Genomic DNA, 115,343 nt, shown 5'->3' on the forward strand with positions numbered 1-115,343 from the left:
CAACCACCGCCGACGCCACTCAGCACTGGGCTACCGCAGCCCCGCCGACTACGAACGAACCCTGGAAACCGTTACGCTGCAGCAGAGCGCGGCATAACCCGGTGTCCACATCCCGGGGGGAAGCTCAGGAACGTGTGGAACTTGGGCAAGCACCGCACCGCAACGCCACACACCCCAACCAGCCACCCCCACCGTGCAGAACTCCGGCACCCACCGCACCGCAAACCCACACACCCCCACCAGCCACCCCCACCGTGCAGAACTCCGGCACCCACCGCACCGCAAACCCACACACCCCAACCGTGCAGAACTCCGGTGCGCCCAGCAGCTCCGGCGGACCTGACGTCCAGTTCGACCAGGCCTCACGCGGTGGACGGGGTGCCACCCGGGCAGGGCAGCACCCTGTCTGGCGGCGAGGCGCGGCAACCCCGCCTGCAACATTCCGGCACACACCGCACCCGAGCGGGGCGCCAGGGCGGGGCGCCAGGGCAGGACGCCAGGGCAGGACGCCAGGGCAGGACGCCAGGGCGGTCAACCCGACCATGCGGAACTGCGAGCCACTCGACGGCCGACGGCGTGCCGAGCCGACGGCGTGCCGAGCCGACGGCGTGCCGAGCCGACGGCGTGACGGGTCACACGTGGGAGATGTGGCGCTCGTCGTTGTCGCGGCGGGGGCCTGCGCGGAGGGTTGATGGGACGGGACAAGCGACCACGGAAAGGCGGGACATGGCCCTGCGACCCGGTGCCCGGGCCTGGGCTGTGTGGACGGTCGGGCTGATCGCGTACGTTGTCGCGGTCCTGCATCGCACCTCTCTCGGTGTCGCCGGCCTCGACGCTCAGGCCCGGTTCGACGTCGGCGCCAGTGCGCTGGCCTCGTTCGCGGTGCTGCAGTTGCTGGTCTACGCCGGTCTGCAGGTTCCGGTCGGGCTGTTGCTGGACCGGTTCGGTTCGCTGCGGCTGATCGTCAGCGGCGGGTTGCTGATGGCGGCCGGCCAGGTGCTGATCGCGTTCGCGGACGGGGTGACCGGTGCGGTCGCCGGGCGGGTGCTGGTCGGTGCCGGTGACGCGATGACGTTCATCAGCGTGTTGCGCCTGGTGCCGTTCTGGTTCCCGGCTCGGCGGGTGCCGGTGGTCGCGCAGCTCACCGGCATCATGGGGCAGCTCGGGCAGATCCTCAGCGCGGTGCCGTTGGCCGTGCTGCTGGCCGGGCGGGGCTGGACGCCGGCGTTCGTGAGTGCGGCGGCGGCCGGGGTGTTCGTGGCGCTGCTGGCGCTGGTCGCGTTGCGGGACACGCCGGAGCGGCGGATCAACGCGGGGCCTCCGGTGACCGCGGCTCAGGTGGGCGCGGATCTGCGGGGTGCGTGGTTGCATCCGGGCACCCGGCTCGGCCTGTGGTCGCATTTCACCACCCAGTTCACCGGCACCGTCTTCGCGCTGATGTGGGGCTTTCCGTTCCTCGTCGCCGGTGCGGGGGTCAGCCGGGAGACCGCCAGCGGGTTGCTGACCGTGTTCGTGCTGACCGCGATGGCCGCCGGGCCGGTGATCGGCGTGCTGGCGCAGCGGCATCCGTTGCGCCGGTCGTGGCTGGTGCTGGGCGTGGTGTCGGCGAACGCGGCGGGCTGGGTGCTGGTGCTGGCGTGGCCGGGGCGGCCGCCGTTGCCGGTGCTGGTGCTGCTGGTACTGGCGCTGGGGCTGGGCGGGCCAGGTTCGATGATCGGGTTCGACTTCGCCCGCACCTTCAATCCGCCGAGCCGGTTGGGCACCGCGACCGGGATCGTGAACGTCGGTGGGTTCGTCGCGTCGCTGTTGACCATTCTGCTGGTCGGAGTGATCTTGGACGCCCGCACCGGCGGGGCCGCGGCGTACGACATGGGCGACTTCCGGGTGGCCATGTCGGTGCAGTTCCTGGTGGGTGCGGTGGGGCTGGCCGGCATCCTGCGGACGCGCCGCCTGGCCCGGCGGCGAATGGCCGAGGAGGGCGTGATCGTCCGGCCGCTGCGCGAGGTGCTGGCGGCCCGGCGCGCCCACTGAGGCACCCCCTTACGGGTGGTTTAGCCCGGGCCGTACCGGGTCAAGGCAAGAGGCTTCGACCGAACCAGACAGGCATGAGGCAAGGAGGACATGAGCGAGCAGGCACCGGACCGTCTCTGGTCCGGCAAACAAGTGACCAAGGTGGCCGCGGGGACACTGGCGGCCGTCTCGGCGGCCGTGATCGGTTCCTTCCTCGGGGTGGCCGGCACGGTGATCGGGGCCGCCGTCGCCAGCATCGTGGGCTCGGTGGGGACGGAGATCTACCAGCGGTCGTTGGACCGTGGCGCGAAGAAGCTGCAGACGCTCGCTCCGACGTTCATCAAGGCGCCGGCCGCGGTCGGCACACCGGCGGTTCCGGCCGCGTCGGAGGACGATTCGCCCTCGCACACGGTGCCCGAGGAGGAGCGGACCGAGGCGGAGACCCGGACGCCGCTGCCGTGGCGCCGGGTCGCGCTGGCGGCCGGGGTGCTGTTCGTGCTGACGCTCGGCACGCTGTCGGTGGTGGAACTGCTGGCCGGTAGGTCGGTGGCCTCGATGGTGGGCAACGACGCGGGCGGCCGCACGACGGTGAGCCGGCTGGTCGGCGACGACCGCGACGAGCGGCAGCGACCCGCGCCCGCACCGGCCACGTCGTCGGCACCGCAGGAGGAACCGACGTCGACCGGGACGCCGGACGGTGAGCCGACCGCGACGCCCACCACCGAGGCGCCCAGCACGGCACCGACGACCGGGGCGCCCACCACCGCACCGACGACGGAGGCGCCCACCACCGAGGCGCCCACCACCGAAGCACCGGAGACGCAGCAGCAGCAGGATCAGGATCAGCAGGATCAGCAGCAGGACGTGGAACCGGTCACCCCGGACGAGTGAGGAGTGGTGTCACCGTGCAGGCCAAGGATGTACTGATCGAAGGCTTCGGCCGCCTCCCGGACCTGGTCCGGTCCGCGGTCGACGGCCTGTCCGCCGAGCAGTTGCGGCGGCCGCCGGCCGCCGGCGCCAACACGGTCGCCTGGCTGGTCTGGCACCTCACCCGGGTCCAGGACAGCCACGTGGCCGAACTGCTGGACGCGGATCAGGTCTACCTGGGCGGCGACTGGCCGTCGCGGTTCGGGCTCAAGGCGGACCCCTCCGACACCGGGTACGGGCACTCGGCCGCCCAGGTGCTGGCGGTGGCCCCGGAGAGCGGCGGGGCGCTGGTCGACTACTACACGGCGGTGCACGACCGTACCCTCGAGTTTCTGGGTGGTCTGCGCGACGCCGATCTGGACCGGGTGGTGGACGAGGCGTGGGATCCGCCGGTGACCCTGGGCGTGCGGCTGATCAGCGTGTATGACGACGACACCCAGCACGTGGGCCAGGCGGCCTATGTGCGGGGCGTCGTCCTCGGCGGCTGATCAGGACGAGGCGGGCTCGGCGAGCGGCAGGCAGACCAGGAAACGGGTGTCCCCGGGCGCCGATTCCAGGCGGATGTCGCCGCCGTGCCCGTTCACCACGATCCGGTACGAGATGTCCAGTCCCAGCCCGGTGCCCTGGCCCACCGCCTTGGTGGTGAAGAACGGCTCGAAGACCCGCTTCTTCAGTTCCTCGGGTACGCCCGGCCCGGTGTCGCCGACGGACACCAGCACGTGGTCGTCGTCGCGGTAGGTCCGGATGGTGAGCGTGCCCACCCCGTCCATCGCCTGCACCGCGTTGTCGATCAGGTTGGTCCACACCTGGTTCAGCTCGGCCGGGTGCGCCGGGACCTGCGGTAGCGAGCGGTCGTAGTCCTTGACCACCGTCACGCCCTTGCCGATCTTGTGGGTGAGCATCACCAGCGTGCTGTCCAGGCCGGTGTGCACGTCGATCCACTGGTGCGCGGCACGGTCCATCTGTGAGTACTGCTTCGCGGCGGTCACCAGCGACGACACCCGGCTGGTGGCGTTCTCGATGTCGCTCATCAGCTGCTCGGTCTCCAGCGCGTACCCGAGCCAGTGCACCGCCTGGTCGAGCAGCATGGAGCTGACCTTCTCCTCGATCCCGGCGAGGCAGTCCACGTCGAGGCCGGCCTGGGCGTACACCGGGGCCAGGTCCCAGCTGCCGGTGATGCCCTTGCTCTCCATCCAGTCGCCGAGTTCGTCCTCCAGGTCGGCGGCCTGCATGGCGGTCAGCGTGGGCGCCTTGGCGGCCTTCTCGATGACCTCCTCCTGCAGCTCGACCAGCTCGTTCAGCTGTTCGGCGGGCACCTTGCCGGCGGCCAGCATGCCGAGCTTGTGCCGCATGCCGGCGACCCGCTGGCGCAGCGCGCCGGTGGCCCGGGAGGCGGCCGCGGCCGGGTTGTTCAGCTCGTGCATCAGGCCGGCCGACAACGCGCCCAGCGCGGCGAGCCGCTGCCGTTCGCTGATCGCCGCCTGCGAGCTGCGCATGCCGAGCGTGAGCCCCTCCAGCAGGTGAATCGCCATCGGGAACCACTCGCGCATCAGCCAGCCGAAGTCGGCCGCCTCCAGCACGAAGAACTCGGAGTCGTCCAGCGCGCGCATCGACGCCAGGTAGGTGCGGGGCACGCCGTCGTCGCGCAGGTACGCCTGGGTGGCGCCCATGTACACGCCGCGCTGCTCGGTGCGCACGGTCTGCACATCGTCCTGCCCGACCCGGCGGGTCAGCGAGATGGTGCCGCTGAGCAGGACGAAGAACTTGTCCGCCGGGTCGCCCTCGCGCAGCACCCACGCGCCGGCCGGTGCCCGCATGGTGCAGCCGTGCTCGGCGAGCCAGTCGAGCTGCTCGGGGCCGAGCTTTTCGAACAAGAACAGCGTCCGCAGCTCGTCGCGAGTCAGTCGCCCCGGCTCACACGGGAGCAATACAACGTCGCTCACTGCTTGCCTCCGCTCCGCGGCTCGGCGCTCGTCCACCGTCGTGGCCCGGCCCGTAGCCTCCCCGCTCCGCTCATTGCGCCTCCAGGTAGCGATGCACCAGCGTGACCGCCATCGCGCCCTCGCCGACCGCCGAGGCCACCCGTTTCACCGAGTTGGCCCGGACGTCGCCGGCGGCGAAGATGCCCGGAACGCTGCACTCCAGGTAGAACGGATCCCGGTCCCGATTCCATCCCGCCGGACGGGTGCCATTTCGCAGCAGATCCGGGCCGGTGTACACGAACCCGCGCCCGTCCCGGGCGACCGTGTCGCCGAGCCAGTCGGTGCGCGGTTCCGCACCGATGAACACGAACAGGTAGCCGCACTCCACGGTCGTCTGCGCCGCGCTCTTGCTGTCGCAGATGGTGATCGCCTGCAGGTGGCCGTCACCCTGCGCGCCGACCACCTCGCACCTGGTCCGGACGTGCACGTTCTCGATCTGGGCCAGCTGCTGAATCAGGTAGTAGGACATGGACGCCTCGAGCGAGTCGCCGCGCACCAGCAGCGTGACGCTCCGGGCGTACCGGGAGAAGAACAGCGCCGCCTGCCCGGCCGAGTTCGCCCCGCCGACGATGTAGACGTCGCTGCCGGCGCAGGCCGGCCCCTCGGTGGCGGCCGAACCGTAGTAGACGCCGGAACCGGTCAGTTCCCGCACGCCGTCGGCGGCCAGCGGACGGTACGCGACGCCGGTGGCGAGCACCACCGCGTGCGCGGACACCTCGCCACCGTCCGCGAAGTGCAGCGTGCGCGCCGATCCGTCGGCGCGCAGCGCGACCACCTCGCGGGTGTTCAGCACCTCGGCGGAGAACTTGCCGGCCTGTCGGCGCGCCCGGTCGGTGAGCTGGGCGCCGGAGATGCCGTCCGGGAAGCCCAGGTAGTTCTCGATGCGTGAGCTCTGCCCCGCCTGCCCGCCGACCGCCTGCCGTTCCACCAGCAGCGTCTTGAGGCCCTCGGAGGCGCCGTACACGGCCGCGCCCAGCCCGGCCGGCCCGCCACCCACGATGATCAGATCGTAGAAGTCACGGTTCGGCGCGGTGGACAGCCCGACCGCCTCGGCCAGCGTGCCGGTGCTGGGCTGCGGCATGGCCCGGCCGTCCGCGGTCACCACCAGCGGAATCGACTCCGGGCCGACCCCGGCCGCCTCGAGCAGCCGGAGACCCTCCGGTTCGTCGGCGGAGAGCCAGCGGTACGGCACCAGGTTGCGGGCGAGGAAATCGCGGATCTGGTACGACGGCTCGCTCCACCGGTGCCCGACCACCCGGATGTCGTCCAGTTCCCGGTCGCCGGTGGCCTGCCAGGCGTCGAGCAGCGCGTCGATCACCGGGTACAGCTTCTCCTCCGGCGGATCCCACGGCTTGAGCAGGTAGTGGTCCACGTCCACCACGTTGATCGCCTGGATCGCGGCGTCGGTGTCCGCGTACGCGGTGAGCAGGGCCCGCCGGGCGTGCGGGAACAGGTCCATCGCCTGTTCCAGGAACTCGATGCCGTTCATCTGCGGCATCCGGTAGTCGGCCAGGATGACCGACACCCGGCCGCCGCGCAGCTTGATCTCCTTGAGCGCCTCGAGTGCCTCGGCGCCCGAGGAGGCGCGGATGATGCGGTGCTGCTCGCCGTACCGGCGGCGCAGGTCACGGGCGATCGCGCGGGAGACGGAGGGGTCGTCGTCGACGGTCAGGATCGTGGCATGGCCCATGGATCAAACCTCAGGTGTGCGAGTACGAGGGGGCGGTGGCGACCCGGAAGGCGACGTTGTCCTGGTAGCACCACCACCAGTCCTCGCCCGGCTCGTACGACTGGACGAGCGGATGGTCGTCGGCGTGGAAGTGCGCGGTCGCGTGCTTGTGTTCGGAGGAGTCGCAGCAGCCGACGTGGCCGCAGCTCATGCACATGCGCAGGTGCACCCAGCGGCCGCCGGAGGCGAGGCACTCGACGCAGCCGTTGCCCGAGGGCGTGACGTCCGCGGCCTGGTCGAGATGGGTGCAGGCGGGTTGGGTCATCGGGTGGTCCTTGTCTCGGGCGGGGATTGGAGGAGGTCGGCGTACTCGGGGTGACGCTCCACGTAGCCGGTGACGAACGGGCAGGTGACCACCACCGGGGTGGCCCGGGTCCGGGCGTCGGTCAGCGCGGCCGCGGCCAGCCGGCCGGCCAGCCCGCGACCCTCGAAGGCCTGGTCGATCTCGGTGTGGGTGAGTTCGACCCGGCCGTCCGCCCGGCGGTAGTGCAGCTTTCCGGCCACCTCGCCGCCGAGCACGATCTCGTAGCGGGACTCCTCGAAGCTGTCCACCACGGTGGCGTCCGCGGCGTCGCCCGTACCCACCTGCGCGCTGCCTTCGACCCGCAGCTTGCGGCGGGCCCGCTCGTAGAACGAGGAGCGGCCGAAGCGGATCACCTGGGCGGCGGCCGGGATCGGGTGGATGGTCAGCTGGTCGCCGCGCACCGCGTACCCGCGGATGATGCCGTCCACCTCGACGGCGAGCCGGCCGCTGGTGGGCAGCACGTCGAACTGCAGTTGCTCGTCGAGGGAGAGCATCAGCGAGCGGTTGAACGACGAGTGCGCGGCCGCGGCGCTGACCAGCAGGCCCTCGACGTTCGGCGAGACCACCGGGCCGCCCGCGGAGAAGCTGTACGCGGTGGAGCCGGTGGGCGTGGCCACGATCACCGCGTCCGCGGCGTAGTTGACGAAGTTGCTGCCCTCGACCGTGATGCCGACCGCGGCCAGGCCGTCGCCGGGCACCCGGACCAGGGCGATGTCGTTGAACGCGGACACCTCTTCGCCGCCGGGCAGGCGGGTCCGGACCGCGGTACGCGACTCGATGGTGTACCGGTGTTCGTCGATCGCGGACAGCGCACCGGGCAGGTCCGGCAGGTCGACCTCGGCGAGGAAGCCCAGCCGGCCCACGTTCACCCCGAGCACCGGGGTCTTGCGGCCCTCGACCAGGCGCATGGTGCGCAGCATGGTGCCGTCGCCGCCGAGGCTGACCAGCAGCCCGGCGCGCTCGATCATCTCCTCGGCGCCGACCGCCTCGGCGTCGCAGTCGATCCGGGTGATCTCGTCCCGCAGGCCCAGGACGGTGACGCCGCGGGCGGTGGCCCACTGCACGATCGCGTCGATCGCCGCGCCGCAGTCCCGCCGCGGATGCAGCACCAACCCGACGACCTTGACCATCCCCATGGCGTCACCCATCGTCCGTCCCTGCCCGAGAGGCGTGCCCGCCCTCGATCAGCCTTGCACGTTCGACCCCAGGTCGGCGAGTCAGCGACCGGGCCGCATGGCCGGCACCCGGCTGGCCGGGCGCAGCACGTAGCTCTTCTCGTGCTGCTCGTAGTCCGCCGCCGACGTCGCGGGTAGATCGTAGGTGGTGACTGTTTCCAGTTCCGTCTCCGGCGCGTGGCCACGGCCGGGGTCGCCGAGCAGCACGGTGGCGCCGCGGGCCGCGGCCCGGGCGACGAACGGGACGAACCGGGCGGCCAGTTCGGCGCTGTAGAGGCAGTCGCCGGCCAGCACGACCTCGGCGTCACCGCCGTCGCCGTCGGTCAGGTCGCGGTCGTCGCAGATCAGTCGCACGCCGTTGGCGTTCGCGTTGGCCTGGATCGCCGCGATGGCGTACCCGTCGATGTCGTTCGCGGTCACCTCGGCCGCGCCGGCCTGCGCGGCGGCGATGGCCACCAGGCCGGAGCCGGAGGCGAGGTCGAGAACGGTGCGCCCGGCCACCAGGTCGGGGTGGTCCAGGACGTAGCGGGCCAGGCCCTGGCCGCCGGCCCAGGCGGTCGCCCAGAACGGCGCCGGCAGGCGGGTCCCGGCGTCGGCCTCGATCCGGGCCCACAACAGCACCGGGTCCTCGGCGAGGAACAGGTGCACCTCGGGGACCAGCGGCGCGGTGCGCAGCCGTAGCGCGTCGGCCTGGGTGGCACGGGCCGGGAGGGAAGCGTTCCGCAGCAGGCGTCGCTGCAGGGCGCTGTGGGTGTCGGGCGCGTAGGGCGCGCCGGAGTACGTCTTCACGAAGCTCTTTTCTGTCGAGCCGGAAAGCGAAGGGGAGGGCCCGGCACCCGCCGAATCGGCGGATGCCCGGGCCCTCCCCGACGTACGGTCAGATCAGCCGGATGTTCTTCGCCTGCGGGCCCTTCTGACCCTGCTCGACGTCGAACTCGACCCGCTGGTTCTCCTCGAGACTGCGGTAACCATCCGCGGTGATTGCGGAGAAGTGGGCGAACACGTCCGGCGCACCGCCGTCCTGGGTGATGAAGCCGAAGCCCTTGTCCGCGTTGAACCACTTCACTGTGCCGACAGCCATGTCGTGCCCTTTCGATACCAAAAAATCCGCACACCGCGGATCTACGTCGCCGTCCGAGATCCGAACCGGATCCAGCCTGAACAAACCACGAGCGCCCGGCGGGTCAGATACCCACCAGGCGCTGGCAAATATGAGGCTCGCAGAACGGCGACGGGTCCAACGGTAGCACGGACGGCGCCCGCCGACGGCGGAACCGGCCCCCGAACAGGGGACGACAACATCAAGCAACTTTCTTGACAGTTGTTACGGGAATAGACAGACTCCGATCTAGAGAGCGCTCTCCTTCCCTCCACTCCCCCCATTCGCACGCGACCGCCGGACCGCGGGCCGCGTGCCTGGAAGGATGCCCATGAACCGGATCTACCAGGCGATCACCGTCGCGGCCGTGGCGGCCGTGACGGTGACCCTGACCCCCACCGTGAGCTCCGCCGGCCCCGGCGCACCGGCCGCACCGCCGGCCGCCGCCGGCGGCACCCTCGACCTGGCGCCCGGCATGCTCGCCGCGATGCGCCGCGACCTCGGACTGGACGACGACCGGATCGCCGCACGGCTGCGGGTCGAGGCCGCCGCGCCGGTCGTGGAGTCCCGGCTGCGCGCCCGCCTCGGCGGCGCGTTCGCCGGCGCCTGGATTCCGGCCGGCGGAGATCGCCTCACCGTGGCGGTGACCACCCGCGCGGCGGCCGACCGGGTCCGCGCCGAGGGTGCCGACGCCCGGATCGTCGCGCGCGGCGAGAAGGAGCTGACCGCGGCCCGCGCCGCGATGGACCGGCGCGGCGCCGAGGCCGGCCCGGACATCCGCGGCTGGTACGTCGACGTGGACACGAACAGCGTCGTGGTGCAGGTCCGGCCCGGCGCCGAGGAGGCCGCGCGCCGGTTCGCCCGGGACAGCGGCAGCGGGCCGGTCGTGGTGGAGGCCGCCGCGCAACCGAGGCCGATGTACGACATCCGCGGCGGCGACCAGTACGTGATCAACGGCAACACGCTGTGCTCGGTGGGCTTCTCGGTGGCCGGGGGCTTCGTGACCGCCGGGCACTGCGGTGGCACCGGCAGCCCGACGCTCGGCCACAACAACGTCAGCCAGGGCACGTTCGCCGGTTCGTCGTTCCCCGGCAACGACTACGGCTGGGTGCGTACCAACGGCAACTGGACCCCGCAGCCGTGGGTGAACAACTACTCCGGCGGCAACGTCACGGTGGCCGGCTCGGCCGAGGCGGCGATCGGCAGCTCGATCTGCCGCTCCGGGCGTACCACCGGATGGCGGTGCGGCACGCTGCAGGGCCGCGACCACACGGTGAACTACCCGCAGGGCGCGGTCTCCGGCCTGGGCCGGAGCAACGCGTGCGCGGAACCCGGCGACTCGGGCGGCTCGTGGATCACCGGGAACCAGGCGCAGGGCGTGACGTCCGGCGGCAGCGGCAACTGCTCGACCGGCGGCACCATGTACTTCCAGCCGGTGAACGAGATCCTCGGCGTCTACGGCCTGTCGCTGACCACCACCGGCGGCGGGAGCAGCACCAGCGCCATCGTCAGCAACTGGCACAACAAGTGCGTCGACGTACCGAACGGCAACTATGCCGACGGTCAGCGCCTGATCGTGTGGAACTGCACCGGTGCGGCCAATCAGCGCTGGGAATGGGTGAATGGCACGTTGCGCACGCAGAACAACATGTGCATGGACGTGGCGTGGGGCTCGACCGCGAACGGTGCGGCCGTGCAGATCGCCACCTGCAGCGGCAACCCGGCACAGCAGTTCGTGCTCAGTGCGGCGGGCGACCTGGTCAACCCGCAGGCCAACAAGTGCGTGGACATCGCCGAGTGGAACCCGGAGAACGACGCCGTCCTGCACCTGTGGGAGTGCGTCGGCGGCGCCAACCAGAAATGGCGCCGCGGCTGAAAAATCACATCGGAAAACCGTTATCGTCCGCCGATCGCGCGCCTTGCGGTCGGCGGACGACGGCCCGTGACGGGGACCTATAAACAAACTTTAATGATCTTTTGAAATAACTCCCGGAGAGTGCTCCGTTCCGGATAATCGGCGCGCACCGTCGATACCTTTCTGGAGGCCGCACCCCCATGCGCCGCAAGCGAACACTGCTCCTCGCCGTCGCCGCCACCGTGGCGGCGGCCGGAACCGTCTGGATCGCCCTCCCGGCATCCGCCGCCGCACCCACGGCGACCTTCCGCAAGGTCGCCGTCTGGGACACCGGATGGCAGGGCGACGTGACGATCCACAACACCGGCGCCTCCGCCCTGTCGTCCTGGAAGGTGGAGTTCGACCTGCCCGCGGGCGGCACGGTCGGCAGCTTCTGGGAGGCCGACATGGCCGCCGCCGACCGCCACCGCACCTTCCGCAGCCGGTCCTGGAACGCGCAGGTGCCGGTCGGCGCGAAGGTGTCCTTCGGCTTCACCGGCTCCGGACCGGCCCCGGTGAACTGCCGGCTCAACGGGCTGCCCTGTCAGGGCACCGGCGGCGACGCGGGCACCGCGCCGGTCGCCGCGCCCACCACCACGAGGCCGGCCCCCGTGGAGGCCACCACGCCCGGCGACAAGCCGCCCGCCCAGCCGGCCACCGACCCGGCCACCAAACCGGCCGGCACCACGCCCAGCAGCAAGCCGGCCGACGACGACAACCCGGTGCCACCGGCCTCGGACCTGCTCCCGGTGACCGTCACCAACGACACCGGCCGCGACGAGTCCGTGTTCCTGTACGTGCTCGGCGTCAACACCGGCACCGGCAAGCTCGGCTACGTCGACCGGCGCGGCACGTTCACCCCGTGGACCGGCGGCAAGGCGGTGCCGGTGCCCGCGCCGGACGTCTCGATCCCCGGCCCGGCGGACGGCGAGCGCACCACGATCAAGGTGCCCCGGGGCCTGTCCGGCCGGCTGTACATGTCCTTCGGCCGGAAGCTCGACTTCCGGCTCAGCACCGACGGCCTGGTCCAGCCCGCGCCGTGGGCCGGCAACGACCCGAACCGCGACATCCTGTTCGACTGGAGCGAGTTCACCCTCAACGAGGCCGGCCTGTGGCTGAACAGTTCGCAGGTCGACATGTTCGCCGTGCCGCACGTGGTGAGCGTCCGGGGCGGCGACGGGCGGACCGTGCGGACCGGCGAGGTGAAACCCGGCGGGCGGCAGCGGGTGATCGACCGGATCAAGCGGCAGCCCGGGTTCGCCGACACCGTGCAGACCCGCGCGGACGGCACCGTGCTGCGGGTGCTGGCCCCGGGCAAGGCGGCCGACGGCGGCCGGTTCAGCGCGACGTACCTGGACCCGTACATCACGTCCGCGTGGAACGCCTACACCGGCCGGGCGCTGACCGTGGTGCCGTTCGGGGACCGGCCGGACACCCGGTTCCTCGGCCGCACGACCGGTGACGTCATGAACTTCACCGACGCGAACGGCCGCACCGTGGCGTCGTTCACGAAGCCGAGCACCGCGAACGTGTGGGGCTGCGACGGCGCCCTGGGCGCCCCGAACGACCAGGTGGTCGGCCCGATCGCCCGGACGTTGTGTGCCGCCCTGCACCGCGGCACGCTGGGCACCCGGCACACCCAGCCGAGCGGCGGCGCCGACGACTTCTACCGGGAGCCGCTGACCAACCACTACTCCCGGCTGATCCACGAGAACATGGTCGACGGCAAGGCGTACGGCTTCGCGTTCGACGACGTGCAGGCGCAGGAGTCCCTCGTACACTCCGGCGATCCCCGTTCGGCCGGGATCGTGCTGACCCCGTTCTAGGGACCGTCCGCCCGGCGCGCGCCCCCGTCGAGATCCTCGGGGGGTTGCGCGCCGGGCGGCTCAGGCGCGGATCTCCACGTCGTTGAAGGACACCCGGACCGTCGACCGCCCCTCCGACAGGTTCAGCACCCCGAAGACCACCCGTCCCATCTCGAACCGGGAGTCCGTCCAGCTTCCGGCCGGCGCACCGTCCCGGGTGAACGACAGCCGCGGCCCGTCGGCCTCGATGCCCACCGCGATCGGCTCGCGCAGCCCCACCGGTTCGTCGAACCGGAACACCGCCAGCTCCGCCAGGTCGCCGATCCCGGTCGCCCCGTGGGTCATCAGCCGGTACCCGTCGGCGCACACCGCCAGCACATAACCGGCCTCCCGCGACGCCGTCGCGTCCACCTTGCCGAACCGCAGCCACACCGCCGCGCACGCGTCCTCGGTCAGCAGCCGCGCCGTCACGGTCGCGGTGAAGTCGGTCAGCAGCCGCCGCGGGCCCGGGCAGCGGTACACACCGGACGCCTCCTTCTTCACCACCAGCGCGTCGTCGAACTCGCACGACGCCTTGTTCACCCGGTCCAGCACCACCCGCCAGTCCCGTTCCGCGGTCAGCGGATCGGCGATCACGGCGGCCACGCCGGCCGGTGCGCCGGGAGCGGCGGACGGCGCGGAGACGGACGCGGCGGGTGCCGACACGCCGGCGCGCGGGCCGCCCACGCCGCCGCGGTCGTCCACGGCGCGCCCGTACACGACCCCGGCGAGTACGGACACCGCGACGGCCGTGGCGCACGCCAGGATGACCACCGCCGTCCGGCCGAACCCGCGCCGGGACGCCGTGCCCTCGGCCGCCGGAGCAACCGTGACCGCCCGATCTGCCGGGGCGTCCGGTGCCACCGGAGTGCCCGAGACCACCGGAGTGCCCGAGACCACCGGCACGTCCCGGGCCCCGGCCACCCGGTCCGGCGCCGGGATCAGGGTCGTCTCCGAACCCGGCGACGGTACCGCCGTGACCGTCCGCTCCCGGGCCTGCTCGTCGTCGGCGGCCCGCGTGGCGGCGACCGCCTCCCGCAACGCCGGCTGCTTCTCCAGCACGGCCGCCGCCCCGCCGGTGCGGAGCGGGCCGGTGGACAGCAGCCGGTCCAGCAGTTCCCGCGCCGTCGGCCGGTCCGCCGGGTCCTTGGCCAGCGCCTGCTCCACCAGGTCCCGCAGCGGGCCACCGAGGCCACCCAGGTCGGGCGGCATGGTGAGGATCCGGACCGCGACCAGGTGCGGCAGGTCGGCCGCGAACGGCGTGCGGCCGGTTCCCGCGTAGGCGATCACCGCGCCCCAGGCGAAGATGTCCGCGGCCGGGGTCAGGATCCGCCCGGTGCCGGGTTCGAACCGTTCCGGCGCCATGTAGGTCACGGTGCCGACCATCTGATCCGTACGGGTGTGGCGGACCCCGCCCTCGACCGCCCGGGCGATACCGAAGTCGATCACCTTCGGACTGCCGGGCGCGAGCAGCACGTTGCTCGGTTTGAGGTCGCGGTGGATGACGCCCGCGCCGTGGATCGCGGTGAGTGCCGTCGCCACCCCGATGGCCAGGCCGTGCAGGTTGGACGAGGTGAGCGGGCCGTGCTCGTCGACGACCGACGCGAGGCTGGGCCCGGCCACGTACTCCACCACCAGGTAGGGCCGGTCGTGGTCCGGGTCGGCGTCCAGGACCTCGGCGGTGCAGAACGGCGGCACGTCCTGCGCGCGGGCCACCTCGGTGCGGAACCGCTGGCGGAACTGCGAGTCGTCGACCAGGTCCGCCTTGATGATTTTCACCGCGACCCGGCGGCCTTCCGGCGTCGTGGCCAGGTAGACCGTACCCATGCCGCCCTCGCCCAGCCGCCCGGTCAGCTCGTAGCGGCCCATCCGCCGGGGGTCACCCGGCCGCAACGGCCGCACGCCCGCGGCGTCGGCAGCACCGGTCATGTCGTCGTCACCTGCGTCGCTTCCCTCTCCGCCGGGCCGGCTGCCGGGTTCCGCAGCCGGGGGATCCACTGTGCCGGGGTCTCCCCGGCACCGTCGGTGCCGGCGCGGACCTCGACATGTGCGCCGGCGGACCCGTCGGCCGCCACCACCAGTGCCGCCCCGGAACCGTCGTGCGCCACCGTGTCCCGCACCGCCAGGCCGGACCGGCGCAGCTCACGAACGGTCGCCGCGACGCCGCGCGGCATCCCGGGTCCCGCCTCGACGACCAGCCCGACCCGGTACGCCGACGCCAGCTGGGCCGCGGTCCGGAGCACCGCGTCCGCGTGCGCGCCACCGGTGAACCGGGCGATGACCGCACGGGGAGCCGCCGGCGGTGGTCCGGTCAGGGTGATCGCCGTGACCGGCAGGTCCGCCGCACCCGGTCCGTCGCCGGTGCGCACGACGAGATCCGGCTCGCCGGAGCGGATCAGCCCGGCGAGTTCCGCCGCCGGATCGCCGGTGAACCGGGCGACCACCGGCACGTCCAGCCCGTCGCCGCTCCGCGGTGCCAGCTCGGTCAGTGCGCCCATGGCCCGGTTCATCTCCAGCAGGCCACCGGTCAGCCCGCTGCCGATCTCCAGGGCGGTCGCCGGGTACGGCACGAACCGGGCCAGCGCCAGGGTCGCGGGCCGCCGTGTGCCGATCAGCGCGGTGGCCAGGTCCACCACGGCCGCCGCGGCCGGGGCGGCGCCGGGCACCACCACCAGGCAGGTGTAGCCGGCCGCGCCGCCGAGCGCGGCACGCTCGGCCCGGGCCACGTCGCGGGCCACCACCCGGGCGGGGTAGATCAGGGCCAGCAGCGGGCCGGCCATCACGGTGGTGACCAGCGCCATCACCACCATCATCGAGAAGATCTGCCGGTCGATGATGGCCAGCTGGAGGCCGACGGAGAGGATGACGATCTCGGTCAGGCCGCGGGTGTTCATCAGCGTGGCCAGCGCGCCGGACTGCCGGGCGCCGACCTTGTTCAGCCGGGCACCGGCGTACGCGCCGATGAACTTGCCGCCGATGGCCACCAGCAGGATCAGGGTCAGCTCCAGCAGCGCGCCGCCGTCGACCGTGGACAGGTCGACCTGGAGTCCGGCGACCACGAAGAACACCGGCAGCAGCAGGAGCACGCTCACCTGCTCCAGGCGTTCCAGGATCTCGTGCCGCAGCGCCTCGCCGCCGGCCCGCGGCATCACCGCGCCGAACACGAACGCGCCGAAGATCGCGTGCAACCCCATGATCTCGGTGAGGTAGCTGGAGACCAGCAGGCCGGCCAGGATCACGGCCAGGACGTCGGGGGTCAGCCGGCCGGCCCGCTCCCGCGCCGCCGCGAGGCGCTGCAGCACCGGGCGGACCCAGCGGAACATCACGATCAGGAACGGGATCACCCCGAGCACCGGCCAGGGCAGGCCGCCGTCGGCCGTACCGACCGCCACCACGACCGCCAGCAGCGACCACGCGAACACGTCGTCCACCGCGGCGCTGGCCAGCGCGAGGCCGCCCACCTCGGTCCGGATCAGGCCCCGGTCGGCCACGATCCGGGCCAGCACGGGGAACGCGGTGACCGCCATCGCGGCGCCGATGAACAGGGCGAACGGCACGACGTCGGTGACGCCGTGCCGGCCGGCCAGCCACCAGGCGAGCCCGGCACCCAGGACGAGCGGCGCCACGATGGAGCCGATCGAGACGCTGACCGCGATCCGTTGCCGGCCGCGGACCAGGGTGTGGTCCAACTCGTAGCCGACGATGAACATGAACAGCACCAGGCCGACGTTGGCCAGCCCGGCCAGGGCGGGTCGGATGTCGACCGGGAAGAGCTGGTCGCTGACCAGCGTGCCGAAGAGGCTGGGGCCGATCAGGATGCCGGCGATGATCTCGCCGACCACCGGCGGCTGGCCGGCCTTGCGGGCCAGCGCCCCCAGGACGCGGGCCAGCACGATGATCACCGCCAGCCCGAACAGGAGCTGGCCGACCGCGTGGGAGGTCATGGACGTACCCCGTCCGTGGCCGGCAGCGCGTCGATCCGGTCGGCCACCGTGGCGGCGTCGGGGCGTGCCTGCGCCGGGCCCAGGCACTCCCGCACCAGGCCGGCGACCGGCGCGGGCAGCGACGCACTGATCCGGGGCTCGGCGGACAGCACCCGGCGCAGCGCCAGCAGCCCGTCGGACCCGGGCAGGTCGCCGTAGACACCGGCGCCGCTCACCACGCGGTGCAGCAGCACCCCCAGCGACCACACGTCGGTGGCCGGGCCCGGCGCGCCGCCGAGCAGCAGCGCCGGGTCGACGTACTCGATCGCGTCGAGACCGCCCATCCCGGTGACCGTGACCCCCTCCGTGAAGACCTGGGCCAGGCCCAGGTCGGAGAGCCGGCCGCCGCCGGGATGCAGCAGCACGTTGCCCGGCTTGATGTCGCGGTGGGCGATGCCGGCGGCGTGCAGCGCCGCGGCGGCCCGGGCCGCAGCGGCCAGGGCCCGCAGCGCCCCCGCCGGCGGGACCGGTTCGGCGGGGTCGGCGAGCGACCCGCCCGGCAGGTACTCCATCGAGTAGAAGAAGGCGCCGTCCTGCTGCCCCGCGTCGATCGGGGTGACCAGGTACGGCGACCGCACCGCCGCGAACGCGGCCAGCTCCCGGGTGGCCCGGCGGAACGCCACCTCGCTCGATTCGGCGTGCAGCACCTTGACGGCGACGTACTCGACGTCGATCGGCAGCCGCGGCGGGCGCCGGGCCAGGAAGAAGTGACCGTGGTTGCCGGAGCCCAGCGGGCGGATGAAGTCGTAGTCGGCGATGCCCTGCACCTGATCCGGTCCTTTCACGGCTGGGAGTTGCGGTGCGACTCGTAGCGGAACCAGCGCCGGCCCACGTCGACCCGGGCGCCCGGCGAGACCACCACGGGTACGCCGGGGACGAGCCGCTCGGGCTCGGCCGCGCCCGGGCGGTGCACGAAGGTGCCGTTCGCCGAGCCCAGGTCCACCAGCTCGACCCGCCACCCGGTGAGCCGGACCCGGACGTGCCGGCGGGAGACACCGCTGGCCGGTCCGGAGACCCGCAACGGGCGGGCCCGGTGCGCGGCGACGTCGGAGTCGATGTCGGGCTCGCGGCCCACCACGTAGTCGGTGTCGAGGCGCAGCGTGCTGCCGTCGTCGAGCAGCAGCAGGCCCAGCGGTGGCCGCGGCCCGAGCCGGGTCACCTGGGTCAGCTGGGCCATCGAGATGCCGCAGATCTGGCAGTACCGCTGGCCGGGGTCGTTGAAGTGTTCGTCGCGGCAGTACACCCCCTCGATCAGGGCGCGGGTAGGGGTCTGGTCCGCGGCCGGGGCGGCCTCGGGCGCGTACCCGGGCAGCACGATGACCGCCTCGAACGGTGCCGCGCGGTCCGGCCGGCGCGGCGGGGGCACGGGCCGGCCGAGCTGCGCCAGCAGTCCCGCGCCGCTGACCACGCCGGCGTGCAGCGCGGTCCGCGGGTCGGCCGAACCGCTCCCCGGAAGGCTCAGCCGCACCGTCCACAGTGTTCCGTCGAGCGGCTGGTGGGCCAGGGCCGGCCCGCGCAGCTCGACCCGGCCGCGCCCGCCGTCGGCCCGGACGTCCGCCGCACCGCGTACCAGAATCGCCGGTCTGCCGCCGAGCGCGAGCACCGCGCAGGCCGGGCCCTCGGCGCCGACCCGGCCGGCCAGCCGGGTGATCAGGCCGTCGCCGTCGCCGCCGTCGGCCGCGGCCCGGTGCAGCACCGCGACCAGGTCGGCCGTCTCGTCGCCGCGGTCCGCGCACACGGCGAGCAGCTCACCGGCCCGCACCACCAGGCCCGGGCCGGGCAGAGGCTGGACACGCACGCTCACACCAGCCTCCCGCCGCGGAAGCGCCACCGCAGGAACGGCACCCGCATCGGACCGTTGGCGACCAGCCAGACGGCCAGCCAGACCACGCCGAAGTGGACGGCGAAGACCCAGCCGGGCGGGGCGGAGCCGGCCAGCGGCACCGCGCCGGCCCGCAGGAGCGCCCACAGCAGCAGACCCTCGGGTACGCCGGTGAGCAGCCCGAACAGCGACGGCCAGTCCTTCTCCCAGCGGAGCTGCATGAGCAGGTGGTACAGCAGCTCCCAGCCGATGCCGAGGACGGCCACCGCGGCCAGCAGGACGAACGCGTCGCCGTACCGCTCGGACAGCGGCGCCTGCCCGGGCAGCAACGGGACCAGCGCCAGGGTGACCACGGAACCGACCAGCGCGAGCAGGAACAGCCGGGTCTGGATGCGGCCGCTCAGGATCGGGACCACGCCGCACTCCCTTCCACCGGGCGGCCGAGGGCCCACCGGATCCACTGGGAGGTCGACCGGAGGAGTCCGAGGCGGTCGCACCAACCCCGCCGCGCCAGGTCGTCGGTGATCTCCTGGGCCGCCACCTGAAGGCCCAGGAAGGTGTCGACGCCGGGGAAGTAGCCGCCCAGCGTCGCGGTGCCGGAGGCGTAGACGGCGCCGTCGCCGCTGGCCGTGCCGATCACCTCGAAGGTCCGCTCCACGTCCAGCCGGCCCAGCGGGTTGCGCCCGGCCCCGCCGTGTGTAAGCAGGTCGTCCAGCACCCGGTGGTCGGCGATGTCGGCCTCCAGGCCGGTGCAGTCGACGATGAAGTCGGACACGATCTTCCGGGTGTCGTCGCCGCACTTCACGATGCTGGTCAGCCGGGTCTCCGGTCCGGGGTGGACCTCCTCGACGGTGCCCTGGAACGCGCGGTACCAGCCCGCCTCCCGGCCGGTCCGCATCTGCTGCTGCCACTTGCGGCGTTTCGGGGTGTTGGTGCCGCCCATCCGGCGGTACTCGGCGGCCCGCTGCTCGCCCTCGAGGCGGCGCATCCGGGCCTTGAGCTGGCCGCCCCAGACCGACTTCGGATAGTTGAAACCCTGGTACGCGAACCCGTGGCCGCCCTTGCGCCGGGAGCCGATGTGCGGGCCGTGCGCGCCGGACACGTAGGTCCGGAAGACGTGCTCGATCTCGGTCTGCAGGCCGTACCGCGCACGGTCGTCCATCAGCCGCTGCAGCACCCGGGAGGCGACGATCCCGCCGCCGCGCACCATGACCGTGCCGGGCGTGGTCTTGAGGTACTCGTACACGTGCTCGTGCGGCTCGTAGGCGTTGACCACGTGGTGGAAGTCGCCGTAGGTCTCGCGGAACGCCTGCAGATCCGGCAGGAACTTCAGGCCGGGATAGCCGACGGCGAGGTGCACGAACCGCGCCCGGTAGGCCACCCGCTTGGTCGCGGTGCTGCCGGCCGGCGGGGTGAGGATCACGAAATAGCCGCCGCCGGCGCGCCGGCGTACCATCCGCACCACGCCCTTGACCAGCATGTCCGGGTATCCGATCCGGGCCGACTCGCGGGCCAGCCCGGCGAACACCGTCCCGGCGCGCGGCGTCCAGTAGTCGGTGAAGACCGGCTCGCCGAGCACGTGCAGCAACGGCCGCGCGGTCCGCTCCCGCCACGCCTCCGCCAGCGCGTACGACGGGAAGCCCCAGATGTTGTCCGGCCGCGACGAGGAGTCCGAGCGGATCCGCTCGAGCCGCGGGATCTGCGACACCCGGGTGAGGTACTCGTAGGTCTGCCACGGATGGTCGATGGTGGACAGCACCGCGATCCGGTCGGCCGGCACCCCGGCGATGCGCAGATAGTTGACAGTGACGAACGAGCCGATACCGCCGCCGACGCTGACGAACGGCACGTCCCGCACCTCGATGCCGGCCTCGTCGACCATCGCGTCAGTCCACTGTGGCTCCCGCAACAGGCGCGGCGTCAGCTCGCCGGGCAGGCCGGCGCTCACGTACTCCATGGATTGTTCCCCCGTGAATCCGGGCAGTGATCTCTGCCCGATGTCCCCATACGGGTACCACACGGCGGCAAGCGGGAGACCCGGTGCTAAGCCTGGTCCCGGTCGAGTGCGGCGGCACGGTGGACCGCGATCCAGGCGGCGGCGAAGTCCACCACGGCCCGCTGTCTCATCAGGCGGCCGGTGGCCCGGCCGACCGGTCCGACGACCGCCGCGCCGGTGGTCTCGAAGTCGGCACCGATCCGGTCGAAGTCGCTCTCGTCCTCGTCGACGTCCACCCAGGTCACCCATCGGCCAGTGCCGTCGGCCTGGCGGATCGAGGCGCCCGCGGTGTGCCGCGGCGGGTCGCTCTGCCGCCACTCGGCCAGGTGCATCGAGGTGTTCGAGTCGTGCCCGACACCGAGCAGCAGCACCTGGCCGTCCAGGCGGTGGAGCGCACCCACCGGCGACTCCTCGCCGAGCGCGTCGTCCAGGCGGTGCCCGGCGACGACATCGCCGGCCCGCGGGCCCACCGCGGCGAACGAGACCTGCGGGTGATCGCTGCGCCGGGCGCCCGGCCAGGTCCGTACGGTCTCGGCGAGCACCCCCATGAACCGGCTCGCCGGGGTCCGCGCCGGGTCGAAGCCGGGCGCCTCCCGCCGGATCGGCTCCCACCATTCGGGCGGCACCGGCGGCCGGGACCAGTCGGCCGGATCGCTGTTTTCCGACGTGTGGGTGGGCACCACCAGGGTGCCGTCCGGGCCGAGCGCGTCCAGGAGGGCCTGCACGACGGCCTGCGGTCCACCCGGCACGAAACCCACGCTCCGGTATGACGAGTGCATCAGCAGCACCCCGCCGGGATCGACCCCGAGCGCGCGCAGATCGGCGGTCAGCGACCGCATGGGAACGAGATGCATGGGGGCACGCTAGCGGGCGAGGGCCACGACGGGTTCGTTCTTTTCGACGGGCAGGCGGTGCGGCTGGACCACGAGAAAGCAGACCAGGGTGGCGGCGAGCATGCCGCCGAAGACCACGACGGCCATCGCGACCGCGCCGACGCCGAGGACGCCGACCAGCGGCGCGGCCAGGGCACCGACGCCGAACTGGACCGCGCCGAGCAGAGCGGCCGCGGTGCCCGCCGCTTCACCGTGCCGCGACAGCGCCAGGGCGGGGGCGTTCGGCAGGGCCAGCCCGACCGTGGCGAGCACCAGCCAGAGCGGGATCAGGATGCCGGCCAGGCCGCCGGTCCCGGTGGCGGCGAGGACCAGCAACACCAGGCCGAAGCCGAGGCCGGCCAGCAGGGAGCCGGCCAGGATCTGCTGCGGCGTCCAGCGACGCAGCAGGCGCACGTTGCACTGGGTGGCGCCGATCAGGCCGACCGCGCCGCCCGCGAACACGAACGCGAACTGCTGCTCGCTCAGGCCGAACCCGTCCTGCAGAACGTACGCGGAGCCGCTGACATAGGCGAACAGTGCCGCCATCGCCAGCCCGGCGACCAGGATGAGGCCCACGTACACGCGGTCGGTGAGCAGCCGGCCGTAGTCGCGGACCGTGCCGGCCATCCCGCCGTGGCGCCGGCGCTGTACCGGCAGCGTCTCGGGCAACACCACCGCGGCCGCCGCCATGATCGCGACGGCGGCGACGGCCAGCACCACGAAGACGCCGCGCCACGACGTGAACTGCAACGTCTGGCCGCCGATGGTCGGGGCGAGGATCGGGGCGACGCCGACCACCAGCATCAGCCGGGAGAACAGCTTCGCCGCGGCCAGGCCGCTGAACAGGTCGCGGACGATCGCCATCGCCACCACCGACGCCGCAGCGGCACCCAGGCCCTGCAGCACCCGCAGCCCACCGAGGACCGCCAGGTTCGGCGCGATCACGCAGAGCACCGAGGCGAGCACGTGCACACCGACTCCGGCGAGCAACGGCACGCGGCGCCCGATCGCGTCGGACAGCGGCCCGACCAGCAACTGGCCCAGGGCGAGACCGACGAGCGTGCCGGTCAGCGTGAGCTGCACCGCGGCCGCGGTCGCCCCCAGGTCGTCGGTGATGGTCGGCAACGCCGGCAGGTACATGTCGATGGTGAGCGGGCCGAGCGCGGTGAGCAGCCCCAGCACGAGCACGATCCGGAAACGCCGCCCCGGCGGGAGCAGCTCCCCCGGGGAGGGATCGGTTTCCGGGAGGGTGACGGTGCGAGTCTCAACCACACCTGCGGCAAGTGGTCCCGCGCCCGGTTCATTCCGCCCGGGCCGCGTTGGTAACCACGGTCACACGTACCCGATATGGGCCCCTACCAGCTCATTTTATGCTTCCTTCGGGTTCGGGTCTGCTCGTCGAGCGACGGGCGGGCGTCCCTGGCCCCGGAGGCCGAAGCATCCGCCGGCACGTCCGGGATCGGTGTGCCGGCGCACGTCGCCCCCCGCTTCGGCAGCGTTCCGTTCAGCAGGTAGTCGTCGATCGCGGCGTCGACGCAGGGGTTGGCGCCGTGGACCACGTGATAGCCGTCGCGGGGCACCGTGAGCAGCCGGTGCCCGAGCAGGTCCGCCATCGCCCGGCCGCCCTCGTACGGCGTCTGCGGGTCGAACTCCTCCTGCACCACCATCCCGGTCGGGTAGTCGCCGCGGCGCACCTTGACCAGCGGCTCGAGGCGCTCCACCGACCCGAACGTGCACTCCCGCGGAGAGGCCGCCGAGGCACCCCAGCCGTACGGATAGTGCCGGGAGAAGTAGCGCATGTCGGCGTAGTACTCCTCGAGATCGGTGGGCCATTCCGCCTCGCAGTTGACGGCCTCCCAGACGCCGTTGCTGGTCGGCGGTTCGTCCGCCCGGATCTCCTGCTGGAGAGCCAGCGCCCGGTAGAGATCGCCGGGCAGGTCCGAGCGCTGGTCCACCTCGTTTCCCAGCCGGCGTACGGTCTCCGCGAAGTAGTCCCAGTACTCCACCTCGTTGGTGGCCCCGATGACACCGTCGAACTCGTCGCCGTCGTACGCGAAGTCCTCCCGCTCGATCGGGTGCTCCTCCAGCTTCGCCCGGATCTGTTCGACGGTGGCGTGCACCTCCGCCCGGGTGTCGCCCAGGCCGTAGGTCTCGTGGCGCTGCGCCACCCAGGTCATCCAGGCGTCCGCGGTCCGGCGCTGGGTGATCGCCTGCTGCTTCCAGGCCTCCCGCCACATCCACCGCGGATGCATGGCGGAGTCCAGGACGGTGCGGTTCAGCCGCTGCGGGAACAGCGTGCCGTAGACGGCGGTCACGTACGTGCCGTACGACTTCCCGATCAGGTTCAGCCGGCGCTCGCCCAGGACCGCCCGGACGATGTCGAGGTCCCGGGCGTTGTTGGCGGAGGTGAAGTACGGGCGCCGGGCACCGTCCGCGCGTTCGCACTGCTGGTCGCGCTTGCGGAACTCCTCGGCGTACGCCCGCATCTGCGCGTCGGTGAAGCGGGTCCTCCCGGCCAGTTGGACGTTGACGCCCTCGCAGAGCAGCGGTTGCGCCGGCCCGACGCCGCGCGGGTCGTACCCGATGATGTCGTAGCGCACCGACAGCGCGTCGTACGCGCGGTCCTCCGCCGCGCCGATGCCCTGCCCGCCCGGCCCTCCGGGAACCTCGACCAGCACGCCGAGCCGTTTCTCCGGGTCCGCGGCGGCCCGGCGGGACAGTGCGACGGTCTCCCGCGGACCGTCCGGCCGCCGGTAGTCCAGCGGCACCCGCACGGTGGTGCATTCCACCGCCGGGGACCCGTCGCCGGCACGGGCGGCCGGGGGCGGCGGCGCGTCCGGTCGTCCCGGCCAGGACGGCCTGGGGCAGGGTCCCCAGGCGGGACGCTGAGCGTAGAACTCCGCCAGTCCGACCGGCACGTCGCCCGGTTCCGGCCCGGTGTTCGCCACGGCGAGCGGCACCACCGTGGCGCACAGGGCCGCCGTCGCCGTGGCGAACAGACCGGCCTTGGTTCTCCGTTTCATCGCAACCTTTTCCTGCTCGCGGGAGCGCCCGGTCCGACCGGCGCCGTCGTGGTGTCGGTGCGGATCGTTACGGCTGCACGGCGTCCGCCGCCGGGGTCCAGGTCGACTCGTCCGTGACGTCGGCGAGCCTGATTCCCTTGGCGACCTTCTCCAGTTCGGTCAGCGGCACCTTGTTGCCGAGGCCGGTGGCGGTGACCTGGAGCTGGACCTTGCCGTCGGCACTCCAGACGGTGCAGAAACCGCCGTCCGCCGGGCTGTTGCGGCTCCCGACGCTCCGGTCGGAGACCTGACGGCACGTCGTCGCGCCGGGCTCGGGCGACTGGTTGGAGCTGGTGCTCGGCGTGACGAGGACGTGGAAGCCGTCCCGGATGGCATCGGCGGCCGCGTCGTACGGCGCGGTCAGGCCCGAGGTGGGCGCGGCCGGCTTGGTGTACGTCGCTCCGCCGTAGTCGCCGGCGCGGGCCGTGGCGATGCCGCCGAGGCCGGGCATGGCGTGAGTGCCGATCTGCAGTGGCAGGTAACCGTCCGGCAGGTAGCCGACCGTGAACGGCACCAGGGCCGGCGCCGGCGTGCCGGGCGTCAGGCCGTCGACCAGGCCGCCCAGGTCCTCGAAGGTCGGCGTGGCCGGGTCGCTGGAGTACGACGTGACCGCCGCCCAGGCGTTGTCGGCGTACTCCCAGGCGAACAGCTTGTTGCCGCCGGCCGCCGGCTTGTCCGGGTCGAGGCCGACCGGCAGCGTCGCCCGCACGGCCCTGCGCCCGGCCACGGTGACGTCCTTGCCGTCGGCGATCCCGGCGGGGTCGAAGGCGCCCGGCCGGTACACGGTCAGGTACGCCCACAGGGACGGCTTTCCCATGTCGGCCCGCTTCCGCTCGACGGTGCCGCCCCGCGTCTCGGCCTCCTCCGCGGTGAGGGGCCTGTCGTTCGAGGTGTGGCCGTCGGAGTAGACGGGGGCGATCTGGTAGGCGGTGGACGCCACGATCGGGTCCTGCACGTGCAGCGTGCCGGCGTCGTACCCGTGGAAGGTGAAGGCGAAGGGCCCCGTCTCGGCGGTCGCCGCCCCGGCCGGAGCCGGCCCGGCCAAGGTGTTCTGCTCGGCGCGGACGGCCGGCAGCGCGAACGCGCCGGCGACGGCGACCACCACCAGGCCGGCCGCGCCGGCCGACGCGAACCCGGCCCGGCGCCGCCGCTCGGCCCGGCGCCCCGCCGCGACGATGTCGTCGGCGGTGCGGGCCATCGGCGGCTCGTCGCCCGTCACGGCGTCCACGAATTCATGCAACTGCATTGGTCCACTCCTCCATCGACTCCCCGGTGAGATTGATGCGTTCGCCGGCGAGCAACTCGCGCAGCTTCGTCAGGCCACGGGAGGCCTGGCTCTTCGCCGTGCCCACCGTGCAGCCGAGGACGCCGGCCGTGTCCTCCAGGCTCAGGCCCAGGTAGTGCCGGAGCACGACGGCGGCCCGCTGCCGGGCCGGCACCGCGTCGAGCGCCGCCCGCAGGCGCATCCGCTCGTCGGCCGCACCGGCCGGGTCCCGCAGCGCGACCTCCGGCATGGCGTCGCCGGACGACCGCTCGCGCCGCCAGGGCCGCCGGGTCTCGTCGATCGCCGCCCGGTAGACCATGGTCTTGACGTAGAGATCGGGCCGTTCCAGCTTCCGCCAGCGGGGGTAGAGCTTGATCAGCGCGTTGGCCACGGCGTCCTCCGCCGCGTGCCAGTCCCCACAGGTGAGGTACGCCAGCTTGCGCAGCGACGCCATCTGTGACGTCACGAACTCCCGGAACGCTTGCTCGTCTTCGGCCTTCAAATCGGCTGCCTCCTTGTGACGCACGTTGAACGGAGCCACCCGGCGAAAGAGTTGCACGGCGTGGAGAAGTAGTTGCGCGGTCACCTTCCGGTGATGACTCCGGCACGCTCGCTCGGGCACCTTGACAGTTCACGGCCGTCGGCCTAGCTTCTTAGCTAATGGTAGTAGCCAAATGGCTATGCCGGTGACCAAGGAGATCGTTGTGACCGAATTTCTGACTGTCGACTCCGGCACGATCGCGTACGAGGTGACCGGCGACGGGCCGTTGGTCGTGCTGGCGCACGGCATCGGCGACAGTCGCGCGGCGTACCGGTTCGTCACGCCGCAGCTGGTCGCCGCCGGCTACCGGGTCGCCGCCGTCGACCTGCGCGGCACCGGCGAATCGAGCGCCCAGTGGCCGGCCTACAGCCGCACCGCCATCGCGGGAGACCTGATCGCGGTGATCCGCCACCTCGGCGGCCCGGCCGTGCTGGTCGGCCACTCGATCTCCGGCGGGGCCGCGACCATCGCCGCCGCGCTGGCGCCCGAACTGCTCACCGGCGTCGTCGAGCTGGCGCCGTTCACCCGCGCCCAGGCGATGAAGCTGAGCGACCTGAAGTCCGGCGCCTACCGCACGGGAGCGCTGCGGCTGGGCGGCGCCATGCTGGGCAGCGCCGGGCAGTGGCTGAAGTACCTCGACCACGCCTATCCGGGCGTCAAGCCCGCCGACTGGACCACCCGGCAGGCCCAGATCGCGGCCATGTTGCGCGAACCCGGCCGGATGAAGGCGCTCCAGGGCATGCTCAAGTCCTCGCCCGCCGACGCCGGTGCACAGCTGGGCCACGTGCGGTGCCCGGTCCTGATCGTCCAGGGCTCGCTCGACCCGGACTGGGTCGACCCGCGCGCCGAGGGCGAGGGGATCCTGGCGGAGCTGCCCGCCGGCCTGGGACGACTCGAGATCGTCGAGGGCGCCGGGCATTACCCGCACGCGCAGTACCCCGACGAGACGGCGACCCTGCTGCTCGCCTTCCTCCGGGCGAACGCGCGTGCCTAGGGCCGGACTCGCCCCGGCCACGGTCGTCGCGGCCGGGGCGGCGCTGGCCGACGAGGTCGGCCTCGCGCATCTCACCATGAACCTGCTCGCCCGGCGGATCGGCGTGCGCCCGCCGTCGCTCTACAAGCATGTCGAATCCCTGCAGTCGCTGTACCGCGGCATCGCCCTCCAGGGCAAACGCGAACTCCGCGAGGCCCTGACCCGGGCGACCGCCGGACAGACCGGCGGGACGGCGGTCCATGCGTTCGCCGCCGCCTACCGCCGCTGGGTCCTCGAGCACCCCGGCCGGTACGCCGCCACCGTCCGCGCACCCGCCGCCCACGACGAGGAGGACCGCCGGAGCAGCGAGGAGGGTCTACGCGTGCTCCTCGACGTCCTCGCCGACTTCCCGCTGCACGACGGCCACGCCATCCACGCCACGCGGACGCTGCGATCGGCGCTGCACGGCTTCGCCAGCCTCGAGAGCGCGGGCGGATTCGGCCTGGCCGAGGACGTCGACCGCAGCTTCCGCTTCCTCGTCGACACCCTCGTCACCGTCCTGCAGACCGACCGACCCGACCGCGGAGGACCGGCATGACCGACAGCACCGACGAGCAGATCCCCGGCGTGGTCACCGGCCGGCCGCTGACCTGGTTACGCGTCGAGGGCCTGGCCGTCGCCGGAGCCGCACTGGCCGTCTACGCCGCCACCGGCCACTCCTGGTGGCTGGTCCCGGCACTGTTCCTCGTCCCCGACCTGTCCTGGCTCGCCTACCTGGCCGGACCGAAGGCCGGTGCGTGGGTGTACAACCTCGCGCACACCGCACCGCTGCCGCTGGCGCTGCTCGCCGCCGGAGCCTGGTGGGACCACAGCGGACTCACCGTCGCCGGCGCGGTCGGGCTGCTCCACCTCGGCCTCGACCGGCTCCTGAAGTACGGCGTCAAGTACGACCACAGCTTCGGCCTCACCCACCTCGGCGTCCACGGCCCCCACCAGCACCACTGACAGGCCGTTCGCCGACCCCTGGCCGGCGGGGTGTCGCCGATGCGACAGAAGCTCGGCCGAACGAACCCGGCGTGCCCGGTGACGAACCGGAGGACAAGGCAACCATTCAAGGCACCGTTCGAGGAGTTGGCATCGTGCATGGGCCCCATCCGAAGATCCAGCGCCGTCCTGGCCGCCTCCACAGTGGCGACGGCCGTCCTCCTTCCCGCGGCGGCGACGGCTGCACCGCCGGTCGGCACGGGGCACCTGGTCCAGTTGGATTCCCTGGGCGGCCAGGGTTCGTACGCCGTCGACATGAACGAGCGCGGTGACCTGACCGGCCAGAGCGGCGACACCACCGGCGCCTCCCGCGCCGTGGTCTGGCGGCACGGCGAGCGCTCACCCACCGCTCTGGGCGTCGATCGCGCACGCCCCGTGTCCATCAGCGGGAACGGCCACATCGCCGGGCACGTCGACCGCGCGTTGTTCCGGTGGCGCGCAGGCGCCGCCACCTATCTGCGGCGCAGTGCCGTGGCCTCCTTCCACGACCCCTTGATCAACGACCGGGGCCAGGTGGCCAGCGCCGCCGTCGACCAGAACGGCACCTCCCGGGCCTTCGTCTGGGACGGCGAACGCATGACCATGTTGCCCACACCCGCCGGGATGAACAGCACCGTCGCGGACATCAACGACCGGGGCCAGGTGGTCGGCGCCCTCATCGCACCCGGCGGCTCCACCGAGCACGCGGTGCTGTGGCAGCAGGGCCGGATGATCAGACTGGGCACGCTCGGCGGCGCCGGCAGCACTCCGAAGGCGATCAACCAGCGCGGTCAGGTGATCGGGAACAGCACCATCGCGGGGTCGTCCACGGAACATCCCTTCCTGTGGCAGCACGGCCGGATGACCGACCTGCTCGCGGGTACCGACGCCACCACCGCCCGGGTCGTGGCCATCAACGCCGCCGGCATGATGACCGGCTCCGCGAGCTTCGGCGACCCGCACTCGCGGCCGGTGCTCTGGCGGGACGGCCAGATGATCGACATCGGCCTGCCCGGCCACGCCGGAATCGGCACGGACATCAACGACCACGGTGACGTCTCCGGCCCCACCTGGCCGAATCCCCAGGAAGGCTCCGCCGTGCCGTTCCGATGGCGCACCGGACACACCACCTTGTTCCCGGAGCCGGCCGGCGACATCGACATGGCAGTTCTCGGCATCGACCCGCACGGCGACATCGCGATGAACCAGGAGACCTCGCGAGCCGGCAACATCGTGCTGCGATCCGTCTGAGCCGGGTCCGGCCCACCGGCCGGTGACTTCAGCGGTACGCGGCGCTGTCGACGGTGTAGGCGATGAACCGGCCCTCGGCACTTCCGTCGGTCGCGTGCTCCCACCCGGCGCTGACCTCGGTCGGGATCGTGAAGCCGTCGAAGCTGGCTTCCGCCCCGAGGTCGGCGCCGAACGGGCGTTCCCGGAATCCGCTCCGGCCGCTCGCGCCCCAGCGCGACATGGCGACCGAGGTGAGCGCACCGCCGGCCGACACGGAGAGCACGACCTCGTGGAAGCCGCTGTCCACCTTGATCCGGGCGGCGACCGTGCCGGCGTCCATCGCGCGCCATTTGACCTGCGGGCTGAGCGCCGCGGCAGGCAGGCTGATCAGCAGCTCGCCGGCATGCCGGCCGGCCGCGCTCCGGGTCACCTCGGGACCGGCGGCGGACGTCACCGGAACCGCGCCGAACGCCCGCCAGCGCATCTGACCGGTGTGCCGGCTGTACCGGTCGAAACCGACAACCGGCATACCGAACATCGAGGCGGTGGCCGCCCAGACGAAGCCGCGCGTGGCCGACGTCCGCTGGACGGCGGCGAAGGACCGCCATCCGCCGAGCCGGATCCGGCCGTGGGAAGCCAGCTCGACGGCGAACAGCATCGGGGTGCCCGGGGCGATGGCGTGCAGCACCCAGCGCCGGGCCGGTTCGGGCAGGTTCGCGGTCATGTCCGGGTGGAAGAGTGCGGGCGCCAGGGTCGGCGCCCGAAGGTCGGCCCAGTCACTGCGCGCGTCGTCGGTCAGGCATCGCGGAACGGTGGACGGCATCCCGGCGACCGCACGGCGACCGGCATTCGATGAATCGATGGGCACGGGTGACGTCCTCCTCGCGAGCCCCGCGGGGCTGCTGGATGGTGCCGGAGCGCTTGACCCGGCCGGAAAGAGTGCACCACCGGGGGCTCGGGCGACATGCCGACCGTACGCCTGTCCGACCGGGAGTGGCGACCACCCGGCCCGGCCGTCTCTTCCGGCGGTCGTCACGGAAACGGTCCTGGCGCGGCGGCGGCCGGTGCGGAAGACTCCGGGCATGCGTGATCGCTGGCGCCGGTGGGCGTGGGTCGGCGTCCTGGCCGTCGGGCTGGTCCTCTACTTCGCGGTGCTGCGGACGCTGACCGGCACGCAGAACCCGAACTTCGTACCGGCCCTCATCCTGCTCGGCGCGACCGTGGTGCCGCTGTCCTTCCTCACCTTCGCCCAGGCCCGCACCGGCCGCTGGCAGGTACCCGCGTCCACCCTGGTGGTGGCGGCCTTCTTCGGCGGCGTCATCGGCACCGTGGTGGCCGGCACGCTGGAGTACGACACCCTGCGCGGGCTCGGCGCGCTGCCGATGGTCCTGGTGGCCCTGATCGAGGAGACCGCGAAGCTGATCGTCCCGGTGGTGCTGCTGTTCCTGGTGCTGGCCCGGCGCGGGCGGCGGCTGCCCTCGGACGGGCTGATCATCGGGGTCGCCGCGGGCATGGGGTTCGCCGCGCTGGAGACCATGGGCTACGCGTTCACCGCGCTGCTGTCCTCGCGGGGCGACATCGGCACGGTCGAGGAGACGCTGTTCGTCCGCGGCCTCACCTCGCCGGCCGGGCACACCGCCTGGACCGGCCTCACCGCGGGCGCGCTCTGGGCGGTGCTGGCCAGCCCGGGCGCGCGGCGTGCGCTGGAGTTCCTCGGTACGTTCGCCGGCGCGGTCGCGCTGCACGCGCTCTGGGACACGTTCTCCGGGGTCGTCCCGTTCCTGGTGCTGGCGGCGATCAGCCTCGGCTGGCTGTTCCGGGCCCTGCACCGGTACCGCGCGTTCGGCGACCACCGGGCCGCCCCGGGGCCAGTCCCAGGTACCACCGGGCCAGTTCCCTAGGCGTCACCGGTCCGGGGCGCCGGCACGACCGGGCGGAGCTTGCCGCCCGCCGCGACGTACCCGCGCCGGGCCCGGTCTGCCAGCGTCGCCGACCCGCACGTCTCGGCCAGCTCGGCGGCCTCGCGCAGGACCCGCCGGGCCTGCGGACGACGGCGCGCCGCGGTCAGTGCCTCGCCGAAGGCGACCAGGGCCAGCGCGTACTCGAACCGGCGCGGTGTCTCCCGGAGCACCCGGACCGCCTCGTCCAGCGCGGCCAGCCCGGCCGGTCCGTCCAGCACCGTGCCCTCGACCCGCAGCGCCCGGCCCAGCGTGGACGCCGGCCCGGACCGGCGGGCCGCGGCGACCTCCGCGGCGACCAGCCGGGCGGCCGCCTCCCGGGTGCCGGTCGCGGCCAGCACCTGCGCCGCCGCGGACCGCCAGGGCAGCACGTGCGGCCGGTCGGCCTGCCGTGCGGCCAGCCGCTCGCCACAGTGGAACAGGTCGGCCAGGCCCTCGCCGGGGCGGCCGGTGTCGGCGTACAGGCGCCCTCGGGCGTACCGCAACGCCAGCGCGCCGGAGCCGTCGCCGGGCTCACCGTCCAGTTCGGCCAGTAGCTTCTCCGCGCCCTGGAGGTCGCCCCGGTCGTGCCGGGTGGCGATCCGCCGGGCCAGCAGCAGGACCACCGCGTCCCCGCGCGGGTCGGCGCCGGCGGCCGCGAACAGTTCGGCCGCGAGTTCGCCGTCGCGTTCGGCGGCCGGCATGTCGCCGAGCCGGCGGTACACCGAGGTGCGCAGCGCGTGGGCCGCGGCCAGGGCGGCCGGTGAGCGCCAGCGGGTGGCGGCGGCGATCGCGGTGTCGCAGGCGGTGTACGCCGTGGACAGATCGTCGGCGTCCGCCCGGACGGCGGCGGCGCGCAGGTATCGGGGAAGGTCGTCGACGCCCGCCGGGGGCGGCAGCGGCGCGGGACGACGCGGGTCATGGCGAGGAGTGACGGTTCGCGTACGTTCCGCCACCCTCAGCCGGTCGTCACTGACGGTCATGTCTTGTGTGTACCCCGTCGGGCTACCGGAACACCATGCCGCCGCGCCGGGTGCGGCGTGGACTGCGCCGAACGGTCGCGGTTGAATGCCGGAGTGCGCAGCCCGACCCAACGCGATCTCCAGGTCGACGACATCGCCGCCATCGTCCGGGACGGCCTGGGCGCCGCTCTCACCGGCGCCGCGGAACTGTCCGGCGGCGGGTTCGCCACGGTCTGGCGCGCGTCACTGACCGACGGGCGGGACGTGGTGGTCAAGGTGGGGCCGCCGCCGCGGGCCCGGTTGCTGGGGTACGAGCGCGGGCTGGTCGCGGCGGAGGCGGCGTACTTCCGGCTGGTCGGCGAGCGCGCCCCGGTACCCGCCGTGCTGGCCGAGCGGGACGACTGGCTGATCACCACGTTTCTGCCCGGCCGCACGCTGACCGAGGTGACCGACCCGGCCGAGGCGGACCCGGTCCGCTCCCAGCTCGGCGCCGCGGTGGCCCGGATCCACGAGATCACCGGACCGCGCTTCGGCTACACCGGCGACCGGCCGTCCGGCGCCGACTGGCCCACCGCGTTCGCCGCGATGATCGACGACCTGCGGGCCGACGCGGCCGCCTGGGACGTGCCGCTCCCCCGCCTGGGCGCGCTCGACACCGCCGCACTGGCCGAGGTGCGGCGGCCCGCTCTGCTGCACTTCGACCTCTGGGACGGCAACGTGCTGGCCTCCGGCGACCGGCTCACCGGCCTGGTCGACGGCGAGCGCCACCTGTACGGCGATCCGCTGCTGGACCTGGTCTCCCCGGCGCTGTTCCGGCGGATCGAGGACGAGCCGGACCACCCGTTCCTGCGCGGGTACCCGGTCGACCTGAACGACGCGGCCCGGCACCGGCTCACGCTCTACCGAATCCACCTCTACCTGCTGATGGTCGCCGAGGGACCGAGCCGCGGCCTGCCCGTGGGCAGCGACCGGCACGCCCACCTGACCCGATTGCTGACCGAGGAGATCGACCGGCTCTAGGCCGCACCTGCGGCGACCCACCCGTTCAAACCCTCGCAGATGCCAGGGTACGGTGGGCCGGTGACCACCTACCGCATCGGCGAGGCCGCCGCGCTGCTGGGCGTCAGCGTCGACACCGTGCGGCGCTGGATCGACGCCGGCCGGTTGACCGCGGACCGCGACCGGCACGGGCACCGCAGCATCGCGGGCGCCGACCTGGCCGCGTTCGCGCGGTCGCTCGGTGACGACCCGGACGCCGGCGCGCACCGCTCCTCGGCCCGCAACCGGCTGCGCGGCATCGTCACCGCGATCACCCGGGACGCGGTGATGGCGCAGGTGGACATCCAGGCCGGGCCGTTCCGGGTGGTGTCGCTGATGAGCCGGGAAGCGGTCGACGAGCTGGCCCTGGAGGTCGGCTCGCCGGCCATCGCGGTGATCAAGTCGACCACCGTGGTGGTGGAACGGGAGGACGCCGGATGAGGGCGCGTGCCCTGCTGGCCGCCGCGGTCCTGCTGGCCGCCGGGTGCGGCGACGCCGGCGGTGCCGCCGACGCGAACGTGGTGACCGTACTGGCGGCGTCGTCGTTGACCGAGTCGTTCACCCGCCTCGGCGACGCGTACGAACGCGACCGTCCGGGCGCCGAGGTGCGGTTCTCGTTCGGCGGCAGCTCCGGCCTGGCCCAGCAGATCGTCTCCGGCGCGCCCGCCGACGTGTTCGCCGCCGCCAGCCCGGCCACCATGAAGACCGTCACCGACGCCGGACGTGGCGCCGGACCACCGGCCGTGTTCGCCCGCAACCAGCTGGTCATCGCGGTGCCGAAGGGCAACCCGCGGCGGATCACCACACCGGCCGCGCTGGCCGGCCGCGACGTCAAGGTGGCGCTCTGCGCCGCCCAGGTGCCGTGCGGCTCGGCCGCCGCCACGGCCCTGGCGGCGGCCGGGGTCGAGGTCACCCCGGTGACCCAGGAACAGGACGTGAAGGCGGCGCTCGCCAAGGTCAAGCTGGGCGAGGTGGACGCGGCCCTGGTGTACCGCACGGATGCCCGGTCCGCCGCCGCCGAGGTCGACGCGGTGGAGTTCGCCGGATCGGCGCGGGCGGTCAACGACTACCCGGTCGTGGCGCTCACCGACGCGCCGAACCCGGACGGTGCCGCCGCGTTCGTCGCCTTCGTCCGCGGGCCGGCCGGGCAGCAGATCCTCGCCGACGCCGGATTCCAGCGGCCGTGAGAAGCCGGACCCCGCTCGCCCTCGCCGTGCCCGCGGTCCTCGGACTGGCGTTCCTGGTGCTGCCGCTGGCCGGCCTGCTGATCCGGACGCCCTGGTCGACGCTGCCGCAACGGCTCACCGAGCCCGGCATGCTGGCCGCCCTCCGGCTGTCCCTTCTCACCGCGACGCTCGCCACGCTGGTGTGCCTGGCGCTGGGCGTACCGCTGGCCTGGCTGCTGGCCCGCAGCGGCCTGCCCGGCCGGCGGCTGTTCCGCGCGCTGGTCACCGTGCCCCTGGTCCTGCCGCCGGTGGTCGGCGGCGTGGCGCTGCTGCTGGTGTTCGGCAGGCGTGGGCTGGTCGGGGAATGGCTGGACGCGACGTTCGGGGTCAGCCTGCCGTTCAGCACCGCGGGCGTGGTGGTGGCCGAGGCGTTCGTGGCGATGCCGTTCCTGGTGATCGCGGTGGAGGGCGCGCTGCGCGGCGCGGACGCCCGGTACGAGGAGGCCGCCGCGACCCTCGGCGCCGGCCGGTGGACCGTGTTCCGCCGGGTCACGCTGCCGCTGATCGGGCCGGGCGTGGCCGCCGGCGCGGTGCTCTGCTGGGCGCGGGCGCTCGGCGAGTTCGGGGCCACCATCACGTTCGCCGGCAACTTCCCGGGACGCACGCAGACCATGCCGCTCGCCGTCTACCTGGCGCTGGAACAGGATCTGGACGCCGCCATCGTGCTCAGCATGGTGCTGCTTGTGGTGTCCGTGGCGATCCTCGCGGTGCTGCGCGACCGCTGGCTCGGTGCCGGATGAGCCTGGACGCGCGCCTGGTGGTGCGCCGTCCGGACTTCACCCTGGACGTGTCGCTGGCCGCGGCGCCGGGCGAGGTGGTGGCGCTGCTCGGCCCGAACGGCGCCGGCAAGACCACCGCCCTGCGCGCGCTGGCCGGCCTGGTGGCGCTGGACGACGGCCACGTCGAACTGGACGGCCGCCGGCTGGACCGGGTGCCGCCGGAGCACCGGCGGATCGGCGTGGTGTTCCAGGACTATCTGCTGTTCCCGCATCTGTCCGCGGTGGACAACGTGGCGTTCGGGTTGCGCTGCCGGGGCGTGCCCCGGGCGCGGGCGCGCGAGCAGGCCCGGGAGTGGTTGCGGCGGATGGCGCTGGAGGACCAGTCCGGCAAGCGCCCGCGGCAGCTGTCCGGCGGTCAGGCCCAGCGGGTGGCGCTGGCCCGGGCGCTGGCCACCGAGCCCCGGCTGCTGCTGCTGGACGAGCCGCTGGCCGCGCTGGACGCCCGGACCCGTCTGGAGACCCGCGCGCACCTGGGCGCCCACCTGCGCGACCACCACGGCGCCACGGTGCTCGTGACGCACGACCCGCTGGACGCGATGATGCTGGCCGACCGGCTGGTCGTGGTGGAGGACGGGCGGGTGGTGCAGACCGGCGACGCGGCCGCCATCACCGGCCGCCCGCGCACCGACTACGTCGCCCGGCTGGTCGGGCTCAACCTGTACCGCGGCACGGCCGACGGCCACACCGTCCGGGTGGCCGGCGACTTCGCCCTCACCACCGCGTCCGCCCAGCACGGCGCGGTGTTCGTGGCGTTCCCGCCGTCCGCGGTGGCGCTCTACGCCGAACGGCCGGCCGGCAGCCCGCGCAACACCTGGCCGGCCGAGATCGCCGCGGTGGCCCGGCAGGGCGACCGGCTGCGGATCGAGCTGACCGGCCCGATCCCGGCCGCCGCGGACGTCACCCCGGCCGCGGCGGTGGACCTGGGGCTGGCGACCGGCCGGCGGGTCTGGGCGACGGTGAAGGCCACCGAGGCGACCAGCTATCCGGCCGGGACGGACGTAGGTTGAGCGGGTGGACCTTCTCCAGCTGAGCGACTACCGGACCGCCGTGGCACGCCTCTACCTGGAGGCCGGCGACCTGGCCGACTTCCGGGCCCGCCGCGACGACCTGTTCCGCACCCATCCACAGTCGCCGATACCGCGCGGCGCGGAGTTCACCGGCCTGCGGTACTTCCCGCCGGACGACGGCCTGGTCGCCGACGTCGCGCTGCGCCCGGCCCGGGGCGAGCTGGAGATCGACACCGGCGGCCCGGACGGCGTGGTGCGCTACCACCGGGCCGGCATCCTGGACACCGCGTGGGGCGAGCTGTCGCTGTGGTGGATCGCGGCGTACGGCGGCGGTCTGTTCCTTCCGGTCCGGGACGGCACCTGCGGCACCGAGTCGTACGGCGGCGGGCGCTACCTGACCGACACGGTCAAGGGCACGCACGGCCGCGGGGTGGTCCCGCTCGGCGACGGCCGGGTCCGGCTGGACTTCAACTACCTCTACAACCCCAGTTGCGCGTACGACGACCAGTGGCTCTGCCCGCTGGCCCCGCCGGAGAACCGGGTCAGCCCGCCGATTCCGGCCGGGGAGATGGCGTACCACTGACGGGTCCGGTCCACTCCGGGGCGGTGACCGACCACAACTGGGTGTCGTACCGCACCCCGCGGTACGGGAACGCGCCGCGCAGCACCCCGTCCAGCGTCATGCCGAGCCGCCGTGCCACGTTCGCGCTCGCCGTATTGTCCGGGCGGCAGCGCCACTCCACCCGGTACATGCCGCGTTCCCGCAACGCCCAGTCGACCGCGCGCCGCGCGGCGCGGGTGACCAGGCCGCGGCCGGTGCCCGCCGGCTCCAGCCAGCAGCCCGCCTCGCAGACGCCGGTGCCGGTGTCGAAGGAGACGAACAGGATGCCGCCGACCAGCGTGCCGTCGAGCCAGATGCCGTGGATGCGCCCGGCGTCGCGAGCCGCCTTGTCCGCGTAACGCTGCAGCGTCGCGGTCGCGGACGCCAGGTCGGTGCTGAGCGACGCCCACGGGATCCACGGGTCGACGGACTCCCGGGCGCGGTCCATGTGCGCCAGGAACTCCGGCGCCTGCCACGGTTCCAGCGGTCGCAGCTGGGCACCGTCACCAAGATCGATGGCAAACATCGCCGCAGCCTATCGCGGCGCCCCGGCTCGCACCGGTCGTACAGAATGGCGTGGGTGTTGATCTCCACCCGGCTGGTCACCGTCGCGGACGCCCCGGAACTGGCGCACCTGCTGCGGGTGCACCGCGACCTCCTGGACCGCGTCGAGCCGATCCGCGACGAGGACTTCTACACCCCCGCGGGGCAGGTGGCGGCGATCCGCGGTGCGCTCGACGGGCACCGCCGCGGCACGACGATGCCGCACGTCGTCGTCGTGGACGGGCGGGTGGCCGGCCGGATCACCCTCAGCAACATCCTGCGCGGGGTGCTGCAGTCGGCCAACATCGGATACTGGGTGGACCCGGCGGTGCATCGCCGCGGGGTGGCCACCGCCGCGGTCCGGGAGATGGTCCGGGTGGCGTTCGAACAGGCCCGCCTGCACCGCCTGGAGGCCGCCACGCTGCTGCACAACGCCGGTTCGCAACGGGTGCTGGAACGCAACGGCTTCGTCCGGTACGGCGTCGCGGAGCAGTTCCTCAAGATCGCCGGGCGCTGGCAGGACCACGTCATGTACCAGCTGATCAACCCGGCCGACCGCGTCGTGACAGCCACCGAAACACCGGCCTGACAGACTCGCGGGATGGACTGGCTGGACCATCTGCTGTCCGCGTTCTACCACGCCAAGTGGCAGGTCACCGCGGACCAGGCGATCTACTGGCGGGAGATCGTCGGCAACGCGTTCGGGCTCGGCTCGGCGGCGGCGGTCCCGCCGTGGTGCCGCACTGGGCGACCGCCCGCCGGCGCGCCGTCTTCATCCCCGCGGCGCTGGTCGCCGTCGGCGTCTGCTTCGTCGTCTTCCGCGCGCTCGGGGCCGGCTTCCCGGTGCCGTGGTGGTACTACCTGGCCGACTCGTGGATCTTCGTGGGCTCGGTGCTGGCCACCTACGCGATGGCCCGCGGCTGGGTGGAGTTCTGGCTCTGCTGGCTCGCGGTGGACCTGGTCGGCGTACCCGAGCTGCTGTACTTCCGCTACTACCCCTCGGCCGTCCTGTACGCGGTGTACGCGGGCTTCGTGGTCTGGGGTTTCCTGGTGTGGCTGCGGATCTCCCGGCGCGAACAGCCGACGCGCCCGGCCGGCCTCCGGATGGAGACGGTGGCCTGAGCCGGGTCAGCCGCCGACCGCGACCACCACCTTGCCGCGAATCGCGCCGGACGTCAGGTGGTCGACCGCGGCCGCCGCTTCGGCGAGCGGGTACGACCGCTCGACCGCCGGCACCAGCTCGCCGGACTCCAGCCATCCGGCCAACTGCCGCAGGTCCGCCTCGCGGGTGATCGACACGATGCCGCGCAACCTGCCACGGACCAGGGGCGACAGCAGTATCGCGCGGAGCGAACGGTCCACCCCGCCGAGCAGGCGGCCGTTGTCCTCGCCGCCGATGAGGACCAGCGTGCCGCCCGGGGCCAGCAGGCGGCGCAGCGACCGCAGCGGGCGGTTGCCGGCGATGTCCAGCACCAGGTCGTAGCGGCCGGTGAGTTCGGCGGTGGTGTGGTCGATCACCTCGTCGGCGCCGAGCGTGCGGACCAGGTCCGCTTTGGACGTACGGCAGACGCCGGTGACGTGGGCGCCGAACAGCTTGCCCAACTGGACGGCGAACGATCCGACGCCACCGGCGGCGCCGATCACCAGCACCCGGGCGCCGGCCCGGACCCGGCCGGCGTCGCGCAGCGCGTGCAGCGCCGTGGCGGCGGACCCGGGCACGGCGGCGGCCTGCTCGAACGTCACGTTCGCCGGCTTGGGCACCAGCCGGTCCGCGCGGGCCCGGGCGTACTCGGCGAACGCGCCGGTGCAGACGCCGAACACCTCGTCGCCGGGGCGCACGGCGGTCACCCCGGCGCCCACCGATTCGACCACGCCGGCGACGTCCATCCCGCGGATCGGGACCTTGGGGCGGCGTACGCCGAAGCCGACCACCCGGGCCAGGTACGGCAGCCCGGTCATCAGGTGCCAGACGCCGCGGTCGACGCCGGCGGCGCGGACCCGGACGAGCACCTCGCCCGGCCCGGCGGTGGGCCGGTCGATCTCGGCGTACCGGAGCACGTCGGAGTTTCCGTAGCGGTCCTGGACGATGGCTTTCACGTGGTGTCTCCGTCTCGGTCGGAGTACTGGAACACGTCGTCGAGCGGGACGCCGAAGACGCGGGCGATCTGGAACGCCACCTCCAGCGACGGCGAGTACCGCCCCTGTTCGATGGCGATCACGGTCTGCCGGGTCACCCCGATGTGCCGGGCCAGGTCGGCCTGGGTCATCTCGCCGTGGGCGAACCGCAGCGCGCGGATGGAGTTGGTGACCCGGGTCGGCTTCACCACGGGTGGAAGCCGCGTCGGTAGGCGAAGATCTTGGCGGTGGAGCCGAGCACGGCGGAGAGGACGAACGCGAGGTAGAGCGCGTTGGCGATCCAGAAGTGCGCGGCCTCGGCGAGTGCCAGGAGCATCGCCGCCACGCCTCCGACCACGACCAGCGACTGGCCGATGTGCTCGCCGAAGCGGCCGATCTCCCGGTCGCGCTGGTCGCTGGACCGGGCGCCCTCGGGCGTGCGCGCGGCGACCGCGACCTGCAGGACGATCGACACCGCGATGGCGGCGCCCACACTGGTCAGCAGTGCGCCCGCATACGGCACCTGGGACACCGGGACGGGGCCGGACCGGGCCAGGACCACGGCCGCATAAGTCACGTAGGCCAGGACGCTGACCACGCCGAGCATCCAGGCCCGCTTTTCGTCGAACGACATACTTCGAAGGTAAAGCAGAGCAGACACCATGTCAAAGATTCTATACATTACATCGATGAGTGAGTGCTCGCTCAGTGAGGTAGGGTGGCCGGGTGACCGACCCCCGGCGGCGACGGGTCCCCGCCATGGCCCCCGAGGACCGCCGCGCCGCCCTCATCGCGGCGACGGTGCCACTGCTGCGCGCGCACGGGATGCTCCTCAGCACCAAGCAGATCGCCCGCGCCGCCGGCGTCGCCGAAGGCACCATCTTCGGCGTCTTCCCGGACAAGAACTCGCTGCTGGTGGCCGCGCTGTTGGACGCGCTGGATCCGCAGCCGACCCTGGACGCGATCGCCGCCGTCGACCCCGCCCTCGATCTGCGGGCCCGGCTCACCGCGGCGGTCCAACTGGTGAACGAGCGGTTCGCCGCCAACGCGCACCTGATGACCGCGGCCCGGTCGCTGATGCAGACCGGAGGCGGCGGCCCCGAGACCCACCGGCGCGTGCACGCCGCGCGGGACCGGCTCCAGGCGGCGCTCACCACGCTGATCGAGCCGGACGCGGCGGCGCTCCGCAGCCCGCCCGGCACCACCGCCCGGATCCTGCTGCTGTTCTGCGGCGGCAACGCGTTCGGGCCGTTCGGCGACCCGGACGCCTTCACCGCCGGGGAAATTGTGTCGCTTCTGCTCGACGGCCTGCTTATCGTCTCCGCCGGGAACGAGCCGTCGTTCGTTCCCCTTCTCCGGAAACCCGAGGTCCCTTGACGGTGCTGATCCGACTGCTGCGCGTCCACCTGCGCCCGTACCGTACGGCGGTCGGCCTCGTGGTGCTGTTCCAGTTCCTGCAGACCCTCGCGACGCTGTACCTGCCCACGCTGAACGCCCTGATCATCGACCGGGGTGTGGTGCTCGGCGACACCGGTTACGTGATGCGGATCGGCGGCGTCATGATCGGCATCACGCTGGCGCAGATCGCCGCGCAGATCGTCGCGGTCTACTTCGGCGCCCGGACGGCCATGGCGGTGGGGCGCGACGTCCGGGCCGCGATCTTCGAGCGGGTACAGGCGTTCTCGGCGCGCGAGGTCGGCCAGTTCGGGGCGCCGTCGCTGATCACCCGGAGCACGAACGACGTCCAGCAGATCCAGATGCTGGTGCTGCTGACGTTCACGCTGATGGTGTCCGCCCCGATCATGTGCTTCGGCGGCGTGGCGCTGGCGCTGCACCAGGACGTACCGCTGTCCACGCTGATCCTGGTGATCGTGCCGGTGCTGATCCTGCTGATCGCCGCGATCGTGGCGCGGATGCGCCCGCTGTTCCGCGCCATGCAGGTGCGCATCGACCGGCTCAACCGGGTGATGCGCGAGCAGATCACCGGGATCCGGGTGATCCGGGCGTTCGTCCGCGACGACACCGAGCAGGAGCGGTACGCCGAGGCCAACGACGACCTGACCGACGTGTCGCTGCGGGTCGGCAAGCTGATGGCGCTGATGTTCCCGATCGTGCTGCTGGTGGTCAACCTGTCCAGCGTGGCGGTGATCTGGTTCGGCGGGCACCGGATCGCGGACGGCGACATGCAGGTCGGCGCGCTCACCGCGTTCCTCAGCTACCTCATGCAGATCCTCATGTCGATCATGATGGCGACGTTCATGTTCATGATGATCCCGCGCGCCGAGGTCTGCGCCGAGCGGATCCAGGAGGTGCTCGGCACCGAGTCCTCGGTCCGCCTCGCCGAGCACCCGGTCACCACGCTGGACCGGCGCGGGCTGCTCGACCTGCGCGGCGTCGAGTTCCGCTACCCCGGAGCGGAGGCGCCGGTGCTCAGCGACGTCGACCTGACCGCCCGGCCGGGTCAGGTGACCGCGGTGATCGGCAGCACCGGCAGCGGCAAGACCACGCTGCTGAACCTGGTGCCCCGGCTGTTCGACGCGACCGGCGGCCGGGTGCTGGTCGACGAGGTGGACGTCCGCGAACTGGCGCCGGAGCTGCTGTCCCGGACGGTCGGCCTGGTGCCGCAGCGGCCGTACCTGTTCTCCGGCACCGTGGCGTCCAACCTGCGGTACGGCAACCCGGACGCCACCGACGCGGAGCTGTGGCGGGCGCTCGAGGTGGCGCAGGCGCGGGACTTCGTGGAACGGATGGAGGGCGGCCTGGACGCGCCGATCGCCCAGGGCGGCACCAACGTCTCCGGCGGGCAGCGCCAACGGCTGGCCATTGCCCGGGTGCTGGTGCACGCCCCGGAGATCTACCTGTTCGACGACTCGTTCTCGGCCCTGGACTACGCCACCGACGCGGCGCTGCGGGCGGCGCTCACCGACCACATCGCGGACGCCACCGTGGTGATCGTGGCGCAGCGGGTCAGCACGATCCGCGACGCCGACCGGATCGTGGTGCTGGACGACGGCCGGGTGGTGGGCACCGGCACGCACGCCGAACTGATGGACCGCAACCCGACGTACCGGGAGATCGTTCTTTCCCAGCTCACCGAGCAGGAAGCCGCGGCATGACCGACTGCACCGCGGCGAAGCAAGGGCCAGAAGGGCATGCCGAAGGAGGCACAGCGTGACGGCACCGACCAGGCGGCCGCCGCCACCGATGGGTCCCGGCCGGATGATGGCCGGCGCCATGCCGCCGGAGAAGCTGGAAGACTTCCGCGGTTCGCTCAAGCGGCTGCTCGGCCGGCTGCACCCGTACCGGTTGCGGGTCGCCGCGGTGCTCGCCTTCGGCGTGGTGAGCGTGTTCCTCTCGGTGCTCGGGCCGCTCCTGCTCGGCCGCGCCACCGACCTGATCTTCACCGGCGTGGTGGGCCGGATGCTCGAACCGGGCGTCACCAAGGCCGAGGCGGTGGAGCGGCTGCGCGCGCAGGGCGAGACGAACCAGGCCGACATGCTGGCCGCCCTGGACGCGGTGCCCGGCCAGGGCATCGACTTCTCCGCGCTGGGACGGCTGCTCGCCTGGGTGGCGCTGGTCTACGTGCTGGCGTCGCTGTTCGCGATCCTGCAGGGCCGCCTCACCGCGGTCGTCATGCAGACCGCGGTGCAGCAGCTGCGCCGGGACGTCGAGGCGAAGCTGTCCCGGCTGCCACTGTCCTACTTCGACGGCCAGCCGCGCGGCGAGGTGCTGAGCCGGGCCACCAACGACACCGACAACATCGCGCAGACGCTGCAGCAGACGTTCAGCCAGATGATCACGTCGTTGCTGACCATCGTCGGCGTACTCGGCATGATGATCTGGATCTCGCCGTTGCTGGCGGTCATCGCGCTGGTCACCGTGCCGGTCTCGATCTGGATCACCACGCTGATCGGCAAGCGGGCGCAACCGCAGTTCGTGGCGCAGTGGGCCACCACCGGCCGGCTCAACGGGCACATCGAGGAGATGTTCGCCGGGCATTCGCTGGTCAAGGTGTTCGGCCGGCAGCGCGAGGCGGCGCAGACGTTCGACACGCACAACGAGAAGCTGTACGCGTCCAGCTTCCGCGCCCAGTTCATCTCCGGACTGATCCAGCCGGCCATGATGTTCATCAGCAACCTGAACTATGTGCTGGTGGCCGTGGTCGGCGGCCTGCGGGTGGCGTCCGGCACGCTGTCGCTGGGCGACGTGCAGGCGTTCATCCAGTACTCCCGCCAGTTCAGCCAGCCGCTCACCCAGGTGGCCGGCATGGCCAACATGGTGCAGTCCGGTGTGGCCTCCGCGGAGCGCGTCTTCCAGTTGCTGGACGCGCCGGAACAGTCCCCCGAGCCGCCGTCGGCGCCGATGCCGGCCGGCGTCCGCGGGCGGATCGCGTTCGAGGACGTGTCGTTCCGCTACCTGCCCGACAAGCCGCTGATCGAGCACCTGTCGTTCACGGTCGAGCCCGGGCAGACCGTGGCCATCGTCGGCCCCACCGGCGCCGGCAAGACCACCGTGGTCAACCTGCTGATGCGCTTCTACGACGTGACCGGTGGCCGGATCACCCTGGACGGCGTGGACATCGCCACCATCCCCCGCGCCGAGGTACGCGAACACATGGGCATGGTGCTGCAGGACACCTGGCTGTTCGGCGCCACGATCGCCGAGAACATCGGGTACGGCGCGGACGACGCGACCCCGGAGGCGGTGCACGCGGCGGCCGAGGCGGCGCACGTGGACGGGTTCGCCCGGATGCTGCCGGACGGCCTGGACACGGTCCTCGACGAGGAGGGCTCGAACGTCAGCGCCGGCCAGAAGCAGCTGATCACGATCGCCCGGGCGTTCCTCGCCGAACCGAGCATCCTGATCCTGGACGAGGCGACGAGTTCGGTGGACACCCGCACCGAGGTGCTGATCCAGCGGGCGATGGCCACGTTGCGCACCGGCCGGACCAGCTTCGTCATCGCCCACCGGCTGTCCACCATCCGCGACGCCGACATGATCCTGGTGATGGAGAACGGCGCCATCGTCGAGCAGGGCAGCCACGACGAGCTCATCGCGGCGGCGGGTCCGTACGCCCGGCTCTACTCGGCCCAGTTCGCACAGGCCGCGGTGGACGTCGACCCGTAAGCACCCGGAACAGCACCCACGGCGCCGCGCCGACGGCCACCAGCAGGAGCAGGAGCGGCAGCCGCCACCACCCGGACCGGTCCGGCTCCGGCGGCGGCTGCACACCGGCCACCCACGGCCGCGCGGTCTTCGACCACGCCACAAACGCATCACCCACCGGGAGTACGCCGAACGCGTACCGCCGCGTCCCCGGCGTGTCCAGCGGCACCCCCACCACGTCCCCGACATTGCCCAGCGCACCGGCCAGCCGCCCGTCACCCTGCACCCGCGCCGCACCCAACGTCACCACGGTCGCGGACAGGCTGATCCCGCGCACCAGCGGCCCCGAATCCACGTCGCCACGGCCGTCCGTCCCCTCCGGGTACTCCCGCACACCCGGCCCCAGCCACAGCGGCGTGGTCACGAACAACGACCGGAAGCGCAGATACTGCTGGCGCGCGAACTCCGGATCCAGGTCCACCAGAAACCGATTGATCATGCTCTGCGACGTGCCCCGCGCCACCTCGGCCGGCGCGCCGTCCAGCGGATCCACCCGGTGCGGAAGCAGGCCGGTGGCCGGGTCCAGCCGCTGCCGGACCTGCGCCAGCCAGCGGATCCGGGTCAGCTCGTACGCGGGCGGAAAAAGATGGTCGTGCAGCCGCAGCGACGCCGCCGCCACCGTGGAGTCCACCGGCCAGGCCTGCCTCGGATACGCTTCGAGAAACGGCGTCGGAGCGGCATCGAACGCGGCCGCCAGCTGCGCCGAATCGGCCCGGAACCGGCGCACCTGCTCCGGATCGCGGTCGGTCTGCAACGACAACAACCCGCCGCGCAGCCAGTTGGTCCACCCTCGGTAGAAAACGCCGTACGCCGGCACCAGCCCCGCGTCGAACGGCGCGCGACCGGCGTCCGTCTCCAGCTGCGCCAGCGCCCACCCGGCCTCGCGGATCTCCTCGGCCCGCTCGGCCGGCGGCTCGTCCCGGCCCAGGTCCACCTGGGTCAGGCCGTACAGCGCGTGCAGAAAGAACCAGCCCTCCGGAAACATCCGCTGGGCGTCCTCGGCCGCACCGCCGTCCAGCGCGGCACGCAGAAACGCCAGCTGCCGGCGCACCGGGGCCGAGTCGTCGGCCGGCAGGACGAGGCGCACCACACCCAGGGCCGCCCCCGCGGTTACGGCGAGCGCGAGCAGAATGCCAAGCACACGGGCGATGGTGCGGACCCTAGACACGGACCTATGGTACGAAAACTACGCTACGGGGTTCCGGTGGTGCGGCCTTGGCCAGCTCAGTCCCGCGAGCCTGTCGGTCCGCGTGGTGGGCCCTTTCCGGGCGAGCCCGGTTCCGCCGAGCCCGCCTCAGGCGCCCGCCTCAAGCGCCCGCCTCAAGCGCCCGCCACCGGCGCCCCTCCCGGCGCCCCCTCCCGGCGCCCCCGCCACTCGCCCGCCGCCCGCAGCCGCCCTGCCACCTCATGCCCGCTGCTCGCAGCCGGCTGCCAGGCCCTGCCACTCGCCCGCCACCCACGGCCGCCTACCGCACCCGCCTGCCAACCGCAGCCGCCTGCCGCACCCGCCTGCCAACCGCAGCCGCCTGCCACCCGCGTCCCGCCACTCGCCCGCCACCCACGGCCGCCTACCGCGCCCGCCCGCCAACCGCAGCCGCCTACCACCCACACCCGCCTACCGCGTCCCGCCACTCGCGCCACCCACGGCCGCCTACCGCGCCCGCCTGCCAATCCCAGCCGCCTGCCACCCGCGTCCCGCCACCCGCGTGCCCCCCCCCCCCCCCCCCCCCCCCGCCCCCACCCCCCCCCCCCCCCCCCCCCCCCCCCCCCCCCCCCCCCCCCCCCCACCCCCCCCCCCTGCCACCCACACCCGCCGCCCGCCACTCGCCCGCGATTCGTCTCCGCTTCCGCAGCGGCCTGCCACGTCCGCTTCGCGCGCTTACTCCGTCGATCTTGGACCTGTGGTGCCCGACTTGTCGGTGCGATGCGGCATTTGCTCCCGCCACGACTCCAAGGTCGACGTGCGGACCCTGCCCGTCGAGGAAGTCCCAGGGATGGGGTGCTTGAGAGCCATGGCGGCAGGGCTTCGCCGTTACCGTGAGCGCGCCATCCACGGAGTCGGCCGTGTGTTGATTCGCGGCACCTACCGCACCCGAAGTCCGCACGGGCAACCGATGCCTGTTTCGCGTGCGGAACTACGGCACCCACCGCGCCCAAACTCCACGCACCACACCCACACCACCACGGCGCGCGGAGTTACGGCACCCACCACACCCAAACTCCACACACCACCACATCCCAGAAATACGACACCGCCTAACCCGAACTACTTCGCCCAGCGGGGTTTCGTCGGGCGACTCGGCGATCGGCGCCGCGCGGGAGATCCGGCACCTACCGCGCCCGAACTCCACACACCACCAACACACGCAGAAATACGGCTCCCACCACACCCGGACTACAGGCACCACGCACGGGGATCCGGCACCCACCGCACCAATATCCCGAAGCCCGCCACCCCAGTCCGCCTTCCCAGCACGGACAGGCGGGTTCCGTTCCCTACCTACTTCGACTTCACCGGGCCGGGATCCCACACACCGGCCCACCAGTCCGCGAAACGATCACCGCGACCCGAACCGTCCCCGCGCCCGCCGCCCAAACCGCCCACGCCCCCCGACACCTAAACCGCCCCACGCCTCCACCGCCCAAACCGCCCCACGCCCCCCAAACCACCCCACGCCTCCACCGCCCAAACCGCCCCACGCCCCCCGCCACCCGAACGGCCCCACGCCGGCGCCGCCCGAACCGCCCGACGCCCCCACCGCCCGACGCCCACGCCGCCCCACGGCCCCACGCCCAACCGCCCACGCCCACGCCCACAAGCTCCCCCACCCCACCGAATAGCCCCACCCCCACAAACTCCGCCGATCATGGAGCCGTGGTGGCGACAAAAGCACCACTGCACCAACAATTCCGGCACCACAAGTCCAAGATCGACGAAAACGGGGCTGGTCGGAGCACAGGTGTGCCGTTCTGCGCGGCGGCTCGAGGCGCCGTGACATGTGGTTATGCGTCCGGATTTGGTACCGGCGTAATTGATCTGTATGAATTAGGAGAGTCTTAAGTGGGCTTTAGAGCATCGTTTGCCGGGTCGTGATGTTGAACCGGTACCCGATACCGTCTGCCATCGTCCCGCTACCAGGGACTCGACCCGTACCGCTGGAGAAAGTAGACACTCGATGTTGCGCAGGGCTCACGCCCCAGCACATGTGCGGAAGCCGACCCCAGCAGCGCGCCGGACCCGGGCGCTGACGATCATCGGCGGCACCGCTACAGCCATATTGACGGCGTCCGTTCTGCCCATTCTGGCCGGCGACAATGGCCTCTCGCTGCGGCCCGTCGCCGACAGCACGGTCACCCAGGTGCCCCAGGACGGTGACACGGAGGCCAAGACCACGCTTGCCAGCTGCCCGGCGCTGTGCGACCGCAATCCGCGCGGCCGGCGCGACGCCACCTTGAAGTTCGCGGTGGACCAGCTGCCGGCCAACGCCACCGACGTACGGGCGAAGCTGCGGGTGTACTCGTGGCACGACATCACCGCCCGGATCGTCACCCGCACCGTGGTCGGTGACCTGCGGGCCGCCGTGACGGCCGACCAGCTCGCCGACGTGCTGCCGGTGCAGTCGGCGGACCGGGTGCGGAAGGGCTACAACGAATTCGACGTGTCCGCGTCGGTTCAAGGCAACGGCACCTACACGTTCACGCTGTCGCAGGAGAGCCATAACACCCGGGTCTACTGGGCCTCGCGGGAGAACTCCCGGGAGAACCTCCGCCCGGAACTCGTGCTGTCCTACTCGACCTCGTCGAAGCCGACGGCGACGCCCACCACGCCGGCCGTGACGATGCCGCCGCCCACCACGTCGCCCACCCCGGCACCGAAGCCGACCACCACGAAGCCGACCAGCAGCAAGCCGTCGACCACCGCCCCGAAGCCGCCTCCGACGTCACCGACGGCCACACCGCCGGCCGTGCCGAAGGACTGGAACCTGGTCTGGTCGGACGACTTCAACGGTGACAGCATCGACCGGTCGAAGTGGAACGTCCGCGACGGCGAGGGCCGCGACATCGACCTCGGCTGCAACGTGAGCAGTCCGAAGAACTCGTTCGTCGGCGGCGGCAACCTCACCATCCGGGCGCTGCGCCAGAGTGCCACGTGCAGCGGGGAGACCCGCCCGTTCACCCAGGCCTATCTGGACACCATCGGCAAGCACTCGTGGCAGTACGGCCGGTTCGAGATGCGCGCCAAGTCGCCGAACAAGCCGGATACGTCGAAGGGGTTGTGGCCGGCGTTCTGGCTGCGGCCGAACGACGGTGGCAACGGTGAGATCGACGTGACCGAGCTGCCCGGCGGCAAGGACTGGTACGGCAAGTCCACCGCGGCCATCTTCTACGACTACACCCCGGTCAAGCAGGACACCCGGATCGCGTTGCCGGGTGGCGGGTATCCGGGCGACGGCTTCCACACGTACGCCACCGAGTGGGACGCCACGTCCATCAAGTGGTATCTCGACGGGAAGCTGGTGTGGACCCGGGACAAGAGCACCACGTCCTGGTACGACAAAGCGTTCCACAAGCCGTACAACCTCCGGCTGAATTTCCAGGTCGGTGGCTGGTTGGGTAACCCGGACGCGAAGACGAGCTTCCCGGCCGACTTCGTCGTCGACTACGTGAAGGTCTACCAGCGCTGACACACACCCGACAGGGTCCCGGTCCGCACCACCGGGACCCTGTCGTCAGCGCCGGGAATCCCTTACTGTCGAACGCGTGCCGCATGAACCCACCTCGGTTTCCGCCGCCGCGATCCCCCGCCCACGCATCCCGTCCGACGGCCCGTCCGGGGCCGGCTCCCCGACGTTTCCCGACGGCGACCCGCGGGCCCGGCACGACGGCATCGGGTGGGTCACCCGGGCCGTCTTCCCGGACCGCTCCCTGCGACTGACGGTGGGCGACGGCACAGACCACACCCCGGTGCGGTACGCGGTGATTCCGTCCCTCGGCCACGCCCGGTTCCTGCTCCCCCTGGCCTCCCGCACGGTGACCGCGGCGTCCCTGCTGGCGTACAACGCGCTCCGCCCACCGAAGGTGCGCGCCTCGCGCGCCGCGATCGGCCTGCTCGCCCGCGCCGGCGCGCTCGGCCTGACCCGCGCGCCGGTGCTGTCCGTGCACGGCGGACCGTTGCTCTGGGACCATCTGGCCGAGCTGCTCGGCGTGGACCGCCTGCACGCGGCGATCGGCATCCGCCCGCCGGATCCGCACCACAAGCCCACCCTGCAGCTCTTCGACGACCACGGGCGGCCGCGCGGATACGCCAAGATCGGCTGGAACGACGGCACCCGTGCCATGGTCCGCGCCGAGGCCGCCACGCTGACCGACCTGCCCGAGCCGAGCGGCGACCTGCCCGCGACGCCGCGCCTGGCGTTGCACACACGGTGGCAGGACCGGGAGGTCGCGGTGATCGAGCCGATGCCCCGGTCGGTACGCCGGATCCGCCGGCCCGGCACACCCCGGATCGAGGCCATGCTCGCGGTGGCCCGCCGGGGCGGGCCACCGGCCCCGCCCCGGCCGTTCGGCGAGTCGTCCTTTCTGGACACCTGGCGCCGCCGCGCCACCGGCGCGCCACAACCCACCAGCACCGCACAACCGACCGGCACCGCACAACCGACCGGCACCGCACAACCGACGGACACGCCGCAGACAACCGGCCGCCCGCAGACGACGGACGCGCCACAGCCGACCGGCGCCCCGCACACCACAGGCACGCCGCACACCACAGGCACGCCGCACACCACAGGCACGCCGCACACCACAGGCACGCCGCACACCACAGGCACGCCGCACACCACAGGCACGCCGCACACCACAGGCACGCCGCACACCACGGGCACGCAGCAGCCGACCGGCACGGTCACGATCGGAGCCGCCATCGAGGCGCTCGTGGCCCGGGACGGCGATCTGGAACTCGAATTCGGCGACTGGCACGGCGACTGGGTCCCGTGGAACATGGCCCGTCACCGCGGCGGTCTGCTCGTGTGGGACTGGGAGAACCGCGCGCCGGACGTACCCGTCGGATTCGATCTGGCGCACCAGGCGTTCCAGACCGCGCTGTCCACCCACGGGCGGCCCGCCGCGGCCTGCGCCGCGGCGGTCGACGAGGCGCTGCACAGTCATGGCGCGGCGCTCGGGCTGGGGCCACGCCGGCAGCGCCTGGTCGCGGACGCCTACCTGGTGGAGCTGTGGTTGCGCACCTACGAACTCTCCGCCGGAGGCGCCGGCTGGAACCCCAAGCTGCACCCCGCGCTGCTGCACGTGCTGGCGCAGCGCCTGGCCGGCTGACCGGTCAGGACCAGGCGAACGTCATCCCGAGCCGGTCCGCCAGCGCCTCGTTGTGCGGCCGGTAGTACGACCGCAGCTCGGCCCGGACCGCGTCGTCCATCCCCCGGCTGGGCCGGTCGTTGAACACGTCGTACGCGGGCAGCTGGTACGGCGGCAACCCGATGAAGTCGAGGATCTTCGCGTACGACGCCGCCGGGTCGCGGTAGAACGTCTCGCTCGCCAGGAACAGCAGCTGCGAGCGGTCGAACCGGTCCAGCCAAGGTTCCAGGTGGTCGAGGTAGCGGCCCCGCTCCCGGTAGGTGTACCAGTCGTACGCCTCGCTGACGTACGTCGGGTCGGCGAGCAGCCGCTCCCGCTCCCCCGCGGTCCGGTCCGGTTCGGCGGCCAGCGCGGCGGCGAAGTCGAGCGGCTCCTTGCCCTCGGTCCGGCGTTCCTTCCAGTGCGAGTAGGCCCGCTCCACCGGGTCCCGCAGCAGCACCACCATCCGCGCCTGCGGCATCAGCGCGGCCACCCGGGCGGCGGCCAGCGGGTGGAACATGTACAGCGGCGCGGCCTCGCCCACCTTCGACGGGCCGCCGTGCCGGCGTTCCAGCGCGGCCCGCTGCCGGCGGGTCGGGAAGTGCGAGCGGTACCAGGCCTCGCCTCGGCCGAAGTTCTCCTCGAAGTAGTGCGACGTCTTGGTGTTCCACGCCGGGAACAGCGGCGGCACGAGCGGGTGCTGCAGCAGGTACCGCCACAGCGACGTGGTGCCGCCGCGCTTCGTGCCGATCACCAGGAAGTCCGGCAGCGGACGCTGATCGGCGGTGCGCTCGCCGTACTTGACCAGCAGTTCCCGCAGCTGCTCGCGGGCCTGGCGGGGCGCCGCCCGCTTGATCCTGTCCTTGACCGTCACGATGACCTCTCCGGTTGGGGGTGCGGCCGGAGCTGGCTCCGGACCTTCGACAGGGCGGACCGGACCCGCCGGCTCGCCAGGGCGGCGGCGCACCCGCCCAGCAGCACGCCGAGCGTCACGGCCAGGCCGGGCAGGCCCCGGCCGCCGGTCAGCACGCCCAGCGTGCCGGCGGCCAGCGTCGCCGCGACCAACGCGCCGGCGGCCAGCACCAGCGGGCGGGAGAAGAGGGGCGCGCCGAGCGCACGCCGGGCCAGGATCGCGGCCAGGACGTTCTCGCAGACGATGCCGAGCGACCAGGCCACCGCGGCGCCGAGCGCGCCGTGCCGCGGGATCAGGACCAGGCAGCCGGCCACGTTCAGGGTCAACCCGGCGACCGTGGCGAGCAGGTGCCCGCGGCTGTTCCCGCTCATCAGCAGCACCGTCTGCACCAGGCCGACGCCGACGTTGACCAGCATCGCGGCGGCCAGCACCGCCATCGGCCCGGCGCCGGCCGCGAACTCCGGCCCGAACAGCGCCAGGAACGCGGGCGCGAACAGGGCCAACAGGAGGTACGCCGGCCAGGACAGCAGCACGATCCACAGGGTGGTGCGCCGGTACACCGCGGCGGCGTCCGGCCGGCGGTCCGTGCCGAGCAGCCGGGACAGCTGCGGCGCGATCGCCACCCGTAGGCCCTGCATGACGAGCAGGCCGGCGAGCGCGTACCGGCCGACCGCGGCGAACACGCCCGCCTCGGCCTGGCCGGCCAGCGCTCCGGCGAGCAGCACGCCGACCCACATGCTGCTGGCGTCGATCGCCACCGACGCCGCCCGGGGCAGCGCGAAGGACCAGAACGGGCGCCAGTCGGCCGGCGCCGGGCGGGCCACGCCGAGTGGCCGGGCGACGAGCAGCAGGCCGAGCACCGCGGCGACGCCGACCGGCACCAGCCAGCCGGCGAAGCCGAGCAGCACCCCGCCGCCGGCCGCCACCGCGCCGGCCACCAGCAGCGGACGGGCGATCGGCACGAACAGGAACTGCACCCCGACGTACGCGGTGACGTTGCGGGTGGCGCGCACCGCGGCGAGCAGCACGGTGGCCGCCACGATCACCGGTACGCCGACGAACGCGACCCGGATCAGCGCGGTGGCGTCGGCGGAGTCGAGCAGCGCCCGGCCGACCGGCCCGGCCGCGGCGACCCCGGCGGCGCCCACGGCCAGCGCCAGCCCGAGCGTGGGCAGCAGCGCGACCGGCAGCAGGCGGCCGGCGGTGTCCCGCGGGCGGCGCGGAATCGCCCACATCAGCCCGGTGTCCGCGCCCAGGCAGCAGATCGCGCCCACGATGGTGACCAGGCCGATGACGGTGAACAGCGCGCCGGAGCCGTCCGCTCCGTAGGTCCGCACGATGACCGTGGTGAGCACGAACCCGAAGGCGCCGTTGACCGCCGCGCCGGCCAGCCCGACGGCGCCGCTGCGGGTGCTGCGCCGCACCTCGTCCGGGGCCGGCGTGGTGGCCGCTCCGGCACTCACGAGGCGCCCCGGTTGACCGGTCCGTCCAACGCCGCCAGCCCGAGCGCCATCCCGAAGCAGAGCACCGCCAGGTTGGGGTCGATGTAGGAGTAGAACGGGGTCACCACCACGGCGATCACCGGCAGCGCGCTGAGCCACAGCCCGCGCGGGGTCACCGCCGCGGCCAGCCGCCGCGCGAGCACCGCCAGCAGCAGGTACACGCAGACCGTGGCGGGAATCCCGTGGCTGTACAGGAGTTGCCAGATCAGGCCCTGGGTGCCGAGCGGCTCGGCGGCCGTGGTGGTGTCCACCGAGTTCGGCTGCCCGAAGCCGAGCAGCGGGGACTCCACCACCGCCGCCCACGTCTGCGCGTACAGGTCGAAGCGGTCGGTGTTGGTGTCGGTCGTCGAGGTGCGGTTGGCGATCATGTCGGCCACCGGGATGAACAGCGTGACGATCCAGGCCAGCACCAGGATCGCGCCGACCGGCAGCAGCAGCCGTACCCGGCCCCGGACGACCTCCCGGCCCAGCAGGTAGAGCACGCCGGCGCCAAGGCCGATGAACATGCCGCGGTTCAGCGTGAGGAACGCCGGCACCAGGGACAGCGGCAGCGACACCAGCAGGCCGATCCGCCACGCGCCGCGTTTCACCGAGGAGAGGTACGCCAGCACGAACGGCACCAGGAAGCAGTACGCGGTGCCCCAGTTGTTGGTGTACGGGTACGGCGCCGCCGGCCGGTAGATCGGGTTGCTGCTGAGCGGGTTGAACTCGGTCGAGTCCAGCCGCGCCACGTCGGTGATGAACCGTTCGCTGGCCACCCCGGACGGCAGGATCATCTCGAACGGGCTGGCCATGCTGAACGTGGGCGCCAGCACGCCGAGCCAGCCGAGCGCCACCATGGCGAACCAGTACACGCACAGCGGGCGGGCGATCCGCGTCCAGGACGTGCCGTCGCGGGCCAGGTTGTAGACGTACAGGCCGACCAGGAACGCGGTGATCAGGTGGCCGTACCGCAGGCCGAACACGATCAGCGAGGTGACCTCGTGGAGCCGGGTGGCGCTGAGCGCGGTGAGGCTCAGGAAGATCAGCCACAGCGTGGTGCCGGTCGGCAGCCGGATGTGCCCGCGCGTGGCGAGCAGCAGGAACAGCACGACGCCGAAAACCGGCCAGACGAAGTACCAGACGCCCAGCGCCCACCAGAGCGGCATCAGGCCGAACATCAGCGCCGGCGGCCACAGCGGCAGACCGGCGGTGCGGACCATCCAGGCGTTCGGGTCCCGGACCCCGTCCTCGACGGTGGCGACCGCGCGCACCGGGACCAGGGCCCGGCCCTTCGCCAGGAGCGTCCTAGACACCCCTTCCCCGCTTCTGCGCCATGCGCAGCACCCGCTCCCCGGAGATCACACCCAGGATCACGGGTACGGTGACCAGCACCCGCTTCTCCCGCGGATTGAGCCGGACCACCGCCGCCAGTTCGCGTACCGCCTCGGTCCGGCGGTGACCGGAGGCCAGCGCGAACGCGATCTGGCCGCGGATCCGGGCCATCCCGCTGCGGCTGCGAGCCAGCTCGGGGTGCTTGTCGATGAGGTACCGCTGCGCCTCGACGATGGTCGCCCACCGGCCGAAGTAGAACGATCCGCCGTGCCAGTTCACCACCACGAGCGGTTCCCGGCAGATCCCGATCGCGGTGTGCCCGGCGACCCGGAGCAGCCACTCGTAGTCCTCGCTGTAGCCGCCCGGGATGTCCTCGTCCACCGGGCCGGCCGCCGCCCACGTCGAACGCCGGACCAGCATGGTGCTGGAGTGCACCTCCATCACCCGGTCGGCGAGCAGCTCGTCGAACGTGACCCGGTCCCGGTCCAGCACCCGTACCGTGTCGATGCCGGGTCCCTTGAGCCGGAGCCCGCAGCTGACCGCGCCAACCGCGAGGTCGGCCAGCAGCGCCACCTGGCGGCTGAGCTTGGTGGGCAGCCACAGGTCGTCGTCGTCGCAGAACGCCAGCAGCTCGCCGGTCGCGGCGTCGACCCCGCTGTTGCGGCCGCCGGGCAGGCCCTGCCGGTGCCCGTTCTGGATGAACTTCACCGCCCGGTTCCGGCCGGCCGGCACGGCGAACTCGCGCACGTCGGTGTGGTCGTAGACGACGATGCACTCGATCGCGCCCGGATAGTCCTGGCCGAGGATGCTGCCGACGGCCCGCTCCAGCAGGCCGGGCCGGTCCCGGGTGGCGACGACGACGGTGACGGACGGGTACGTGGTGACGTCGGTGTCAGGCACCGCGACCTCCGGTCAGGACGAAACCAACGGTCTGGGCACCGGCCGAGCGCAGCCGGTCGACGAGCCGGGTCAGTTCCCGGTTGCGGGTCCGGTCCCGCGCCACCACCAGCACCGCCACGCCGGACTGGGCGGCGCGGACGCCGCGTTCGTCGGTGTCCGACGGCGGGGCGTCCACCACCACCACGCCTTCGGTGGGGTGGTCGTCGAGCGGGCACACCGTCACCTCCCCGGCGCCGACCGGCACGCCCGCCGGCCGGTTGCCGGCCGGCGGTACGACGACCGGCGTCCGGGGCGCCTCGATCACCAGCGTCGCCTCGGGGTCGTCGGTCCGCGTCTCCGCGCCGGCCAGCGCGGTCCGCCCGGCCGGGCCGCTCACCCGCGGCACGGTCAGCGCCGGCCGCGGCCCGGAGCCGATCCGGTCACCCGCGGGCGAGCCGTTCAGTCGCGGTTCGGCCGGCGTCTCGCCGCCGGTGACGCCGCCCGGGCGGGACCGCGGCGGCGTGCGCTTCTGCGCGGCGTCCAGGATCTTTCGCAGTGCGTCGTGGGACTCCGGCGGGGCGGCGAGCCAGACCCGCTGGCCGGCCTCGGCCAGCGCCGCGGCGAGGTTGCCGCTCACCGTGCTGCGGCCCTCGTCATCGCGCCCGGACAGCAGCACCAGCGGGCGGTCCGGGTGCCGGTCGATCCACTTGAGAATGGCCAGCGACACGTACCGGGCGTCGGCCGCCGCGGCCGCCTCGCTGCGCCGGCCGGCCGACCGCACCACGCCCAGGGCCGGCACGCCGATCAGGTCGGCCGCCTGGTCGAGGGAACGGATCCGGCGGTCCAGCGCCTCCCGCGCGTGCGCGGCGACCATGCCCAGCAGTGCACCGCCGAGCACGCCGCCGACCACGTACAGCAGACCCGCGTCGTGGCTGGACGGCAGCGGCGCGCGGGCCGCCGCGGTGATCGACCCCGGGCTCAGATCGGCCGAGGCGATCTTCGCCCGCTGGTTGGCGAGCTGGGCCACCTGGTCGTTGAGCGCACCGACCTGGTCCAGCATGGCCTGGGTGCGCGGCGGCACCGTGTCGGTGGAGGAATCCAGGCTGGGCAGTTCCTTCTGCGCGGCCTTGCGCTGGTCGTTGACCTGCCGGATGGTGCTGTCGTAGGAGAGCAGCAGGGAGGACCGTTGCTGCTGGTAGATGGCCTCGCGGACCCGCAGGTAGGTCTGCGCGGCCGCGTTGGCGCCGGTCACCGCCTGGTCCTGGGCGTCGTCGCCGTACTGGAAGCGCAGCACCTGACCGCCGGTCGGTACCTCGACGGTGAGCGCGCCGCGGACCTCGTCGGGGTCCCGGTTCAGGATCCGGGCCGTGGTGTCGATGACGTCGTTGCCCATCGCCACCCCGTTCTCCGCGGTCATGTTGATGACCCGGTCCGCGCCGCTGGACGGGTAGGTGAACGGGTCGGTCACCACCGGGCGCAGCACCACCACGGTGGTGGCCTGGTAGGTCGCCGGGAAGAAGAACAGATAACCCAGGACGGCAAGTGCGACGGCGGCGGTGGTGGCGAGCACGATGCGCCATCGGCGCAGCGGGATCCTTATGACGTCCGCGAAGCCCACGACGCGCTGCCGGCTCGCGGCGACGGCATCAGTGACATCCATGGTTGACATCTCCCCGACGGAGTTGGTGCGGCGGACCGGCCGTTCCGCCGGTCGCCGGGCCGCAGCGTTGCGACCCGGCGCCCGGCGGGCGTCCGGCCTAGGAGGTGGCGTAGAACAGGGTCGGGTTGCTCCAGGTCGTGGCCGGCGTGCCCGCCGCCACGACGGTCGCCGCGGTGGCGTCCACCGCGACGTCGGCGGCCGGGTCGAACGGAACGCTCCGCAACGTGCCGTCGATGGAGCCGTACACCAGATTGCCGTTCACCAGCGTCATCCCGCGCACGGTGCGCCAGTCGATGCCCTCGGTGGGCAGCGTGAACGGGGAGCATCCGAGCAGGTAGCCGTCCGGTGTGAGGTAGCGGTACTGCAGCGCGTTGCCGGTGGAGGTGACGTAGTACATCCGGCCGTTCAGGTAGAACGCGCCGTTCATCGCCGCCGCGTTGTACCAGGAGTTGAAGCTGTTACCGGTCCACGGTGCACCGATCGTGCCGCCGGTGAACATCGAGATGCTGAAGACGCTGCCGGACGGCGCCGTCACGTCGGTCTTCGACCAGTACAGCTTGTTGGCCACCACGAACGCGCTTCGCGCCGAGGTCAGGTTGGGCTGCGCCACGACGGCCGGCGTGCCCAGCCCGTCCGGGCCGTACGGCACCTTGGTCACCTGGCCGTTGCCGGCGCCCAGGTAGAGGAAGCCGGGGCTGCCCTGCGGCGCGTCCTGGACCGCGACGGTACGGCCGCTCGCGGTCGGGAACAGCGCCTGCCGCCCGTGGTACTCGTTGCCCAGCCCGTCGGAGTCCTGCCCCACGTAGAGGCCGTTGCTGCCCTTCCACAGCTCCCAGACGATCGGGCCCCAGTTGGTGCCGCCGTCCGGCAGGTTGCCGCCCGGTGAGCGCCCGGGGTTCCAGTTCAGCGGCAGGCCGTTGTTCGCGTCCAGGGCGCCCAGGCCGTACCGGTCGATCCCGCCGTTGCCCCGGCGGTCGCTGCCGTTGGCGTTGTTGAGCCAGCGGAAGTGCCCGGCCACGTACACGATGCCGTCGGCGACCTCGACCGAGGTGACCGAGTCGGTGCCGGTGAAGTTCACCCAGGTGGCGACGGCCTCGCCGCGATGGGCGGTCTCGTACCGGACGATCGCGTCGCAGTACCCGTCGCCCCGCCCGCCGTCCGCGATGATGACGAAGTGGCTGCCGTCGTCGGAGAAGTCCACGTCCCGGGCGTAGAACGGGAAGCCGCTGTGGCAGGGTGCCTCGTACCGGTCGGTGTGCCAGCTGGTGACCGTGGGCAGGCCGGTGGTGTCGATGACCGCGACCTGGTTGCGCGGCTCGCCGTTCACCACGGTGAAGTTGCCGGTCGCGACCAGCGTGCCGCCGTCCGGCGAGACCGCGATGGCCCAGACCAGTTCGAACGAGTTGTCCATCGGCCGGGCGCCGCTCGCGTCCACCTGGAAGCTCGCGTCGATCGCGCCGGTGGTGGCGTTGAGCCGGGCCAGCAGCGAATGCTCGGTGCCGTTGACCCAGTGGAACGCGCCCGCGATGTAGAGGTAGTTGCCGTGCACCACGGCCCGGCGCACCACGCCACCGTCGGCCCGGCCCACCCAGCTGCCGATGGTGTCGCCGGTGGCCGGGTCGAGCGCCACCAGGTTCTTGCGGGCGACGCCGTTGACCGTGCCGAAGTTGCCGCCCACGATGAGCTTGCCGTCCGGGCTGATCGCCAGCGTCTGCACCGCGTTGTCGAATTCGGGCGTGAAGTTCGGCCGCAGCGCGCCGGTGCCGGCGTCGTACGCGACCAGATAGCTGGCCGGCGACCAGTCCGCGGCGCCGGCGGCCTTGATGCCGGTGAACGACCCACCGGCGTAGATGGTGTTGCCGATCTGCGCGAAGGCCCGGATGCTGCCGTTCTGCGCGTGCGGTGTGTAGTCGACCGGGTTACCGGAGACGAGCCTCGCCGGAGCCGGCGAGGGTATGTAGACGGCTTGCGCCGGAATGGCGGTCGTGGCGACCGTCAGACCCAGCACCAGGGCCGGCACCAGAAATCTGGTGAGCGGCCGAGGCCCGGGTCGACGTGAACGGAACACTGGCACTCCTCATCGAGCGTTTCGGACTAGGACGGGATCGTGGGCACCAGGCGGAACGGCGCCACCGACGGACTTGCGCGTACCGACCATGCGGCGGCGGCCTCCAGGTCGGCGAGGCTGACCTCGTCCGCCTCGCGGGCCACGACCAGCTGCCGGCCCTCCAGTTCGCGCGCCATGGCGACCTGGTGGTCATCGACGTGCTCGCCGTGCAGCCGGCGCCGGGGCACGTACACCGCGCGGCGACCGGCCTGCATGGCGGCCAGGGCGGAACCGACGCCGGCGTGCGAGATCACCACGTCCGCCTCGCTCATCGCCTGGCGCATCTCCGCGACCGGGACCTGCCGCCGGGCGTCCGGCGGCATCCGGTCGATCCGGGTGGCGCCGACCTGCCAGAGCACGTCCAGACCGCGGGGCAGCACGTCGACCAGCCGGTTCAGCAGCCGCGGGAACGTGTAGCGCTCGTGCGTGCCGAGCGTGACCACGACCTTCCGTACCGGTCGCGGCCGTTCCACCGGCGCGGCGGTGAACGCGTCGAAGATCGACCCGCCGAACCGCCAGGTCTCGTTCGCCCAGGACGGGTACTGGGTGTACAGCGTGGTCCGCGGCAGCCGCGCGGCCATCCGCCCGGTCAGTGACGGCCCGTCGGTGCGGGTCGCGCTCTCGATGTACGCGCACTCGATGCCGGCCGCGGTGGCCGGCACGAAGAAGGACATGGCGATGCTCGCCCCGGTGCTGATCACCCGCTCGTACCGGTGCCGGCGGAACATCCGGCGCGCGACCAGCAGGTCCCGGATCGCGCCGGCCAGGTCGCGGCTGGTGGCCGGCGGCGCGTGCACCACGTCCTCGCCGTCCAGCAGCGAACGGCTCTGCGGGCTGTCGAAGGTGACCCACCGCCGGTCCGTCACGCCGAGCCTGGGCACCAGGTCGTGCAGTTCGGCGAGGTGGCCGCCGGTCGAGGCGACGAGCAGCGTGGTCATTTCGCCGGTTCCAGCGGTACGGCGGCCGGCGGCGCGGCGTCCGGCACCGGTCTGGACCCGGTGACCGGATAGCGGCCGGCCAGCACGCAGACGGCGACGGCGAAGCCGAGGAACAGCGCCGGTCCGAACAGCACGCCGGCGATCACGTCGGTGAACCAGTGCTTCTGCACGTAGATCCGCGAGTAGCCCTCGTAGCAGGCCAGCAGGAACACGAACGTGCCCAGCGCGACGTGGCCGCGCCGGCTCATCCGCCAGGTCAGCGCCGCGAACAGGGCGAGCGTGCCGAAGACCATGACGATCCGGGCGATGCCGCCGGACGGGTACGACCCCAGGCCGGTCGGCGGGTGGCCGCGGTCCACCATGCCGGTGACGATCGCCTGCACGTACTGCTCCAGCGGGAACTGCGCCCCGATCGCGACCAGTGGAATCCAGAACCGCCGGCGCCACAGCACCGCGAAGACGGCGGCACCGGCCGCGGTGACCCACTTCAACGGGTACCGGTCACCGAGCGCGGTGTAGACCCAGTTGAAGTCCTCGAAGGCGGGGTTGCGGCGGGTGGTGACCCAGTTCAGCACCGGCCAGTCGATCGCGTCCTCGAGGCGGTGCGCCACCTCGCCGAGCGGCCAGAACACCGCGACCACCGCGGCCGACCAGGCGAGCACGACGACCAGCGCGGCACCCGGCCGGCCGAACGCGGTGATCAGCCCGTCGATCGCGGTGGCGGTTCGGGCGGCGAACCGGCTGCCGGCCAGGCTCCGCAGCGGCCCGTACGCCAGCAGCGGCCCGGTCACCAGCGCGAAGATCACCACAAAAGCCGCGATGAAATACAGTGTTACCACCGAGCTGTCCCCATCCTGCGGCGTCCCCCACCGCGCGAACACTTCCCTGCCTCGACGGGCGCCCCGCTGCGCCGGTCAGTACGCCCCGCGACCCCGCATGACCACCAGCGCGGTGCGCATGAGGATCACCAGGTCGACCGTGAGCGACCAGTTCTCCACGTACTGCAGGTCCAGCCGGATCGAGTCCTCCCAGGACAGGTCCGACCGGCCGCTCACCTGCCACAGCCCGGTCATCCCCGGCTTGACCACCAGCCGGCGCCGCATGTCGTGCGGGTACTGCTCCACTTCGCTGGGCAGCGGCGGCCGCGGGCCGACCAGCGACATCTCGCCCAGCAACACATTGATCAGTTGCGGCAGCTCGTCCAGCGAGTACCGCCGCAGGATCCGCCCGCACCGGGTGACCCGGGGGTCCTGGCGCATCTTGAAGAGCACCGCGCCGAACTCGTTCCGCTCGCCCAGCTTCTGCAGCCGCTGCTCGGCGTCCACGTGCATGGTGCGGAACTTGTACATCCGGAACATCTCGCCACCGCGCCCGACCCGGACCTGCCGGAAGAACACCGGCCCGCCGGTGTCCGCCCGGATCACCAGCGCGATGGCCAGGAACACCGGCGCCAGCAGGACCAGCAGCAGCGCGGCCAGCGACGCGTCGAACATCGCCTTGATCAGGCGGCGTCCGCCGGCCAGCCGGGGGTGTTCGATGTGCATCATCGGCAGGCCGTCCACCGGACGCACCGTGATGCGGTCCCCGGCCGTGTCGACCAGGGCCGACGAGACGATCAGGTCGATGTCGTCGCGCTCCAGCTCCCAGGCCAGCCGGCGCAGCATCGGGCCGTCCAGCTCCGGGCAGGAGAGCACCATCACCGTGTCCGCGCCCGCCGCGGCGGCCGAGTTGGCCGCGGCGCCCAGCGCGCCGAAGACCGGCACGTCCACCACGCCGGCCGCGTCGGCCAGCTGGTCCGCGGGCAGGCAGGCGCCGATCACCTGCAGACCGTGGTGGTACTTGCGGTGCAGCTGCTCGGTGGTCCGGGCAACCGCCTGCGCGTGCCCGAGCACCAGCACCCGGTGCATGCAGTGACCCCGGCGGCGGACCTTGTGCAACCGCTTGCGCAGCAGGAACCGCCCGAGCAGGGAGAGCGCGGTGGTCAGCACCAGCACGATCAGCAGGTAGCCGCGGGCGATCTCCGCGTTGAACACGTACGACGCCAGGGCCATGCCCACGGTGAGCCGCACCCCGGCCCGCACCACCCGCTGGTACTCGTCGGGTCCGACGAACAGCAGCCGCCGCTCGTAGGCGTGCGTCATGGCCAGCACGCCGAGCCAGATCACCGGAATCAGCGCGGAAAGCAGCAGATACCACCGTGCGTAGGGCGCACCCTGGAAACGCAGCACGAAAGCTGCCAATGTCGCGATCAAGGTGGCGCCGAAGTCGACCACCAAGAGCCGTTTGACGTAGCCGGCCTCCCACACCCAGCGGTCAGCGAGCCCGTGCTCCGGAAGGTCACCGAGATCCCCTTCGGCGACTCCGGAATACGATGCCGTTGTCGGTATCGAACCTGTGTCGGCGTCATCCGCCGTCGTTCCCGTCGTTGTCACGACGCCCCTGCCTCCAGTGAGTCCCCACGCCCACCGGGCACCAACCCGCAAAGCAATGCCACGCCCCCAAAACCCTTGGCCCGCAATAAGAAGCGCTTGGACGCCCAGGCGGTGAACGCTAGACGAGGTTCAGGAGATTACCGACCCGTGGGTCGTAATCCTTACTGACGCTCCGAACAATTTCCGGATGCCGGTTCGGATGGCATCCTCGTGCATTGCAGGTGAACTCAGGTCTACATCGGACAAAATAGCAGTCGTACCGAGGGCCACGGAACCCACAATCGCCGACAATTCCCATGTCCGATTCGTCACATAGGCGGCCGTGATTTGTCCGTTACGGGCGAGTGGGGGCGCCAAACCGTAACACAACCGACGCCGAAGGGCGCCGTCGTGCTCGTCAAGGTCGATGAACCCGCGCCACGGCCGGCGTCGCGGCATTCACGGCCCTGGCCCGAACGGCCCACTTGACAATAGATAAGTGGCCGAGTCTGATCGAAACGGATCACTACGATTGAGGTGATTACGTCGCTGCGATCCTTGTCAATGACCCCGGCCCGATCCCGCGCAGGCTTCGCCCTGACTGTTTCAGATCAGTCATGCCCAATCCGTGGGAGCGATCCCACGGGCCGCTCCGGATCGTCCAATTCGGCCCCCGGCGACGGTCCGAACCCGATCTCCCGCCGCCGGATCGCCCGCTGCGGCGCGCCCGCCCGCTTCCCCTCAGGCCGGCCGGTGGGGGTCCTGACCGCACGGTCGTCACGTCCTCGCGGGGTATACCCGTCCCGCTCCATCTCATTCCTCCGCCGCCGGCCGGCTCCGGCAGACCCCACACCGCGGGCTCCGGCCGGGTCGGATCTCCGGGGAGTGGGTGCCCGGCTCCGGGAGCTGACGTGACCGCGGCTACCCGGGCCGGACGACGGGCGCCGTCCTCACTCCCAGCGGAATCCGCGCGCCGCCGCCGTCAGCGATCCCGCCGCCCACAGCCCCAGGCCGGCCCAGACCCCGCCCGGCACCGCCGTCCCCGCCGTCAACGTGTTCCGCAGCGCCTCCGCGTGCGCGGCCAGGGGCAGCAGGAAATGCCCCGCCGCGCCGAGGTCCGGCGCCGCGAACATGATCCCGCCGGCGGCCAGCATCAGGACGTAGATCAGGGTCGCCGCCGCGGTCACCGTCTCCGGGCGCAGCAGGCTGGCGATCCACAGGGCCAGACCGGAGTACGCCGCCGTGGCCAGCACGGTCACGCCCAGCGCCGGGAGCACCTGGCCGAACTCTGGCCGCCAGCCCACCGCGACGCCCACCGCCGCGAGCACCAGCAACTGCAGCGCGACCAGGCACAGGATGGCGGCGGTCTTGGCGAACAGCAGCCCGGGGCGGGTCAGCGGGGAGGCGCCGAGTCGTTTCAGGACGCCGTAGCTGCGTTCGTACCCGGTGGTGATCGCCTGTCCGGTGAACGCCGTGGACATCACGGTCAGGGCGAGCACGCCGGGCACCACGTACCCCAGGCGGTTCCCGGTGGGCAGGTTGGTCGCGCGGGTGAGGCCCGCGCCGAGCAGGACCAGCAGGGGTACGCCCATCGCCAGCACCACCGCCTCGCCGCGGCGCGCGGTGAGCAGCAGTTCCATCCGGATCTGCCGGCCCACGACGGTACGCGTGGCGGCCCGCCCGGGTGCGGGGGTGAACGTTCCGGTCATCGCAGCACCTTCGCGGTCAGTGCCAGGTAGACGTCCTCGAGGGTGCGCCTGCGGGTGTTCACGGCGGTGACCTGCGCACCCGTGTCGGCGAACCAGGTCAGCACCGCGGCGATCCCGGCGCTGTCCAGCGTGCCGGAGATCGTGTACTCGCCGGAGGCGTCCTCGGTCGCCGTGAGGCCGGGGCGGCCGGTCGCCAGCGTGGCGATCGGGAGGCCGGCGTCGGCGTGCACCTCCAGCAGGTCGATTCCGGCGACCGCGGTCAGCTCGGCCGGTGTGCCGGTCGCGGCGACCACCCCGGAGCGCATGATGACGACGTGGTCGGCGAGGCGTTCGGCCTCGTCGAGCAGGTGCGTGGTGAGCAGGACGGACACGCCGTCGGCGCGGAGTTCCTCGATGAGCTGCCAGGTGGTGTGCCGGGCCTCGGTGTCCATGCCGGCGGTCGGTTCGTCCAGGAAGACCAACTCGGGGCGGCCCACCAGGGCGACGGCGAGGGCGAGGCGCTGTTGTTCGCCGCCGGACAGCCGGCGCCAGCGGGTCTTCTCCACGGTACGCAGGCCGAGCCGGTCGAGCAGCATGCCGGTGTCCAGCGGGTGGGCGGCGAACGACGCGAACAGCCGCAGGATCTCGCCCACCGTGGCCCACGGGTAGACGCCGCCGGACTGCAGCATGATGCCGATCCGGGGCATCAGCGCGTCGTGGTCGGCCACCGGATCGAGGCCGAGCACCCGGGCCGCGCCGCCGTCCGGGCGGCGGAAGCCCTCGCACACCTGCAGCAGGCTGGTCTTCCCGGCGCCGTTGTTGCCCAGCAGGGCGAGGACCCGCCCGCGCGGCACGGTCAGCGACACCCCGTAGACGGCGGTCGTGCCGCCGTAGCGCACCACCACTTCTCGCGCCTCGACGGCGTCTGCCTGTTCCATCCCAGCCCATCGGTCAGCGGACATCGCTCCGGCCACGATACGTGGGCCCGACCGGACGCCTGCCGCGTGGCTCGGGCCGGACCGGGACCCGGTCGGTAAGGTGCCCGGCATGACGGACCGGACCGCCGCAGTGGAGATCTACACCGACGGGGCCTGCGTGCCCAACCCCGGACCCGGCGGCTGGGGCGCCGTCCTCCGCTACGGCGCGTCGGAACGTGATCTCTGCGGCGGCGAGGCGGGCGCCACCACGAACAACCGGATGGAGCTGATGGCGCCGATCCGCGCGCTGGAGACGCTCACCCGGGCGCCGCTGACGGTGCGGGTCTACACCGACAGCATCTACGTCCGCGACGGCATCACGAAGTGGCTGACGCGGTGGAAGGCGAACGGCTGGCAGACCTCGGCCCGGCAGCCGGTCAAGAACGTCGACCTGTGGCAGCGGCTGGACGCGGCGGTGAGCCGCCACGACGTGCAGTGGCACTGGGTGAAGGGGCATGCCGGCCACCCGGAGAACGAACGCGCCGACCGGCTCGCCGCCCGCGGGCTCCAGGAGGCCCTGACCGGGGCGGAGCCGCCCGCACCGCGGACCGCGCCGGCCCCGGACACCGCGCTGTTCTGACCGGACCTGGACGACGAGGACGTGGCATGACCGCCGCCGAGGTCCACCCGTTCCGCATCCGGATCGGCGACGACGCCCTGGCCGACCTGCGCGACCGCCTGCACCGCACCCGCTGGCCGGAGCCGGCGACCGCGCCGGGCTGGGCGCAGGGCCCGCCGGTCGACGAGATCCGCGCGCTGTGCCGGTACTGGGCCGACGACTACGACTGGCGCGCCACCGAGGAGCGGCTGAACCGCCACCCGCAGTTCCGCACCCGGATCGACGGCCTGCGCATCCACTTCCTGCACCTGCGCTCGCCGCACCCGGAGGCCACGCCGCTGGTGCTGACGCACGGCTGGCCGGGCTCGTTCGCCGAGTTCGAGAAGGTGCTGGCCCCGCTGACCGACCCCACCGCGCACGGCGGCACGGCGGCCGACGCGTTCCACGTCGTCTGCCCGTCCCTGCCCGGGTACGCGTTCAGCGACCGGCCGGCCGCCGCCGGCTGGACCGTCCAGCGGATCGCCGACGCCTGGTCGGAGCTGATGGGCCGGCTGGGCTACCCGCGGTTCGGCGCCCAGGGACACGACTGGGGCACCAGCGTCAGCACCGAGATCGGCAAGCGGCATCCGGACCGGGTGATCGGCCTGCACCTGGTGCCGCCGCTGGCCGCTCCCGACCCGGCGACGTTCGACGACCTCACCGACGCGGAACGGGCGGCCATCGACGATCTCGAGCGGGCCGCCGACGCCGGCGACGGCTACTCGCTGCTGCAGGCGACCCGGCCCCAGACCATCGGGTACGCCCTGCTCGACTCCCCCGCCGCCCTGTGCGCCTGGATCGTCGAGAAGTTCCACGCCTGGACGGACTGCGACGGCGACCTGTCCACCGTCCTCACCCGCGACGAGCTGCTGGACAACCTGATGCTCTACTGGCTGCCCGGCACCGGCGCCTCGTCCGCCCGGCTCTACCAGGAGAGCTTCGCCGAGGTGCGGGCGCTGTTCCGGACCGGCGGCACCGACACGGTCGACGTGCCGACCGGCTGCTCCATCTTTCCGAAGGAGAACCCGCGACCGTCGCGGCGCTGGGCGGCGAAACGCTTCACCGACATCCGGTACTGGAACGAGCCACCCCGGGGCGGCCATTTCGCCGCGTTCGAGCAGCCCGGCCTGTTCGCCGACGAGGTACGTGCCTGCTTCCGCGCCTTCCGCGGGCCCGGTGCGCCGGACGCCGGCTCGCGGCCGAACGCCGACTCGGGGCCGGACGCCGACTCGCGGCCGAACGCGGGCTCGGGATCGGATGCCGGCTCGCGGCCGAACGCGGGCTCGGGATCGGATGCCGGCTCGGGGCCGCCGCCGCGGTGAGGGCGCCGCTGGGTCAGGCGTCGGGCAGACCGGCCGCATACGCCGCCGCGACCTTCTTCGGCACCACCATGCGCCAGGCGTCGAGCACCAGTTCGGCCGCCTGCCGCTCGTCCAGCTCGGACATCCACGCCTGCACCCAGTGGAACCGCAGGTCGGACGCGCCCGGCAGGTGGAAGGTGGCCGGGTCGGAGGCCACGAGCGCGGCCCGTTCCTCCTTGGGGAAGGCGAAACCCAGCACGGTCTCGTCACGCGAGAACGCCAGGTAGACGATCTGGCCGACGCGGAACTTCACCCGGTCGTGGATCACGTGCTCGGTGCTGCGTGGAAGCGGCCCCGCGATGCGCCGCACGTCGTCGACGGTAACCATGGTGGGACGCTACCGCCGGCGTACGACAAGACCGGCGTCGTTCCACACCCGGCGCGGCACCCGGACGCCCGCCGGGTCACCCGGGCCCGCACCGGGTCGCGCCGGCCCGCGCCGGGCGGCGCGGGGTCCCCGTCGGTGCCGCCGAATCCACGCCAAGTGCCGCCGGGTCCCGCCGGGTCCCGCCGGGTCCGCGCGCCGCCGGGTCAGGATGCTGCCGGATCAGGACGATCGGGGCTTGGGGACGGCCGGCCGTGCGGTCGGTTCGGCGGTGCCGGAGTCGTCGGCCGGGTCGCCCGGCGCCTCCTCGGTGCCGGGCGGCGGCAGCGCGCCCGGGACCTTCGCGCGGGCCACCCGGTCCGGGTTGAGCCGGTAGGTGACCGCCCGCACGAGTTCCTGCGGCACCAGGTGCCGGCCGCGGCGCGGGAGCCGGCCCGTGGACCGGCCGGACTTCGACCGCGTACCGGGGGGTGCCGGATCTCCGGACGACCCGGCACCCCCGGCGGGCTGACCGCCGTCCGCGGCTCCGGAAGCACCCGCGTGCCCGCCCGGCAGCGCAGACCCGTGAACCGACCCACCCGGCGCGCCCGACACCTGGCCGTTCGCCGGCCCACCGGCCGGCACCGAACCGCTCCCCGGCCGACCGGCCGACACCGAACCGCTCCCCGGCCGACCGGCCGACACCGAACCGCTCCCCGGCCCACCGGCCGGCCCGGAGCCGTTGACCGACCCTCCGGCCGGCCCCGGGCCGCCTCCGGGTGGCCCGCTGACCGGCGGGAAGGCGGCCGGCCTCGGCGCCGGGAACGGCGTCGCAGCGAACGCGGCCGCGGCCCGGGCCGACGAACTGCCGGACCCCGACGGACCACCGGAGGACCCCGACCGACTGCCGGCAGACCCCGACCGACCGGCACCCGCCGGGGACGGCGGCGGCAACATCGGGGGCACGTCGGCCGCCGCCGGAAACCCCGGCGGAACGGCGCCCGGCGGAACGGCGCCCGGCGGAACGCTTCCCGGCGCCCCGGCCTTGTCCCCGCGCGGCCCGACCATCCGCGCCGCCATGGTGAACGTGCTGCGGGCCGCGTCGTCGTAGCCCTCCCGGTACGCCTCCTCCCGGTCGGCGTCCATGCGGTACCACTGGTGCAGGCGTCCGACGGCGTAGCCGGTGCACACGGCGAGCAGGGCCAGGAGCGCATAGACAAGTGAGGGGGCGGTCATGCTGTGATTCTCGCGGCGTGAATAGACGGAGAGCTATGGCCCGTTCGACGTACCCCGATCGAATTAACTCGAAGGCTCACCGGCTGACCGTTAACTCTTCGTGGTCCCGAAGGGGTGCCGCGGGGGCCATCGATGCCATACTTGCGCTTCCTCCCCAGCACAGTTCGGAGCACCATGTCCGCACCCGGGTCCACCCACGGGGCGGCCGTCCGCCGGCCGACGTTGACGCAGGTGGCGGCGCTCGCCGGCGTCAGTCTCAAGACGGCGTCGCGGGCGCTGAACCGCGAGCCGAACGTCGCGCCGGACACCGGCCGCCGGGTCCGGGACGCCGCCGACCTGCTCGGATACCGCCTGAACGGGATCGCCCGGGAGTTGCGCCGCGGCGCCACGTCGACCCTGGTCGGGCTGATCAGCGGGGACCTGGCGAACCCGTTCTACTCGGCGGTGGCCAGCGGCATCGAGCGGGAGCTGCGCCAGCACGGCCTGCAACTCGTCACCGCGAACAACGACGAGGACAGCGGGCTGGAACGTCACCTGGTGGAGGCGTTCCTGGAACGCCGGGTGCGGGCGCTGCTGGTGGTGCCCAGTGCGGACCGGCATGACTATCTGGCGGTGGAGGGCAACCGGGGGGTGCCGTTCGTGTTCGTGGACCGGCCGCCGAACGGGGTGGCGGCCGACGCGGTGCTGATCGACAACTCGGGCGGCGCCCGGTCCGCGGCGGACCATCTGCTCGGCGGCGGGCACCGTCGCATCGCGCTGGTCGCGGACCTGGCCCGGAAGGCGCCGCAGCGGGAGCGGATCGACGGGTTCATGGCGTCGATGCGGGCGGCCGGCAACACCGAGTGGGAGCCGTACCTGCGGACCGACGTGCACGACGCCCGCCGGGCGGAGGCGACCGTACGGGATCTGCTCGCCCTTCCGGACCCGCCGACCGCGATCTTCACCGCCAACAACCGCCTGACCACCGGGGCGCTGCGCGCGTTGCGGGACCGGCCGGAGCCGCCCGCCCTGGTCGGCTTCGACGACTTCGACCTGGCCGACGTGCTGGGCACCTCGGTGGTGGCGCACGACGCCACGGCGATGGGCCGGGAGGCGGCGCGGCTGGCGTACGAGCGGATCAGCGGGCACACCGGGCCGGCCCGGACCGTCGTCATCTCGACGTCCGTCATCGCCCGTGGTTCCGGGGAGCGGCCCGTCCGGTAACGGGTGGTATCCGGGCCGGGAGAGCGATCTCAGCGTACGAAAGAACGGGTGAAGTACCGCAAGAGTTTGCTGGAGCCGTACTATGTGTCGGTGCGCGCCCGGCTATCCGATATCGCCCGCCAGGCCGGCGTCAGCGAGGCCACGGTGTCCCGGGTGCTCAACGACCGCCCGGGCGTCTCCACCGACACCCGCCAGGCGGTGCTGACGGCGCTCGACGTCCTGGGCTACGAGCGCCCGGAACGCCTGCGTAAGCGCAGCGCCGGGCTGGTCGGCCTGATCGTGCCGGAGCTGGAGAATCCGATCTTCCCGGCCTTCGCCCAGGTGATCGAGTCGGCGCTGGCGCAGTCCGGCTACACCCCGGTGCTGTGCACCCAGACCCCGGGCGGCGTGACCGAGGACGAGTACGTGGACATGCTGCTGGACCGGCAGGTGTCCGGCATCGTGTTCGTGGCCGGGCTGCACGCGGACACCACCGCCAGCCGGGACCGGTACGACCGCCTGGTGCAGCGGCCGCTGCCGATCGTGCTGATCAACGGGTACACCGACGGCATCGACGCGCCGTTCGTGTCCTGCGACGACCGGCTGGCCGGCGAGATGGCGGTGTCCCACCTGGTCGCGCTCGGGCACCGGCGGATCGGGTTCATCTCCGGCCCGGACCGGTTCATGGCGGTGCAGCGCAAGCTGGACGGTTACCGCACGGCTCTGCGCCGCGAACTCGGTGCGTCCGGGCCGGAGCTGGACGAGCTGGTGGCGCTGACCCTGTTCGGTGTGGAGGGCGGCGAGGTGGCGGCCGGCCGACTGCTCGACCGCGGCGTCACCGGCGTGGTGTGCGGATCGGACCTGATGGCGCTGGGTGCGATCCGGGCGGCCCGCCGGCGGGGGCTGGACGTGCCGCGGGACGTCTCCGTGGTGGGCTTCGACGACTCTCCGCTGATCGCGTTCACCAATCCGCCGCTGACTACGCTGCGTCAGCCGGTCGCCGCGATGGGGGTGGCCGCGGTGCGTTCCTTGTTGGACGAGATCAACGGGTTCGGCGCGCCCCGCTCCGAATATCTGTTTTCGCCGGAGCTGGTGGTGCGCGGTTCGACCGCGATCACCGCGGGACAGCGGGCCGGAGCACCGGCCACCTCGCCTGCAGCTTGATCAGGAACGCCGCCGGCGGATCTCTTAGGTTTCCTGACTGAAGTTCTGCCACGCAATCGTTACGGTCACGATCTCTGGAAACCGTTGCGTAACATGCAAGTTCAGCCTTGACTGTTTCGCGGGTAACACTCCGCTCGGCCATGGTTCGTTTCCGTAGCCGACGCAACCACGGGAACAGGGAGAGGTATGTCAATCCACCGCAAGGGCACGCGATTCCGCATCGCGCTCGCCGGGACGGTCAGCGTCGGGCTGGTGCTCGGCGTGACCGCGTGCGGCGACGGCGACGGCGACTCCGGCGGCGGCACCACGGCGTCCGCCGCGGCCATCGACTGCGCGCAGTTCAGCAGCTACGGCGACCTCAAGGGCAAGACCGTGACTGTCTACACCGGCATCGTGACGCCGGAGGACAAGCCGCAGATCGACTCGTACAAGCCGTTCGAACAGTGCACCGGCGTCACCGTCAAGTACGAGGGCGACAAGGCGTTCGAGACCCAGGTGCTGGTGCGGGCGAAGGCCGGCAACCCGCCGGACCTCGCCTACGTGCCGCAGCCGGGCCTGCTCAAGCAGCTCGTCGCGACCGGCAAGGCGGTCGAGGCTCCCGCACAGACCGCGGCCAACGTCGACAAGTTCTTCGGCGAGGACTGGAAGGCGTACGGCACGGTCAACGGCAAGTTCTACGCCGCCCCGCTCGGCGCGAACGTGAAGTCGCTGGTGTGGTACTCGCCCAAGGAGTTCACCGACTCCAGCTACACGGTGCCGACCACGCTGGACGAGCTCAAGGCGCTGACCGACAAGATGGTCACGGACGGTAAGAAGCCGTGGTGCGCCGGCATCGCCAGTGGTGAGGCCACCGGCTGGCCGCTCACCGACTGGATGGAAGACATGATGCTGCGGCTCTCCGGGCCGGAGACGTACGACAAGTGGGTCAACCACCAGATCCCGTTCAACGGCCCCGAGTCGACGGCGGCGCTGGACGCGGTCGGCACGTACCTGAAGAACGACAAGTACGTCAACGGTGGCCTGGGCGACATGAAGAGCATCGCCACCACCACGTTCCAGGACGCCGGCCTGCCGATCACCGAGGGCACCTGCTCGCTGCACCGCCAGGCGAACTTCTACGCCGCGAACTTCGACAAGGACACCAAGGTGGCCGAGGACGGCGACGTCTTCGCGTTCTACCTGCCGGGCAAGGACGCGCAGACCAAGCCGGTCCTGGGCGGCGGCGAGTTCGTGCTGTCCTTCGCGAACCGGCCCGAGGTGCAGGCGTTCCAGACCTACCTGTCGACGGACACCTGGGCCAACGCCAAGGCGGCCATCTCGTCCGGCTGGGTGAGCGCCAACTCGGGGCTGGACCCGAACAAGCTGACCAACCCGATCGACAAGCTGTCGGTGACCATCCTGCAGGACAAGAACGCGGTGTTCCGCTTCGACGGCTCCGACCAGATGCCGGCCGCGGTGGGCTCGAACGCGTTCTGGAAGCAGACCACGAGCTGGATCACCGGTCAGGACACCAAGACGACGGTGGACAACATCGAGAAGGCCTGGCCCAAGTAGCCGGTCCGAGAAGCTGACGTGATCGAACGGCCGGACCGGCCGAGGTGGCGGGCGACGCCCGCCCCCGGCCGGTCCCGCCGTCTTCTCTGCACAAGGAGGTGAGGGCTCGTGTTCTCCGTCGCGGACACCACGGGCGCGAAGATCACCCAGATGCTCTCGGCGATCCTGCTGTTCGTCGCGATCATGGGCGTGATCCTTTTTCTGGCCGGACGGGTCTCGGGCCGTCGCTCCGACCGGGCCGTCGCGTTCGCCTATCTGGCGCCCACGGTGATCATGCTGGCCGTCGGCCTGATCTATCCCGGCGTACGCACCATCTATCAGTCGTTCTTCAACGCGGCCGGCAACGCGTTCATCGGCCTGGACAACTACACCACGATCTTCTCCGACGCCGACCAGCTGACCGTGCTGCGCAACACGGTGTTCTGGGTGATCGTGACGCCGTTCGTGGCGACCGGCGTGGGCCTGCTCTACGCGGTCCTGGTGGACAAGGCCCGCCTCGAGTCGGTCGCCAAGGCCCTGATCTTCCTGCCCATGGCGATCTCGTTCGTGGGTGCGTCGATCATCTGGCGGTTCGTCTACGAGTTCCGCCCCAACCAGGGCAACGTGAAGCAGATCGGCCTGCTCAACCAGGTTCTGGTGTGGCTCGGCGGCGAGCCGCAGCAGTGGCTGATCGAGTCGCCGCTCAACACGTTCCTGCTGATCGTGGTCATGATCTGGATCCAGGCCGGGTTCGCGATGACCGTGCTGTCGGCGGCCATCAAGGCCATCCCGGACGACATCATCGAGGCCGCCCGGCTGGACGGCGTCACCGCGTTCGGCATGTTCCGCTTCGTCACGCTGCCGAGCATCCGGCCGGCCGTGGTGGTCGTCCTCACCACGATCAGCATCGCGACGCTCAAGGTCTTCGACATCGTGCAGACGATGACCGGCGGCCGGTTCAACACCAGCGTGGTCGCGAACGAGTTCTACAGCCAGAGCTTCCGCAGCGACAACCAGGGACTCGGCGCCGCGCTGGCGGTCGTCCTGTTCCTCATGGTCGTCCCGATCGTCGTCTACAACATCCGGCAACTGCGAGCCTCGGAGGCACGATGAGCGCGACGAGTGCTCCGATCACCACGACCCCGCCGGTCACTCCGCCCCCGGTGTCGGCATCGGCCAAGGCCAAGAAGCGGCTGACCTCGCCCTGGGCGTCGCTGGCCGCCCTGGTCCTCGCCGTGCTCTGGACGCTGCCGACGTTCGGCCTGCTGATCTCGTCGTTCCGGCCGCAGCGCGACATCCGGACCAGCGGATGGTGGACGTTCTTCAGCGATCCCGAGTTCACCATGGACAACTACCGGGAGGTGCTGGGCAGCGACAGCTCCGGCGGTCTGGGTGACTTCTTCGTCAACTCGTTCATCATCACCATCCCGTCGGTGATCATCCCGCTGACCCTGGCGTCGCTGGCCGCGTACGCCTTCGCCTGGATCAAGTTCCCGGGCCGGGACCTGCTGTTCGTGGCGGTCTTCGCGCTCCAGATCGTGCCCATCCAGGTGACCCTGATCCCGCTGCTCACGCTCTACGTGGACGCGGGCATCGCCGGCACGTTCTGGCCGATCTGGCTGTCGCACTCGATCTTCGCGCTGCCCCTGGCGGTCTTCCTGCTGCACAACTTCATGAAGGAGATTCCGTCCACGCTGCTGGAGGCGGCCCGGGTGGACGGCGCGGGGCACATCTCGATCTTCTTCAAGGTGCTGCTGCCGTTGCTCCGCCCGGCCCTGGCGGCGTTCGGCATCTTCCAGTTCCTCTGGGTGTGGAACGACCTGCTGGTGGCGTTGACGTTCGCCGGCGGTGGCGGCACGGTCGCCCCGATCACGGTGGCGCTGGCCAACCTGAGCGGTACCCGGGGTACGGCCTGGCACCTGCTCTCGGCGGGCGCGTTCGTGTCGATCGTGGTGCCGGTGACCATCTTCCTGCTGTTGCAGCGCTACTTCGTGCGCGGTCTGCTCGCGGGCAGCGTCAAGGGCTGACGGGGTGGGTGCCCGCGGGCACCCACCCCTTTCGCAAGATCCATGCGGACATCGGACAGCCCCTGCAAACTCTTGCACGGGCCCGGGCCCAGCCGTTAGCGTGCGGACATCCGCCGTCCATCGGAAGGTCTCAATGCCGATGTCCGCTTCCGTGTCCCGTCTCGCCGGCGCCGCCACCACCGTCCTGGCCGTCCTCGGCGCCCTGCACGTCCCGGCCCCGGCCGCCGCCGGCCCGGCCGCCGACCCGGCCGCGGTCGCCGCCGCCCCGGAGTGGCAGGTGGTGCACTACCAACGGCCGGACGGCGACTACGACGGCTGGAACCTGTACGCGTTCGGTGACATCGACGAATCCGCGCGGACCACGTTCCCGGCCGGGCAGCCGTTCGCCGGCGCGGACGCGTACGGCCGGTTCGCCTGGGTGAAGCTGAAGCCGGGCGCACGCCACGTGGGCTACCTGGTGGTGCACGAGGACGGCGTCAGGGACGTCGAGGCGGACCGGTTCGTCGACCCGGCCGTCCACCCGGAGATCTGGCTGAAGCAGGGCGACCCGGCGGTCGTCACCCGGCGCCCGGACCTGCCCCGGAACTTCGAGGTGCCGCTGGCCGCCGGCGCCACCGGACTGAACTACATCCTGCACCGCGGTGACACCAAGGACCTGCCGGACGACCAGCGGCTGGACTTCGCCACCGCGGGCCGCGAGGTGTGGCTGCTGGCCGGGCAGCCGCGACGGCTGGTGCCGCCGGTCCGGACGGCCGGCACCACCGGGGAGATCGACCTGACCCGGTCCCGCGCGGTCTGGCTGGACCGCGGGACGCTGGCCTGGCAGGTACCCGGCACCGGCGGCGAGGTGTACGACCTGGTGTACGCGCCGGCCGGCGGCGTGGCCGTGGTGGACGGCGAGTTGTCCGGGGCGTACCGGAGCCTGCGGTTGCACGCGGACCGCACCGGGCTCACCGCGGCCCAGCGGGCCCGTTTCCCGCACCTGTCGCAGTACCCGGCGTTCCGGCTCGGCGAGCGCGACCAGCACCGGGTGCCGGAGGTCCTGCGCGGCCAGGTGCTCGTCACCGAGCGGGACGCGGACGGCCGGTTGCGCTCGGCGACCGGCGTGCAGACCGCCGGCGTGCTCGACGACGTGTACGCCGCAGCCACCTCGGCGACGCTCGGCCCGGTGTTCGCCGCCGGCCGTCCCCGCCTGGCCGTGTGGGCGCCGACCGCGCAGACCGTGGCACTGGAGGTGTCCGACCGGCCGGGCGCCGCCGCCACCACGGTGGCCCTGACGCGGGACGACCGGACCGGGGTCTGGTCGGTGACCGGGCCCCCGGACTGGACCGGGAAGTACTACCGGTACCGGGTGACCGCCTGGCAGCCGGCCGCGCGGAAGGTGGTCACGGCGAGCGTGACGGATCCGTACTCGCTCGCCCTGTCCGCGGACTCCACGCACAGCCAGATCGTCGACCTGTCGTCGGCCGCGCTGCGGCCGGCCGGCTGGGACACGCTGCGCAAACCGGCCGCGGTCGCTCCCGCCCGGATCCAGATCTCGGAGCTGAGCGTCCGGGACTTCTCCATCGCGGACCGCACCGTGCCGCCCGCCGAGCGGGGCACGTACGCGGCGTTCAGCCGGACCGGCAGCGCCGGCATGCGGCACCTGCGCTCGCTCGCCGGGTCCGGCGTCACGCACCTGCACCTGCTGCCGGTGTTCGACTTCGCCACCATCCCGGAACGGCGCGCCGACCAGCAGCAGCCCGCCTGCGACCTGCCGGCGCTGCCGCCGGACTCCGCCGAGCAGCAGCGGTGCGTGGCCGCGGTGGCCGCGTCCGACGGCTACAACTGGGGGTACGACCCGCTGCACTACACCGTCCCGGAGGGCGGGTACGCGGTCGATCCGGACGGCGCGGCCCGCACCACCGAGTTCCGCCGGATGGTCGCCGGACTGAACAACGCCGGCCTGCGGGTGGTGCTGGACGTGGTCTACAACCACACGTCGGCGTCCGGGACCGACCCGAAGTCGGTGCTCGACCAGGTCGTGCCCGGCTACTACCACCGGCTGCTCGACGACGGCACCGTGGCCACCTCCACCTGCTGCGCGAACACCGCACCCGAGCACGCCATGATGGGCAAGCTGGTGGTGGACTCCGTGGTGACCTGGGCGAAGGCGTACCGGGTGGACGGTTTCCGGTTCGACCTGATGGGCCACCACCCGAAGGCCAACCTGCTCGACGTGCGCCGCGCGCTGGACCGGCTGACGCCGGCCCGGGACGGCGTCGACGGCCGGAACATCTACGTGTACGGCGAGGGCTGGAACTTCGGCGAGGTGGCCGACGACGCCCGCTTCGAGCAGGCCACCCAGGCGAACCTGGCGGGCACCGGGATCGGCACGTTCAACGACCGGCTGCGCGACGCGGTGCGCGGCGGCGGCCCGTTCGACGACAACCCCCGCGTCCAGGGTTTCGGCTCCGGCCTGTTCACCGACCCGAACGGCGACCCGGTCAACGGCACCGCCGCCGAGCAGCGGGCGCGGCTGCTGCACCACCACGACCAGATCAAGGTCGGGCTCAGCGGAAACCTGGCCCGGTACCGGTTCACCGCGACGTCCGGCACCGAGGTCACCGGCGCGGACATCGACTACAACGGCTCGCCGGCCGGCTACAACGCGGCGCCGGGCGAGGCGGTCACCTACGTCGACGCGCACGACAACGAGATCCTCTTCGACGCGCTGGCGTACAAGCTGCCGCCCGCGACACCCGCCGCGGACCGGGCCCGGATGCAGACGGTGGCGCTGGCCACCACGGCGCTGGGCCAGGGACCGGGGTTCGTCACCACCGGCAGTGAGCGGCTGCGGTCCAAGTCGCTGGACCGCAACTCGTTCAACTCCGGGGACTGGTTCAACGCGATCCAGTGGGACTGCGCGGACGGCAACGGGTTCGGCCGGGGCCTGCCACCGGCACCGGACAACGAGGCCAAGTGGCCGTACGCCCGGCCCCTGCTCGCCGACCCGGAACTGGTGCCGGACTGCGGCACCGTGGAGACGGCCCAGGCCCGGTACACCGAACTGCTCCGGGTGCGCCGGTCGTCGCCGGTGTTCGGCCTGCCCACCGCGGCCGAGGTGCAGCGGCGCCTGACGTTCCCGCTGTCCGGCACCGCCGAGACACCGGGCGTGCTCACCATGCGGCTGGACGGGCGCGGCCTGGACCCCCGCTGGTCGTCGGTCACGGTCGTCTACAACGCCACGCCGTCGGCCGCCACCCAGACCGTCCCCGCCGCCCGGGGCCGGACGGTCGAACTGCACCCGGTGCTGCGGGGTTCCGCCGACCCGGTGGTGCGCACCGCGTCGTTCGACACCGGCACCGGCACGTTCACCGTGCCGGCCCGGACGGTGGCGGTGTTCGTGCAGAAATGACGGGAGGCCCGGTTGCCCCTAGCATTCTTCTCGTGGCGGTGGAGGATCAGGGGGCGCCGGGCTTCGCCGCGCGGCTGGCCCTGGCCAGGGCCGAGGACCCGCGCGAGGCCGCCCGGCGCACCGACGTGGCGCTGCGGGTCGTCGCCGTCACGCTGGCCTGGCTGGTGCTGCTCGCGTTGCTGCTGGGCTGGGGACTGACCGGGCCGGCCGGTGCGGAACGTCAGGTGGCCGCGCTGGTCGCCGTGGTGCTGCCGTTCGTGGCGGCGGTCATCGCCACCAAGAACGGCTATGTCTGGCTCGGCGGCGCCTACGTCGTGCTCACGCTCGTCATGGTCCTCCCGGCACTCGGCATCGCCGGACTGGGCTGACGGACCGGCCTGACGGACCGGACCGGGCTGACGCGGGCACCGCGAACGGGCAGGATGGTCGGCATGGCGGGTGAAGAGCGGGACGGCGTACCCCTGACGAACCTCGACGCCGAGCTGTTTCCCGGAGCCGGCGCCACCAAGCGCGACCTCGTCGACTACCTGGACGCGGTCCGCGACCGGATTCTGCCGGTGCTGCGGGACCGGCCGCTGTCGGTGGTCCGGGTGCTGCGCGGCCAGGACCGGTTCATGCAGAAGAACCTCCCGAAGTACACCCCGGACTGGGTCCCCCGCACCGAGGTGTGGGCGGAGGCGTCGCACCGGCAGGTGTCGTACGGGCTGTGCAACGACCGCCGCACGCTGCTGTGGTTCGCCAATCAGCGGGCGGTCGAGTACCACCCGGCACTGATGACGGCCGGGCAGCACCACCCCACCCACCTGATCATGGATCTGGACCCGCCGGAGGGCGGGGGTTTCGAGCTGGCGGTCGGCGCGGCCGAGCTGGTGCGCCGGGTGCTGGACGACGCGGGCATGGCGAGCGCGGTGAAGACGAGCGGCGCGAAGGGGGTGCACGTGTTCGTGCCGCTGCCGGACGCGGCGCCGGTGGAGGACGTCGCGGCGGCGACCCGGGCGGTGGCGGCGCGCGCCGAGCGTCTCGATCCGGCGCTCGCCACCACCGCGTTCATCCGGGACGACCGGCAGGGCAAGGTGTTCCTGGACTCGACGCGGGCCGGCGGCGCGACCGTGGTGGCCACCTACAGTCCGCGCATCCGTCCGGGTGTGCCGGTGTCGTTCCCGGTGGCCTGGGCCGACCTGGGTGACGTGCACCCGAGCGACTTCACCGTGCACACGGCGCCCGGGCTGCTCGGCGACGCGGACCCGTGGGCGGCGGCGATGCCGGGGCCGCAAAAGCTGGACCCGAGGCTGGTCGAGGAGGGGCACACCATCCCGATCGCCCGGGTGCAGGCCATGCACGAGGGCAAACGCCGGGCCCGGGCGCGGCGGGACGGCTGAGCGCGTACGCCCCGCTCACCCGCCCAGGCGGCGCTCCACCCGGGCTACCGCGGCGCGCAGGTGTGGCCCGCGGACGTGGTCGGCGCGGGCGTACCACGAACCGGCACCGTAGCGGCGCAGCGCCTCGGCCCGGCGCCGGTCCGGGGTCACCCGCCGTCCGGCCGGGTCGACGGTCTGGTCGGCGTACGTGAGCGCGTCGGGCATCAGGCCGGTCTCGCGCGGATAGCCGGCCAGCGCCCGGCCCAGCCCGCGGGCGGTCGCCACGAACCGGGCGCCGGAGTGGTGCGCCACCAGCGCCGCCACCCGCACGGGCCAGAGTTCCCGGCGGAGGTAGCGGGCGCCGTCGAGCGGAGGGAAGCCGGTGGCCACGGCGGCCGGCGCGGACCCGATGTCGTGCAGCCACGCCGCCGCGACCAGCACGTCGGCCTCCAGGCCGAGCGGCCCGGCCAGTTCGGCGGCGCACTCCGCCACGGCGACGGTGTGCCGCCAGCGGTCGCCGAGCGGGCCGAGATGCCAGGCGGCGGTCTGCTGGGCCACCGTGCACAGCGCCGCCGCCGCGACCGCCAGCCGGGGCCGCAGCGGGCTGACCGGTCGCGGCGGACACGTGGCGATCATCGCCGGTCCAGTTCCCGGTCCAGGGTGATGGCCGCGTCGATCAGCGCGAGGTGGGTGAACGCCTGGGGGAAGTTGCCGATCTGCTCGCCGTTCGGGGCGACCTCCTCGGAGTACAGCCCGAGGTGGTTGGCGTAGGTCAGCATCTTCTCGAACGTCAGCCGGGCCTGTTCCAGGCGGCCGGATCGGGCGAGCGCGGTGACGTACGCGAACGTGCACAGCGAGAACGTGCCCTCCGAGCCGCGCAGGCCGTCCGGGGACGCGGCCGGGTCGTACCGGTACACCAGGCTGTCGGTGACCAGTTCGGTGTCCATCGCGGCGAGCGTGGACGTCCACATCGGATCGTCCGGGGTGACGAAGCCGACGGTCGGCATCCGCAGCAGCGCCGAGTCCAGCACATCGGTGCGGTAGTGCTGCCGGAACGCCCGGCGGCTGGGACTCCATCCCCGGTCCATCACCTGCCGGTAGATCGCGTCCCGCTCGTTCCGCCACCGGTCCACCGGAGCCGGGCGGCCGTGCGCGGCGGCGAGCCGGAGGCCGCGGTCCAGCGCGACCCAGCACATCACCCGCCCGTACGTGAAGTCCTCCCGCCCGCCGCGGGTCTCCCAGATGCCCTCCTCGGGCTGGTCCCAGTTCTCGCTGACCCAGTCCACCAGGTCGCACAGTTTCTGCCAGCCGTGATGACCGCTGGCCAGCCCGTTCCGGTCGGCGACGTACACGCTGTCCAGCGCCTCGCCGTAGATGTCGAGCTGGAGCTGGTCCGCGGCGCCGTTGCCGATCCGTACCGGGGCGGAGCCGCGGTAACCCTCCCAGTGCTCCAGCGTCTCCTCGACCAGGTCGCTGGAGCCGTCCACCCGGTACATGATCTTCAGCGGGCCGCTGCTGTTCTTGTCGGTCTGCTCGTCCACCCGGTCGCCCAGCCACCGGCCGAACGCCGCGGCCTCGTCGGTGAAACCCAGGCCGAGCAGGGAGTACACCGAGAAGGAGGCGTCCCGCACCCAGGTGAAGCGGTAGTCCCAGTTGCGCTCGCCGCCGATCTGCTCGGGCAGCGCGGCGGTCGGCGCGGCCACCAGCGCACCGGACGGCGCGTACGTCATGAGTTTCAGCGTGATCGCCGAGCGGCGCAGCGTCTCGCGCCACCGCCCGTCGTACGTGGTCCGGTTCACCCAGGTCCGCCAGAACGCCACGGTCTCGTCGAACAGCCGCCGCACCTCGGCCAGGCGCACCTGCCGTGCCGGTCCCGGCGCGCCGGTCTGCAGCAGCAGGCCCCGCTCCTGCCCGGCGGTGAGCCGGATCTCGGCGTGCACGTCGCCACGGTCGTCCACCCAGGTGCGGGCGACCCGGTCGTCGTCCGGCTCACGGACCAGGCTGACCGTGACCGCGGTCCGTTCGCCCCGGAACACCACGCCGTCGTCGCTCAGCCGGGGCTCGGCGGGCTCCCGGCCGTAGTCGAACCGGGGTGCGATGTCGACGGCGAACGTCATCTCGCCGCGGACGCAGCGCACCATCCGTACCAGCCGATGCTCCGGGGTGGCCGGCTCGCCGGCGATGACCGGCATGAAGTCGACCACCTCACCGACCCCCGCATCGGTCAGGAACCGGGTGATCAGAACCGCGGTGTCCGGGAGGTAGAGCTGCTTGCGGGTGAACACGGCGGCGGTGGGACGGACCCGGAAGTGACCGCCTCGGCCGGCGTCGAGCAGCGACCCGAAGATGCTGGGTGAATCGAAGCGCGGCGAGCAGAACCAGTCGACGCATCCGTCGGTGGAGACCAGCGCCGCGGTCTGCAGGTCGCCGATGAGGCCGTGGTCGGCGATGAGCGGGTAGTCCGTCATACCGCCGAGCCTGCGGCACGGCCGGCGGTGACCGCATCATGCGGTGCGGATGATGCCAACGCCGGTCGTGACGGTGGACCCTGCGGAGGGAATCGGCCATCGGAACGGGAGCGGGTGCGGCATGTCCGAGCAGTCCCCCACCGGACGGCGCGCGGCCCCGCCGCGTGGCGTCCTCCTGCCACTCATGCTGGCCCAGTTCATCTGCAGCTTCGCCGGCTCGAACATGAACGTGATGATCAACGACATCAGCGAGGACCTGGACACCACGGTGGCCGGGGTGCAGACCGCGATCACGATCTTCCTGCTGGTGATGGCGGCGCTGATGATTCCCGGCGGCAAGCTGACCGACCGGTACGGCCGGAAGGTGTGCCTGAACGCCGGCCTGGCCCTGTTCGGTCTCGGCGCGCTGATCAGCGCGGTCTCCCCCGGGCTGCCGATGCTGATCGTCGGCAACTCGATCCTGGAGGGGATCGGCACGGCGCTGCTGATCCCGCCGGTCTACATCCTCACCACCCTGTTGTTCACCGAGATCACGACGCGGGCCCGGGCGTTCGGCGCGATCAACGGGATGGGCGGGGTCGGGTCGGCCACCGGGCCGCTGATCGGCGGGCTGATCGCCACGCTGCTCACCTGGCGGGCCGCCTTCGTCTTCCAGGCCCTGGTGATCGTCCTCATCGTCGTGCTCAGCCGGCGGGTCCTGCACGACCCGCTGCCGCCGGACCGGACCCTGAAGTTCGACACCGTCGGTGCGGTGCTGTCCTCGGTCGCGCTCGTGCTGATCGTGACGGGCATCCTGGCCGCCGACGACAACTGGTGGCTCACGCTCGCTCTGATCGTCGCCGGTTCGCTCATGCTGGCCCTGTTCTTCCGGTGGGTGCACACCCGGGAGCGGGCCGGCCACGAGGTGCTGCTGTCCACGTCGCTGTTCCGCAACCGGGCCTCCAACCTCGGCCTGATCACCCAGAACATCCAGTGGCTGGTGCTGATGGGGATCTCCTTCGTGGTGTCCGCGTTCCTTCAGGTCGTGCGCGGCTACAACGCCATTCAGACCGGCCTGGTGATCACCGCGGCCACGGTCGGGCTGCTGCTGTCGTCGTTCGCGGCCGAGCGCATGGCGAAGCGGCGCAGCCAGCGCGCCCTGATCATGAGTGGTTTCGCGGTGACCATCGCCGGAATCGTGCTGTTCCTGATCCTGGCCGGTCTGTCGACGGCGGTGTGGGCGTTCCTGCCCGGGCTCTTCCTGATCGGGGTCGGCATCGGCGCCATGCTGACGCCGTCGGTGAACCTGGTGCAGTCGAGCTTCCCGGACGAGTTGCAGGGCGAGATCTCGGGCCTGTCCCGCAGCGTCTCCAACCTCGGGTCCTCGCTCGGCGCGGCGATCGCCGGCACCATCATGGTCGTGCAGCTCGGCTCGCGGCCCGGCTCCTCGTACGCGGCGGCCCTCGTCGTCCTCGCCGTGATCGCCGCCGGAGGGCTGGTGGCCGCGGCGTTCCTGCCCGGCGGCCGGCCCGCGAACGCACCCGCGGCCGGTCCGCAGGTGCCGAGCGCACCGGTCCGGTAGCGGTCAGCGCGGCTGCACCGCGAACACGTGCGATCCCCACGACGGCAGGTCGGCGTACAGTCCGTCCGCGGCGAGGTCGTCGCCGCGGCGGTCGAACACCCGGCCGTCGAGGTCGTCGGTCAGCCGCCACTCGCGGCCCCGCAACGCCTCCCCGGGCAGCCGGACCCGGCCCTGCGACGCGTGCGCGGCGAGGTTCACCACGACTACGTGGTGCGGCCGGCCGTCGGTGTACCAGGCCCAGGCGAGCAGGTCGCGGTGGGTCGGGTTGTCCGGCCAGCCGTGCACGTCGAGCAGAGCCCAGTCCCCGTACCGCAGCGCGGCGCCGGACCGGATCACCCGGTCGTAGAACGCCCGGAGGCCGGTGTCGGCCGGCTCGTCCGGACGGCGGCCGAGGAACACCGGCAGCCGGACCCGGCGGCCCTCGCACTGGCCCTCGTGCCACAGCGTGGCGCCCGGCAGGGTGGCGACGGCGACCGCGGCGGCCCGGTCCCGGCCGCCGGGAAGCGCGGCCGCCGCCCGCGGCTCGTCGTGGTTCTCGATGAACCGGATCAGCCCCCGCTGGTAGCCGCGGTCCGCGCCCAGGTGTGCGCGGACCGCGGCGGCGTCGGAGTGGACCAGCCGGTCGTACAGGCGCTTGTCGTAGCAGAAGTCGAAGCCCTGCTGCTGCAGCGTCCATTCCATGTCCCAGTACGCCTCCGCGATCAGCACCGCGTCGGAGTGCCGCGCCCGCAACGGCCGCAGCACGGCCGGCCAGAACTCCTCGGCCGGCGCCGGACCGGCGTACCCGCCCCAGGTCTTGCCGAACACGTCGTTGGTGAGCAGCATCGCCATGTCGCACCGGACGCCGTCGCACTGTTCCAGGACCGCCCCGAGGACGTCCGCGGTGGCCTGCCGGACCGCCGGGCGGAACGCGTTGATCTGGACCACGTCCGGCCACGACGGGAAGTAGGGGTCGCGGCCGTGGGCGAACACCCGGCTGCCGATCTCGAACCACGCCCCCGGGTCGGCGGCCCGGTCCGCGGCGGTGCCGGTGACGAACCAGTCCGGGTGCTCGGCCACCGCCGGGTGATCCGGGGCGACGTGGTTCGGCACGTAGTCGAGGATCAGGCGCAGGCCCCGGCGGCGCAGCTGGGCGCGGGCGGCGGCCAGTCCGGCCGGGCCGCCGAGCCGGGCGTCGGCGACGTACCGGCGCACGCAGTACGGTGAGCCGACCACGTCGGCCGGGACGAGATCGGGCAGCGCGGCCCGGAAGTCCCGCTGCAGCCCGGCCTGCTCGACGGCGATGGCCAGCCCGAGCGGGCTGCGTTCCCAGACTCCCATCAGCCACACCGCGTCCGTGCCGGGCGGCGCCACCGAGTCCCAGACGTCGTCCGGCAGGTCGGCCAGCGTGAGTTCGGCGCCCAGCTCCCGCCGCATGCCGGTCAGCCAGGGCCAGGTGTCGATCTCGTACACCACCGGTGCGGACGGCCAGCTCATCACTCCTCCGTTCCGGGTGACCGGCGCAGCACCCCGGTCATGCCGTTCGCCCGCAGGTCCGGCCCGTTCAGCACCGCGAACAGGCTGGGGAAGACCGCGACCAGGCCGGTCCAGCCGGTCTGATGGGACGCGCCCAGCCCGGCGCCGTTGTCACCGTGAAAATACTCGGAGAAGGTGATCAGATCGCGCCAGTGCTCGTCCTCGGCGAAGATGTCCTGCCCGCCGTGGCAGGGCCGGTGCCCGCCCGGGTCCGGCAGGAAGAGCCGGGTCAGCCGGTCGGAGAGTTCCCGGGCCACCTCGAACAGCGACATCCGGGTTCCGGAACCGGTCGGGCACTCGACGGTGAAGTCGTCGCCGTACGCCACGTGCAGGTTGAGCAGCGCCCGGATGAGCAGCGCGTTCACCGGGAACCAGACCGGCCCGCGCCAGTTGGAGTTGCCGCCGAACATGCCGCTGTCCGACTCGGCCGGCTGGTACGGCACCTCGTACCGGCGGCCGTCGACCTCCAGGCCGAACGGCCGGGCGGCGTGCACGCGGGACAGCGAGCGGATCCCGTACGGGCTGAGGAACTCCTCCTCGTCGAGCATCCGGGCCAGGATGCGGCGCAGCCGGGACTCGTCGAACAGGGCGAGCACGTGGTGACCGTCGTCCCCGCTCATCCGGATCCGGGAGACCATCGAGGCCACACTGGAGTGCCGGGCGATGAACGCACGCGCCCCGGCGAGCAGCTCCGGGTGCCGGGAGACCGCCTCCGGCGGCAGCACCGTGGCCGCGGCCAGCGGCAACAGGCCGACCATCGAGCGCACGCGCATCCGGGTGGCGCCGCCGCCGGGCAGCCGCAGCAGGTCGTAGAAGAAGCCGTCCTCCTCGTCCCACATCGACTCGGCCTTGCCGACCGACCGGTTGACCGCGACCGCGATCCACGCGAAGTGCTCGAAGAACGTCTCCGCCTGCTCGAGGTAGACCGGGTCGTCGGCGCCCAGTTCCACCGCGATCTGCATCATGTTCTGGCAGTACAGCGCCATCCAGGCGGTGCCGTCCGCCTGGTCCAGATGGCCGCCGGTGGGCAGCGGCGCGCTGCGGTCGAACACGCCGATGTTGTCCAGGCCGAGGAAGCCGCCCTGGAAGACGTTGTTGCCGTCGGCGTCCTTGCGGTTCACCCACCAGGTGAAGTTGCGGGCCAGCTTGTGGAAGACGCTCTCCAGCCAGGCCCGGTCGCCCCGGCCGGTGCGGGCCTTCTCCAGCTCGTACACCAGGTGCGCGGCCCAGGCGTGCACCGGCGGGTTGACGTCGCTGAAGTTCCACTCGTACGCCGGGATCTGGCCGTTGGGGTGCAGGTAGCGCCGGCTCAGCAGCAGGTCGAGCTGACCCTTGGCGAACGTGGTGTCGACCATCGCCAGGGTCACCGCCTGGAACGCCAGGTCCCACGCGGCGAACCAGGGATACTCCCAGGTGTCCGGCATGGAGATCACGTCATGGCACTCCATGTGGAACCAGTCGCCGTTGCGGTTGCCCCGGGCGTCCAACGGGTCCAGCCCGTGCTCGATCAGCCACTGCTCGACGTCGTAGCCGAAGTACTGCTTGCTCCACAGCATCCCGGCCAGCGCCTGCCGGACCACCTGCCGGACCGGCCCGTGCAGCGCGGCGGGAATCCGCTGCTCGTAGAACTCGTCCGCCTCGGCCCGGCGCCGGGCGACCACCGCGTCGAACGCCTCCGCCGCGGCCCGGTCGCCGCCGGCCGTGACCGGCTCGTCGGTGAGCCGCACCCGGACCGTGGCCGAGCCGCCGGCCGGCACGCGGAGCGGGTAGTCGGCGGCCGCCTTCGTACCGGCACGGTCCGGGTTCACCGCCGTCTCGTCGCCGTGCACCACGTAGCGGTCGATACCGTCCTTGACGTACGGCGACGCGTTCGGGGTGCCGAACAGCCGCTCGGTGTTGGTGTCGTTGCCGGTGAACCGCAGGCCGGGCGCGTCCAGGCAGACCAGCCACCGCCGGCCGAGGTCGGGGTGCACCGCCTCGGCGACCGACGTACCCGGTGTGCCGTCCACTTCGCGCAGCACCGGCCGCTCCGCCGGCGGGTCGCCCCACGACCACGTGTTGCGGAACCACAGGGTGGGCAGCAGCCGCAGGTCGGCCGGTTCGGGGCCGCGATTGTGCACGGTGATCCGCAGCAGCACGTCCTCGGGCGCGGCCTTGGCGTACTCGATCTCCACGTCGAAGTAGCGCCCATCGGCGAAGACGCCGGTGTCGAGCAGTTCGTACTCGAACTCGGTGCGTCCGCGGGCGGCGTTCGTGGCGACCAGGTCGGTGTACGGGAACGCCCGCTGCGGGTACTTGTAGACCATCCGCAGGTACGAGTGGGTCGGCGTGCCGTCGAGGTGGAACCAGTACTCCTTGGCGTCCTCGCCGTGGTTGCCCTCGGCGTTGGTCAGGCCGAAGAACCGTTCCTTGAGGATCGGGTCGGCGCCGTTCCACAACGCCACCGCCAGGCACAGCCGCTGCCGGTCGTCGCTGAACCCCGCGATGCCGTCCTCGCCCCAGCGGTACGCCCGGGAACGGGCCTGGTCGTGGGTGAAGAAGTTCCAGGCGTCGCCGTCCGCGCTGGCGTCCTCCCGGACCGTGCCCCACTGCCGGTCGCTCAGGTACGGGCCCCACCGGCGCCAGGCGACGCCCCCGGTGTCCGCGTCGTGAATTCGCTGCTGCTCCGCACCGGAAGTCGCCGTACTACTCATCCGGTCAGCGTGCTGCCGCACCCCGGGCCCTCGCGTCATCCGCGCGGAGTGAACGCGGCGCGCGGGCCGGCCACCGGCGGCCCGGCCGGCGCAAAATCGGAGGCCGGTCCGCGGGCGGCACCCTAGGCTGAGCGAATGCGGCGGATCCTGGTCTACGGCGTCACCGGATCCGGCAAGTCGACGCTGGCGCGGCGGATCGGCGAACGGCTGTCGGTGCCGTACGTCTCGGTCGACGACCTGATGTGGGAGACCGGCTGGGTGCCGGTGCCGGCCGAGGGACAGCGCGAGCGGATCGCCCCGATCTGTGCCTCCGACGCGTGGGTGCTGGACGCCGCGTACGGATATTGGCGCGACCTCGTCCTGCCGCGGGTGGAGCTGATCGTCGGGCTGGACCTGCCGCGGTGGCGGTCGCTCGGCCGGCTGCTGCGCCGCACCGCGCTGCGCATCGCCACCGGCGCCTCGGTGTGCAACGGCAACCGGGAGTCGGTGCGCGGCTCGCTGCTCACCTCGGACTCGATCGTGCGGTGGCACTTCCAGTCGTTCGCCCGTAAGCGGGCCACCATGCGCGCGTGGCACGCCGACCCGGCGATGCCCGAGACGGTGCTGTTGCGCACCCCCGCCGAGGTCGAGGAGTGGCTGCGCGGCCTGCGCTGACGCACGGCCCGGGACGCCCTAGCCGATCAGCCGGCTCCAGAACGTGACGGTGGGGCGGGCCGGGCGGTCGGACGGTACGCCAAGGCCGAACTCCTGGTACACGAACCCGCGCAGGTCGGTGCCGTAGCAGATGACGTCGGTCTGGTAGATCGAGAGCACCGGATGACCCGACGTGCCGCGGCCGGCGGGCAGGTAGCGGTGCGCGTACACCGGCACCATCCGGGGCGCGGTGAGCAGTCCGGCGCGGGCCGCACCCAGGGCGGCGTCCAGGTCGGCCGGCCGGGGACCCCAGCCGTCGTACCAGAAGTCGTTCTGCGCCACGTCGAACAGCACGCCCTCGACCGGCCGGGCCAGCCGCTCCCGCAGCCCGGCCCGGTCGCCGTCCCGCCAGTCCGGCCAGCCGCGGCCCACCGGCAGACCGGCCGCCAGAAAGGCCCGGTGATCGTCCGCGAAGGTGACGCCGAACTCGGCCTCCACCTCGGCGAACTCGGCGTCGTCGAGCCCCGGCCGGACGGCGAACCGCCCGGAGCCGGCGAGCAGGGCAGCGGCCGCGGCCGCATCGTCGGTCACCCGGCCACACTATCGATCCCTACACCGGATGGCGTAGTCCGTACTCTGAGGGCGTCGGCGCAGGTGACGGTGGGCGGACGACGCGCCGCCCGGGGTCCGCTGCCTAGCGTCGTGGGCATGTCGACCAAGGAGGTTCCCATGTCCGTCGCCACCGCGGCTCCCCCGCCCGCCGTAGCCGTGCCGGTCCGCCACCGGGCCGCGGCGCCGGCCGCCGCGCTCACGTTCGTCGGCGTACCCGCCGGCCTGGTCCTGACCGGCGGCAGCACCGACGGCGTCATGACGCTGACGCTGGCCGGCACGCTCGCGCTGGCCGCGCTGTTGCTGCGCCGATGGCCCCTCGCCGTCCTGGTCTTCTCCGTGCTCTGCGTGGTCGGCCTGCGCGGCGGCTTCCTCGTCGGGTCCGGCTGGGTGTGGCCGGCCACCGCCGCGTTCGTCGCGGTGGTCCTGGCCGGGCGGGTGCGCGCCGCCGTCGCGGTCGGCGCCACGGCACTGCTGTACGGCTTCGCCTGGGACGGCTACGTCGATCTCGACCACGGGACCACCTGGGCGGCGGCACACCTCGGCGCGGAGGCGCTGTGGCTGGCCGCGGTGCTGGCCGCCGCGCACGCGTACCGCAGCACCCGCCGCTGGCAGGGCGAGGTCGCCGCGCGCCTGGCCCAGGACGAGCACGAACGCGCGCTGGAGGCCCGCCGGCGCCGCGCCGAGGAGCGCGTCGACATCGCCCGCGACCTGCACGACGTCGTCTCCCACACGCTGGCCGTGGTGGGCGTGCACCTGAACGTGGCCCTGGACGCGTTCGACAGCGAACCGGACGAGGCCCGCGCGTCGCTGCGGCTCGCCCAGCAGGTCCGCGGCCGTGCCATGACCGACCTGAAGTCGCTGGTGGACGTGCTGCGCGAGGGCACCGGACCGGCCGAGCCGGCACCCGGGCTGGACGGCCTGGAACGCCTGGCGGATCAGGTACGCGCGGCCGGCCTGGAGGTGTCGCTCACCGAATTCGGCGAACGCGGCGACGTGCCGGCCCCGGTGGCCACCGCGGTCTACCGGGTGGTGCAGGAGTCGCTCACCAACACGGTCCGGCACGCCGGCGCCGGCCGGGTCACGGTCACCGTGCGCTACGCGCCCACCAGCGTGGTGGTCGACGTGCAGGACGACGGCCGCGGCGCAGACCCGGTCACCGACGGACACGGGATAGCCGGCATGCGGGAGCGGGTGGCCGCGCTGGGCGGCGCGCTCACCGCCGGCCCGAGCCGGACCGGTTTCGGGGTACGCGCGATCATTCCGGTCGCGGACTGACATGTCCGTCTCCGTCCTGCTCGCCGACGACCAGCACCTGGTCCGCGCGGGATTCCGCAGCCTGCTGCGGCGCGACCGGAACATCGCGGTCGTCGGCGAGGTGTCCACCGGCGACGAGGCCGTCCGCACCGCCCGCCAGGTCCGCCCGGACGTGATCCTGATGGACATCCGGATGCCCGGCCTGGACGGCATCGAGGCGACCCGGCGCATCGTCGCCGACCCCGAGCTGCGCGGCACCCGGGTGGTCATCCTCACCACGTTCGAGACCGACGAGTACGTGTTCGCCGCCCTGGCCGCCGGCGCCAGCGGCTTCCTCACCAAGGAGGTCGATCCCGAGGGACTGCGGCACGCGGTACGCGTGGTGGCGGCCGGTGAGGCCCTGCTGTCGCCCAGCGTGACGCGGCGCGTGGTCACCCAGTTCGCGCACCGCCCGCCCGCCGCGCCACCCGGTGCCGACGGTGCGCGGCTGGCGGCGCTGACCGCTCGCGAGCGCGAGGTGGTGCGCCTGGTGGCCACCGGGCTGTCCAACGAGGACATCGCCCGGGAACTGGTGATCAGCCCGTTGACCGCGAAGACGCACATCACCCGGGCGATCGCCAAGCTCGGGGTCCGGGACCGGGTCCAGCTGGTGATCCTGGCGTACGAGGACGGCCTGGTGGCCCGCGGCACTCCCGACGACGCGGTGCCTGAGCAGGGGTGACCGTCAGCGGGCCGGCCGCCCGCTGACCTGTGCCGGTTCTCCCCGGGCCGGGGACACATCGCCGCCGCCCGTGGTCGGCGCCGGCGGGTCACGGATGGCGGGGAGCCCTGGGGCGATTTCCGACTTTCCCGGCGCTGCCGCACTGCGCCGCCAGCAGATCCTGGAGGCCGCCAGCAGATCCTGGAGGCCGCCAGCAGATCCTGGAGGCCGCCAGCAGATCTTGAAGCCGGCGGCAGATCTTGAAGCCGGCGGTAGATCTTGGAGCTGGCGGCAGATCTTTGGTGGCGGATGGCCCCCAGGAGGGCGGTTTCGCTCCAAGATTCGTCGCAGCCTCCAAGATCCGCGGCGGACGCGGGCGGCGTTGCTTCGCATATGCCACTCCGCGATTTTCTGGCATATCGGTCACAACCGCATGACATATGGCTCCCGCGCCCGGCCGGGAGCGGCGACCCCGTGCCGATTTGCACACTTTCTCGGCGCGCGCGTGTCGAGCAACGGCGCGCTCCGCACCCCAACTCCACACGCCCCCCGAGCCCAAACCCAGCGTGTGGAGCAACGGCGCGCCCCGCACCCCAACTCCACACGCCCCCCGAGCCCAAACCCAGCGTGTGGAGCAACGGCGCGCCCCGCACCCCAACTCCACACGCCCCCCGAGCCCAAACCCAGCGCGTGAAGCAACGGCGCACCCCGCACCCCAACTCCACACGCCCCCCGAGCCCAAACCCAGCGCGTGAAGCAACGGCGCACCCCGCACCCCAACTCCACACGGCCCTTGAGCCGACCGCGCCGTGCTCCACACCCGGAAACCACACACGCACCGAACACCAACCGGACAGCGCCCCGCCGACGCGCGGCGATCCGGGGTGGACGGGTAGGCGTCGACGGGACCGTCGCGCTCCGGCGGAAGATTTAGGCTGGCGCGATGCGGCGGATCCTCGTCTACGGTGTCACCGGTTCCGGCAAGACGACGCTCGCGAAACGGATCGCCGCGCGGCTGTCGCTGCCGTACCACTCGGTGGACGATCTGGCGTGGCAGCCGGGCTGGGTGCCCGTCCCGAACGAGGTGCTGCGGGCGCGGATGGCCAAGATCTGCGCCGGGGACGCCTGGGTGCTGGATTCCGCGTACGGTGCCTGGCTGGATGTTCCGCTGGCCCGCGCCGAGCTGATCGTGGGGCTGGACCTGCCGCGCTGGCGGTCGCTGGGCCGGCTGTTGCGGCGCACCGTCCATCGGGTGGTCACCGGCACCGAGGCGTGCAACGGCAACCGGGAGACGGTGCGCGACTCGTTCTTCTCCGGGGAGTCGATTCTGGTGTGGCACTTCCGGTCGTTCGCCCGCAAGCGGGACCGGATGCGCGCCTGGCACGCCGATCCGGCGCTGCCGGAGGTGGTGCTGCTGCGCACGCCCGCCGAGGTCGAACGGTGGCTCGAACGCACATGATCCAACATTGATCTAGACGGTTTCTCCGCTACGACCAGCGTGAGCCATTCTGACATCGATGTCAATCGTGGGCGATTGTGTGCGTTCGACTCTTGCGTATCGACTGGCATGGACGCCACGATGTGTCGCGTGTGTTAACGCCCGCACGCACACTCGACCTAGGAGACCGCATGCACCGGCCACGATGGGGTGTCGCCCTGGTGCCGTTGGCTATCGTCGCCTCGATGGTGACCCCTGGCCCGGCCCACGCGGCGGAGGCGTCCTTCGCCTCGTCCTTCGAATCCGCCGACCCCCAGCCCACCTGGACCGACACGGTGGACACCGGCGCCGACGGGCAGCCGCGCAGCAGCGGCGTCAACGGCGCGCCGGTCACCGGCATGCCCGGGTCGCTGCGCGGGCAGGTGGCGAGCATCGCGGCGAACGCGCAGCCCAACGCCAACGAGGGCGTCGCCAACCTGAACGATAACAACCCCGAGACCAAGTGGCTGGTGGACACGTCGCCGAGCTGGGCGCGGTACACGCTGGTCGCGCCGGCCCGGGTGGCACGGTATGCGCTCACCTCCGCGAACGACGCGCCGGAACGCAACCCGCAGGACTGGACGCTGCAGGGGTCGGCGGACGGCACCACCTGGACCACGGTGGACAGCCGGTCCGGCGAGACGTTCACCGCGCCGTTCCAGACCAGGACGTACGACGTCGCGAACCCGGGCTCGTTCCCGATCTACCGGCTGCACATCACCGGCCACCCGTCCGGCAACCTCACCCAGCTCGCCGAGTGGGAACTGTCCGACGGCTCCCCCGATCCGACCCCGCCCGGGCCGATGCGCAGCCGCGTCGGCGACGGGCCGGCCGGCTCCCCGACCGCCAAGTCGGAGGTCGGGTTCTCCGGACTCAAGGCGTTCCAGATCGCCGGGCGGCACCTCGCCGAGGGGCGGGGGTACGCGTACAACCGGGTGTACGACGTGGACGTGCCGGTCACCGCGGACACCGCACTGTCGTACCTGGTGTACCCGGAACTCAACCGCGACGACCTGAGCAACCCTGCCACGTACACGGCGGTGGATCTCGCCTTCACCGACGGGACGTACCTCTCCGATCTGAAGGCCGTGGACCAGCACGGCACCGTGCTCAGCCCGGCCGCGCAGGGCGCCGCCCAGACGCTCTACACCTCGCAGTGGAACTCCCGGACCAGCCGGATCGGCGCGGTGGCCGAGGGCAAGACCGTGGACCGGATCCTGATCGGGTACGACAAGCCGGCCGGCCCCACCGCGTTCCGCGCCTGGTACGACGACATCGCCCTGGCCGAGGTCGAGCCCGCGAAGCCCCGGGCACACCTGGCCGAGTACGCCGGCACCCGCCGCGGCACCCAGTCCAGCAACGACTTCTCGCGCGGCAACAACTTCCCGGCCACCGCGGTGCCGCACGGGTTCAACTTCTGGACCCCGGTCACCGACGCCGGCACCACCCGCTGGCTGTACGAGTACCACCGGGACAACAACGCGGCGAACCGGCCGACCATCGAGGCGTTCTCCACCAGCCACCAGCCCAGCCCGTGGATGGGTGACCGGCAGACGTTCCAGTTCATGCCGTCCGCCGCCACCGGGGTACCGGACGCCAACCGGGCCGCCCGTGCCCTACCGTTCGGCCACGAGAACGAGACCGCCAAGCCGTACTACTACGGTGTGCGGTTCGACAACGGGATGCGGACCGAGTTCGCGCCGACCGACCACGCCGCGCTGTTCCGGTTCACCTTCACCGGCGACCGGTCCAACCTCATCTTCGACAACGTCGACCCGAACGCCGGCCTGACCATCGACGCCGCGAACCGGACCGTCACCGGCTGGTCCGACGTCAACAGCGAGAACGGATCGGCCGGCTGGAGCCGGATGTTCCTGTACGCCACGGTGGACACCCCGATCACCGCGAGCGGCATGCTGCCCGGCGGCAACCGCCCGTCCACCGGGTACGCCACGTTCGACACCGCGCAGGACAAGACGGTGACCATGCGGGTCGCCACCTCGCTGATCAGCGTGGCCCAGGCCAAGCACAACCTGGAACTGGAACTGGCCGCGGACGCCACCGTCGAGTCGGTCCGGGACGCCGCACGCGCGGCCTGGGAAACGAAGATGCGTACGGTCGAGGTGGAGGGCGCCTCCGAGGACCAGCTCGTCACGCTCTACTCCAACCTGTACCGGCTGTTCCTGTACCCGAACTCGGCGCACGAGAACGTCGGCACGAACGACAAGCCGGTCTACCGGCACGCGGTGCAGTCCGCGGTGAGCAGCCCGCCCAGCACGCCCACCGAGACCGGAGCGCAGGTCAAGGACGGCAAGGTGTACGTCAACAACGGCTTCTGGGACACCTACCGCACCACCTGGCCGGCGTACTCCCTGCTCACCCCGAAACAGGCCGGCGAGATGGTGGACGGCTTCGTCCAGCAGTACCGCGACGGCGGCTGGATCTCCCGGTGGTCGGCACCCGGCTACTCCAACATGATGGTCGGGACCAGTTCGGACGTGGCGTTCGCGGACGCGTACCTCAAGGGGGTCAAGGGTTTCGACGCCGACCAGGCGTACGCGGCCGCGGTGAAGAACGCCACCGTCACCCCGCCGAACGAGAACGTGGGCCGTAAGGGCCTGGCCAGCTCGATCTTCAAGGGGTACACGCCGAGCGACGTCACCGGCGAGGCGATGTCGTGGGCGATGGACGGCTACATCAACGACTTCGGCATCGCGAACATGGCCTCGGCGCTGGCCGAGAAGACCGGCGACAAACGGTACGCCGAGGAGGCCGAGTACTTCACCAACCGGGCGCAGAACTACGTGCACATGTTCGACAAGTCCGTGGGCTTCTTCCAGGGCCGCACCTCGTCGGGCGGCTGGCGCCTGGCACCGGAACAGTACGACCCGCGGGTGTGGGGCCACGACTACACCGAGACCAACGGCTGGAACATGGCGTTCCACGCGCCGCAGGACGGTCAGGGCCTGGCCAACCTGTACGGCGGGAAGAAGGGTCTGGCGGACAAGCTGGACACGTTCTTCACCACCCCGGAGACGGCCACGTTCCCCGGCTCCTACAACGGGATCATCCACGAGATGTCCGAGGCGCGCGACGTCCGGATGGGCCAGTACGGCCACAGCAACCAGCCGTCGCACCACATCCCCTACATGTACAACTACGCCGGCCGGCCGGACCAGACGCAGAAGTACGTGCGGGAGGCGCTGTCCCGGCTCTACCTGGGCAGCGAGATCGGCCAGGGTTACCCGGGCGACGAGGACAACGGCGAGATGAGCGCCTGGCAGGTGTTCAGCGCACTGGGCTTCTACCCGCTGCAGATGGGCAGCCCGGCGTACGCCATCGGCTCTCCGCTCTTCACCAAGGCCACGGTGAACCTGGAGAACGGCAAGAAGATCGTGGTCAACGCGCCGGGCAACAGCGCCCGGAACGTCTACGTGCAGTCGCTGAGAATCAACGGCAAGGGGTACGACTCCACGTCGCTGCCGCACACGCTGCTCGCCGACGGCGCCACGCTCGACTTCGAGATGGGCCCGCAGCCGTCCGACTGGGGCACCGGTGCCGACGCGGCGCCGACGTCGCTCACCTCCGGGTCCGCCCCGCCGGCACCGCTGCGGGACCTGACCGGCCCGGGCCGCGGCTCGGCGTCGGTGCCGGCGCTGGTCGACGACACCTCGGCCACCCGCGCGACCCTGCCGTCGGGAGCCTGGCAATACCAGTTCAGCGGCGGCGGGGAGCAGGCCACGTTCTACACGCTCACCTCGAACGCGGCCGACGGCGACCCGACCGCGTGGCGGCTGCGCGGCTCGTACGACGGGACCACGTGGACGACCATCGACGAGCGCACCGCGCAACGGTTCGACTGGCGGCTGCAGACCCGGCCCTTCAAGATTGAGAAGCCGGGCCGGTACCCGTACTACCGCCTGGAGGTCACCGCCGGCACCGCCGCACTGGCCGAGATCGAGCTGCTCGGCAAGCCCGCGCCGGCCTGCACCACCACGATCGGCGACCACGTACGCGGCGACCTCACCGTGCGCTCCGGCGTCACCTGCCTGACCGCCGGCGCCACGGTCGCGGGCACGGTGACGGTACGGAACGGCGCATCGCTGTACGCCACCGGCGCCACGCTGCGGTCCGGGCTGACCGCCACCGGTGCGGGCACGGTGTCGCTGCTGAACTCCGAGGTGACCGGCGACCTGAAGGTGGTCGACTCCGGCCCGGTGAGCCTGGAGGCGGGTTCCGTGCGGGGTTCGGTGACGTTGCGCCGCAACGACACCGGCACGCTGGTCGCGGGCAACCGGGTCACCGGGACGCTCACCTGCTCCGGCAACGATCCGGCGCCGGTGGACCACGACGTGCCGAACCGGGTCACCGGTCAGCGGCAGGGCCAGTGCGCGACGCTCTGATCGGGTGAGCGCAACGCGGGGCCGCGCCGGACCGGCGCGGCCCCGCCGGTCTCTGCGCCGGCTCGCTCAGTGGGTCTGGGTGATCCGGACGGACCAGGCACAGCCGTCGCCGGTCCGCACCTCGAGGCGCCCCGACGTCGATGCCGGGTCGAGGGTGCCGGTGCCGGACATCCGCGGCGCTTCGGTGACCGTCAGGTAGTCGTAGTCGGGCCCGGCGCCGTCCCAGCTCACGGTGAGGTAGGGCGATCCGGCGGCGCAGGTCACCCGGTACGTCACGGTCATCCGCACGTCGGCCGCCACGGCGATCCGCGGACCGGTGTAGTTGCCGGTGCGAGAAACCCCGAGCAGGGTGCGCGTGGCCGGCCGAGGTGACGGCTCCGGCGCGGGCCCACGGGCGAGTACCGGCTCCGGTCCCCCGACGGCCGCCGGCCCACCAACAGGCCCCGCAGCACCGCCGGGCGCCGCGTCATCCCCGGGCGCCGCGTCATCCCCGGGTGCCGCAGCAGTGCCGGGCGCCGGCCCGCCGGGCAGCGGGGACGGCGGTGACCCGAGCGCCGCGGCCACCGCGACCGCCAGCGCCACCGCGGGCACCCAGCCGATCGCCGCGAACAGCAACCGCTGCCGGATCGGCATACGCTGCCGCGCCGGAACGGCCGGCACCGCGAGCGCCGCCGGCCCGGTCGGGGACTCCGCGCCCGGAAGAGTCGACAGGTCGACGGACATCCCTCACCTCCCGAGCACGCACGGACTCCTGGCCGGCACGATCGGTCGGAACGCGTCCACCCTGAGCGGATCGCGCTAGCGTCGGCACATGGCGACGGAACTCTGGGACGCGGTGGTGGCGGGGAACGCCGGCACGCTGGCGACGATCAAGCGGGACGGGCGGCCGCAGCTGTCCGACGTCAACTACACCGCGGACCCGGACACCCGGATCATCCGCATCTCCACCCGGGACCCGCTGGCGAAGGTGCACAACCTGCGCCGCGACCCGCGGGCCAGCCTGCACGTGCCGGCCGTGCACGGTTCCGGGTACGCGGTGGCCGAGGCCACCGCGTCCCTCTCCTCCGTCGCCGCGGACGAGCACGACGCCACGGTCGAGGAACTCATCGAGGTGTACCGCCTGGTCCAGCGCAAGGAGCACCCCGACTGGGCCGACTACCGCCGCGCCATGGTCGCCGACCGGCGCGTCGTCCTCAGCCTCCGGGTGGAGCGCCTCTACGGCTGGGTCGCCCCCTGACCCGGGTCAGGTCAGGGACAGTGCGTAGAGGTGCAGGCGGGAGTCGTTGGGGAGGTTCAGGGAGCGTAGCTCCTTCTCCGGATCCAACGGCACGGGTACGCCGAAGAGGTTCACCGGTGGCCCGTCCGTACCCTGGCCCGCCTTGATGCGGTGCGGCATGGCCAGCACCGTGGTGGTGCCGGCGGCCGGGCCGGCGCACCAGTCGGCGACCGTCACCGGCACCTGAGCCGTGGTGCCGTCGGTGTATCCGACCGTCACGGTGCCGCTGACCGGGCCGTTGTGGGTGGTGGCGACCAGCCGGGCCGACCGGTGCCGGCCCGGCGGCAGCAGCAGGGACTGGCCGGACGCCCGGACGAAGTTCTTCGCCGTACCGCTCGGGTCGGGCGCCTGGTAGGTGACGCCGGCCCAGGTCACCGGGCCGGCCGGCGGCAGCAGGGCCGCGTCGTAGCTCCAGCCGCCGCCGTCGAAGTTCCCCTCGGCCGGCGCCGCCACGGTGGCGGTGCCGTCGACCGTGCGTTCCGGGCCGAGGTCGACCGCGCAGCCGTCACCGGTCGGCGCGCAGGCGGTCGGGGTACGGACGACGACCGAGACGCTGCGCCGGACCGTCTCGACGCCGGACGCGCCCACCTCGATGTGCACCGGGTACGTGCCGGCGGCCACCCCGCGCGGCGCGGTGACCGTCACCGTGACCGCGGCGGCGGTCGGCAGGTTCGACGAGATCAGGTACTTCGGGTCGCCGGGCCGGACCGCCGCCGTCCAGCCGGCCGGGGCGGTGGCGGTCACCCGTGGCGCGATGGTGCTCGGTGCCTGCGCCACCACGTCGACGGTGAACCTGGCCTTCTCCCGCGTGGTGCCGCCGGCCGGCAGTGCGGCGCTCGCCGGCCGTACCGAGGCGTCCACGTGCCGGCGGTCGTCGGCCGGCGCCTGGTTCACCGACGGCGGCTGGTCCGCGGTCGCGGTGCCCCACCTCGACGGGCGGGTGCCGAGGGTGTGCGCCAGCGTGCCGCCGCGGGCGACGTCCGCCCAGGAGACCCAGTTCCGGGTGAGCGGCGCCCGGTGCAGCTTCGCCGACTGGATGTACCGGTTGGCGTCGGAGGCGCCGGGTGCGGTGATCCGCAGCGTGTTGTCACCGATCCGGACCGTGGCGGACGGGAACTGCGGGCTGGACACGGCCAGGAAGTTCGCGCCGCTCATGGTCGGATACAGCCCGAGCGAGGAGAACACGTACCAGGCGCTCATCGTGCCCAGGTCGTCGTTGCCGGTCATGCCGTCCGGGCCGGTGGTGAACAGGGTCATCGCGGCCCGGACCACGGTCGCCGCCTTCGCCGGGTTGCCGGCCCAGTGGTACAGGTACGGCGCGAGCAGGTCGGGCTCGTTGTTCGGGTTGTACGTGGGCTTGGCGTAGTAGTCGTACGGCCCGGCGATCCAGTCCTTGCGGGCGGTGCCGGCCGGGTCGGTGAGCAGCTTGTCGTACACGAAGAACTCGTCCAGCCGCTGCTCCGCCTTCTTCCGGCCGCCGAGCAGCGTGACCAGCCCGGCCGGGTCCTGCGGGACCAGCCACTGGTACTGGTGGGCGCCGCCCTCGTGGAACTGCTCGGCCGCGGCCACCGGGTCGTACGGGGTCAGCCAGGTGCCGTCCACGGTGCGCGGCCGGAACTGCTTGAGGTCGCGGTCCCACAGGTTGCGGTACCACTGGCCGCGGCGGGCGAACAGGTTCGCGTCCGCGGTCTTGCCGAGCCCGGCGGCCATCAGCGCCAGCGACGCGTCGGCTGCCGCGTACTCCAGGGTCGCGGACGCCGGGTGGTCGCAGTCGTTGTCGCCGCCCTTGTGCACGCAGTCCTCGCCGAGCACCAGCCCGGACGGGATGTAGCCGCGGTCGGCGTAGTAGTCCTGGCCGGTGCGCCCGTTGTACGGCGAGCCGGCCGGCGGCTGGGCCGTGGCGTTGGCCCGCAGCAGCGTGTACGCCTCCTCCTCGTGCCCGGCCAGCAGGCCCTTGGACCACGCCTCGACCAGGAACGGGGTGACCGGGTCGCCGGTCATGATGTTGGTCTCGCTGTTCGCCAGCGCCCAGCGCGGCAGCCAGCCGCCGTCCCGGCCGATCGCCACCACGGACAGCGCGACGTCCCGGGCGACGTCCGGCACGAGCATCTCCAGCAGCTGGTTCTGCGGCCGGTACGTGTCCCACAGCGAGAAGTTCTGGTACGGGGTGTAGCCGTCGGCGGTGTGTACCTTCCGGTCGAAGCCGACGTACCGGCCGTCGACGTCGCCGGCCACGTTCGGGTGCAGCAGCGAGTGGTACAGCGCGGTGTAGAACGCGCTGCGGCGTTCCGGCGTACCCCCGTCGATGGCGATCCGGTCCAGCTCGTCCACCCAGGCGGCGCGCAGCGCGGCGCGGGTGGCGTCGAAGTCGTGGCCCGTGCCGGTCTCGGCGGCGAGGTTCTTCCGCGCGCCGTCCGGGCCGGTGTAGGAGAGCGCCACCTTGACCACCACGTCGCGGTCGTCGCGGGTGTCGAACGTGACGAACGCGCCGTTGCCGCCGCTGCCGGCCGCGTCCCGGCCGCCGGGGGTGACGGTGGAGCCGCGCCAGGTGCCGTGCGCGGCGAACGGGCGGTCGAAGCTGGCCGTGAAGTAGACGGTGTGGTCGTCCTTGCCGGCGCAGAAGTTGCCCGCGTTGACCCGGCCCTCGACGGTCCGGTCGCCGACCACGTGGATCTCCGAGCCGAACACGGTCTGGTTGGCCTTGCCCGTGTTGAACAGCACGTTCGCCGCGTCGGTGGCCGGGAACGTGTACCGCTGCCAGCCGGTGCGCGGGGTGGCGGTGAGTTCCGCCTGGACGTCGTACCTGTGCAGCCGCACCCGGTAGTAGCCGGGCGAGGCCTCCTCGTCGTCGTGCGTGAACGGCGACCGGTAGGCGTTGTGGTCGACGCTGCTGACGGCGCCGGTGGTGGGCATCATCGGCACCTCGCCGGCCACCTCGCAGCCGACGCCGGAGAGGTGGGTCTGGCTGAAGCCGTAGATGCTGTTCTGCTGGTAGTCGTACCCGCCCTGGCCGCCGGTGTCCGGGCTGACCTGCACCATGCCGAACGGCGCGCTCGCGCCGGGGAAGGTGTTGCCGAAGTTCTGGGTGCCGACGAACGGCCGGACCAGGTCCACCGGCGCCGGTTCGGCGGCGGCGACTGGGCTCGCCTGGAACAGGCCGGCGAGCGTGACGGCCACGGTCGCGGCCACCAGGAACCGACGGGGCATGAAGAACCTCCGGTCAACAACGTCATCGTCCGGTGACAACGATGTCATCCAGCAGCGACGCGGGTCAATGGCAACCGGATTGCACCTCAGTGCGGTCCGGCGGAAGCCTCAAGCGCCGCCACGCCGACCCGATGTCCCCGGTACGGCCCTCATCTCCGATGGTCGTGGGCCGACCGGAGACACGTCTGATGGCAGTCAGGACCGAAGCGCCGCCGAGTCGCTGGGCACGGCTGTGCGCTGCGGTCGGCCTGGTGGTGGTCCTGTTCGGCACGGTGCTGGGCACGGAACTCGCGGGTCCGGCCGCGTCCCGGACCATCTCCAACGTCGGTCTGGCCTTCGGGGCGGTGTCCGCCGCCGTGGCCTGCCTGTGGCGCGCACGGTCGTTCACCGGCCGCTTCCGCTGGGGCTGGGTCCTGATCAGCCTCGGTGTGCTGTCCTGGGGACTGGGGCAGACCGCCTGGCTGTACCTGGAATCGATCCGCGGCGACGCGCTGCCGTTCCCGTCCCAGGCCGACATCGGCTACCTCGGCATGGTCCTGCTCACCCCGGCCGGCCTGCTGTTGCTGCCGAGCACCTCACAGACGTTCGCAAGCCGGGCCCGCACCCTGCTGGACGGCCTGCTGGTCGCCACCTCGCTGATGCTGATCGCCTGGATGTTCGTGGTGGACCCGCTGATCGCGGCGGGTTCGGCCGGCACGCTCAGCCTGTACATCAGCCTGGCCTACCCGCTCGGCGACGTGGTCATCGTGACCATCGTGGTCTACATGCTCGCGCTGCGGCGGCGGCGCGGTCGCGCCTTCGCCCGCCTGGCGCTGGTCGGCGCCGGCATCACCGCGTTCGCGGCGTCCGACATCGGGTACGCCTACCTCAACCTCACCGGCGCCTACGCCTCCGGCGGCGGCACCGACATCGGCTGGTTCGCCGGCTTCTCGCTGATCCTGCTGGCCGCGTGCAAGCCGCTGTCCCCACCGGCCCCGGCCGACCCGGCCGCCGGTACCGCGCACGCGCAGCCGATCGGCATGCTGCTGCCGTACGTCGCGGTGATCGCCGCGCTGGTCGCCAGCATGGCCTGGTTCGCGCACACCGGCGAGCTGTCCGACTTCGTGACGTACGCCCGCTCGGCGCTGATCCTGCTGATCGTCGGCCGCCAGATCCTCACCATGGCGGAGAACCGCAACCTCACCCGCACGCTGGAGGCCCGGGTCGACGAGCGCACCGCCGAACTGGGCGCCAGCGAGCGCCGCTTCCACGCGCTGGTCCAGCACAGCTCGGACGTGGTGACCGTGGTCGACCCGGAGTCCAAGGTGCTGTACCAGAGCGAGTCGGCTCTGCGGGTCTTCGGATATCCGGCCCCGAAGATCACCGAGCGCCGGCTCTCCGACCTGCTGGACGCCGAGTCCGCGGCCAGCCTGGCCGGCGCGATGCGGGCGGTGGCCGGTGACCCGTACGCGACCACCATGCTGGAACTCACCCTCCCGCACCACGACGGGCGCCCGCGCCAGGCCGAGATGACCGTCACCAACCTGCTCGCCGACCCCAGCGTGCGCGGCCTGGTGCTGAACACCCGGGACATCAGCGAGCGCAAGGAACTGCAGGAGCAGCTGGTCCACGAGGCGTACCACGACGCACTCACCCAGCTCGCCAACCGGGCGCTGTTCCGGGAGCGGGTGGCCGACGCGCTCCGCCGCCGCGGCGCCGGCGACGACGTGACCGTGCTCTTCCTCGACCTGGACGGCTTCAAACAGGTCAACGACAGCCTCGGCCACCTGGCCGGGGACCAGCTGCTGGTGCAGGTGGCCGACCGGCTGCGCGCCGCGGTCGCCGAGCACGACATGGTGGCCCGGTTCGGCGGCGACGAGTTCGCGGTGCTGGTCGAGTCCCCGGCGGGTGCGCCCGACCCGGAGACGGTCGCGCAGCGGATCGTGGCGAGCCTGCACGAGCCGTTCCGGATCGAGCAACGCGACATCCACGTGCAGGCCAGCATCGGCCTGGCCGGCGCGGCGCTGTCCGGCATCGTCCCGGACGCCGACCCGGCCGCCACCGCGGACGGCGCCGAACAGCTCATGCGCAACGCCGACCTGGCCATGTACCGGGCCAAGGCCGGCGGCGGCAGCGGGTTCGCCAGCTACCACCCGGACATGCACGCCGGCCTGGTGGCCCGGCTGGAGACCGAGGCCGACCTGCGGCGGGCCCTCGAGGTCGGCGAGCTGACGCTGCACTACCAGCCCACCATCGACCTCACGGACAGCCGGGTGATCGGGTTCGAGGCGCTGGTGCGCTGGCAGCACCCGACCCGTGGGCTGATCCCGCCGCTGGACTTCATCGGCATCGCGGAGAACACCGGGCTGATCGTCCCGCTCGGCCGCTGGGTGCTGCACGAGGCGTGCCGGCAGGCCGTCGCGTGGAGCCGGGACGCCGGCGGCCGGCCGGTCAAGATGGCGGTCAACGTGTCGGTCCGCCAGTTCGACCGCAGCGACGTGCCGGCCATGGTCGCCGAGGTGCTGGCCGAGACCGGCATGGCGGCCGAACAGCTCTGCCTCGAGATGACCGAGAGCGTGCTGATGACCGACACCGAGGACAACCTCGCCCAGCTGCGGCGGCTCAAGGACCTGGGCGTGACGCTCGCCATCGACGACTTCGGCACCGGCTACTCCTCGCTGGCGTACCTGCGGCGGTTCCCGATGGACACGCTGAAGATCGACCGCTCCTTCGTGGAACGGCTCGGCGTGCAGGCCGACGACGCCACGCTGGCCGGCACCATCGTGCAGCTCGGCCAGAGCCTCGGCATGTCCACCGTGGCCGAGGGCATCGAGGACTACGGGCAGTTCGCCGCGCTGCGCCGCCTCGGCTGCACCCACGCCCAGGGCTACTACTTCTCCCGGCCGGTGCCCGCCGCCGAGGCCGGCCGGCTGCTGCTGGACAGCAGCGGCGTCGACGTCGCCGCGGGCGTCTGACCCCGCGCGCGCAGGAGACCCCACGATGACCGCTGCCCTGACCGGTTTCGCGCCGGGCGTACCCGCGCACTGGCCGGCCGGGCTCTCGCCGGAGTACCTGGCGCGGCTCGACGAGCCGACGCCCTACCTGGTCACCGACCTGGACACGGTGGCGCGGCGGCGGGCGGCATTCGCCCGGGCCCTGCCCGGGGTGCGCACGTTCTACGCGATGAAGTGCAATCCCGCCCCCGAGGTGCTGACCACCCTGGCGGCCGGCGGCGCCGGCTTCGAGATCGCCTCGATCGGCGAGCTGCGCACCCTGCGGCGGCTCGGCGTCGACCCGGCCGAGGTGCTGTACAGCAACCCGGTCAAACCCCCGGCGCACATCGCCGAGGCACACCGGGCCGGGCTGTGGCGGTTCAGTTTCGACTCGCCGGACGAACTGGCCAAGATTGTCGAGTACGCCCCCGGCGCCGCCGTCTACGTCCGCCTGCGGGTCGACGACAGCACCAGCGCGTTCCCGCTGTCCCGCAAGTTCGGTGCCGACCCGGCCGACGCGCACGACCTGATGCTGCTCGCCCGCCGGCTCGGGCTCCGGCCGTACGGGATCACGTTCCACGTCGGCTCGCAGTGCGCCGACCCGCTCGCCTGGCAGCGTGCGATCGCCGCGGCCGGCCGGCTGATGACCGCGCTGCGCGCCGAGCACCTCGAGATCGCGATGCTGAACCTCGGCGGCGGCTTCCCAGCCCGGTACGCCACCGAGGTGCCGTCCATCGAGACGATCGGCGCGGCGGTGACCGCGGCGCTGCACCGGCTGCCGTACCGGCCCGGCCTGATCGCCGCCGAACCGGGCCGGCACCTGGTCGCCGAGTCCGCGGTGCTGGCCGCCGGGGTGGTCGGGCGGACCCGGCGCGGCGGCGAGAACTGGCTGTACGTCGACGTCAGCGCGTACCACGGCCTGATGGAGACGCTGCAGACCCGGAACGGCTGGGACTATCCGCTGTGGACCAGCGCGGCCGGACATCCGGACCTGCCACGCCTGCCGTTCGTGGTGACCGGCCCCAGCTGCGACAGCTCCGACACCATGTTCCACGACGTGTCGCTGCCCGCCACCATCGACGTGGGCGACACGCTGTACATCGGCTCGGCCGGTGCGTACACCCTCAGCTACGCCTCCGCGTTCAACGGCTTCCCGCCGCCCACCCCGCTGTTCGTCGGATCGCCCGGGTGAGCATGCGGCGCCGGGCCGGACCGGGCGGGCTCCGGCGCGCCGGGCGGCTCCGGGAACTGCTGGTGGCCGGCGTCGTCGACTCGTTCGGGATGGCGCTGGGCTGGACCGTCCTGGTGCTGCTCGCGGTGTCCCGTGGCGGCCTGGCGGAGGCGGCGCTCTACCACGCGGCCATGCTCGTCGGGGTGGTGCTGTCCGCGCCGGTCACCGGCTGGCTGGCCCGCCGCGCGTCCGGCCGGGCCCTGCTGCGCGGAGCCGCGGGCAGCGAGATGCTGCTGCGGGTCGGCGTGCTCGCCGGGCTGATCGCCGGGCTGCCCTCCGGGGTGATCGCCGCGGCGGTGCTGATTCTCAACGTGGCCGCCTGGACCGGCTTCGCCGGCATGCGGGCCGAGGTCGCCGCGGTGGCCCCCGGCGCGCGGCCGATGACCCGGTACGCGCTGAGCATCGCCGCGGTCGAAGCGGCCGGCACCGGCCTGGGCGCGCTGCTGCCGGTCGGACCGGACGGCCACCCCACCGGCGTCCTGCTGGTGGCGGTCTTCGTGCTGTACGCCGGAACGCTGGTGCCGACGCTGGTCGCCGCCCGCCGGGCCCGGGTCACCCCGCACCGCACCGACGGCGCCCGCCCTCGGGGCAGATCCTCCCGCCGCCCCGCCGTCTCGCCGGTGCTGTTGCTCGCCGGCGGCGGGATCATGCTGTTGGCGTCCGGCCCCACGCTGCTCGCCGTGCCGCTCACCACCGAGCTGCACGGGCGCGCGTGGGTGGCCGGCACCGCGGTGGCGTTCAGCCTGGGCTGCCTGCTGGCCACCGGCGCGGTCGCCGCACTCGGCCGGGTGGGGCTGCCCGCGGTGCTGCGCTGGAGCCTGTGGGGCATGGGCATGCTGGCCGGCTGGATCGCCGCGCCGCTGCACGTGTTCTCGGTGCTGTTCGCGCAGTTCCTGGCCGGTCTCAGCCAGACCGCGCTGGAGGGCGACATGGACGCCCGGGCAGCCGCGGAGGCACCGCCCGACGGGGTGACGACGGCGCTGGCGTACAGCGCGTCGGTCCGGGCGCTCGGCGGTTCGATCGCGGTCAAGGCGCTGCCGGTGCTGGTCGCGGCGCCGGCCATCGGAACGGCGGCGAGCGGCGCGGTGGCGGCGCTGGGGGTCGCGGTGCTGACGGTGTGGGCGCTGCGCTACCTGCCCCGGCCCGCCGGACGAACGGCCCCGGGCTGACGAAGGCGTTCCACAACCGCCGCGACTCGACGGGTCACCCGGCGCCGCCGTGAGCGCGTGTGCTTTCCGGGTGCGGCGCGCACCCTACCTCCACACACCGCGGCCGGGCGGCGGGCGCGCGTGGCTTCCGGGTGCGGAACGCGCCCTACCTCCACACACCCCCGCCGACCGGCCAGCGCGCGTGGCTCTGCACGCCGCGCGCGGCAGGGCTGGGCACCGGAGTCACCGTGCTGCACCACTTCTTCGAACAGCAGGGCGTGTCAAGTTGGGGCGAGCCCTCCCACACGCCGGAGCCGGGGATGCGCTGCGGAGGGGCGAAACGTGGGCATGGAACCGCCAGCGGCCGGTGGGAAGCCGAAGTCGTGCAGCTGTGGTCGATATACGACTCGTAATCCACAAGATCGCCGGCAGCGGAGGCGCGTGCCGCGGGGCGTCGTGGACGGTTCTCATCCACCGCGCCGCCCGCCCCGGGAGCATCGGCGATCCCTGGACATCCCACGCAGCTGCCACTTTCCGGACATGCGCCTCCTCAGTGGAACAGCAGCGTCGTCATCCGGTGCTCATAGCAACGTCGGTGTGCCACTGGAGCGCTCCAGTGGCACACCAACGCCCACCGCGCCGGGCAGCGTGGTTCCGGAACCGCGCCGCCCGGCGCCGGCCGGTGATCCCCCGCCGACGCCCCTACCAGCGCAGACGACCGTCGATGCGACAGATCACCGGAGAGCGCGCTCCGAGAAAGCGCTTCCCGACCCACGACCAGGCATTGACAGGCGAGAAACTGGGGGTTCACAGTGTCGTATCAAAGAGCGCTTTCCCGTAACCGCTCCGACACATCCCCCTCCCCCGACCCCTTGATTCCCCGCAAGGAGGAGCCGCTCCATGACTTCCGCAGTGTTCCGAGGTGGCGGGCTCAGACCCGTCGCCCTCGGTGCCGCCCTGGTCGGCCTGCTGGCCACCTACCTCGTCACCACCACCGTGGACGCCGACGCGGCCGAGGTGGTGGTGTCGCAGGGCAGGCCCGCCACCGCGTCGTCGGTCGAAGGGACCGTCACCCCGGCGTCGGCCGCCGTCGACGGCGACGCCGGCACCCGCTGGTCCAGCGCGTTCGCCGCGAGCCAGTGGTTCCAGGTCGACCTGGGTACGGCCACCGCGGTCAGCCGGGTGGCGATCAACTGGGAGGCCGCGTACGCCCGCGCCTTCACCATCCAGTTCTCCGGCAACGGCTCCACCTGGACGCAGGCGTACGCCACCACGACCGGCACCGGCGGGCAGCAGAGCATCGACGTCTCCGGCACCGCGCGCTACGTCCGGATCAACCTGACCCAGCGGGCCCTGGAGATCTACGGGTACTCGTTCTGGGAGTTCCAGGTGTACGCCGGCGGCACCACCACCCCGCCCACCACGCCACCGCCGGCCGGCGGCACCCGGCTGCTCTCGTTCAACAAGCCGGCTCAGGCCAGCACGTGGCAGAACGACGTGAACTGCAACCCGTGCGGGCCGGACAAGGCGTTCGACCACGACCCGGCGAGCCGCTGGGCGACGAGTTCCACCAACGGCTGGGTGGACCCGGGCTGGATCTCCGTCGACCTGGGCGCCACCGCGCAGATCAGCCAGGTGGTGCTGCAGTGGGACCCGGCGTACGCCCGGTCGTACCAGATCCAGGTCTCCGCGGACAACGCGAACTGGACGCCGATCTACTCCACCACCACCGGTGACGGCCTCAAGGACGTCATCAACGCCACCGGCACCGGGCGCTACGTCCGGATGTACGGCACCACCCGCAGCAGCGCGTACGGGTACTCGCTGTGGGAGTTCAGTGTGTACGGCACCGGCGGCAACCCGCAGAGCCCGCCGGCCGCGCCCGCCGACCCGGCCTTCCCGGCCACCCGGCTGGTCTTCTCCGACGAGTTCAACGAGCCGGCCGGCACCAAGCCGAACGGTGCGAAGTGGACGATGGACCCGGGTGTCCCGCAGAACGGCGAGGTCCAGTACTACACGCCGAACAGCGAGAACGCGCAGATGAACGGCCAGGGCAGCCTGGTCATCGAGGCCCGGCGGCAGGACTACCAGGGCCGGCAGTACACCTCGCACCGGATGAACACCAGCAACAAGTTCCACGTCCAGTACGGCCGGGTCGAGGCCCGGGTCAAGGTGCCGAAGGGCAACGGGCTGTGGCCGGCGTTCTGGATGATGGGCGCCGACTTCCTGCAGGGCCGGCCGTGGCCGTACAACGGCGAGATCGACATCATGGAGGTGCTCGGCCGGAACACCAGCGAGGCGTACTCCACGTTGCACGCGCCGGCCTACAACGGCGCCGGCGGGTACGGCCAGAAGTACGCCACCGTGGACCTGTCGCAGGACTTCCACACCTGGGCCGTGGAGTGGGACAGCAAGGGCATGAAGTTCCTGCTCGACGACCGGCAGGTCTTCTACGCCAGCAAGGCGACCGTGGAGGACACCCGCGGGCCGTGGGTCTACGACCACCCGTTCTACCTGATCCTCAATCTGGCCGTCGGCGGGGACTTCCCCGGCCCCATCGACGCCACCACGCCGTTCCCGTCGCAGATGCTCGTGGACTACGTCCGCGTGTACCAGTAGCGACCGGCCCGGCGAAATGCCGGGGCGGGGCCCCCATCCCCGCCCCGGCGTCCCCTCTCCCCCAAGGAGTCACGCATGGCACCTCGTCGCACCCTCGCGGCCGCCACGGCCGCCCTGCTCACCACCGCCCTGCTGGTCACCGCGAACCGCGCCGACGCCGCGGACGGCCTGCTGTCCCAGGGTCGGCCGGCCACCGCGTCGTCCACCGAGTCGACCGCGTTCCCCGCCTCGAACGCGGTCGACGGCAACCCCGGCACCCGCTGGTCCAGCGCGTTCAGCGACCCGCAGTGGCTGCAGGTCGACCTCGGCGCGAACGCCACCATCAGCTCGGTGGTGCTGGACTGGGAGTCGGCGTACGCCCGCGCCTTCACCGTCAAGGCGTCCGCCAACGGCAGCACCTGGACCACGATGCACACCACCACGAACGGCACCGGCGGCCGGCAGACGCTGTCGGTGACCGGGTCCGGCCGGTACGTCCGGCTGGAGACCACGGCCCGCGCCACCCAGTGGGGCGTCTCGCTGACCGAGTTCGGCGTGTACGGCTCCGGCGGCGCCGCCCCGCCGGCCACCCCGACCGTTCCGCCGGGCGCGGTCCGGGTCGCCGAGTTCCTGGCCGACTGCCCGTTCAGTCACCGGTTGCCGGACGACCCGATCGTGTTCCCGAACATGCCGGGCGCCTCGCACATGCACAGCTTCTTCGGCAGCGTGGTGACGAACGCACACTCGACCGTCGAGGACCTGTTCAACGCGAACAGCAACTGCAACCCGTCGATCGACAAGTCGTCGTACTGGATCCCGACGTTCTACAACGGCAACACGCCGGTGGAGCCGACCACCGGGATCTTCTACTACCTCGGTGAGGGCGTCCGTGACGATCTGATCGCGCAGACCCAGCCGCTGCCGTTCGGGCTGCGGATCGTGGCCGGCAACGCGCGGGCGACCGGCCCGAACGACAACACCATCTCCCGCTGGTCCTGCCTGCACGCCGGGCACGTCGGTTCGGCACACGACTTCGTCACGTGCCCGGCCGGCACGATGCTGGAGTCGTACCTCGACTTTCCGCAGTGCTGGAACGGCCGGGACCTGGACTCGGCGGACCACAAGAGCCACATGGCGTACCCGGTGAACAACGCCTGCCCGGCCAGCCACCCGGTGGTGGTGCCGAAGCTGCGTCAGGTGATGCGGTATCCGGTGAGCGGCAGCACCGCGAACTTCCGGCTGGCGTCCGGCCCGGGGTACACCATGCACGGCGACTTCTTCAACGCCTGGCCGGTGGAGGAGATGGCGCGCCGGGTGAACAACTGCATCCGGATCATCGTCAAGTGCGGCACGGATGGGCGGCCCTGAGATGAGGTCGGCGGCCGCCGGGGTCGGTCGCGGCTCCGGCGGTCGCGCTATAACAGAGCCCATGAGTACGCGGCCCGCACGCGGTGGGCAGAACCCGACGATGGACCAGGTCGCGGAGGCGGCCGGGGTGTCGCGGGCCACCGTGTCCCGGGTGATCAACGGCGCGCCGAGCGTGGACGCCAAGATCAGGGAGATGGTGCAGCGGGCCATCGCGGAGACCGGGTACGTGCCGAACGTGGCCGCCCGCAGCCTGGTGACCCGGCGGTCCAACTCCGTCGCACTGGTCATCTCCGAGCCGGTCCGGCCGTACAGTGCGTCGTTCCTGAACCGGGTCTTCACCGACCCGTACTTCGGCCGGATCACCGCCGGCGCGACCGACGCGCTGCGCCCGCACGACATCCACCTGGTGATCATCCCGACCGACTCGTCCGACCACCACCAGGTCATCCGTTACCTGCGCCAGGGCCACGTGGACGGGGTGCTGCTGATCAGCAGCCACGAGGAGGACACGCTGCCCCGGCAGGTGCACGAGCTGGGCATCCCGGCGGTGGTGTCGGCCCGGCCGGCGTCGCCGATCGCGGCCAGCTACGTCGACGTGGACCAGCGGCTCGGCGCCCGCCTGGCGGCCGACCACCTGCTGTCCCGGGGCTGCCGGCGGCTCGCCACGATCAGCGGACCGCTGGACATCCCGGCCGGTCAGGACCGCCTCGACGGTTTCCGGTCCTACCTGGCCGGGCGCGGCTTCGGCGAGGTGCCGTCGGTGGAGGGCGACTTCACCCGGGCCGGCGGCGAAGACTGTGCCCGCCGGTTGCTGGCCGCCCATCCGGACGTCGACGGCCTGTTCGTGGCCAGCGACCTGATGGCCGAGGGTGCGCTGCGCGCGGTGCAGGACCTGGGCCGGCGGGTGCCGGACGACGTGGCGGTGGTCGGTTTCGACGACAGCAGCGCCGCGCTCGACTGCCGCCCGTTGCTGACCACGGTCCGGCAGCCGGTCGAGGAGATGGCCGCCGAGATGGCCGAGGTGCTGATGGCGCACATCGCCACGCCCGGCCGCCTGCCCCGCTCGGTCACGTTCCAGCCCACGCTGGTGATCCGCGACTCCGCCTGACCGCGACCCCACCGCGCCCCGGGCATCGGCCATCATGTCTGCGTGCCGGACCTGCTGATCAATCTGCTGGCGAGCCTCATCGCCGGTGTCACCGTGTGGCTCGCCCAACGCCTGGTCCGCTATCGCCGGCAGGCCCGCCGGCAGGAGTTCTTCGGCCTGCGCGGGCAGACCACGTGCACGTTGTCGGTGGCCCGGCACTTCTCGTCGCCGCGCCTGGCCAGCGTGCACCGGCGTGACGTCGCCGCGCTGGTCGAGCTGGCCACGCTGGCCCGGGAGTGCGGTGCCCGGGCGGACCTGGCGACGGACGCCGAGCTGGTACGGGAGTTCGGCCGGCGCACCGAGTTCGCGGTCGGCGGGCCGAGCGTGCACCCGCGGGTCGCCACCCACCTGCGGACCATCCTGCGCGGCGTGCGCTACGCCCCGGACGGCACCCTGGTGGTGGGCGGCACGGAGTACCGCTACCAGCACGACACCGCCGAGTACGTCGCGCTGGCCCGGATCTTCGGCCCGGACGGCGGACGGCCGGTGTTCGTGCTGGCCGGGCAGACCTCGCAGTCCAACCTGGCGGCGGCGCGGTATCTGGCCGGCGCGCACCGCGGGCTGTACCGCACGTACCGCGCGGACCGCCCGTTCTGCCTGGTGCTGCGGATCGTCGAGCCGGGCACCTACGGTATCGACTTCACCGAGGTGGCGGCGGACGCCACGGACGTCGCGTTCCGCCCGGCGCCGGGCGATGCGGGTAGAACTGACCGCATGGACATTCTCGTCGCCGGCGGCCACGGCCAGATCGCGCTGCGCCTCTTGAAGCTGCTCGCCGCCCAGGGCCACCAGGCCCGGGGCCTGATCCGCAACCCGGCACACGCCGCCGACCTGGCGGCCGTGGGCGCCGTGCCGGTGCTGGGCGATCTGGAGAACGAGGAGTCGCTGGACGCCCACGTGCGCGGGGCCGACGCGGTGGTCTTCGCCGCGGGCGCCGGCCCGGGCAGCGGCGCCGCCCGCAAACGGACGGTCGACCTGGGCGGTGCGGTCAAGCTGGTCGACGCGGCCAACCGCACGGGGGTACGCCGGTACGTCATGGTGTCCTCGATCGGCGCCGACCGTCCGGACGCGGCCGGTGACACCATGCGGCCGTACCTGACCGCCAAGGCCGAGGCGGACGACTACCTGCGGGACAGCGGCCTGGACTACACGATCGTGCGGCCGGGTTCGCTCACCGACGATCCCGGCACCGGCCTGGTCCGGGTCAGCACCGAGCTGGGCGGCCGGGGCCCGGTCCCCCGCGACGACGTGGCGGCGGTGCTCGCCGGGGTGCTCACCACGCCGGCCACGATCGGCGCGACGTTCGAGTTGTTCGCCGGAGACACTCCGGTCCCGGAGGCCCTCGCCGCGCTGTGAGGTGTCGTACGCTGCGGGCCGTGCGCACTCTTCGACGCGCCGCGGCATCACTCACCGTGGCCGCCAGTGCCCTCACCGGTTGTGCCTCAGTCGACGAGCGGGGCGACGCCGCCGCCGCGGTGGCGGTCCGTCTACTGACCGCGGTGCAGGGCGACGACGGCGCGGGCGCCTGCGCGGTCCTGGCCCCGGAGACCCGGGCCGAGCTGATCGACTCGGCCGGCCGGCCCTGCGCCGAGGCGATCCTGGACGAGAACCTGCCCGGGCCCGGCCCGATCGAGGCGACCGCGGTCTACGGCCAGTGGGCGCAGGTCCGGCTGGCCGGCGACACGCTCTTCCTGGCGGTGTTCCCGGAGGGCTGGCGGGTGGTGGCGGCCGGTTGCACGCCCCGCCCGGACCGCCCGTACGACTGTGTCCTGCAGGGCGGCTGACCGTGCGTTCCCTCTTCTTCCTGCTGCTGCTCGTGGTGACCGCCGGGCTAGTGTACTTCGTGACGCTGGGGGTGTTGCACCGGTGAAGTCCTTCCTCCGCGACAACTCCCTCGGCCTGGTCTTCGGCCTGCTGTTCCTGCTGGTGCTGGCGGGGCAGGCGATCGCCGGGCAGGCCGACTTCAACGACCGGCAGCTGACCGACGGCCTGCCGCCGGTCCCGCTCGGCCGCTACCTCACCTCGGCCAGCTTCGCCGCCGACGTGGCGGAGAACTGGCAGAGCGAGTATCTGCAGTTCTTCCTCTTCATCTACGGCACGGTCTGGCTGGTCCAGAAGGGCTCGCCGGAGTCGAAATCGCTGGACGAGATCGGCCGGGAGAGCGACGAGAAGCAGAAGGTGGGCCGGTACGCCGGCCCGGACGCGCCGGCCTGGGCCCGGGCCGGCGGGCTGCGCCGGACCCTGTTCTCGAACTCGCTCGGCCTGGTCATGGGGCTGATCTTCGTGGCCTCGTGGTACGCCCAGTCGGTGGCCGGGGTGGCCGCCTTCAACGAGGGGCAACTCGGCGACCTGCAGGATCCGGTGAGCTGGTCGCAGTACCTCGCCGAGCCCGACTTCTGGAACCGGACGCTGCAGAACTGGCAGTCCGAGCTGCTCGCCGTGGCGTCCATGGCGATCCTGGCGATCTTCCTGCGGCAGCGCGGATCGTCGCAGTCCAAGCCGGTCGGTTCGGCACACTCCGCGACCGGCGTCGAGGGGTAGCCGGGACACTCCGTAGTGTAGCCAGCGCCACCGTAGCGATCAGTATCGTTGTGGTCACGTTCGGTGTTACGTTGAGCGCCGTGCTCGTCGATGCCCCCGCCACCCACCCCGCCGTCCGCTCGCGCCGGTCCGCCGGCCCGGACACCTGGCGACCGCCGTCGAGGCGCCGGGCGACCGTCGAGGAGGCGGTCGAGGTGGCCCGGCACCGGCTCCGGCAGGGGCACCGCCTGGCGGCCGCCGAGCTGCTGGACCGGTGCGTGCGCGCGCTCGCCCGGGACGGCGTGGACGACCCCGATCTGGCGGAGCGCTGGGCGTACGCCCACGACCGCTGCACCGGCGACCGCGGCACCAGCCTGCCGCCCGACGTGGTCCAGCGGAACATCGTCTGGGTGACCCGCGAGGATCTGGAGCAGGGCCGGCGCGAACTCGCCGCGGACCGGCCGTTCGCCGCCGCCCGCTGTTTCGCGGCCGCGGACGCGATCGACCCCCGGGGCACCCACTCGGCCTTCCTGCACGCGACCGCGCTGCACCGGGCGGC

94 protein-coding genes (1 of these 94 running past the window's edge) are annotated in these 115,343 nt (G+C 72.6%); 50 read left to right on the top strand and 44 right to left on the bottom strand.

What is annotated here, in order from left to right; translation table 11 throughout:
* Nucleotides 1–726 precede the first annotated feature (726 nt).
* From LDL48_RS26655 to LDL48_RS26665, 3 genes are all read left to right on the top strand, one after another.
* Nucleotides 727–2,031, top strand: coding sequence for an MFS transporter (locus LDL48_RS26655; protein WP_225257971.1), 1,305 nt, complete (start codon nucleotides 727–729; stop codon nucleotides 2,029–2,031).
* Between the two features lie 90 nt (nucleotides 2,032–2,121).
* Nucleotides 2,122–2,901 carry a hypothetical protein gene (locus LDL48_RS26660; RefSeq protein ID WP_225257972.1) on the top strand — a complete coding sequence of 260 codons (780 nt, stop codon included), beginning with the start codon at nucleotides 2,122–2,124 and terminating at the stop codon, nucleotides 2,899–2,901.
* A gap of 14 nt (nucleotides 2,902–2,915) precedes the next feature.
* Nucleotides 2,916–3,425: a mycothiol transferase gene (locus LDL48_RS26665; protein WP_225257973.1), complete on the top strand. Its 510-nt coding sequence runs from the start codon at nucleotides 2,916–2,918 to the stop codon at nucleotides 3,423–3,425.
* On the opposite strand, the gene LDL48_RS26670 is transcribed toward LDL48_RS26665, so the two are convergent.
* The 6 genes from LDL48_RS26670 to LDL48_RS26695 all read right to left on the bottom strand — a co-directional run bounded on the left by LDL48_RS26670 (nucleotide 3,426) and on the right by LDL48_RS26695 (nucleotide 9,208).
* Complete coding sequence (locus LDL48_RS26670) at nucleotides 3,426–4,811, bottom strand: ATP-binding protein (protein WP_225257974.1); 1,386 nt, start codon at nucleotides 4,809–4,811, stop codon at nucleotides 3,426–3,428.
* 139 nt (nucleotides 4,812–4,950) lie between these two features.
* Nucleotides 4,951–6,609 carry an NAD(P)/FAD-dependent oxidoreductase gene (locus LDL48_RS26675; protein WP_225257975.1) on the bottom strand — a complete coding sequence of 553 codons (1,659 nt, stop codon included), beginning with the start codon at nucleotides 6,607–6,609 and terminating at the stop codon, nucleotides 4,951–4,953.
* A gap of 10 nt (nucleotides 6,610–6,619) precedes the next feature.
* Nucleotides 6,620–6,913 carry a UBP-type zinc finger domain-containing protein gene (locus tag LDL48_RS26680; RefSeq protein WP_225257976.1) on the bottom strand — a complete coding sequence of 98 codons (294 nt, stop codon included), beginning with the start codon at nucleotides 6,911–6,913 and terminating at the stop codon, nucleotides 6,620–6,622.
* Nucleotides 6,910–8,100, bottom strand: a complete 1,191-nt coding sequence (locus LDL48_RS26685) for an NAD(+)/NADH kinase (protein WP_225257977.1) — start codon at nucleotides 8,098–8,100, stop codon at nucleotides 6,910–6,912. The genes LDL48_RS26680 and LDL48_RS26685 overlap by 4 nt, the downstream gene beginning before the upstream one ends.
* 69 nt (nucleotides 8,101–8,169) lie before the next feature.
* Entirely contained in the window at nucleotides 8,170–8,916 is a 747-nt protein-coding gene (locus LDL48_RS26690) for a class I SAM-dependent methyltransferase (RefSeq protein ID WP_308016499.1), read from the bottom strand.
* An 88-nt stretch (nucleotides 8,917–9,004) separates the two neighbouring features.
* Entirely contained in the window at nucleotides 9,005–9,208 is a 204-nt protein-coding gene (locus tag LDL48_RS26695) for a cold-shock protein (RefSeq protein ID WP_225257978.1), read from the bottom strand.
* A gap of 349 nt (nucleotides 9,209–9,557) precedes the next feature.
* Here LDL48_RS26695 and LDL48_RS26700 point away from each other — a divergent pair, with 349 nt between their 5' ends.
* Together LDL48_RS26700 and LDL48_RS26705 are read left to right on the top strand one after the other, a co-directional pair.
* Nucleotides 9,558–11,102, top strand: a complete 1,545-nt coding sequence (locus tag LDL48_RS26700; protein ID WP_225257979.1) for a ricin-type beta-trefoil lectin domain protein — start codon at nucleotides 9,558–9,560, stop codon at nucleotides 11,100–11,102.
* A gap of 179 nt (nucleotides 11,103–11,281) precedes the next feature.
* Nucleotides 11,282–12,946 carry a beta-1,3-glucanase family protein gene (locus LDL48_RS26705; protein WP_225257980.1) on the top strand — a complete coding sequence of 555 codons (1,665 nt, stop codon included), beginning with the start codon at nucleotides 11,282–11,284 and terminating at the stop codon, nucleotides 12,944–12,946.
* A 60-nt stretch (nucleotides 12,947–13,006) separates the two neighbouring features.
* On the opposite strand, the gene LDL48_RS26710 is transcribed toward LDL48_RS26705, so the two are convergent.
* The 11 genes from LDL48_RS26710 to LDL48_RS26760 all read right to left on the bottom strand — a co-directional run bounded on the left by LDL48_RS26710 (nucleotide 13,007) and on the right by LDL48_RS26760 (nucleotide 26,465).
* Nucleotides 13,007–14,893, bottom strand: coding sequence for a serine/threonine protein kinase (locus LDL48_RS26710; RefSeq protein WP_225257981.1), 1,887 nt, complete (start codon nucleotides 14,891–14,893; stop codon nucleotides 13,007–13,009).
* Nucleotides 14,890–16,908 (bottom strand): cation:proton antiporter domain-containing protein, encoded by a 2,019-nt coding sequence (locus tag LDL48_RS26715; RefSeq protein WP_225257982.1) that lies wholly within the window; start codon nucleotides 16,906–16,908, stop codon nucleotides 14,890–14,892. Before LDL48_RS26715 ends, LDL48_RS26710 begins: the two co-directional genes overlap by 4 nt.
* Nucleotides 16,905–17,714, bottom strand: coding sequence for a protein kinase domain-containing protein (locus LDL48_RS26720; protein ID WP_225257983.1), 810 nt, complete (start codon nucleotides 17,712–17,714; stop codon nucleotides 16,905–16,907). The genes LDL48_RS26715 and LDL48_RS26720 overlap by 4 nt, the downstream gene beginning before the upstream one ends.
* Before the next feature lie 14 nt (nucleotides 17,715–17,728).
* Nucleotides 17,729–18,745, bottom strand: a complete 1,017-nt coding sequence (locus LDL48_RS44670) for an FHA domain-containing protein (protein ID WP_225257984.1) — start codon at nucleotides 18,743–18,745, stop codon at nucleotides 17,729–17,731.
* 2 nt (nucleotides 18,746–18,747) lie between these two features.
* On the bottom strand, nucleotides 18,748–19,185 hold the full coding sequence (locus tag LDL48_RS26730) for a hypothetical protein (protein WP_225257985.1): 438 nt from the start codon (nucleotides 19,183–19,185) through the stop codon (nucleotides 18,748–18,750).
* The gene (locus LDL48_RS26735) at nucleotides 19,170–20,726 is read right to left on the bottom strand and encodes a hypothetical protein (protein WP_225257986.1); all 1,557 of its coding nucleotides are present in this window, start codon (nucleotides 20,724–20,726) and stop codon (nucleotides 19,170–19,172) included. Before LDL48_RS26735 ends, LDL48_RS26730 begins: the two co-directional genes overlap by 16 nt.
* Before the next feature lie 86 nt (nucleotides 20,727–20,812).
* Complete coding sequence (locus LDL48_RS26740) at nucleotides 20,813–21,619, bottom strand: AAC(3) family N-acetyltransferase (protein ID WP_225257987.1); 807 nt, start codon at nucleotides 21,617–21,619, stop codon at nucleotides 20,813–20,815.
* 9 nt (nucleotides 21,620–21,628) lie between these two features.
* Nucleotides 21,629–22,909, bottom strand: coding sequence for a multidrug effflux MFS transporter (locus LDL48_RS26745; RefSeq protein ID WP_225257988.1), 1,281 nt, complete (start codon nucleotides 22,907–22,909; stop codon nucleotides 21,629–21,631).
* Between the two features lie 83 nt (nucleotides 22,910–22,992).
* On the bottom strand, nucleotides 22,993–24,660 hold the full coding sequence (locus LDL48_RS26750) for an alpha/beta hydrolase (RefSeq protein ID WP_225257989.1): 1,668 nt from the start codon (nucleotides 24,658–24,660) through the stop codon (nucleotides 22,993–22,995).
* A gap of 67 nt (nucleotides 24,661–24,727) precedes the next feature.
* Nucleotides 24,728–25,945: a hypothetical protein gene (locus LDL48_RS26755; RefSeq protein WP_225257990.1), complete on the bottom strand. Its 1,218-nt coding sequence runs from the start codon at nucleotides 25,943–25,945 to the stop codon at nucleotides 24,728–24,730.
* Nucleotides 25,932–26,465, bottom strand: coding sequence for a SigE family RNA polymerase sigma factor (locus tag LDL48_RS26760; protein ID WP_225257991.1), 534 nt, complete (start codon nucleotides 26,463–26,465; stop codon nucleotides 25,932–25,934). Before LDL48_RS26760 ends, LDL48_RS26755 begins: the two co-directional genes overlap by 14 nt.
* A gap of 202 nt (nucleotides 26,466–26,667) precedes the next feature.
* On the opposite strand from LDL48_RS26760, the gene LDL48_RS26765 reads away from it, so the two are divergent.
* From LDL48_RS26765 to LDL48_RS26780, 4 genes are all read left to right on the top strand, one after another.
* Nucleotides 26,668–27,498, top strand: a complete 831-nt coding sequence (locus LDL48_RS26765; RefSeq protein ID WP_225257992.1) for an alpha/beta fold hydrolase — start codon at nucleotides 26,668–26,670, stop codon at nucleotides 27,496–27,498.
* A complete protein-coding gene (locus LDL48_RS26770) occupies nucleotides 27,491–28,075 on the top strand; it encodes a TetR/AcrR family transcriptional regulator (protein ID WP_225257993.1) in 585 nt (194 codons plus the stop codon). The genes LDL48_RS26765 and LDL48_RS26770 overlap by 8 nt, the downstream gene beginning before the upstream one ends.
* Nucleotides 28,072–28,482 carry a DUF4260 family protein gene (locus LDL48_RS26775; protein ID WP_225257994.1) on the top strand — a complete coding sequence of 137 codons (411 nt, stop codon included), beginning with the start codon at nucleotides 28,072–28,074 and terminating at the stop codon, nucleotides 28,480–28,482. Before LDL48_RS26770 ends, LDL48_RS26775 begins: the two co-directional genes overlap by 4 nt.
* A gap of 138 nt (nucleotides 28,483–28,620) precedes the next feature.
* The gene (locus LDL48_RS26780; protein ID WP_225257995.1) at nucleotides 28,621–29,751 is read left to right on the top strand and encodes a hypothetical protein; all 1,131 of its coding nucleotides are present in this window, start codon (nucleotides 28,621–28,623) and stop codon (nucleotides 29,749–29,751) included.
* Between the two features lie 28 nt (nucleotides 29,752–29,779).
* Here the strand turns inward: LDL48_RS26780 and LDL48_RS26785 are convergent, their stop codons facing one another.
* The gene (locus LDL48_RS26785) at nucleotides 29,780–30,598 is read right to left on the bottom strand and encodes a DUF6544 family protein (RefSeq protein WP_225257996.1); all 819 of its coding nucleotides are present in this window, start codon (nucleotides 30,596–30,598) and stop codon (nucleotides 29,780–29,782) included.
* A 214-nt stretch (nucleotides 30,599–30,812) separates the two neighbouring features.
* Here LDL48_RS26785 and LDL48_RS26790 point away from each other — a divergent pair, with 214 nt between their 5' ends.
* Nucleotides 30,813–31,631 carry a PrsW family intramembrane metalloprotease gene (locus LDL48_RS26790; protein ID WP_225257997.1) on the top strand — a complete coding sequence of 273 codons (819 nt, stop codon included), beginning with the start codon at nucleotides 30,813–30,815 and terminating at the stop codon, nucleotides 31,629–31,631.
* On the opposite strand, the gene LDL48_RS26795 is transcribed toward LDL48_RS26790, so the two are convergent.
* Complete coding sequence (locus LDL48_RS26795; protein ID WP_225257998.1) at nucleotides 31,628–32,650, bottom strand: hypothetical protein; 1,023 nt, start codon at nucleotides 32,648–32,650, stop codon at nucleotides 31,628–31,630. The genes LDL48_RS26790 and LDL48_RS26795 overlap by 4 nt on opposite strands.
* Before the next feature lie 93 nt (nucleotides 32,651–32,743).
* On the opposite strand from LDL48_RS26795, the gene LDL48_RS26800 reads away from it, so the two are divergent.
* From LDL48_RS26800 to LDL48_RS26825, 6 genes are read left to right on the top strand one after another with little or no spacing between them, the layout of a single operon-like run.
* On the top strand, nucleotides 32,744–33,649 hold the full coding sequence (locus LDL48_RS26800; RefSeq protein WP_225257999.1) for a phosphotransferase family protein: 906 nt from the start codon (nucleotides 32,744–32,746) through the stop codon (nucleotides 33,647–33,649).
* Between the two features lie 60 nt (nucleotides 33,650–33,709).
* Nucleotides 33,710–34,108 carry a TOBE domain-containing protein gene (locus LDL48_RS26805; protein ID WP_225258000.1) on the top strand — a complete coding sequence of 133 codons (399 nt, stop codon included), beginning with the start codon at nucleotides 33,710–33,712 and terminating at the stop codon, nucleotides 34,106–34,108.
* Nucleotides 34,105–34,854, top strand: a complete 750-nt coding sequence (modA, locus tag LDL48_RS26810; protein WP_225258001.1) for a molybdate ABC transporter substrate-binding protein — start codon at nucleotides 34,105–34,107, stop codon at nucleotides 34,852–34,854. Before LDL48_RS26805 ends, modA begins: the two co-directional genes overlap by 4 nt.
* The gene (locus tag LDL48_RS26815) at nucleotides 34,851–35,633 is read left to right on the top strand and encodes an ABC transporter permease (protein WP_225258002.1); all 783 of its coding nucleotides are present in this window, start codon (nucleotides 34,851–34,853) and stop codon (nucleotides 35,631–35,633) included. Before modA ends, LDL48_RS26815 begins: the two co-directional genes overlap by 4 nt.
* Complete coding sequence (locus tag LDL48_RS26820) at nucleotides 35,630–36,679, top strand: ABC transporter ATP-binding protein (protein ID WP_225258003.1); 1,050 nt, start codon at nucleotides 35,630–35,632, stop codon at nucleotides 36,677–36,679. The genes LDL48_RS26815 and LDL48_RS26820 overlap by 4 nt, the downstream gene beginning before the upstream one ends.
* Before the next feature lie 4 nt (nucleotides 36,680–36,683).
* Nucleotides 36,684–37,262, top strand: a complete 579-nt coding sequence (locus LDL48_RS26825; RefSeq protein WP_225258004.1) for a DUF1684 domain-containing protein — start codon at nucleotides 36,684–36,686, stop codon at nucleotides 37,260–37,262.
* Here the strand turns inward: LDL48_RS26825 and LDL48_RS26830 are convergent.
* Nucleotides 37,222–37,806, bottom strand: coding sequence for a GNAT family N-acetyltransferase (locus LDL48_RS26830; protein WP_225258005.1), 585 nt, complete (start codon nucleotides 37,804–37,806; stop codon nucleotides 37,222–37,224). The two genes, LDL48_RS26825 and LDL48_RS26830, sit on opposite strands and share 41 nt — an antisense overlap.
* Nucleotides 37,807–37,863: 57 nt before the next feature.
* Between LDL48_RS26830 and LDL48_RS26835 the strand changes: the two genes are divergently transcribed.
* Together LDL48_RS26835 and LDL48_RS26840 are read left to right on the top strand one after the other, a co-directional pair.
* Nucleotides 37,864–38,412, top strand: coding sequence for a GNAT family N-acetyltransferase (locus LDL48_RS26835; protein ID WP_225258114.1), 549 nt, complete (start codon nucleotides 37,864–37,866; stop codon nucleotides 38,410–38,412).
* A 143-nt stretch (nucleotides 38,413–38,555) separates the two neighbouring features.
* Nucleotides 38,556–38,945 (top strand): nicotinamide mononucleotide transporter family protein, encoded by a 390-nt coding sequence (locus tag LDL48_RS26840; RefSeq protein WP_308016500.1) that lies wholly within the window; start codon nucleotides 38,556–38,558, stop codon nucleotides 38,943–38,945.
* A gap of 6 nt (nucleotides 38,946–38,951) precedes the next feature.
* Here the strand turns inward: LDL48_RS26840 and LDL48_RS26845 are convergent, their stop codons facing one another.
* From LDL48_RS26845 to LDL48_RS26855, 3 genes are read right to left on the bottom strand one after another with little or no spacing between them, the layout of a single operon-like run.
* The gene (locus LDL48_RS26845) at nucleotides 38,952–39,920 is read right to left on the bottom strand and encodes an NAD(P)-dependent alcohol dehydrogenase (protein WP_225258007.1); all 969 of its coding nucleotides are present in this window, start codon (nucleotides 39,918–39,920) and stop codon (nucleotides 38,952–38,954) included.
* Entirely contained in the window at nucleotides 39,917–40,150 is a 234-nt protein-coding gene (locus tag LDL48_RS26850) for a helix-turn-helix transcriptional regulator (RefSeq protein WP_225258008.1), read from the bottom strand. The genes LDL48_RS26845 and LDL48_RS26850 overlap by 4 nt, the downstream gene beginning before the upstream one ends.
* Entirely contained in the window at nucleotides 40,144–40,572 is a 429-nt protein-coding gene (locus LDL48_RS26855; RefSeq protein ID WP_225258009.1) for a hypothetical protein, read from the bottom strand. Before LDL48_RS26855 ends, LDL48_RS26850 begins: the two co-directional genes overlap by 7 nt.
* Nucleotides 40,573–40,664: 92 nt before the next feature.
* Here LDL48_RS26855 and LDL48_RS26860 point away from each other — a divergent pair, with 92 nt between their 5' ends.
* The 3 genes from LDL48_RS26860 to LDL48_RS26870 all read left to right on the top strand — a co-directional run bounded on the left by LDL48_RS26860 (nucleotide 40,665) and on the right by LDL48_RS26870 (nucleotide 45,065).
* Nucleotides 40,665–41,315 (top strand): TetR/AcrR family transcriptional regulator, encoded by a 651-nt coding sequence (locus LDL48_RS26860; protein WP_225258010.1) that lies wholly within the window; start codon nucleotides 40,665–40,667, stop codon nucleotides 41,313–41,315.
* Nucleotides 41,316–41,317: 2 nt separating this feature from the next.
* Entirely contained in the window at nucleotides 41,318–43,054 is a 1,737-nt protein-coding gene (locus LDL48_RS26865) for an ABC transporter ATP-binding protein (RefSeq protein ID WP_225258011.1), read from the top strand.
* A gap of 103 nt (nucleotides 43,055–43,157) precedes the next feature.
* Nucleotides 43,158–45,065, top strand: coding sequence for an ABC transporter ATP-binding protein (locus tag LDL48_RS26870; protein ID WP_225258115.1), 1,908 nt, complete (start codon nucleotides 43,158–43,160; stop codon nucleotides 45,063–45,065).
* On the opposite strand, the gene LDL48_RS26875 is transcribed toward LDL48_RS26870, so the two are convergent.
* Nucleotides 44,989–46,272: a hypothetical protein gene (locus tag LDL48_RS26875; RefSeq protein ID WP_225258012.1), complete on the bottom strand. Its 1,284-nt coding sequence runs from the start codon at nucleotides 46,270–46,272 to the stop codon at nucleotides 44,989–44,991. The genes LDL48_RS26870 and LDL48_RS26875 overlap by 77 nt on opposite strands.
* 2,110 nt (nucleotides 46,273–48,382) lie before the next feature.
* Between LDL48_RS26875 and LDL48_RS26885 the strand changes: the two genes are divergently transcribed.
* Both LDL48_RS26885 and LDL48_RS26890 read left to right on the top strand, forming a co-directional pair.
* Nucleotides 48,383–49,789 (top strand): family 16 glycosylhydrolase, encoded by a 1,407-nt coding sequence (locus LDL48_RS26885; RefSeq protein ID WP_225258013.1) that lies wholly within the window; start codon nucleotides 48,383–48,385, stop codon nucleotides 49,787–49,789.
* 127 nt (nucleotides 49,790–49,916) lie between these two features.
* Nucleotides 49,917–51,434, top strand: coding sequence for a hypothetical protein (locus LDL48_RS26890; protein WP_443667679.1), 1,518 nt, complete (start codon nucleotides 49,917–49,919; stop codon nucleotides 51,432–51,434).
* Between the two features lie 4 nt (nucleotides 51,435–51,438).
* On the opposite strand, the gene LDL48_RS26895 is transcribed toward LDL48_RS26890, so the two are convergent.
* The 11 genes from LDL48_RS26895 to LDL48_RS26945 all read right to left on the bottom strand — a co-directional run bounded on the left by LDL48_RS26895 (nucleotide 51,439) and on the right by LDL48_RS26945 (nucleotide 65,802).
* Nucleotides 51,439–52,329, bottom strand: coding sequence for a sulfotransferase domain-containing protein (locus LDL48_RS26895; protein ID WP_225258116.1), 891 nt, complete (start codon nucleotides 52,327–52,329; stop codon nucleotides 51,439–51,441).
* Nucleotides 52,323–53,828 (bottom strand): lipopolysaccharide biosynthesis protein, encoded by a 1,506-nt coding sequence (locus LDL48_RS26900; RefSeq protein WP_225258015.1) that lies wholly within the window; start codon nucleotides 53,826–53,828, stop codon nucleotides 52,323–52,325. The genes LDL48_RS26895 and LDL48_RS26900 overlap by 7 nt, the downstream gene beginning before the upstream one ends.
* A complete protein-coding gene (locus tag LDL48_RS26905; RefSeq protein WP_225258016.1) occupies nucleotides 53,825–55,162 on the bottom strand; it encodes an O-antigen ligase family protein in 1,338 nt (445 codons plus the stop codon). Before LDL48_RS26905 ends, LDL48_RS26900 begins: the two co-directional genes overlap by 4 nt.
* On the bottom strand, nucleotides 55,155–56,081 hold the full coding sequence (locus tag LDL48_RS26910; protein WP_225258017.1) for a glycosyltransferase family 2 protein: 927 nt from the start codon (nucleotides 56,079–56,081) through the stop codon (nucleotides 55,155–55,157). Before LDL48_RS26910 ends, LDL48_RS26905 begins: the two co-directional genes overlap by 8 nt.
* Nucleotides 56,074–57,720, bottom strand: a complete 1,647-nt coding sequence (locus tag LDL48_RS26915) for a hypothetical protein (RefSeq protein ID WP_225258018.1) — start codon at nucleotides 57,718–57,720, stop codon at nucleotides 56,074–56,076. Before LDL48_RS26915 ends, LDL48_RS26910 begins: the two co-directional genes overlap by 8 nt.
* Before the next feature lie 97 nt (nucleotides 57,721–57,817).
* Complete coding sequence (locus LDL48_RS26920; protein WP_225258117.1) at nucleotides 57,818–59,743, bottom strand: WD40 repeat domain-containing protein; 1,926 nt, start codon at nucleotides 59,741–59,743, stop codon at nucleotides 57,818–57,820.
* A gap of 71 nt (nucleotides 59,744–59,814) precedes the next feature.
* Nucleotides 59,815–60,765: a glycosyltransferase gene (locus LDL48_RS26925; protein ID WP_225258019.1), complete on the bottom strand. Its 951-nt coding sequence runs from the start codon at nucleotides 60,763–60,765 to the stop codon at nucleotides 59,815–59,817.
* Nucleotides 60,762–61,604, bottom strand: a complete 843-nt coding sequence (locus LDL48_RS26930; protein WP_225258020.1) for a phosphatase PAP2 family protein — start codon at nucleotides 61,602–61,604, stop codon at nucleotides 60,762–60,764. The genes LDL48_RS26925 and LDL48_RS26930 overlap by 4 nt, the downstream gene beginning before the upstream one ends.
* A gap of 75 nt (nucleotides 61,605–61,679) precedes the next feature.
* Nucleotides 61,680–63,197 carry a sugar transferase gene (locus LDL48_RS26935; RefSeq protein WP_225258021.1) on the bottom strand — a complete coding sequence of 506 codons (1,518 nt, stop codon included), beginning with the start codon at nucleotides 63,195–63,197 and terminating at the stop codon, nucleotides 61,680–61,682.
* A gap of 929 nt (nucleotides 63,198–64,126) precedes the next feature.
* Nucleotides 64,127–64,885, bottom strand: a complete 759-nt coding sequence (locus LDL48_RS26940) for an ABC transporter permease (RefSeq protein WP_225258022.1) — start codon at nucleotides 64,883–64,885, stop codon at nucleotides 64,127–64,129.
* On the bottom strand, nucleotides 64,882–65,802 hold the full coding sequence (locus tag LDL48_RS26945) for an ABC transporter ATP-binding protein (RefSeq protein WP_225258023.1): 921 nt from the start codon (nucleotides 65,800–65,802) through the stop codon (nucleotides 64,882–64,884). Before LDL48_RS26945 ends, LDL48_RS26940 begins: the two co-directional genes overlap by 4 nt.
* A 109-nt stretch (nucleotides 65,803–65,911) precedes the next feature.
* Here LDL48_RS26945 and rnhA point away from each other — a divergent pair, with 109 nt between their 5' ends.
* Nucleotides 65,912–66,421, top strand: coding sequence for a ribonuclease HI (rnhA, locus tag LDL48_RS26950; RefSeq protein WP_225258024.1), 510 nt, complete (start codon nucleotides 65,912–65,914; stop codon nucleotides 66,419–66,421).
* A gap of 26 nt (nucleotides 66,422–66,447) precedes the next feature.
* Nucleotides 66,448–67,761 carry an epoxide hydrolase family protein gene (locus tag LDL48_RS26955; RefSeq protein ID WP_225258025.1) on the top strand — a complete coding sequence of 438 codons (1,314 nt, stop codon included), beginning with the start codon at nucleotides 66,448–66,450 and terminating at the stop codon, nucleotides 67,759–67,761.
* 13 nt (nucleotides 67,762–67,774) lie between these two features.
* On the opposite strand, the gene LDL48_RS26960 is transcribed toward LDL48_RS26955, so the two are convergent.
* Entirely contained in the window at nucleotides 67,775–68,128 is a 354-nt protein-coding gene (locus LDL48_RS26960; protein ID WP_225258026.1) for an MmcQ/YjbR family DNA-binding protein, read from the bottom strand.
* A 219-nt stretch (nucleotides 68,129–68,347) separates the two neighbouring features.
* Nucleotides 68,348–69,340 (bottom strand): hypothetical protein, encoded by a 993-nt coding sequence (locus LDL48_RS26965; RefSeq protein WP_225258027.1) that lies wholly within the window; start codon nucleotides 69,338–69,340, stop codon nucleotides 68,348–68,350.
* A 174-nt stretch (nucleotides 69,341–69,514) separates the two neighbouring features.
* Here LDL48_RS26965 and LDL48_RS26970 point away from each other — a divergent pair, with 174 nt between their 5' ends.
* The 8 genes from LDL48_RS26970 (at nucleotide 69,515) to LDL48_RS27005 (ending at nucleotide 80,022) form a co-directional block, all read left to right on the top strand.
* Nucleotides 69,515–70,543 carry a LacI family DNA-binding transcriptional regulator gene (locus tag LDL48_RS26970; protein ID WP_225258028.1) on the top strand — a complete coding sequence of 343 codons (1,029 nt, stop codon included), beginning with the start codon at nucleotides 69,515–69,517 and terminating at the stop codon, nucleotides 70,541–70,543.
* 90 nt (nucleotides 70,544–70,633) lie between these two features.
* Nucleotides 70,634–71,686, top strand: a complete 1,053-nt coding sequence (locus LDL48_RS26975; RefSeq protein ID WP_225258118.1) for a LacI family DNA-binding transcriptional regulator — start codon at nucleotides 70,634–70,636, stop codon at nucleotides 71,684–71,686.
* 186 nt (nucleotides 71,687–71,872) lie between these two features.
* Entirely contained in the window at nucleotides 71,873–73,240 is a 1,368-nt protein-coding gene (locus LDL48_RS26980; RefSeq protein ID WP_225258029.1) for an ABC transporter substrate-binding protein, read from the top strand.
* Nucleotides 73,241–73,390: 150 nt separating this feature from the next.
* Nucleotides 73,391–74,332, top strand: coding sequence for a carbohydrate ABC transporter permease (locus LDL48_RS26985; RefSeq protein ID WP_225258119.1), 942 nt, complete (start codon nucleotides 73,391–73,393; stop codon nucleotides 74,330–74,332).
* Nucleotides 74,329–75,246 (top strand): carbohydrate ABC transporter permease, encoded by a 918-nt coding sequence (locus LDL48_RS26990; RefSeq protein WP_225258030.1) that lies wholly within the window; start codon nucleotides 74,329–74,331, stop codon nucleotides 75,244–75,246. The genes LDL48_RS26985 and LDL48_RS26990 overlap by 4 nt, the downstream gene beginning before the upstream one ends.
* A gap of 139 nt (nucleotides 75,247–75,385) precedes the next feature.
* Complete coding sequence (gene pulA / locus LDL48_RS26995; RefSeq protein ID WP_225258031.1) at nucleotides 75,386–78,643, top strand: pullulanase-type alpha-1,6-glucosidase; 3,258 nt, start codon at nucleotides 75,386–75,388, stop codon at nucleotides 78,641–78,643.
* Nucleotides 78,644–78,675: 32 nt separating this feature from the next.
* Nucleotides 78,676–79,011: a hypothetical protein gene (locus LDL48_RS27000; RefSeq protein ID WP_225258032.1), complete on the top strand. Its 336-nt coding sequence runs from the start codon at nucleotides 78,676–78,678 to the stop codon at nucleotides 79,009–79,011.
* Nucleotides 79,012–79,065: 54 nt separating this feature from the next.
* Nucleotides 79,066–80,022 (top strand): DNA polymerase domain-containing protein, encoded by a 957-nt coding sequence (locus tag LDL48_RS27005; RefSeq protein ID WP_225258033.1) that lies wholly within the window; start codon nucleotides 79,066–79,068, stop codon nucleotides 80,020–80,022.
* A 15-nt stretch (nucleotides 80,023–80,037) separates the two neighbouring features.
* On the opposite strand, the gene LDL48_RS27010 is transcribed toward LDL48_RS27005, so the two are convergent.
* Both LDL48_RS27010 and LDL48_RS27015 read right to left on the bottom strand, forming a co-directional pair.
* The gene (locus LDL48_RS27010) at nucleotides 80,038–80,637 is read right to left on the bottom strand and encodes an HD domain-containing protein (protein ID WP_225258034.1); all 600 of its coding nucleotides are present in this window, start codon (nucleotides 80,635–80,637) and stop codon (nucleotides 80,038–80,040) included.
* Entirely contained in the window at nucleotides 80,634–82,469 is a 1,836-nt protein-coding gene (locus tag LDL48_RS27015) for a glycoside hydrolase family 15 protein (RefSeq protein WP_225258035.1), read from the bottom strand. Before LDL48_RS27015 ends, LDL48_RS27010 begins: the two co-directional genes overlap by 4 nt.
* A gap of 121 nt (nucleotides 82,470–82,590) precedes the next feature.
* Here LDL48_RS27015 and LDL48_RS27020 point away from each other — a divergent pair, with 121 nt between their 5' ends.
* Nucleotides 82,591–84,030 carry an MFS transporter gene (locus LDL48_RS27020; RefSeq protein ID WP_225258036.1) on the top strand — a complete coding sequence of 480 codons (1,440 nt, stop codon included), beginning with the start codon at nucleotides 82,591–82,593 and terminating at the stop codon, nucleotides 84,028–84,030.
* Nucleotides 84,031–84,033: 3 nt separating this feature from the next.
* Here the strand turns inward: LDL48_RS27020 and LDL48_RS27025 are convergent, their stop codons facing one another.
* Entirely contained in the window at nucleotides 84,034–85,506 is a 1,473-nt protein-coding gene (locus LDL48_RS27025; RefSeq protein ID WP_225258037.1) for an alpha-amylase family protein, read from the bottom strand.
* The gene (locus LDL48_RS27030; protein ID WP_225258038.1) at nucleotides 85,506–88,238 is read right to left on the bottom strand and encodes an MGH1-like glycoside hydrolase domain-containing protein; all 2,733 of its coding nucleotides are present in this window, start codon (nucleotides 88,236–88,238) and stop codon (nucleotides 85,506–85,508) included. Before LDL48_RS27030 ends, LDL48_RS27025 begins: the two co-directional genes overlap by 1 nt.
* Nucleotides 88,239–88,373: 135 nt before the next feature.
* Here LDL48_RS27030 and LDL48_RS27035 point away from each other — a divergent pair, with 135 nt between their 5' ends.
* Nucleotides 88,374–88,892 (top strand): P-loop NTPase family protein, encoded by a 519-nt coding sequence (locus tag LDL48_RS27035; RefSeq protein WP_225258039.1) that lies wholly within the window; start codon nucleotides 88,374–88,376, stop codon nucleotides 88,890–88,892.
* Nucleotides 88,893–88,910: 18 nt separating this feature from the next.
* Here the strand turns inward: LDL48_RS27035 and LDL48_RS27040 are convergent, their stop codons facing one another.
* A complete protein-coding gene (locus LDL48_RS27040) occupies nucleotides 88,911–89,462 on the bottom strand; it encodes an SMI1/KNR4 family protein (RefSeq protein ID WP_225258040.1) in 552 nt (183 codons plus the stop codon).
* A gap of 138 nt (nucleotides 89,463–89,600) precedes the next feature.
* Between LDL48_RS27040 and LDL48_RS27045 the strand changes: the two genes are divergently transcribed.
* The 4 genes from LDL48_RS27045 to LDL48_RS27060 all read left to right on the top strand — a co-directional run bounded on the left by LDL48_RS27045 (nucleotide 89,601) and on the right by LDL48_RS27060 (nucleotide 97,317).
* Nucleotides 89,601–90,758, top strand: coding sequence for a sensor histidine kinase (locus LDL48_RS27045; RefSeq protein ID WP_225258041.1), 1,158 nt, complete (start codon nucleotides 89,601–89,603; stop codon nucleotides 90,756–90,758).
* A 1-nt stretch (nucleotide 90,759) separates the two neighbouring features.
* On the top strand, nucleotides 90,760–91,458 hold the full coding sequence (locus LDL48_RS27050; protein ID WP_225258042.1) for a response regulator: 699 nt from the start codon (nucleotides 90,760–90,762) through the stop codon (nucleotides 91,456–91,458).
* 922 nt (nucleotides 91,459–92,380) lie between these two features.
* Complete coding sequence (locus LDL48_RS27055; protein ID WP_225258043.1) at nucleotides 92,381–92,896, top strand: EutP/PduV family microcompartment system protein; 516 nt, start codon at nucleotides 92,381–92,383, stop codon at nucleotides 92,894–92,896.
* 170 nt (nucleotides 92,897–93,066) lie between these two features.
* Nucleotides 93,067–97,317 carry a GH92 family glycosyl hydrolase gene (locus LDL48_RS27060; protein WP_372472202.1) on the top strand — a complete coding sequence of 1,417 codons (4,251 nt, stop codon included), beginning with the start codon at nucleotides 93,067–93,069 and terminating at the stop codon, nucleotides 97,315–97,317.
* Nucleotides 97,318–97,383: 66 nt separating this feature from the next.
* Here the strand turns inward: LDL48_RS27060 and LDL48_RS27065 are convergent, their stop codons facing one another.
* On the bottom strand, nucleotides 97,384–98,040 hold the full coding sequence (locus tag LDL48_RS27065; RefSeq protein ID WP_225258044.1) for a hypothetical protein: 657 nt from the start codon (nucleotides 98,038–98,040) through the stop codon (nucleotides 97,384–97,386).
* A gap of 88 nt (nucleotides 98,041–98,128) precedes the next feature.
* Between LDL48_RS27065 and LDL48_RS27070 the strand changes: the two genes are divergently transcribed.
* Nucleotides 98,129–98,554, top strand: a complete 426-nt coding sequence (locus LDL48_RS27070; RefSeq protein ID WP_225258045.1) for a PPOX class F420-dependent oxidoreductase — start codon at nucleotides 98,129–98,131, stop codon at nucleotides 98,552–98,554.
* Between the two features lie 6 nt (nucleotides 98,555–98,560).
* Here LDL48_RS27070 and LDL48_RS27075 read toward each other — a convergent pair whose 3' ends face one another.
* A complete protein-coding gene (locus tag LDL48_RS27075; protein ID WP_225258046.1) occupies nucleotides 98,561–101,800 on the bottom strand; it encodes a GH92 family glycosyl hydrolase in 3,240 nt (1,079 codons plus the stop codon).
* 188 nt (nucleotides 101,801–101,988) lie between these two features.
* On the opposite strand from LDL48_RS27075, the gene LDL48_RS27080 reads away from it, so the two are divergent.
* The 10 genes from LDL48_RS27080 to LDL48_RS27125 all read left to right on the top strand — a co-directional run.
* Nucleotides 101,989–104,754 carry a putative bifunctional diguanylate cyclase/phosphodiesterase gene (locus LDL48_RS27080; protein WP_225258047.1) on the top strand — a complete coding sequence of 922 codons (2,766 nt, stop codon included), beginning with the start codon at nucleotides 101,989–101,991 and terminating at the stop codon, nucleotides 104,752–104,754.
* Nucleotides 104,755–104,779: 25 nt separating this feature from the next.
* Entirely contained in the window at nucleotides 104,780–105,964 is a 1,185-nt protein-coding gene (locus LDL48_RS27085) for a type III PLP-dependent enzyme (protein WP_225258048.1), read from the top strand.
* A 2-nt stretch (nucleotides 105,965–105,966) separates the two neighbouring features.
* On the top strand, nucleotides 105,967–107,172 hold the full coding sequence (locus LDL48_RS27090) for an MFS transporter (protein WP_225258121.1): 1,206 nt from the start codon (nucleotides 105,967–105,969) through the stop codon (nucleotides 107,170–107,172).
* 879 nt (nucleotides 107,173–108,051) lie between these two features.
* Nucleotides 108,052–109,770: a discoidin domain-containing protein gene (locus tag LDL48_RS27095; RefSeq protein ID WP_225258049.1), complete on the top strand. Its 1,719-nt coding sequence runs from the start codon at nucleotides 108,052–108,054 to the stop codon at nucleotides 109,768–109,770.
* A gap of 75 nt (nucleotides 109,771–109,845) precedes the next feature.
* Complete coding sequence (locus LDL48_RS27100; RefSeq protein ID WP_225258050.1) at nucleotides 109,846–111,117, top strand: DUF1996 domain-containing protein; 1,272 nt, start codon at nucleotides 109,846–109,848, stop codon at nucleotides 111,115–111,117.
* A 61-nt stretch (nucleotides 111,118–111,178) separates the two neighbouring features.
* Nucleotides 111,179–112,225 (top strand): LacI family DNA-binding transcriptional regulator, encoded by a 1,047-nt coding sequence (locus LDL48_RS27105; protein ID WP_225258051.1) that lies wholly within the window; start codon nucleotides 111,179–111,181, stop codon nucleotides 112,223–112,225.
* A 42-nt stretch (nucleotides 112,226–112,267) separates the two neighbouring features.
* Nucleotides 112,268–113,620, top strand: a complete 1,353-nt coding sequence (locus LDL48_RS27110) for an SDR family oxidoreductase (RefSeq protein ID WP_225258052.1) — start codon at nucleotides 112,268–112,270, stop codon at nucleotides 113,618–113,620.
* Nucleotides 113,621–113,640: 20 nt separating this feature from the next.
* Complete coding sequence (locus LDL48_RS27115; RefSeq protein WP_225258053.1) at nucleotides 113,641–114,048, top strand: hypothetical protein; 408 nt, start codon at nucleotides 113,641–113,643, stop codon at nucleotides 114,046–114,048.
* An 82-nt stretch (nucleotides 114,049–114,130) separates the two neighbouring features.
* Nucleotides 114,131–114,805, top strand: a complete 675-nt coding sequence (locus LDL48_RS27120) for a DUF6766 family protein (protein ID WP_225258054.1) — start codon at nucleotides 114,131–114,133, stop codon at nucleotides 114,803–114,805.
* An 80-nt stretch (nucleotides 114,806–114,885) separates the two neighbouring features.
* A protein-coding gene (locus tag LDL48_RS27125; protein ID WP_225258055.1) for a hypothetical protein crosses the window boundary here: on the top strand, nucleotides 114,886–115,343 show its 5' portion. Its footprint extends 469 nt past the window's final position; the window shows 458 of its 927 coding nt (coding positions 1–458); its start codon is at nucleotides 114,886–114,888; the stop codon falls past the right edge of the window.

Source organism: Jidongwangia harbinensis (assembly GCF_020216025.1).
GTDB classification, from domain to species: Bacteria; Actinomycetota; Actinomycetes; order Mycobacteriales; family Micromonosporaceae; genus Actinoplanes; species Actinoplanes harbinensis.

What these genes read in the sequence shown, in the direction of transcription:
- LDL48_RS26655 (WP_225257971.1), top strand. Translation starts at nt 727, where the DNA reads ATGGCCCTGCGACCCGGTGCCCGGGCCTGGGCTGTGTGGACGGTCGGG.
- LDL48_RS26660 (WP_225257972.1), top strand. Translation starts at nt 2,122, where the DNA reads ATGAGCGAGCAGGCACCGGACCGTCTCTGGTCCGGCAAACAAGTGACC.
- LDL48_RS26675 (WP_225257975.1), bottom strand. Translation starts at nt 6,609, where the DNA reads ATGGGCCATGCCACGATCCTGACCGTCGACGACGACCCCTCCGTCTCC.
- LDL48_RS26680 (WP_225257976.1), bottom strand. Translation starts at nt 6,913, where the DNA reads ATGACCCAACCCGCCTGCACCCATCTCGACCAGGCCGCGGACGTCACG.
- LDL48_RS26685 (WP_225257977.1), bottom strand. Translation starts at nt 8,100, where the DNA reads ATGGGTGACGCCATGGGGATGGTCAAGGTCGTCGGGTTGGTGCTGCAT.
- LDL48_RS26695 (WP_225257978.1), bottom strand. Translation starts at nt 9,208, where the DNA reads ATGGCTGTCGGCACAGTGAAGTGGTTCAACGCGGACAAGGGCTTCGGC.
- LDL48_RS26700 (WP_225257979.1), top strand. Translation starts at nt 9,558, where the DNA reads ATGAACCGGATCTACCAGGCGATCACCGTCGCGGCCGTGGCGGCCGTG.
- LDL48_RS26705 (WP_225257980.1), top strand. Translation starts at nt 11,282, where the DNA reads ATGCGCCGCAAGCGAACACTGCTCCTCGCCGTCGCCGCCACCGTGGCG.
- LDL48_RS26710 (WP_225257981.1), bottom strand. Translation starts at nt 14,893, where the DNA reads ATGACCGGTGCTGCCGACGCCGCGGGCGTGCGGCCGTTGCGGCCGGGT.
- LDL48_RS26715 (WP_225257982.1), bottom strand. Translation starts at nt 16,908, where the DNA reads ATGACCTCCCACGCGGTCGGCCAGCTCCTGTTCGGGCTGGCGGTGATC.
- LDL48_RS26735 (WP_225257986.1), bottom strand. Translation starts at nt 20,726, where the DNA reads ATGGAGTACGTGAGCGCCGGCCTGCCCGGCGAGCTGACGCCGCGCCTG.
- LDL48_RS26740 (WP_225257987.1), bottom strand. Translation starts at nt 21,619, where the DNA reads ATGCATCTCGTTCCCATGCGGTCGCTGACCGCCGATCTGCGCGCGCTC.
- LDL48_RS26750 (WP_225257989.1), bottom strand. Translation starts at nt 24,660, where the DNA reads ATGAAACGGAGAACCAAGGCCGGTCTGTTCGCCACGGCGACGGCGGCC.
- LDL48_RS26755 (WP_225257990.1), bottom strand. Translation starts at nt 25,945, where the DNA reads ATGCAGTTGCATGAATTCGTGGACGCCGTGACGGGCGACGAGCCGCCG.
- LDL48_RS26775 (WP_225257994.1), top strand. Translation starts at nt 28,072, where the DNA reads ATGACCGACAGCACCGACGAGCAGATCCCCGGCGTGGTCACCGGCCGG.
- LDL48_RS26780 (WP_225257995.1), top strand. Translation starts at nt 28,621, where the DNA reads ATGGGCCCCATCCGAAGATCCAGCGCCGTCCTGGCCGCCTCCACAGTG.
- LDL48_RS26790 (WP_225257997.1), top strand. Translation starts at nt 30,813, where the DNA reads ATGCGTGATCGCTGGCGCCGGTGGGCGTGGGTCGGCGTCCTGGCCGTC.
- LDL48_RS26795 (WP_225257998.1), bottom strand. Translation starts at nt 32,650, where the DNA reads ATGACCGTCAGTGACGACCGGCTGAGGGTGGCGGAACGTACGCGAACC.
- modA (WP_225258001.1), top strand. Translation starts at nt 34,105, where the DNA reads ATGAGGGCGCGTGCCCTGCTGGCCGCCGCGGTCCTGCTGGCCGCCGGG.
- LDL48_RS26820 (WP_225258003.1), top strand. Translation starts at nt 35,630, where the DNA reads ATGAGCCTGGACGCGCGCCTGGTGGTGCGCCGTCCGGACTTCACCCTG.
- LDL48_RS26830 (WP_225258005.1), bottom strand. Translation starts at nt 37,806, where the DNA reads ATGTTTGCCATCGATCTTGGTGACGGTGCCCAGCTGCGACCGCTGGAA.
- LDL48_RS26855 (WP_225258009.1), bottom strand. Translation starts at nt 40,572, where the DNA reads ATGTCGTTCGACGAAAAGCGGGCCTGGATGCTCGGCGTGGTCAGCGTC.
- LDL48_RS26870 (WP_225258115.1), top strand. Translation starts at nt 43,158, where the DNA reads ATGATGGCCGGCGCCATGCCGCCGGAGAAGCTGGAAGACTTCCGCGGT.
- LDL48_RS26915 (WP_225258018.1), bottom strand. Translation starts at nt 57,720, where the DNA reads ATGGATGTCACTGATGCCGTCGCCGCGAGCCGGCAGCGCGTCGTGGGC.
- LDL48_RS26925 (WP_225258019.1), bottom strand. Translation starts at nt 60,765, where the DNA reads ATGACCACGCTGCTCGTCGCCTCGACCGGCGGCCACCTCGCCGAACTG.
- LDL48_RS26940 (WP_225258022.1), bottom strand. Translation starts at nt 64,885, where the DNA reads ATGACCGGAACGTTCACCCCCGCACCCGGGCGGGCCGCCACGCGTACC.
- LDL48_RS26945 (WP_225258023.1), bottom strand. Translation starts at nt 65,802, where the DNA reads ATGGAACAGGCAGACGCCGTCGAGGCGCGAGAAGTGGTGGTGCGCTAC.
- rnhA (WP_225258024.1), top strand. Translation starts at nt 65,912, where the DNA reads ATGACGGACCGGACCGCCGCAGTGGAGATCTACACCGACGGGGCCTGC.
- LDL48_RS26955 (WP_225258025.1), top strand. Translation starts at nt 66,448, where the DNA reads ATGACCGCCGCCGAGGTCCACCCGTTCCGCATCCGGATCGGCGACGAC.
- LDL48_RS26960 (WP_225258026.1), bottom strand. Translation starts at nt 68,128, where the DNA reads ATGGTTACCGTCGACGACGTGCGGCGCATCGCGGGGCCGCTTCCACGC.
- LDL48_RS26965 (WP_225258027.1), bottom strand. Translation starts at nt 69,340, where the DNA reads ATGACCGCCCCCTCACTTGTCTATGCGCTCCTGGCCCTGCTCGCCGTG.
- LDL48_RS26970 (WP_225258028.1), top strand. Translation starts at nt 69,515, where the DNA reads ATGTCCGCACCCGGGTCCACCCACGGGGCGGCCGTCCGCCGGCCGACG.
- LDL48_RS26980 (WP_225258029.1), top strand. Translation starts at nt 71,873, where the DNA reads ATGTCAATCCACCGCAAGGGCACGCGATTCCGCATCGCGCTCGCCGGG.
- LDL48_RS26985 (WP_225258119.1), top strand. Translation starts at nt 73,391, where the DNA reads ATGCTCTCGGCGATCCTGCTGTTCGTCGCGATCATGGGCGTGATCCTT.
- LDL48_RS26990 (WP_225258030.1), top strand. Translation starts at nt 74,329, where the DNA reads ATGAGCGCGACGAGTGCTCCGATCACCACGACCCCGCCGGTCACTCCG.
- pulA (WP_225258031.1), top strand. Translation starts at nt 75,386, where the DNA reads ATGTCCGCTTCCGTGTCCCGTCTCGCCGGCGCCGCCACCACCGTCCTG.
- LDL48_RS27005 (WP_225258033.1), top strand. Translation starts at nt 79,066, where the DNA reads ATGGTCGGCATGGCGGGTGAAGAGCGGGACGGCGTACCCCTGACGAAC.
- LDL48_RS27010 (WP_225258034.1), bottom strand. Translation starts at nt 80,637, where the DNA reads ATGATCGCCACGTGTCCGCCGCGACCGGTCAGCCCGCTGCGGCCCCGG.
- LDL48_RS27015 (WP_225258035.1), bottom strand. Translation starts at nt 82,469, where the DNA reads ATGACGGACTACCCGCTCATCGCCGACCACGGCCTCATCGGCGACCTG.
- LDL48_RS27020 (WP_225258036.1), top strand. Translation starts at nt 82,591, where the DNA reads ATGTCCGAGCAGTCCCCCACCGGACGGCGCGCGGCCCCGCCGCGTGGC.
- LDL48_RS27025 (WP_225258037.1), bottom strand. Translation starts at nt 85,506, where the DNA reads ATGAGCTGGCCGTCCGCACCGGTGGTGTACGAGATCGACACCTGGCCC.
- LDL48_RS27030 (WP_225258038.1), bottom strand. Translation starts at nt 88,238, where the DNA reads ATGAGTAGTACGGCGACTTCCGGTGCGGAGCAGCAGCGAATTCACGAC.
- LDL48_RS27035 (WP_225258039.1), top strand. Translation starts at nt 88,374, where the DNA reads ATGCGGCGGATCCTGGTCTACGGCGTCACCGGATCCGGCAAGTCGACG.
- LDL48_RS27045 (WP_225258041.1), top strand. Translation starts at nt 89,601, where the DNA reads ATGTCCGTCGCCACCGCGGCTCCCCCGCCCGCCGTAGCCGTGCCGGTC.
- LDL48_RS27050 (WP_225258042.1), top strand. Translation starts at nt 90,760, where the DNA reads ATGTCCGTCTCCGTCCTGCTCGCCGACGACCAGCACCTGGTCCGCGCG.
- LDL48_RS27055 (WP_225258043.1), top strand. Translation starts at nt 92,381, where the DNA reads ATGCGGCGGATCCTCGTCTACGGTGTCACCGGTTCCGGCAAGACGACG.
- LDL48_RS27060 (WP_372472202.1), top strand. Translation starts at nt 93,067, where the DNA reads ATGCACCGGCCACGATGGGGTGTCGCCCTGGTGCCGTTGGCTATCGTC.
- LDL48_RS27065 (WP_225258044.1), bottom strand. Translation starts at nt 98,040, where the DNA reads ATGTCCGTCGACCTGTCGACTCTTCCGGGCGCGGAGTCCCCGACCGGG.
- LDL48_RS27070 (WP_225258045.1), top strand. Translation starts at nt 98,129, where the DNA reads ATGGCGACGGAACTCTGGGACGCGGTGGTGGCGGGGAACGCCGGCACG.
- LDL48_RS27075 (WP_225258046.1), bottom strand. Translation starts at nt 101,800, where the DNA reads ATGCCCCGTCGGTTCCTGGTGGCCGCGACCGTGGCCGTCACGCTCGCC.
- LDL48_RS27080 (WP_225258047.1), top strand. Translation starts at nt 101,989, where the DNA reads ATGGCAGTCAGGACCGAAGCGCCGCCGAGTCGCTGGGCACGGCTGTGC.
- LDL48_RS27085 (WP_225258048.1), top strand. Translation starts at nt 104,780, where the DNA reads ATGACCGCTGCCCTGACCGGTTTCGCGCCGGGCGTACCCGCGCACTGG.
- LDL48_RS27090 (WP_225258121.1), top strand. Translation starts at nt 105,967, where the DNA reads ATGCGGCGCCGGGCCGGACCGGGCGGGCTCCGGCGCGCCGGGCGGCTC.
- LDL48_RS27095 (WP_225258049.1), top strand. Translation starts at nt 108,052, where the DNA reads ATGACTTCCGCAGTGTTCCGAGGTGGCGGGCTCAGACCCGTCGCCCTC.
- LDL48_RS27100 (WP_225258050.1), top strand. Translation starts at nt 109,846, where the DNA reads ATGGCACCTCGTCGCACCCTCGCGGCCGCCACGGCCGCCCTGCTCACC.
- LDL48_RS27105 (WP_225258051.1), top strand. Translation starts at nt 111,179, where the DNA reads ATGAGTACGCGGCCCGCACGCGGTGGGCAGAACCCGACGATGGACCAG.